100 protein-coding genes and 2 pseudogenes (1 of these 102 running past the window's edge) are annotated in these 92,298 nt (G+C 68.7%); 50 read left to right on the forward strand and 52 right to left on the reverse strand.

Features of this window, described 5'->3' with window-relative positions; genetic code table 11:
- Positions 1 to 263, reverse strand: the 5' portion of a protein-coding gene (locus tag A9977_RS21320; RefSeq protein ID WP_183026889.1) for an Hsp20/alpha crystallin family protein. 160 nt of this gene lie to the left of the window's left edge; the window shows 263 of its 423 coding nt (coding positions 1–263); the start codon lies at positions 261 to 263; its stop codon lies off the left edge, out of view.
- Positions 264 to 402: 139 nt separating this feature from the next.
- Here A9977_RS21320 and A9977_RS21325 point away from each other — a divergent pair, with 139 nt between their 5' ends.
- Entirely contained in the window at positions 403 to 810 is a 408-nt protein-coding gene (locus A9977_RS21325) for a hypothetical protein (protein WP_183026890.1), read from the forward strand.
- Here the strand turns inward: A9977_RS21325 and A9977_RS21330 are convergent.
- Positions 716 to 3,406: a bifunctional acetate--CoA ligase family protein/GNAT family N-acetyltransferase gene (locus A9977_RS21330; protein ID WP_183026891.1), complete on the reverse strand. Its 2,691-nt coding sequence runs from the start codon at positions 3,404 to 3,406 to the stop codon at positions 716 to 718. The two genes, A9977_RS21325 and A9977_RS21330, sit on opposite strands and share 95 nt — an antisense overlap.
- A gap of 140 nt (positions 3,407 to 3,546) precedes the next feature.
- On the opposite strand from A9977_RS21330, the gene A9977_RS34395 reads away from it, so the two are divergent.
- Entirely contained in the window at positions 3,547 to 4,965 is a 1,419-nt protein-coding gene (locus A9977_RS34395; protein ID WP_259652079.1) for a transposase, read from the forward strand.
- Here A9977_RS34395 and A9977_RS21340 read toward each other — a convergent pair.
- Positions 4,956 to 6,224 (reverse strand): DUF4010 domain-containing protein, encoded by a 1,269-nt coding sequence (locus A9977_RS21340; protein WP_183026892.1) that lies wholly within the window; start codon positions 6,222 to 6,224, stop codon positions 4,956 to 4,958. The two genes, A9977_RS34395 and A9977_RS21340, sit on opposite strands and share 10 nt — an antisense overlap.
- Positions 6,225 to 6,372: 148 nt before the next feature.
- Here A9977_RS21340 and A9977_RS21345 point away from each other — a divergent pair, with 148 nt between their 5' ends.
- From A9977_RS21345 to A9977_RS21375, 7 genes are all read left to right on the forward strand, one after another.
- Positions 6,373 to 6,972, forward strand: coding sequence for an NAD(P)H-dependent oxidoreductase (locus A9977_RS21345; protein WP_259652080.1), 600 nt, complete (start codon positions 6,373 to 6,375; stop codon positions 6,970 to 6,972).
- A 77-nt stretch (positions 6,973 to 7,049) separates the two neighbouring features.
- Complete coding sequence (locus A9977_RS21350; protein WP_183026893.1) at positions 7,050 to 8,087, forward strand: zinc-dependent alcohol dehydrogenase family protein; 1,038 nt, start codon at positions 7,050 to 7,052, stop codon at positions 8,085 to 8,087.
- Positions 8,088 to 8,147: 60 nt separating this feature from the next.
- Complete coding sequence (locus A9977_RS21355; protein WP_183026894.1) at positions 8,148 to 8,528, forward strand: hypothetical protein; 381 nt, start codon at positions 8,148 to 8,150, stop codon at positions 8,526 to 8,528.
- Positions 8,529 to 8,576: 48 nt separating this feature from the next.
- The gene (locus tag A9977_RS21360; RefSeq protein ID WP_183026895.1) at positions 8,577 to 8,807 is read left to right on the forward strand and encodes a hypothetical protein; all 231 of its coding nucleotides are present in this window, start codon (positions 8,577 to 8,579) and stop codon (positions 8,805 to 8,807) included.
- Positions 8,808 to 8,832: 25 nt separating this feature from the next.
- On the forward strand, positions 8,833 to 9,675 hold the full coding sequence (locus tag A9977_RS21365; protein ID WP_183026896.1) for a universal stress protein: 843 nt from the start codon (positions 8,833 to 8,835) through the stop codon (positions 9,673 to 9,675).
- Between the two features lie 46 nt (positions 9,676 to 9,721).
- A complete protein-coding gene (locus A9977_RS21370) occupies positions 9,722 to 12,199 on the forward strand; it encodes a cation-translocating P-type ATPase (RefSeq protein ID WP_183026897.1) in 2,478 nt (825 codons plus the stop codon).
- 20 nt (positions 12,200 to 12,219) lie between these two features.
- Complete coding sequence (locus A9977_RS21375) at positions 12,220 to 13,749, forward strand: bifunctional aminoglycoside phosphotransferase/ATP-binding protein (protein ID WP_183026898.1); 1,530 nt, start codon at positions 12,220 to 12,222, stop codon at positions 13,747 to 13,749.
- A gap of 4 nt (positions 13,750 to 13,753) precedes the next feature.
- Here A9977_RS21375 and A9977_RS21380 read toward each other — a convergent pair whose 3' ends face one another.
- Complete coding sequence (locus A9977_RS21380) at positions 13,754 to 14,260, reverse strand: universal stress protein (protein WP_183026899.1); 507 nt, start codon at positions 14,258 to 14,260, stop codon at positions 13,754 to 13,756.
- Between the two features lie 124 nt (positions 14,261 to 14,384).
- Between A9977_RS21380 and A9977_RS21385 the strand changes: the two genes are divergently transcribed.
- Positions 14,385 to 14,969: a hemerythrin domain-containing protein gene (locus tag A9977_RS21385; RefSeq protein WP_183026900.1), complete on the forward strand. Its 585-nt coding sequence runs from the start codon at positions 14,385 to 14,387 to the stop codon at positions 14,967 to 14,969.
- 31 nt (positions 14,970 to 15,000) lie between these two features.
- Here A9977_RS21385 and A9977_RS21390 read toward each other — a convergent pair whose 3' ends face one another.
- The 5 genes and pseudogenes from A9977_RS21390 to A9977_RS21405 all read right to left on the reverse strand — a co-directional run bounded on the left by A9977_RS21390 (position 15,001) and on the right by A9977_RS21405 (position 19,081).
- On the reverse strand, positions 15,001 to 16,272 hold the full coding sequence (locus A9977_RS21390; RefSeq protein ID WP_310936176.1) for an alpha/beta fold hydrolase: 1,272 nt from the start codon (positions 16,270 to 16,272) through the stop codon (positions 15,001 to 15,003).
- A 307-nt stretch (positions 16,273 to 16,579) separates the two neighbouring features.
- Positions 16,580 to 16,651: pseudogene (locus tag A9977_RS34660) on the reverse strand (hypothetical protein); the annotation flags it as partial.
- A gap of 3 nt (positions 16,652 to 16,654) precedes the next feature.
- Positions 16,655 to 17,029, reverse strand: a complete 375-nt coding sequence (locus A9977_RS21395) for a TraR/DksA family transcriptional regulator (RefSeq protein WP_183026901.1) — start codon at positions 17,027 to 17,029, stop codon at positions 16,655 to 16,657.
- 54 nt (positions 17,030 to 17,083) lie between these two features.
- Positions 17,084 to 18,535, reverse strand: coding sequence for a trypsin-like peptidase domain-containing protein (locus tag A9977_RS21400; RefSeq protein ID WP_183026902.1), 1,452 nt, complete (start codon positions 18,533 to 18,535; stop codon positions 17,084 to 17,086).
- 18 nt (positions 18,536 to 18,553) lie between these two features.
- Positions 18,554 to 19,081: a flavodoxin gene (locus tag A9977_RS21405; RefSeq protein ID WP_183026903.1), complete on the reverse strand. Its 528-nt coding sequence runs from the start codon at positions 19,079 to 19,081 to the stop codon at positions 18,554 to 18,556.
- 146 nt (positions 19,082 to 19,227) lie between these two features.
- Here A9977_RS21405 and A9977_RS21410 point away from each other — a divergent pair, with 146 nt between their 5' ends.
- The 3 genes from A9977_RS21410 (at position 19,228) to A9977_RS21420 (ending at position 20,902) form a co-directional block, all read left to right on the forward strand.
- Positions 19,228 to 19,650: a universal stress protein gene (locus tag A9977_RS21410; RefSeq protein WP_183026904.1), complete on the forward strand. Its 423-nt coding sequence runs from the start codon at positions 19,228 to 19,230 to the stop codon at positions 19,648 to 19,650.
- 73 nt (positions 19,651 to 19,723) lie between these two features.
- Positions 19,724 to 19,948: a hypothetical protein gene (locus A9977_RS21415; RefSeq protein WP_183026905.1), complete on the forward strand. Its 225-nt coding sequence runs from the start codon at positions 19,724 to 19,726 to the stop codon at positions 19,946 to 19,948.
- A gap of 387 nt (positions 19,949 to 20,335) precedes the next feature.
- Positions 20,336 to 20,902 carry a 2'-5' RNA ligase family protein gene (locus tag A9977_RS21420; RefSeq protein ID WP_183026906.1) on the forward strand — a complete coding sequence of 189 codons (567 nt, stop codon included), beginning with the start codon at positions 20,336 to 20,338 and terminating at the stop codon, positions 20,900 to 20,902.
- A gap of 27 nt (positions 20,903 to 20,929) precedes the next feature.
- Here the strand turns inward: A9977_RS21420 and A9977_RS21425 are convergent, their stop codons facing one another.
- The 3 genes from A9977_RS21425 to A9977_RS21435 form a co-directional block, all read right to left on the reverse strand.
- Positions 20,930 to 21,949 carry a nucleotidyl transferase AbiEii/AbiGii toxin family protein gene (locus A9977_RS21425; protein ID WP_183026907.1) on the reverse strand — a complete coding sequence of 340 codons (1,020 nt, stop codon included), beginning with the start codon at positions 21,947 to 21,949 and terminating at the stop codon, positions 20,930 to 20,932.
- On the reverse strand, positions 21,942 to 22,538 hold the full coding sequence (locus A9977_RS21430) for a DUF6088 family protein (RefSeq protein WP_183026908.1): 597 nt from the start codon (positions 22,536 to 22,538) through the stop codon (positions 21,942 to 21,944). The genes A9977_RS21425 and A9977_RS21430 overlap by 8 nt, the downstream gene beginning before the upstream one ends.
- 339 nt (positions 22,539 to 22,877) lie before the next feature.
- The gene (locus A9977_RS21435; protein WP_220811974.1) at positions 22,878 to 23,423 is read right to left on the reverse strand and encodes a MarR family winged helix-turn-helix transcriptional regulator; all 546 of its coding nucleotides are present in this window, start codon (positions 23,421 to 23,423) and stop codon (positions 22,878 to 22,880) included.
- A 123-nt stretch (positions 23,424 to 23,546) separates the two neighbouring features.
- Here A9977_RS21435 and A9977_RS21440 point away from each other — a divergent pair, with 123 nt between their 5' ends.
- Positions 23,547 to 24,347, forward strand: coding sequence for an SDR family oxidoreductase (locus tag A9977_RS21440; RefSeq protein ID WP_183026985.1), 801 nt, complete (start codon positions 23,547 to 23,549; stop codon positions 24,345 to 24,347).
- On the opposite strand, the gene A9977_RS21445 is transcribed toward A9977_RS21440, so the two are convergent.
- Complete coding sequence (locus tag A9977_RS21445; RefSeq protein ID WP_183026910.1) at positions 24,332 to 25,261, reverse strand: LysR family transcriptional regulator; 930 nt, start codon at positions 25,259 to 25,261, stop codon at positions 24,332 to 24,334. The genes A9977_RS21440 and A9977_RS21445 overlap by 16 nt on opposite strands.
- A gap of 126 nt (positions 25,262 to 25,387) precedes the next feature.
- On the opposite strand from A9977_RS21445, the pseudogene A9977_RS21450 reads away from it, so the two are divergent.
- Both A9977_RS21450 and A9977_RS21455 read left to right on the forward strand, forming a co-directional pair.
- Positions 25,388 to 26,175, forward strand: a pseudogene (locus A9977_RS21450) (SDR family NAD(P)-dependent oxidoreductase).
- Between the two features lie 93 nt (positions 26,176 to 26,268).
- Positions 26,269 to 26,886 (forward strand): nitroreductase family protein, encoded by a 618-nt coding sequence (locus A9977_RS21455; RefSeq protein ID WP_183026911.1) that lies wholly within the window; start codon positions 26,269 to 26,271, stop codon positions 26,884 to 26,886.
- Here the strand turns inward: A9977_RS21455 and A9977_RS21460 are convergent, their stop codons facing one another.
- The 13 genes from A9977_RS21460 to argA all read right to left on the reverse strand — a co-directional run bounded on the left by A9977_RS21460 (position 26,887) and on the right by argA (position 41,014).
- The gene (locus A9977_RS21460) at positions 26,887 to 27,924 is read right to left on the reverse strand and encodes an MBL fold metallo-hydrolase (RefSeq protein WP_259652081.1); all 1,038 of its coding nucleotides are present in this window, start codon (positions 27,922 to 27,924) and stop codon (positions 26,887 to 26,889) included. It lies immediately after the preceding gene.
- 55 nt (positions 27,925 to 27,979) lie between these two features.
- Positions 27,980 to 28,600, reverse strand: coding sequence for a TetR/AcrR family transcriptional regulator (locus A9977_RS21465; protein WP_183026913.1), 621 nt, complete (start codon positions 28,598 to 28,600; stop codon positions 27,980 to 27,982).
- A 342-nt stretch (positions 28,601 to 28,942) separates the two neighbouring features.
- Positions 28,943 to 29,137, reverse strand: coding sequence for a YegP family protein (locus A9977_RS21470; protein ID WP_183026914.1), 195 nt, complete (start codon positions 29,135 to 29,137; stop codon positions 28,943 to 28,945).
- Positions 29,138 to 29,391: 254 nt separating this feature from the next.
- Complete coding sequence (locus tag A9977_RS21475; protein WP_183026915.1) at positions 29,392 to 29,622, reverse strand: hypothetical protein; 231 nt, start codon at positions 29,620 to 29,622, stop codon at positions 29,392 to 29,394.
- Positions 29,623 to 29,780: 158 nt separating this feature from the next.
- Positions 29,781 to 30,344: a hypothetical protein gene (locus tag A9977_RS21480; protein WP_183026916.1), complete on the reverse strand. Its 564-nt coding sequence runs from the start codon at positions 30,342 to 30,344 to the stop codon at positions 29,781 to 29,783.
- A gap of 13 nt (positions 30,345 to 30,357) precedes the next feature.
- A complete protein-coding gene (locus tag A9977_RS21485) occupies positions 30,358 to 32,343 on the reverse strand; it encodes an ABC-F family ATP-binding cassette domain-containing protein (RefSeq protein WP_183026917.1) in 1,986 nt (661 codons plus the stop codon).
- Complete coding sequence (locus A9977_RS21490; protein ID WP_183026918.1) at positions 32,340 to 34,088, reverse strand: M14 family zinc carboxypeptidase; 1,749 nt, start codon at positions 34,086 to 34,088, stop codon at positions 32,340 to 32,342. Before A9977_RS21490 ends, A9977_RS21485 begins: the two co-directional genes overlap by 4 nt.
- An 11-nt stretch (positions 34,089 to 34,099) precedes the next feature.
- On the reverse strand, positions 34,100 to 34,987 hold the full coding sequence (gene prmB / locus A9977_RS21495) for a 50S ribosomal protein L3 N(5)-glutamine methyltransferase (RefSeq protein WP_183026919.1): 888 nt from the start codon (positions 34,985 to 34,987) through the stop codon (positions 34,100 to 34,102).
- Complete coding sequence (gene dapE / locus A9977_RS21500; RefSeq protein ID WP_183026920.1) at positions 34,984 to 36,162, reverse strand: succinyl-diaminopimelate desuccinylase; 1,179 nt, start codon at positions 36,160 to 36,162, stop codon at positions 34,984 to 34,986. Before dapE ends, prmB begins: the two co-directional genes overlap by 4 nt.
- A gap of 231 nt (positions 36,163 to 36,393) precedes the next feature.
- Complete coding sequence (locus tag A9977_RS21505; RefSeq protein ID WP_183026921.1) at positions 36,394 to 37,545, reverse strand: PilT/PilU family type 4a pilus ATPase; 1,152 nt, start codon at positions 37,543 to 37,545, stop codon at positions 36,394 to 36,396.
- A gap of 66 nt (positions 37,546 to 37,611) precedes the next feature.
- Positions 37,612 to 38,436, reverse strand: coding sequence for a 2,3,4,5-tetrahydropyridine-2,6-dicarboxylate N-succinyltransferase (dapD, locus tag A9977_RS21510; RefSeq protein ID WP_183026922.1), 825 nt, complete (start codon positions 38,434 to 38,436; stop codon positions 37,612 to 37,614).
- Entirely contained in the window at positions 38,433 to 39,653 is a 1,221-nt protein-coding gene (gene dapC / locus A9977_RS21515) for a succinyldiaminopimelate transaminase (protein WP_183026923.1), read from the reverse strand. The genes dapD and dapC overlap by 4 nt, the downstream gene beginning before the upstream one ends.
- 11 nt (positions 39,654 to 39,664) lie before the next feature.
- A complete protein-coding gene (argA, locus tag A9977_RS21520; protein ID WP_183026924.1) occupies positions 39,665 to 41,014 on the reverse strand; it encodes an amino-acid N-acetyltransferase in 1,350 nt (449 codons plus the stop codon).
- Positions 41,015 to 41,118: 104 nt separating this feature from the next.
- On the opposite strand from argA, the gene hrpA reads away from it, so the two are divergent.
- Positions 41,119 to 45,123, forward strand: coding sequence for an ATP-dependent RNA helicase HrpA (gene hrpA / locus A9977_RS21525; RefSeq protein ID WP_405054697.1), 4,005 nt, complete (start codon positions 41,119 to 41,121; stop codon positions 45,121 to 45,123).
- Positions 45,124 to 45,176: 53 nt separating this feature from the next.
- Here hrpA and A9977_RS21530 read toward each other — a convergent pair whose 3' ends face one another.
- The 6 genes from A9977_RS21530 to lptF form a co-directional block, all read right to left on the reverse strand.
- Positions 45,177 to 45,329, reverse strand: a complete 153-nt coding sequence (locus A9977_RS21530; RefSeq protein WP_183026925.1) for a DUF3309 family protein — start codon at positions 45,327 to 45,329, stop codon at positions 45,177 to 45,179.
- Positions 45,330 to 45,436: 107 nt separating this feature from the next.
- Positions 45,437 to 46,609, reverse strand: a complete 1,173-nt coding sequence (locus A9977_RS21535; protein WP_183026926.1) for a pyridoxal phosphate-dependent aminotransferase — start codon at positions 46,607 to 46,609, stop codon at positions 45,437 to 45,439.
- A 130-nt stretch (positions 46,610 to 46,739) separates the two neighbouring features.
- Positions 46,740 to 47,681, reverse strand: a complete 942-nt coding sequence (locus tag A9977_RS21540) for a CysB family HTH-type transcriptional regulator (protein WP_183026927.1) — start codon at positions 47,679 to 47,681, stop codon at positions 46,740 to 46,742.
- Between the two features lie 63 nt (positions 47,682 to 47,744).
- Entirely contained in the window at positions 47,745 to 48,122 is a 378-nt protein-coding gene (locus A9977_RS21545; RefSeq protein WP_183026928.1) for a sirohydrochlorin chelatase, read from the reverse strand.
- Position 48,123: 1 nt separating this feature from the next.
- Positions 48,124 to 49,233 carry an LPS export ABC transporter permease LptG gene (lptG, locus tag A9977_RS21550; protein ID WP_183026929.1) on the reverse strand — a complete coding sequence of 370 codons (1,110 nt, stop codon included), beginning with the start codon at positions 49,231 to 49,233 and terminating at the stop codon, positions 48,124 to 48,126.
- A complete protein-coding gene (gene lptF, locus A9977_RS21555; RefSeq protein ID WP_183026930.1) occupies positions 49,230 to 50,336 on the reverse strand; it encodes an LPS export ABC transporter permease LptF in 1,107 nt (368 codons plus the stop codon). Before lptF ends, lptG begins: the two co-directional genes overlap by 4 nt.
- Before the next feature lie 22 nt (positions 50,337 to 50,358).
- Between lptF and A9977_RS21560 the strand changes: the two genes are divergently transcribed.
- The 5 genes from A9977_RS21560 to A9977_RS21580 all read left to right on the forward strand — a co-directional run bounded on the left by A9977_RS21560 (position 50,359) and on the right by A9977_RS21580 (position 55,303).
- Positions 50,359 to 51,882, forward strand: a complete 1,524-nt coding sequence (locus A9977_RS21560) for a leucyl aminopeptidase (protein WP_183026931.1) — start codon at positions 50,359 to 50,361, stop codon at positions 51,880 to 51,882.
- Positions 51,879 to 52,319: a DNA polymerase III subunit chi gene (locus A9977_RS21565; protein ID WP_183026932.1), complete on the forward strand. Its 441-nt coding sequence runs from the start codon at positions 51,879 to 51,881 to the stop codon at positions 52,317 to 52,319. Before A9977_RS21560 ends, A9977_RS21565 begins: the two co-directional genes overlap by 4 nt.
- Positions 52,316 to 52,699 (forward strand): hypothetical protein, encoded by a 384-nt coding sequence (locus A9977_RS21570; protein WP_183026933.1) that lies wholly within the window; start codon positions 52,316 to 52,318, stop codon positions 52,697 to 52,699. Before A9977_RS21565 ends, A9977_RS21570 begins: the two co-directional genes overlap by 4 nt.
- A 125-nt stretch (positions 52,700 to 52,824) precedes the next feature.
- Entirely contained in the window at positions 52,825 to 54,030 is a 1,206-nt protein-coding gene (locus tag A9977_RS21575) for a branched-chain amino acid ABC transporter substrate-binding protein (RefSeq protein ID WP_183026934.1), read from the forward strand.
- Positions 54,031 to 54,148: 118 nt separating this feature from the next.
- On the forward strand, positions 54,149 to 55,303 hold the full coding sequence (locus tag A9977_RS21580) for an HPP family protein (protein ID WP_183026935.1): 1,155 nt from the start codon (positions 54,149 to 54,151) through the stop codon (positions 55,301 to 55,303).
- 3 nt (positions 55,304 to 55,306) lie between these two features.
- On the opposite strand, the gene A9977_RS21585 is transcribed toward A9977_RS21580, so the two are convergent.
- Positions 55,307 to 56,380, reverse strand: coding sequence for a DUF72 domain-containing protein (locus A9977_RS21585; RefSeq protein ID WP_183026936.1), 1,074 nt, complete (start codon positions 56,378 to 56,380; stop codon positions 55,307 to 55,309).
- A gap of 151 nt (positions 56,381 to 56,531) precedes the next feature.
- Here A9977_RS21585 and A9977_RS21590 point away from each other — a divergent pair, with 151 nt between their 5' ends.
- Genes A9977_RS21590 through A9977_RS21600 form a run of 3 tightly spaced genes read left to right on the forward strand, consistent with a single transcriptional unit; the run spans position 56,532 to position 58,786 of the window.
- Positions 56,532 to 56,768 carry a hypothetical protein gene (locus A9977_RS21590; protein ID WP_183026937.1) on the forward strand — a complete coding sequence of 79 codons (237 nt, stop codon included), beginning with the start codon at positions 56,532 to 56,534 and terminating at the stop codon, positions 56,766 to 56,768.
- A gap of 6 nt (positions 56,769 to 56,774) precedes the next feature.
- Positions 56,775 to 57,854, forward strand: a complete 1,080-nt coding sequence (tadA, locus tag A9977_RS21595; protein WP_183026938.1) for a tRNA adenosine(34) deaminase TadA — start codon at positions 56,775 to 56,777, stop codon at positions 57,852 to 57,854.
- The gene (locus A9977_RS21600; protein WP_183026939.1) at positions 57,851 to 58,786 is read left to right on the forward strand and encodes an LD-carboxypeptidase; all 936 of its coding nucleotides are present in this window, start codon (positions 57,851 to 57,853) and stop codon (positions 58,784 to 58,786) included. The genes tadA and A9977_RS21600 overlap by 4 nt, the downstream gene beginning before the upstream one ends.
- Before the next feature lie 36 nt (positions 58,787 to 58,822).
- Here A9977_RS21600 and A9977_RS21605 read toward each other — a convergent pair whose 3' ends face one another.
- Positions 58,823 to 59,152 carry a hypothetical protein gene (locus tag A9977_RS21605; RefSeq protein WP_183026940.1) on the reverse strand — a complete coding sequence of 110 codons (330 nt, stop codon included), beginning with the start codon at positions 59,150 to 59,152 and terminating at the stop codon, positions 58,823 to 58,825.
- Positions 59,153 to 59,466: 314 nt separating this feature from the next.
- On the opposite strand from A9977_RS21605, the gene A9977_RS21610 reads away from it, so the two are divergent.
- Positions 59,467 to 60,414, forward strand: coding sequence for an adenylate/guanylate cyclase domain-containing protein (locus A9977_RS21610; protein WP_183026941.1), 948 nt, complete (start codon positions 59,467 to 59,469; stop codon positions 60,412 to 60,414).
- A gap of 25 nt (positions 60,415 to 60,439) precedes the next feature.
- Here A9977_RS21610 and A9977_RS21615 read toward each other — a convergent pair whose 3' ends face one another.
- From A9977_RS21615 to A9977_RS21625, 3 genes are all read right to left on the reverse strand, one after another.
- Positions 60,440 to 61,513, reverse strand: a complete 1,074-nt coding sequence (locus A9977_RS21615) for a TAXI family TRAP transporter solute-binding subunit (RefSeq protein WP_183026942.1) — start codon at positions 61,511 to 61,513, stop codon at positions 60,440 to 60,442.
- 73 nt (positions 61,514 to 61,586) lie between these two features.
- A complete protein-coding gene (locus A9977_RS21620; RefSeq protein ID WP_183026943.1) occupies positions 61,587 to 62,369 on the reverse strand; it encodes a zinc ribbon domain-containing protein in 783 nt (260 codons plus the stop codon).
- A 187-nt stretch (positions 62,370 to 62,556) separates the two neighbouring features.
- Positions 62,557 to 63,606 carry a DNA-binding protein gene (locus A9977_RS21625; RefSeq protein ID WP_183026944.1) on the reverse strand — a complete coding sequence of 350 codons (1,050 nt, stop codon included), beginning with the start codon at positions 63,604 to 63,606 and terminating at the stop codon, positions 62,557 to 62,559.
- A gap of 133 nt (positions 63,607 to 63,739) precedes the next feature.
- Between A9977_RS21625 and A9977_RS21630 the strand changes: the two genes are divergently transcribed.
- Positions 63,740 to 64,804 carry a site-specific integrase gene (locus A9977_RS21630; RefSeq protein ID WP_259652082.1) on the forward strand — a complete coding sequence of 355 codons (1,065 nt, stop codon included), beginning with the start codon at positions 63,740 to 63,742 and terminating at the stop codon, positions 64,802 to 64,804.
- Positions 64,805 to 64,823: 19 nt separating this feature from the next.
- On the opposite strand, the gene A9977_RS21635 is transcribed toward A9977_RS21630, so the two are convergent.
- The 5 genes from A9977_RS21635 to A9977_RS21655 all read right to left on the reverse strand — a co-directional run bounded on the left by A9977_RS21635 (position 64,824) and on the right by A9977_RS21655 (position 68,810).
- Positions 64,824 to 66,032, reverse strand: a complete 1,209-nt coding sequence (locus A9977_RS21635; RefSeq protein ID WP_183026946.1) for an MFS transporter — start codon at positions 66,030 to 66,032, stop codon at positions 64,824 to 64,826.
- Between the two features lie 11 nt (positions 66,033 to 66,043).
- Complete coding sequence (locus A9977_RS21640; RefSeq protein ID WP_183026947.1) at positions 66,044 to 66,670, reverse strand: isochorismatase family cysteine hydrolase; 627 nt, start codon at positions 66,668 to 66,670, stop codon at positions 66,044 to 66,046.
- A 143-nt stretch (positions 66,671 to 66,813) separates the two neighbouring features.
- Positions 66,814 to 67,734 (reverse strand): LysR family transcriptional regulator, encoded by a 921-nt coding sequence (locus tag A9977_RS21645; protein ID WP_183026948.1) that lies wholly within the window; start codon positions 67,732 to 67,734, stop codon positions 66,814 to 66,816.
- A gap of 191 nt (positions 67,735 to 67,925) precedes the next feature.
- The gene (locus tag A9977_RS21650; RefSeq protein WP_183026949.1) at positions 67,926 to 68,132 is read right to left on the reverse strand and encodes a hypothetical protein; all 207 of its coding nucleotides are present in this window, start codon (positions 68,130 to 68,132) and stop codon (positions 67,926 to 67,928) included.
- A 198-nt stretch (positions 68,133 to 68,330) separates the two neighbouring features.
- Positions 68,331 to 68,810 (reverse strand): VOC family protein, encoded by a 480-nt coding sequence (locus tag A9977_RS21655; protein WP_183026950.1) that lies wholly within the window; start codon positions 68,808 to 68,810, stop codon positions 68,331 to 68,333.
- A 378-nt stretch (positions 68,811 to 69,188) separates the two neighbouring features.
- Here A9977_RS21655 and A9977_RS21660 point away from each other — a divergent pair, with 378 nt between their 5' ends.
- Positions 69,189 to 69,965, forward strand: coding sequence for a DNA/RNA non-specific endonuclease (locus A9977_RS21660; protein ID WP_183026951.1), 777 nt, complete (start codon positions 69,189 to 69,191; stop codon positions 69,963 to 69,965).
- On the opposite strand, the gene A9977_RS21665 is transcribed toward A9977_RS21660, so the two are convergent.
- The gene (locus tag A9977_RS21665; protein ID WP_183026952.1) at positions 69,962 to 70,435 is read right to left on the reverse strand and encodes a DUF3693 domain-containing protein; all 474 of its coding nucleotides are present in this window, start codon (positions 70,433 to 70,435) and stop codon (positions 69,962 to 69,964) included. The two genes, A9977_RS21660 and A9977_RS21665, sit on opposite strands and share 4 nt — an antisense overlap.
- Before the next feature lie 246 nt (positions 70,436 to 70,681).
- Between A9977_RS21665 and A9977_RS21670 the strand changes: the two genes are divergently transcribed.
- The 22 genes from A9977_RS21670 (at position 70,682) to A9977_RS21775 (ending at position 80,763) form a co-directional block, all read left to right on the forward strand.
- Entirely contained in the window at positions 70,682 to 71,077 is a 396-nt protein-coding gene (locus A9977_RS21670; protein WP_183026953.1) for a hypothetical protein, read from the forward strand.
- Entirely contained in the window at positions 71,074 to 71,262 is a 189-nt protein-coding gene (locus A9977_RS21675; protein ID WP_183026954.1) for a hypothetical protein, read from the forward strand. The genes A9977_RS21670 and A9977_RS21675 overlap by 4 nt, the downstream gene beginning before the upstream one ends.
- A gap of 97 nt (positions 71,263 to 71,359) precedes the next feature.
- Positions 71,360 to 71,554, forward strand: a complete 195-nt coding sequence (locus tag A9977_RS21680; protein ID WP_183026955.1) for a hypothetical protein — start codon at positions 71,360 to 71,362, stop codon at positions 71,552 to 71,554.
- Positions 71,551 to 73,428: a replication endonuclease gene (locus A9977_RS21685; RefSeq protein ID WP_183026956.1), complete on the forward strand. Its 1,878-nt coding sequence runs from the start codon at positions 71,551 to 71,553 to the stop codon at positions 73,426 to 73,428. The genes A9977_RS21680 and A9977_RS21685 overlap by 4 nt, the downstream gene beginning before the upstream one ends.
- 2 nt (positions 73,429 to 73,430) lie before the next feature.
- Positions 73,431 to 73,604, forward strand: a complete 174-nt coding sequence (locus A9977_RS21690) for a hypothetical protein (protein ID WP_183026957.1) — start codon at positions 73,431 to 73,433, stop codon at positions 73,602 to 73,604.
- A 95-nt stretch (positions 73,605 to 73,699) separates the two neighbouring features.
- A complete protein-coding gene (locus tag A9977_RS21695; protein WP_183026958.1) occupies positions 73,700 to 73,921 on the forward strand; it encodes a hypothetical protein in 222 nt (73 codons plus the stop codon).
- Complete coding sequence (locus tag A9977_RS21700) at positions 73,918 to 74,400, forward strand: hypothetical protein (RefSeq protein WP_183026959.1); 483 nt, start codon at positions 73,918 to 73,920, stop codon at positions 74,398 to 74,400. Before A9977_RS21695 ends, A9977_RS21700 begins: the two co-directional genes overlap by 4 nt.
- On the forward strand, positions 74,348 to 75,058 hold the full coding sequence (locus tag A9977_RS21705) for a hypothetical protein (RefSeq protein ID WP_183026960.1): 711 nt from the start codon (positions 74,348 to 74,350) through the stop codon (positions 75,056 to 75,058). The genes A9977_RS21700 and A9977_RS21705 overlap by 53 nt, the downstream gene beginning before the upstream one ends.
- Positions 75,059 to 75,148: 90 nt before the next feature.
- Positions 75,149 to 75,313 (forward strand): hypothetical protein, encoded by a 165-nt coding sequence (locus tag A9977_RS21710; protein WP_183026961.1) that lies wholly within the window; start codon positions 75,149 to 75,151, stop codon positions 75,311 to 75,313.
- A 41-nt stretch (positions 75,314 to 75,354) separates the two neighbouring features.
- Positions 75,355 to 76,194: a major capsid protein P2 gene (locus A9977_RS21715; RefSeq protein WP_183026962.1), complete on the forward strand. Its 840-nt coding sequence runs from the start codon at positions 75,355 to 75,357 to the stop codon at positions 76,192 to 76,194.
- A gap of 10 nt (positions 76,195 to 76,204) precedes the next feature.
- Positions 76,205 to 76,483 (forward strand): hypothetical protein, encoded by a 279-nt coding sequence (locus A9977_RS21720; RefSeq protein ID WP_183026963.1) that lies wholly within the window; start codon positions 76,205 to 76,207, stop codon positions 76,481 to 76,483.
- Between the two features lie 10 nt (positions 76,484 to 76,493).
- Positions 76,494 to 76,715 (forward strand): hypothetical protein, encoded by a 222-nt coding sequence (locus tag A9977_RS21725; RefSeq protein WP_183026964.1) that lies wholly within the window; start codon positions 76,494 to 76,496, stop codon positions 76,713 to 76,715.
- Positions 76,712 to 77,101, forward strand: coding sequence for a hypothetical protein (locus A9977_RS21730; protein ID WP_183026965.1), 390 nt, complete (start codon positions 76,712 to 76,714; stop codon positions 77,099 to 77,101). Before A9977_RS21725 ends, A9977_RS21730 begins: the two co-directional genes overlap by 4 nt.
- Complete coding sequence (locus A9977_RS21735) at positions 77,098 to 77,487, forward strand: hypothetical protein (protein WP_183026966.1); 390 nt, start codon at positions 77,098 to 77,100, stop codon at positions 77,485 to 77,487. Before A9977_RS21730 ends, A9977_RS21735 begins: the two co-directional genes overlap by 4 nt.
- Positions 77,484 to 78,272: a hypothetical protein gene (locus A9977_RS21740; RefSeq protein ID WP_183026967.1), complete on the forward strand. Its 789-nt coding sequence runs from the start codon at positions 77,484 to 77,486 to the stop codon at positions 78,270 to 78,272. The genes A9977_RS21735 and A9977_RS21740 overlap by 4 nt, the downstream gene beginning before the upstream one ends.
- The gene (locus A9977_RS34400; protein ID WP_259652083.1) at positions 78,269 to 79,009 is read left to right on the forward strand and encodes a glycoside hydrolase family 104 protein; all 741 of its coding nucleotides are present in this window, start codon (positions 78,269 to 78,271) and stop codon (positions 79,007 to 79,009) included. Before A9977_RS21740 ends, A9977_RS34400 begins: the two co-directional genes overlap by 4 nt.
- Positions 79,010 to 79,012: 3 nt before the next feature.
- Positions 79,013 to 79,468, forward strand: a complete 456-nt coding sequence (locus A9977_RS21750; protein ID WP_183026968.1) for a hypothetical protein — start codon at positions 79,013 to 79,015, stop codon at positions 79,466 to 79,468.
- 5 nt (positions 79,469 to 79,473) lie between these two features.
- Complete coding sequence (locus tag A9977_RS21755) at positions 79,474 to 79,824, forward strand: hypothetical protein (protein WP_183026969.1); 351 nt, start codon at positions 79,474 to 79,476, stop codon at positions 79,822 to 79,824.
- On the forward strand, positions 79,824 to 80,276 hold the full coding sequence (locus A9977_RS21760) for a hypothetical protein (protein WP_183026970.1): 453 nt from the start codon (positions 79,824 to 79,826) through the stop codon (positions 80,274 to 80,276). Before A9977_RS21755 ends, A9977_RS21760 begins: the two co-directional genes overlap by 1 nt.
- A 9-nt stretch (positions 80,277 to 80,285) precedes the next feature.
- Complete coding sequence (locus A9977_RS21765; protein WP_183026971.1) at positions 80,286 to 80,453, forward strand: hypothetical protein; 168 nt, start codon at positions 80,286 to 80,288, stop codon at positions 80,451 to 80,453.
- The gene (locus tag A9977_RS21770) at positions 80,450 to 80,611 is read left to right on the forward strand and encodes a hypothetical protein (protein ID WP_183026972.1); all 162 of its coding nucleotides are present in this window, start codon (positions 80,450 to 80,452) and stop codon (positions 80,609 to 80,611) included. The genes A9977_RS21765 and A9977_RS21770 overlap by 4 nt, the downstream gene beginning before the upstream one ends.
- A complete protein-coding gene (locus A9977_RS21775; RefSeq protein WP_183026989.1) occupies positions 80,608 to 80,763 on the forward strand; it encodes a hypothetical protein in 156 nt (51 codons plus the stop codon). Before A9977_RS21770 ends, A9977_RS21775 begins: the two co-directional genes overlap by 4 nt.
- A 110-nt stretch (positions 80,764 to 80,873) precedes the next feature.
- On the opposite strand, the gene A9977_RS21780 is transcribed toward A9977_RS21775, so the two are convergent.
- The 9 genes from A9977_RS21780 to A9977_RS21820 form a co-directional block, all read right to left on the reverse strand.
- Positions 80,874 to 81,236, reverse strand: coding sequence for an antitoxin Xre-like helix-turn-helix domain-containing protein (locus A9977_RS21780; protein WP_183026973.1), 363 nt, complete (start codon positions 81,234 to 81,236; stop codon positions 80,874 to 80,876).
- Positions 81,237 to 81,743: 507 nt separating this feature from the next.
- The gene (locus A9977_RS21785) at positions 81,744 to 82,910 is read right to left on the reverse strand and encodes an MFS transporter (RefSeq protein WP_183026974.1); all 1,167 of its coding nucleotides are present in this window, start codon (positions 82,908 to 82,910) and stop codon (positions 81,744 to 81,746) included.
- A 42-nt stretch (positions 82,911 to 82,952) separates the two neighbouring features.
- Positions 82,953 to 83,669, reverse strand: a complete 717-nt coding sequence (gene arsH / locus A9977_RS21790; protein ID WP_183026988.1) for an arsenical resistance protein ArsH — start codon at positions 83,667 to 83,669, stop codon at positions 82,953 to 82,955.
- Positions 83,656 to 84,087: an arsenate reductase (glutaredoxin) gene (gene arsC / locus A9977_RS21795; RefSeq protein WP_183026975.1), complete on the reverse strand. Its 432-nt coding sequence runs from the start codon at positions 84,085 to 84,087 to the stop codon at positions 83,656 to 83,658. The genes arsH and arsC overlap by 14 nt, the downstream gene beginning before the upstream one ends.
- Before the next feature lie 40 nt (positions 84,088 to 84,127).
- A complete protein-coding gene (locus tag A9977_RS21800) occupies positions 84,128 to 85,414 on the reverse strand; it encodes an arsenic transporter (protein WP_183026976.1) in 1,287 nt (428 codons plus the stop codon).
- Between the two features lie 78 nt (positions 85,415 to 85,492).
- A complete protein-coding gene (locus A9977_RS21805; RefSeq protein ID WP_183026977.1) occupies positions 85,493 to 85,654 on the reverse strand; it encodes a hypothetical protein in 162 nt (53 codons plus the stop codon).
- On the reverse strand, positions 85,651 to 86,148 hold the full coding sequence (locus A9977_RS21810) for an arsenate reductase ArsC (RefSeq protein ID WP_183026978.1): 498 nt from the start codon (positions 86,146 to 86,148) through the stop codon (positions 85,651 to 85,653). The genes A9977_RS21805 and A9977_RS21810 overlap by 4 nt, the downstream gene beginning before the upstream one ends.
- A gap of 8 nt (positions 86,149 to 86,156) precedes the next feature.
- A complete protein-coding gene (locus tag A9977_RS21815) occupies positions 86,157 to 86,483 on the reverse strand; it encodes a helix-turn-helix transcriptional regulator (protein WP_183026979.1) in 327 nt (108 codons plus the stop codon).
- Between the two features lie 291 nt (positions 86,484 to 86,774).
- A partial coding sequence (locus A9977_RS21820; protein ID WP_220811978.1) for an autotransporter outer membrane beta-barrel domain-containing protein occupies positions 86,775 to 92,298 on the reverse strand: 5,524 nt, incomplete at its 5' end.

Consider the following 92,298-nt stretch of genomic DNA (forward strand, 5'->3'; position numbering starts at 1 on the left):
GAACGGCCGTGCTTCTTTTCTTCATCCTTCTTGATCTCGGCGGAGATCGAGACGTAGCCGCCGTCGACCGATACGCGCACGTCTTCCTTCTTCGCGCCGGGGATCTCGGCGGTGACGAGGTATTCCTTGTCGTTCTCGGTGACGTCGACGCGGATGTCGGCCGGCAAGTCGGCGTCGTCCAGTTGCAGCGGCCGAGCCCAGCGGCGCAGCATGTCGGGAACGAGGTTTTCGATGCGGTCCAGTCGGGACAGTGCGGTGTTCATGCGCGGTACTCCATTTGTGGGTTGAAGGGTTCTCAATTTAGGCACTCGCAGCAGCGTCTGCGTTGCGCTGGATCAACCGAGCATCTGGTTGCAGAGAGCCGATGAAAGCCTCGCTGTACCGATCCACCGGGAGCGCTCCATGTACCTCGTGCCCACCTCATCTGCCGCTCTCCGCTCGGCCAGGCTGCCCCGTTCGGCCGCGTTGGTGCTGGCGAAGCTTGCTGCCCTGCATGGCGGTGCGGGCCGGGCGCGGTCGCGCGGCGAGTTGCTCTACGACACGAACTGCATTGGCTGCCACAACAATAAGGTGCACTGGCGCGCCGCCAAGCTGGCGACCGACTGGAACAGCCTGGAGGCGCAGGTGCGACGATGGCAACAGGCCGCCTCGCTCGGTTGGCGCGACGAGGACGTCGCCGAAGTCGCCGGCTACCTCAACGAGCGGTTCTACGGCTTCACGCCGACGAACACGACGGGCTTGCTGAAGTCTTCAGCGCCAGCACCATTCGCCGCAGGCCTGAATTCGGCGGCTCCGCCGGATCGGCCTTGAATCCCATCGCGGCCGAGAGCTTCAGCATGCGGGTGTTCTCGCGCAGGACGAGGCCGACGAGTCGCTCGGTGCCGCGCGCGCGTGCATGTTCGATCAATTGCGCGAACAGCAGGGTGCCCAGGCCCTGGCCCTTGAGGTCGGAGCGCACGGCGATGGCGAACTCGGCCTCCACGTTGTCGGGGTCGCTCACCGTGCGCGCCACGCCCAGTGTCTCGGGGCAGCCTTGCGTGTCGGTGGCCTCGGCGATGAAGGCCATCTCGCGGTCGTAGTCGATCTGCGTCAGGCGCGCGAGCTCGCTGCGCGGCAGTTCATTCCGGGCGGAGAAGAAGCGCATGCGGAGATCTTCCGCATCCAGCGATTCGACGAAGCGCCGGTGCTGCGCCTCGTCCTCGGGGCGGATCGGCCGCAGCACGATTTCGCGGCCGTTCCAGCGCCGCGCGCGCACCCATTGCGCGGGGCAGGGCAGGATCGCGAAGCGCTCGGCGCCGCCGACCGGCGTGCGCGAAATGCGCACGCGCGCGTCGAGTGCCAGCGCGCCGTCTTCGTCGACCGACAGCGGGTTGATGTCGAGCTCGGCCAGTTGCGGCAGGTCGGACAGCATCCGCGACACCGCGACCAGCACGTCGTACAGGGCGTCGAGCCGCGCCGGCGGGTGATCCCGAAAGCCGGCCAGCAGGCGCGCGATGCGGGTGCGCGACACCAGTTCGCGTGCCAGGGCGCGGTTCAGCGGCGGCAGCGCGATGGCCGTGTCGCCGATCACTTCGACCGCGGTGCCGCCCTGGCCGCACAGGATCACCGGGCCGAACAGGCGGTCGATGCTGGCGCCGACGATGAGTTCCTGCGCATGCGGCCGGCGCACCGTGCGCTGCACGGTGAAGCCGTCGATGCGCGCCAGCGGGCGGGCGCTTCGTACCGCTTCGAGCATCTCGGCAGCGGCGCGGCCCAGCGCGGCTTCGTCGGCCAGGCCGAGCCGCACGCCGCCCACGTCCGACTTGTGGGTGATGTCGCGCGAGAGGATCTTGAGCGCCACCGGGTAGCCCAATCCGCACGCGGCCTCGATCGCCGCGTCGGCCGTCGGCGCGACCGCCAGCGTGGGCACGGTCTCGATGCCGTAAGCCCCCAGCAGCGTCTTTGCTTCCTGTTCGCCCAGCCAGTCGCGCCCGTCGGCCAGGGCGCCGTCCAGCGTTGCGCGGACCGCGCCGCTGTCAGGCGCGGCGTCGGGGCTGGCACTCGGCGTCTCCATCAGGATGTCCTGGTTGCGCCGGTAGGTCTGGAGCATCGCGAAGGCGTGCACCGCCTCTTCCGGCGTGGCGTAGTCGGCCACGCCGGCCTCCTCGAAGAGCCTGCGCGCCTGCGCCACCGCGTCGTCGCCGAGCCAGGCGCTCATCACACGCGAGGCATGGCTGCGTACCAGCGGAAGGCAGGCACGCGCGATGTCCTCGCTGCGCACGACGGCCGTCGGCGCATGCATGAAGAGCACCGCGCCGGCCGCCTCGTCGGCCAGCAGTGCGGCCAGCGTCTCGGCATAGCGCTCGACGGGCGCGTCGCCGATGATGTCGATGGGGTTCGCATGCGACCAGTGCGCGGGCAGCACCGCGTCCAGGCATGCCTTCAGTGTCGCGCCGAGATCGGCCAGCGTCACGTCTTCGCGCGCGGCCGCGTCGGCGGCCATCACGCCGGCACCCCCGCCGTTGGTCATGAGGGTGAGCGTGCCGTGCCGGCTGCCGCGAAAGCGCGACAGGGTCTCGGCAGCGACGAAGAGCTCCTGCAGCGTGTCAACGCGTAGCATGCCGGCGCGCCGGATGGCCGCGTCGTAGACCGTGTCGGAACCCGCGAGCGCCCCGGTGTGCGAGGCCGCCGCCTGCAAGCCGTGCCCTGCGCGCCCGGCCTTGAGCACGATCACCGGCTTGTTGCGCGCGGCCGCACGCGCCGCCGACATGAACTTGCGCGGCGATTCGATGGACTCCACGTACAGCAGGATCGACCGCGTGCGCGCATCGCTCGCCAGGTGGTCGAGCAGGTCACCAAAGTCGACGTCGCAGTGATCGCCCAGCGAAACGAGGTGCGACAGGCCGATGCCGCGGCTGCGTGTCCAGTCGAGCACCGCCGTCACCAGCGCGCCCGATTGCGAGACGAAGGCCACGTCGCCCGCCAGCGCATCGGTGTGCGCGAAGCTGGCGTTCAGGCCGATGTGCGGACTGAGCAGGCCCAGGCAGTTGGGCCCGAGCAGCCGCAGCGTGAAGGGTTGCGCCGCCTTCAGCGCAGCCTGCTTCTGGTCCGCACTCATCCCGGCCGTGACGACCACCACCGCCCGGGTGCCCAGGGTACCGAGCTGCGCGACGAGCGGCGCCACGGTGGCCGGCGGCGTGCAGATCAGCGCCAGGTCGGGGGCGGCGGGCAGGCTCGCCGCGCTGGAGAAAATGGGCACACCATCGAGCGCGCGGTGCTTCGGGTTCACACCGTACATCGGCCCCGCGAAGCGGCCGGCCCGAAGGTTGCGCCAGACCGTGGCGCCGACGCTGCCGGGCCGGCTGGAAGCGCCAAACACGGCGACGGAGGCCGGCGACAGCAGGCGGTCGAGATGGCGAATGCTCAAGGGGAGGCTCCAGAGTGGCCGCCCATGGTGCCGGCCAGCGGCGGCCCACGGCTTGATGCAGGTCAATCTCCCACCGCCGGGGCGGCGCCAAGCTCGCCATTTGAAGGAGCCCGCCATGCACGCCCCGTTCGAAGCCGCATATGCCGTCGACGTTTGACCAATGGCGCGCCAGCCGGGTCGCGGCCGAGGTGTCGGTTGCCACGCAGGTTCCGGCCGCGTCGCTTGCAGCAATGCGCGCGCGGCGGCTCGCGGCGCTTCTGGCCCATGCGGCTGCGCACTCGCCACGGTATCGGCGTCTGCTGGCCGGCTGCGATCCCGCCACCGTGCGGCTGGAAGACCTGCCGGTGGCGCGCAAGGCCGAACTGATGCGCGACTTCGAGGGCTGGGTGACCGACCCGGCGCTCTCGCTGCCGGCGTTGCGACGCTATGTCGCCGATCCCGCGAACATCGCGACGGACTTCCTCGGCCACTACACGGTGTGGGAAAGCTCGGGCAGCACGGGCGAGCCCGCGATCTTCGTGCAGGACGCGCAGGCGATGGCGGTGTACGACGCGCTGGAGGCGCTGCGCCGCCCGATGTTGCGGCCGCTCGACCGGTTGTTCGATCCGTGGGGCCTGAGCGAGCGCATCGCCTCCGTCGGCGCGACCGACGGGCATTTCGCGAGCACCGTGTCGGTGGAGCGCCTGCGGCGCCTGCAGCCATGGCTCGCGCAGCGGCTGGTCGGGATCTCGTTCCTGCAACCGCTGCCAGCGCTGTGCGCCGAGCTCGATGCATTCGGCCCTACGGTGGTGGCGACCTATCCCAGTGCCGCGGTGCTGCTGGCGGAAGAACGGCAGGCCGGGCGGCTGAAGGCCGCGCCGCGCGAGATCTGCACCGGCGGCGAGACCTTGTCGGCAGCGGGCCGCGCATTCGTGCTGCAGGCGTTCGGTTGTCCCGTGGCCAACAGCTTTGGTGCGTCGGAGTTCCTTTCGCTCGCCTTCGAATGTCCCCGCGGCCGGCTGCATCTCAACAGCGACTGGGCGATCCTGGAAGCGGTCGACGCGCACGGGCGGGTCTTGCCGCCCGGCGGCTGGCTCTACATCCGCACGCTGCAGGCGCTGGGCCTGGCGACGGTCAAGCACGTGGCGCCGACACCGCACCTGGTTGCGCCGAAGGCGACCGTCGACCTCGCCACGGTGCAGGCGGTCATCCGCTGCCACTACGACGTGCTGGCGAGCTACACGCGTTCTCTGAAGAAGGCTTGCGCCGCGGCACTCGGCCGGTTGCGAGACATGTCGCCGCAAGCCGCTCGCGCGTTAAAGGCGGCGAAGCCATTGCTCGGCAAGGATCAGGCACTGCTCGATCCGTCGCGCTACCGGCAGGTGATGCAGGCGCTTAAGGCGTCGCAAGCGCTGGCCACGATGTATTCGATGCGCGGGGAACTCACGACCGTGTGGAGCCGCTCCACTGCCTCCGGCGAGCAGCTCGCGCGGCATTTGCAGGACTGGTGCCAGCGCGCCGAGGCAAGCGCCATCGCACCGCTGGCGGAATTTTCCCGCCGCCTGCGGTCCTACGCCTGACCCGACCTCGTCAGCCAGATGGCGACGGCGCAGGCGCAAGCCAGACTCGCCGTCAGCGCGGCCGCCACGCGCAGCGCGTAATTTCCGCCGCCGGTGGTCAGGGCCACCGCGCAGCGCGTGAGCGTGTTGGTTCCGACCGCCACGAGCACGCCGAGGACGAAACGATCGGTCGCCAGCGTGCCGGCCGCGTGCAGCGACGCGAGCGAGGCCACGGGCGCATGGGCGTCGATCAGCGCACCGAGCGCGATGCCGACCTGCAGGCCCGTATCGCCGAAGTGCCGTTGCGCCGTGCCCACCAGCAACGCGACCAGCGCCAATGCGAGGGCAATGGCCAGCGCCTCGCGTGGACGCAGTGCGCTGCGGGTGCTCACGGGCGCTTCGGGCGCGATGGATGGCGCGGGCGAAAGGAGCGGCAGCAAGCCCACGGCCGCCGCGCCCGCTGCGCCCGCCAGTGCCACCGGCAGCAGCGCGAGAGCGGCTGGCGGCGACAGCGCGGCGGTCATGGTCAGGGCCAGCACCCAGGTGGCCACCGCCGACAGCCCTGCAGCGCCGGCCAGCAGAGCGGTGTGCAGCGGGTGCTCGCGAGCGCGGCTGCCAAAGGAAGCCACGGTGGCCGTGCTCGACACGAACCCCGATGCGAAGCCTGCGCCCAGCAGGCCACCGCGCACGCCGAGCCAGCGCACCGCCGCCTGTCCCGCCGCCTGGATTGCCATGATCAGCAACACCATCGCCGCCAACGGTCGGAGCGCGATGCCGCCGAGCATCTCGATCGGGCGGGACGAAATGAATGGCAGCACGATCAGCGCAAGCGCCGCCAACAGAACGCCGTCGTGCAGCTCCTGCTCGCTGAGAAGATCGGTGGCGAACCGATGCAACCTGCGCCGCGCCGCCAGCAGCAACGCCAGGCCGGCGCCACAGGCAGCCCCGAGCGATGGCTCGACGACGCACAGCACGCCGAGAAGGTAGGTCGTAAAGAGGGCGATCTCGGTGGTCATGCCCGGATCGCGCGAGCGGCTCTTCCAGTGCGACACGAGCGCCAGCGTGGCGACGAGCACGGCGCCGATCGGGACCAGCGTCGGGACGGGCAGCAATTGCGCCACCGCCCCGGCCAAAGCGGCAATGGCGAAGGTCCGCAACCCTGCGGCTGCGCGCCGGTCGCCATCGCCCTTGCGCCGCTCGCGTTCGAGGCCGACGATGAGTCCGACGCCCAGCGCCGCGGCCAGTCCAATCATCGCCGCCGACCGGTTGAGTGTCTCCATCACCGCAGTGTCGCGCCAGACGGCGTCGCGTCAAGGTGGCGCGACTGCCTGGCCCGGCGCCGGGCTGCACGGGCTTGATCCTGCGCAAGGACGAGCCGCTGCGCGGCGAGCAGGATGGTTCGATCTTTCGCTCAAGTGCGGATTCGCCATGCCGAACACCATGTCCAGAAAAATCCTCCTGCTGCAAGGTCACCCCGACGCGTCGACCGCGCACTTCAGCGATTCGCTCGCCGACGCCTATGCGCGCGGCGCGCAGGGGGCCGGGCACGAGGTCCGGCAGATCCGGATCGCGGAACTCGACTTCCCCTTGCTGCGCAGCAAGACGGCATGGGACACGCAGGCGCTGCCACCGGTGTTGCAGCCCGCACAGGACGCGATCCTGTGGGCCGAACACATCGTGCTGTTCTTTCCGCTGTGGCTCGGCGGCATGCCGGCAATTGCCAAGGGCTTTCTCGAACAGGTGCTTCGCCCCGGGTTCGCATTCGTGCGGGTGTCGGAGGGCAGCATGGGCCTGAAGCTGCTGAAGGGCCGCTCGGCGCACATCGTCGTGACGATGGGCATGCCGTCACTGGTCTATCGCTGGTACTTCCGCGCACACAGCCTGAAGGCGCTGAAACGCAACATCCTCGGTTTCGTGGGCATCGCGCCGGTGCACGAAACACTGGTCGGCATGGTCGAGGGCATGAACGATGTCCAGCGCCGGCAATGGCTGCGCCGGATCGAAGCCATGGGACGCGAGGGCCGCTAGGGTCGTTTGTGCGGCCAGACGGGCATTCCTTGCGCTACCTCAAGCGTCGCACGCCAATGGGCGCCTAACGTGGTGGCATGAAAGCAATCGTCTACCGGGGCCCCGGCCTCAAGTCGCTCGAAGACCGTCCCAAGCCGCAAATCCAGGCGCCGGGCGACGCCGTCGTCAAGATCCTCAAGACCACCATCTGCGGCACCGACCTGCACATCCTCAAGGGCGACGTGCCGAGTTGCGCGCCGGGCCGCATCCTCGGGCACGAAGGCGTGGGCGTCGTCGAGACCATCGGCGCCGGCGTCACCGCATTTCGTGCGGGCGACCATGTGCTGATCTCGTGCATCTCGTCGTGCGGCAAGTGCGAGTACTGCCGTCGCGGCATGTATTCGCATTGCACCACCGGCGGCTGGATACTGGGCAACACCATCGACGGGACGCAGGCCGAGTACGTGCGCATTCCGCATGCGGACACCAGCCTCTACCCGATTCCCGCGGGCGCCGACGAAGAGGCGCTGGTGATGCTCAGCGACATCCTGCCCACCGGCTTCGAATGCGGTGTGCTCAACGGCAAGGTCGCGCCAGGCAGTACGGTGGCGATCGTGGGCGCCGGACCGATCGGCCTGGCCACGCTGCTCACCTCGCAGTTCTATTCGCCGTCGCAGATCATCCTCATCGACCTTGACGACGCCCGGCTCGAGGTGGCGCGCCGCTTCGGCGCGACGCACACTGTCAACAGCAGCGACGGCAAGGCGGCCGATGCGGTGCTCGCGTTGACCGGCGGCCGCGGCGTCGACGTGTCGATCGAGGCCGTGGGCATACCGGCCACCTTCGTGCTGTGCCAGGACATCGTGGCGCCCGGCGGCACCATCGCGAACATCGGGGTGCACGGGCACCCGGCCGAACTCCACCTGGAGCGCCTGTGGTCGCAGAACATCGCGATCACCACGCGGCTGGTGGACACGGTGTCCACGCCGATGCTGCTCAAGACGGTGCAGTCGCACAAGGTGGATCCGGCCCGGCTCATCACGCACCGCTTCAAACTCGACCAGGCGATGGACGCCTACGACACCTTCGCGCGCGCGGCCGAGACGCACGCGCTCAAAGTGATCATCGAAGCGTAGCTGTCCGCGCATCCCCCAAGGCTTGTTTCCCGATTCATTCATTCCTCTCGAAAGATTTTCATGTCGCTTTTCCACGCCGTCATCTGGATCGATCACCACAGCGCGCAGCTCCTTCAGTTCGACGCTGCCCAGGTTGTTGCGCAACAGGTGAGAGAGCACCTCCACTGCACGCGCCAGCACGGCAGCCAGGTGCGCAGCGAGCACGAGCTCTTCGGCGAGGTCTGCGATGCGACAAAGGGCATCGCCGAAGTGCTGGTCGTTGGCTCGCACACCGCGCTGGCCGACTTTCGCCACTACGTGGAGAAGCACCGCGCTGAGATGGCGCTGCGCATCGTCGGTTGGGAGACGGCGGGCCGCATGAGCAGCGCCGAACTGGTGGCGCTTGCGCGACGTTGGGTTTCCGTGCACGCGGGCATGGCCACGCCCATGAAGGCCGGCTAGCAAAGCCCTGCGCGAAAGACGAAACGACCTGTTCCCGAAAGGACCCCCATGCCCAACGACCACTTTTCGACAGCCCCGACGCAGCCCGCGCCTTTCGGCGCAGGCTGCCTTCAACTCCTGATGGCCTGGCAGATGGCCGCCGTCAGAGGCGCATTGCTGGCACAGGGCCAGCAGTGGGAAGCGATGGGCGTGTGGCAGCGCTCGGCTGCCGCCGTTCAGCGCGAGCTCATGGACGAGTGGATCTGCAGGTTCGGCGGCGGTGTGCCGCTGGACGGCTGAGCCACCGGGAGCAGAAGGGGCGCCCATGAACTTCAAGACCATCCTCGTTCACCTGGACCACTCCCAGCGAAGCGGCGTGCGCGCCGCGATAGCCGCGCGCTGGTCACGGGCGCACGAGAGCCACCTGATCGGACTTCTGCCCACGGGCCTGTACGACGGCGTGATCCCGGCCGATGCCATCCCGACGGGCATGACCGACTACATCGCGGAGTCGGCCGACTACCTGCGCCAGCGCGCCGAAGCCATCGCGCGGGCGTTCAGGCAAGGCATTACCGGGTCGGGACCGCTGTTGTACGAGGTGCGGCTGGTCGACGGTGCCACGGCCGATGCCGTGGTGCGCTTCGGTCGTGCGAGCGACCTGCTGGTGCTCGGGCAGAGCGACGCCGACGAAGGCCTGGACACCACCGTGCGCGGACTCCCCGAACCGGTGCTGATGGAGGTGGGCCGGCCGGTGCTGGTCGTGCCGTCGGCAGGCGCTTTCGAGGCGATGCCGGAGAACATCGTGGTGGCCTGGGACGGCTCGCGCGAAGCCGCCGTGGCCCTGCAGGCGGCGTTGCCGGCGCTGCGGCGTGCCGCGCGCGTCACGCTCGTGTCGCTGCGCCATCCGGGCGACGCAGACGCCGCACGGCAGCTGCTCGTGCCGGACATGGTGCAGTACCTGATGAGGCACGGCGTCCAAGCACACGCCGAGTCGCTGGTGACGGAGATCGACCTCGCGGAGGCACTGCTGTCGCGGCTCTCGGACCTCGGCGCCGACCTGCTCGTGATGGGAGGCTATGGCCATTCGCGCCTGCGCGAGCGCGTACTGGGCGGCGTGACGCGACAGATCCTCGCGCAAATGACCGTGCCCGTGTTGATGGCGCATTGAGGCGTCCGCCGACCGCACGCTCGGCCCAGGCCAACAAGGACCCACCGTGCCCGACCACGCACCCTCCGGCCTGACCGACGCCGAAGCCGCGCAGCGCCTTCGCAACGAGGGCCCGAACGTGCTGCCTTCCGTGTCGCGCAAGGGCTTGCCTCGCATTGCCTGGAACGCACTGACACAGCCGATGTTCCTGCTGCTGCTGGCGACCGCCGCGCTGTATGCGCTGCTCGGCAACCTGGGCGATGCGGGAATGCTGACGCTGTCGGTGCTGATGGTGGGCGGGCTGTCGATCTACCAGGAGCAGCGCACCGAGCGCGTGCTCGAAGCGCTGAAGAATCTTTCCAGCCCGCGCTGCACCGTCGTGCGCGCGGGGCGCGCCCTGCACATCGCGAGTCGTGAGCTGGTGCGCGGCGACCGCGTGCTAATCAATGAGGGCGACCGGCTGTCCGCCGATGCGCAGCTCATCGAAGCGGTCGAGTTGCAGGTCGACGAATCGCTGCGCACCGGCGAATCGATGCCGCTGGGAAAGCGGGTCGAAGGCGAGGGTGAGAGCGGCCTGCTGTTCGCCGGCAGCCTGGTGGTGCGCGGCGACGGCGTGGCCGAGGTGACCAGCACCGGCGCCCACACCGCATTGGGCGCCATTAACGATTCGATCGCACAGCTCGCGCCCCGCGCCAGCCGGCTGCAGGACGAACTGCGCCGGCTGGTGAGGCGGGTCGCATGGCTCGCGGCCTTCACCTGCATCGTCGCGGCCACGGTGTTCGCGCTGCGCGAAGGCTCCTGGACGCAGGGGCTGCTCGTCGGGCTGACCCTGGCGATGTCGCTGATCCCCGAGGAGTTCGCCGTCGTCTGGAGCGTGATGCTGGCGCTGGGCAGCTGGCGGCTCGCGAAGTCGAACGTGCTGACCCGCCAGCCGCAGGCCATCGAGGCGCTGGGCACCACCACGGTGCTGTGCGTCGACAAGACCGGAACCCTGACCCACAACCGCATGGCGCTGACCGTACTGCACGACGGGGAGGTCGAATGCAAGGTGGACATGCGTGAGCCGGCCGCGGGTTTTCAACGCCTGCTGTCGGGCGCGCTGCGCGCCAGCAGCACGGGCGGTGTCGAACCCATGGACCAGGCGGTGCGCACCACGGCCCAGGCCGCCGGGCTCGGCGAGGTCGATCCGTCGTGGACGCCCGGCCCGCGCCGCGGCATCCGCGACGGTGCACCCTATGTCGTGCACTGGTGGCAGGCCGCGGGCGACTCTGCGCGGACGGTCGCGGTCAAGGGCGCCGCCGAGGCCGTGCTCGCGCTCTGCGAGGCGGAGCCGGAATGCATGCACCGGCTGCGCGAGACCGCCGACCGATGGAGCGCGGTCGGCCTTCGCGTGCTCGCGGTGGCGGAAGGGCATGCCGGGCTGCCCGGCGAGGACGCCGCGCTGCCCGACGGGCTGCGCCTGGCGCCGCTGGGCCTGCTCGGCTTCATGGATCCTTTGCGCGAGGAGGTGCCACGCGCGGTCGAGGAATGCCGGCGCGCGGGCGTGCGCGTGGTCATGATTACCGGCGACGCGGCCCTCACGGCCCGCTCGATTGCGCGGCAGGCCGGGCTGGTCGACGGCGGCCCGGCAAAGGTGCTCACCGGCAGCGAGCTGGCCGCGATGGACGATGACGCGCTGCGCCGCTGCGTACGCGAGGTGCAGGTGTTCGCGCGGGTCGACCCCACGCAGAAGCTACGCATAGTGCGGGCGCTCCAGCAGCAGGGCGACATCGTGGCGATGACAGGCGACGGCGTGAACGACGCGCCCGCGCTCAAGGCCGCCGACATTGGCGTTGCGATGGGCCGGCGCGGCACCGACGTCGCGCGCGAAGCCGCCTCGCTGGTGCTGCTGGACGACAACTTCGCCTCGCTCGTAGAGGCGGTGCGCGCAGGCCGGCGCATCTTCACCAACCTGCGCAAGGCGCTGGGCTACCTCTTCGCGGTGCACGTGCCGATCGTCGGCGTGGCGCTGATCCCGGTGGTGATGGGCGGCCCGGTGCTGCTGCTGCCGCTGCATGTGGTGCTGCTCGAACTCCTGATCGACCCGGCCTGCTCGCTCGTGTTCGAGGCCGAGCCGGCGCCCGACGACAGCATGACGGTGCCGCCGCGCCGTCGCGACGATGCGCTCTTCTCGCTGGCTTCCGCGGCGCGCGCGTTCGCGATGGGTGCGCTGGTCTTCGCCGGCGTGGTGGCGGTGCAGTGGGCCTGCCGCACGCTGGGCGCCACGCAAGAAGAACTGCGGATGGCCAGCCTCGGCTCTATCGTGCTGGGGAACCTGCTGCTGCTCCTTTGGTTCCGTTGCGCCGGTACACGGCTTGCGCACCCCAACACGGTGTTCCACATCCTGCTGATCGGGGTCTGCGTGGTCTGGGGCCTGCTCACGATGGTGCCGGGCGTGGGAACCCTGTTCGGACTGCCCGGTACCTTCTCGCCCTGGGCGCTGTGGGTCGTGCTGCCCGCAGGCTGGGCGGCCTGGCGCGCTCTTGCGATTTCCCGGCATCATTGAATCGACACGCGGCAAGACACATGGAAACCACCCTGATCGACGCATTGCGCGAGACGCTCCGGCAGCAGACCGGGCAGCCGGTGGCGCTGGTCGAGACGCACATCTCCTGGGTGCTGCTCACGCGGACGCAGGCCTTCAAGCTCAAGAAGCCGGTGCGGCTGCCGTTCGTGGATTTCGGCAGTGTCGAGGCGCGCAAGCATTTCTGCGACGAGGAGCTGCGCCTGAACCGGCGCTACGCCCCCACGCTGTACATCGACGTGGCGCCGGTCTGCGGCACGCGCGAAGCACCGCGGATCGGCGGGGACGGCCCCGCGATCGACCACGTGGTGCGGATGCGGCGGTTTCCGGCGTCGTCGCTGCTGGTAGATCTGCTCGCGAACGACCGGCTCCAGCCGGCGCAGCTCGACGACTTCGCGCAGCGGCTCGCCGCCCTGCACGGGAGCGCGCCGCGCGCGACGCCGGCGTCGGACTTCGGAAGCCCGGAGCGGGTCGTACGAGCTGCGACGGACGTGCTGGCGGCATTGGAGCAGCAGGCCGTCGATAGCCGCCTCGTCACGCTGGGCGCGTGGAAGCGCGAGCAGGTGCAGGCGCTGCGCATGGCCTGGACCGATCGTCAGCAGGGCGGCTCGGTGCGCGAGTGCCATGGCGACCTGCATATGGCCAACGTAGTGCTGGTGGACTGCACGCTCACGCCCTTCGACTGCATCGAGTTCGATCCCGCGCTGCGCTGGATCGACGTGGTGAGCGACGTCGCCTTCCTGACCATGGACCTGAAGGCCTACGGCCGCGCCGACCTGGCATTCCGCTTCCTCAATGCATGGCTGCAGTACAGTGGCGACTATGCGGGCCTGCAGGTTTGGCGTTTCTACGAGGTATACCGGGCGCTGGTGCGTGCCCTGGCTTCGGGCCTGGGGCCGAAAGGCCCGCCGGACATGGTGCTGCCCGACTACTTGGCCTGCGCAACGCAATTGGTGAAGCCAGCCGGAAGCGGTGCGCGCCTGCTGATCACGCACGGCTTTTCCGGCTCCGGCAAATCCAGCGTCGCCTCGCAACTGCTGTGCGCCGCCGGCGCAGTGCGCCTGCGCTCGGACGTGGAGCGCAAGCGCCTGTACGGTCTCGACCCGCTGGCACGCACCGCCGGCCTCGGGCTCGACATCTACGGCGAACAGGCGACCCGCAGGACGTTCGAGCGGCTGCACGCCTGCGCCCGCGACGCGCTGCTGGCCGGCTACCCGGTGATCGTGGACGCGGCGTTCCTGCGCAGCGCCGAGCGGCGCTGCTTCGAGGCGCTGGCCACCGAGTTGCGCGTGCCTTTCAACATCCTGGATTGCCACGCCGACACGGCCACGCTGCGGCGCCGCGTGGCCGCGCGCGCTGCGGCAGGCGCCGATGCCTCGGAGGCCGGGCCGGCTGTGCTGGAGCGCCAGCTGCAAAGCCACGATCCGCTGGTGCCCGACGAGCGCCGCCTGGCCATCGAGGTCTCCACGCAGGACCCGGTGGACATCGCCCGGATCGCGGCGCGCTGGCGCGCCTCGGCACCGGGCGCGTGACGTCTCAAGCGCTGGCGAGCACGCCGGCGGGCAGCGTGAAACGCTCGTGCTCGGTCTTGGCGACTTCGGGCGCGCGGACCAGCAGCACCGGCACGGGCGACATGCGCAGGATGTGTTCCGCACTGCTGCCCATCACCCAGCGGCCGATGCCGCGGCGGCCGTGCGTGCCGATCACGATCAGATCGGCTTTGCAGGATTCGGCCTCCGCGATGACCTGGTCGTGCACGGCGCCCTTGAAGCGGTCGATCAGCACGGTGTCGGCCTCCACGTTCTCCTCGGCCGCCCTGGCCTGCGCAGCCTGGAGCAGCTTCGTGGCGTTGGTGCGCAACTCTTCGAGCCACGTTCCGGCGTAGCCCGCATAGGCGTCCATGGCGAGTGCGAACGACAGCTCGTCGATCACATGCACCAGACGCAGGCGCCCGCCCGTGAGCCTTGCGATCTGGATGGCTTCGGTCAGGCCACGGCTGGACGTGGAACTGCCGTCGATGGGAACAAGAATTCGCTGGTACATGGCACGACTCCGGTGTGTGGATTGGATCGCTCCAGTATCCGGATCTGCATGGGCCCGGGGTTGATCTGGCGCAAGCCCGCGCACGGCGAAAGCGCGACCCTTGAGGCTTGCAGAGGAAGAGCCCATGACCCATTCCACCGTTCGCACCATTCGCCAGGAGCACGCCGCGCTGTCGGCCATGCTCCGATCCATCGTCCGGTTGCTCGAGCAGCATCGCAAGCAGAATACCTTGCCCGATTTCGCGACGCTGCGCGCCATGCTGTTCTACGTGGACGAGTTCCCCGAGAAGCGCCATCACCGCAAGGAGACCGAACTGCTGTTTCCCAAGCTGCGCGCCCGCACGCCAATGTCGCGCGACCTACTGGACAAGCTTGACGGGGATCATGCGCGCGGCGAGCGTAGGATCCGCGAGGTCGAGCACACGCTGCTTGCGTTCGAGATGCTCGGCGAATCGCGTCGCGAAGCGTTCGAGCGAACGGTCGGCGAATACGTTAACTTCTATCTGGGCCACATGGCGCTCGAGGAGCGCGAGATCCTCCCGCTGGCCGAGCGCGTGCTGACCGAGGACGATTGGCACGACCTGGACCAGGCCTTCGCGCAGAACCGCGACCCGCTGACCGGGCACGTGGCGGACTTCGAATACGCCGCGCTCTTCACGCGCATCGTGAACGTCGTTCCCGCGCCCATCGGATTGGGGCCGGCCCTTTGATCCTGCGGCCGGTGTGCCGCGGATTGACAGCTCAACGCCCCGCCACGTAGCTGCCCGGCGCGTCGCAAAGCGGCGGCAGTCCGCGCCGGACCGCACCCAGCGCCGGCGGACGCCGTCTCGGCCCCGAGTGTCCGAGCAGCCACTGCTGGAAGCCTGGCCACCACGATCCCTCGATTCGGCTCGACATGTCCAGGAATTCATCCGGAGCGATGAAGGCACCGTTCGCTGGCCGTCGCAGCATCCGGTGGCTGCGGTGCGCGTGCCCCGGCTCGCTCAGGATGCCCGCGTTGTGGCCTCCTTCGGTCAGCACGAAGGTCAGGTCGGTGTCGCACAGCAGGCTGAACTTGTAGACCGACCGCCATGGCGCCACGTGGTCGGTGCGCGTGCCGAGCAGGAACACCGGCACATCGATATCGTTGAGCGACACCGGTCGCCCGTCCACGAGATAGCGGCCCTCTGCCAACGCGTTGTCCAGGAACAGCTGGCGCAGGTAGTCCGCATGCATGCGGTAGGGCATGCGCGTGCCGTCGGCGTTCCAGGCCATCAGGTCGCTCATGGGAACGCGTTCGCCCATCAGGTAGTTGCGCACCATGGGGCCCCAGACGAGATCGCCGGGACGCAGCGCCTGGAACGCGACTGCCATTTGCGCCGAATCCAGGTAGCCCTGGCGCGACATGATGTCTTCCAGGAAGGCGAGCTGGCTCTCGTCGATGAACAGGCCGATCTCCCCGGGCTCGGTGAAATCGGTCTGTGCGGCCAGCAGCGCAAGCGAGGCGAGGCGGCCGTCACAGTCGCGCGCCATCGCCGCCGCGGCGATGGCCATCAGCGTGCCGCCCAGGCAATAGCCCACGGCGTGCACGCGGCGCCGCGGCAGCACCGCGTCGATGGCATCGAGGCTCGCGCGGATGCCCAGGCGCAGGTAGTCGGCCATGCCGAGTTGCGCATCGGCGGCGCCGGGATTCTTCCACGAGATCGCGAACACCGTGTGCCCGCGCTCGATCAAGTAGCGCACCAGCGAATTGTGGGGCGACAGGTCGAGCACGTAGTACTTCATGATCCACGCGCTCACGACGAGCACCGGCTCGGCATGTACCGTCGGCGTCGCTGGCGCGTACTGGATGAGCTCGATGAGTTCGTTGCGCAGGATGACCTTGCCGGGCGTGACTGCAACTTCATGCCCGGGCCTGAATGCCTCGGCACCCGCGGGCGACAGTCCGAGGGTCTGGCGCCCGAGATCTTCCGCCCAGTGCGCCGCGCCAGCGAGCAGGTTGGCGCCGCCGGTGGCAGCGGTTCGTTGCAGCACCTGCGGATGGTCGCGATGGCGTTGGCGGGCGAGGCCACTGGCGCACCGCGAAGGCCACCAACTGCTCGTGGTGCCGGTCGACGCCGCGCACGCCGTGAACGAGGTCCAGCAGCCTTCGCCCAGCGGTCTCGAAGGCGTCGCGGTACAGGCTGAATGGCCATGCCGCCCAGTCGGGCACCGCGAGCCGCGGATCGTGCGCCAGCGGCTCGGCGCCCGGAGCGGCGTTGCGCAGGGCGACCTCGGCCGCGTGTCCGGGCTGGGGGGCGAAATGCAGCGCCCAGTCGGAGCAGGCCAGCATCAACGCCACAGGCGACACGGCACCGCCCAACCGGCCCCAGGCCGCGTGGAGGGATCGATCGAGTTCGCTGGACTCGTTCACTTGTCAACGCCCGCCGCGCGCTTCCAGCGCCGCCTGGCAAGCCGTGCAGCGGATCGCGGCCGGCTGGGCCAGGAGCCGTGCGCGAGGAATCTCGCCGCCACAGTCTTCGCAGATGCCGTAGTGGCCGCTCGCCAGGCGCGCGAGCGCGTGCTCGATCTCGTCGAGCCGCGCACGATCGACCTCGGCTTCGGCCATCTGCACGTCGCTGGCGCGTTCGGCCTCGGCCTCGTCGGCATGGGTCTTCACGTCGTGATCGCCTTCGGCCAGCGCGGCCTGGGCCGAAGGCGCCGAGGCACGGAGCTCGTCGAGCACCTGCTGCTTCATCGTCTCGAGTTGCCGCTGCAGTGCGTGGCGGTCGGTGGTGTCCAGGGATTGCATGGTGAATGTCCTTGCGATGAAATGGCCACGGCGGCGGGAGGAATTGGCCGGCACTCAGGAGCGGCTGCGGCGGGTGACGGGAACGCGAACCGCCACATAGGCCAACCGGCGGTCGCGCATCACCAGCAGGGCGACCGTCTTCCCGGGCGGCACCTCCGCCAGGCCTTGGCTGAAATCGTCCAGGCGATAGAGCTTGGACGTATTCAGCGCCACGACGACATCGCCCGCGCGGATGCCCTCGCTGCGCGCGAGACCGGCGGCCTCGCGCACGATCAGCCCGCTGTCCAGGCCGAGCTGCAGGCGCTGCGCAGGCGAGAGGTCGCCGAGGCTCAAGCCCAGCCCGTCGCTCCATTCGGGCGCCGCGGCGGCGAAGCTGCTCTCGGGCGACGCGGGTTGCGCACGCAGCGAGACCTGCAGCAGGCGGTGGGCGCCGCTGCGCCACACCTCCAGTTGCATGCGGCTGCCCGGCTCGCGCTGCGCAACCTCCTGCGGAAGGTCGGTGAAGTGCGCCAGCGGCTTGCCGTCCAGCGCCAGCACCGCATCGCCCTGCGCAAGGCCCGCGGCCAGTGCGGGGCTGCCGGCCTCGACCCGCACGACCAGTGCGCCGGCGGACGACGGCAGCCCGAAGGACTGCGCCAGCGCCGGGGTCACTTCCTGGAACTGCGCGCCCAGCCAGGCCCGGCGCACGGCGCCGTGTTCGCGCAGCTGCCCGGCGATGCGCATCGCCAGGTTGATCGGCACGGCGAACGACAGGCCCATGTAGCCGCCGCTGCCGCTGTAGATCATCGAGTTGATGCCCACCATCTCGCCGCGGCTGTTGAAGAGCGGGCTGCCCGAGCTGCCGGGGTTGATGGCGACATCGGTCTGGATGAAAGGGATTTCTCCGGCGCCGCCCATCACACGTCCGACCGCGCTCACGACGCCGGCCGTCACGCTGCCGTGGAAGCCGAAGGGCGAGCTGATCGCCGCGACCCAGTCGCCAGGGCCGAGCGCCGCGGAGTCGCCGATCACGGCCACCGGCAATGCGGTGGCCTCGATCTTCAGGAGGCCGACGTCGGTACGGCGGTCCACGCCGACCACGTGCGCGCGGAAGCGGCGTCCGTCGTCCAGCTGGACCTGGGCCTCGTCGATGTTCGTGATCACGTGGGCGCTGGTGAGGATCAGGCCGTCGCTGTCGATGATCACGCCCGAGGCGAGGTCGCGGATCTGGCTGATCCGCGCGCTGGCCGCGAGCGGCCAGGCCAGCCGGTCGGCGAAGTCGTGCTCGGGGATGATCTCGAGTTCGATCTCCCCGTCGCTTTCGTCGCGTCCGATGCGCAGCGTGCTGATGTCGACCACCGAGGTGCTGCGGCCGGCGACCAGGGACGAGAACCCGGCAGGCGCGGGCGCGATGGCGGTGGCGACCCCGGGCGCGGGCGCTGCCGCGGCGCAAGCGCCGAGCAGCCACGCGCTGGCGGCGAGCGCACAAGCAAGGCGCGCGATGTGGAGGAGCCCGGGGGTATTCACGTCGAGCCGTCTCCGGCGTCAGGTCGACTGCGGCGACAGCGTGACGGGACGCACCACGGCATGCGAGTCCTCCGCTTCGCGCACCGCGTTGCCGAAGGCCTGCAGGCGGGCAGCGCAACTGCCGTCGTCGGCCTCGCGCTGGGTCACCGCGGCGCTCAGGATGGGCGCGCGCGCCAGGCGTTTGCCGATCTCCGCGGCCGCATTGGGCGCTCCTTGCCCACCCATGACCGAGAGCACCGCAACGTCGGGAAGACGATCGCGCTGGCGTGCGACAAAGCTGCGCATGGGCCCGGCCAGGCGCATCATCCAGATCGGCGAGACGAGCACCACCGCATCGAAGTCGCTGGGCGGCGGGCCGTCGTAGCGGATGGCCGGCTGGCGCTGCAACAGCGAGTCGAGCACGCAGCGCCAGCTGCCCATGGCGCCGCTGCGCCGGCGCGCATCGGTGATCTCGGCCAGGGGCCAGCCCTGCTGGCTGCACAGCACTTGTGCAACCCGGCGCGAGGTGCCGGTGTAGGAATAGACGATGACCAGGACATTGTTCATGACTGCCTCTTGGCTTTGCTGCGTTGTGTGTCATCAATGTAGGCATCAAGGTGCTTCGAAGCATTGATGTGGCGCAAGGCGACCTGCGGTCGTTCGACGATCATCGATTGGTGCGCCGGGGGTGCAATCCTGACGAAGGAATCAACATGAAGATTCTGCTTGCCGTCGATGGCAGCGACTACACGAAGCGCATGCTGGCGTGCCTGCTCGCCCACAAGGAGTGGGTCAATACGGGCCAAGCGATCACGGTCTTCCATTCGGTAGAGCCATTGCCGCACCGCGCCGCAGCCTTCGCGGAGCCCGCCGTGGTGCACGGCTATTACGAGGACGATGCACGCATGGTGCTTGACCCGGTACGCAACTTGCTGGCCAAGCATGACATCCAGGCGCGCTTCGAACACCGCATCGGCCGTCCTGGGGTGGAGATCGCGGCATTTGCTGAAAAGGGCGGCTTCGATCTGCTGGTCATGGGATCGCGAGGCCACGGCGCCCTGGCAGGCCTCGTGCTCGGGTCCGTCGCCACCAAAGTGCTGGCCGCGTGCACCGTGCCGGTGCTGCTGGTGCGCTGAATGAAGGCACCCACACTTTTGCGAAGGTTGGTCGTCGCCGCTGCAAGTGCCTTTGCGCTGGCCGCCACAACGAATGTGGCATCTCGAACGCGTTCTTGCCAGGATCGCGCGCTGTCCGCTTCGCAGAGCATCGACTTCGTGGCGGCTGCTGCGCGACAGTCGCCCGCTGTGGTGCGCACGCGGCGATGCAGACATCGTGCGAAAACCCGTTGGGCATTCCGATGTGCACGAGACTCGCTTCGGACTCGATCTCGCCGAACGCAAGGGCGCGCTGGGCATCGACCTTCAAGAGGCCTGACCTCTACGTGCAAGGCGTCTCAGGGGGGGCTAGCGGGCAGGGCTGCGCCAGAGAGACGCGATTGTCGCGGTCAACGACGTGCGCGTGGCACTCCAGAGTTTTCTGCGCTTCGTGTGACCGCACAAGTCCTTGTGTTGCTGAGTTCGAGGGGGAAGCCCGAGGTCGCTGAAAGAATGAATTTTTGCCAAGGGCTGTATGCTGGAGAGGGCTCAGAAGTACTGTAGCGTGCCGTTGCGAAGCGCTTCATCGCGAAGGGCTGATTGACGGTAAAAGCGACGGTACATAGCTCGTTCGACCCCGCCAGATCCCATTAACCATGCGGGTTAGCGAGACCTATTGATGATCGAGTGGGAGTGAGGGGCGAAAGCACTGGCTACGCCTGTCGCGATGAAAAACTTACACAGGTTTTTCTTTGCGATTCGGCCTGACGCCGAAGCCAGGTCGATGGCGGTCGATGCAACGCAACGACAAATGGATGCACACGCCTTGTCCGGTGGTCGTGTTCCGCCGGGGCGTTTGCACGCCACGCTCTACTTGTTGGGCGACTATGAGGATGTACCGCACGAACTGCTGCGCTTGGCGAAGGAGGTGGGTGGCAGGATCGAGATGGCGCCGTTTGGTGTCGGCTTCGACCGTATCGGCAGCTTGGGAGGCGCGGGCATGGGTGGCCTGGCGCTGACCGGTGCTGCAGAACTGAAGGAGCTGCGCCAGTTTCAACGCGCCCTGGCATCGGCGATGAAAGCTTCGGGGATCGGCCACCCCATTCGCAAGCGTTTCAACCCTCATGTGAGCTTGCTCTATTGCGATGAACAGGTGCCCCGCGAACCGATCGCGCCGATTCGCTGGCGAGTCGACGAGCTGGTATTGATAGACAGCCTCGTAGGCCGCGGCACACATGTCGTATTGGGCAGATGGCCATTGCAAAGCCGCCAGATGGATTTCAGCGATTGGTGACGCCCGGCCGTGGTGAGGCGCAGTGCGTCAAGCCAGGCTTGTCGTATTCGCTTTGCGTTCAATGGTGCCGCATCGATCCATCAGTACTTCAAAGGGCTCGACCTCGTCGAGGAACAGGCCATCATCGATCATGTGCTGGTAGTCGGTGGCCAACTTGGCCAGGGCACCGTCGTCGGGAATGAGGCTGAGCCCGCCTGCGACTGCGGCGTGGTAGTCGATCAGTCCACCATCCAGGTTCTTCTCCGCAAAGAAGATGCTCTTGTGATCGGCCACCGCGTTCGCCAGCGCCGCGTCCGCAATCGCCGAGTCGGCGAAGCCGGCGGCATCCAGCCGCGTTACGTCGTGCCAATGGCGAGCGAATCTATCCCCGCCTCGAAAGGCACCTTGCGTGCAGAAGACGTGAATCGCGGTAGCTTTTTCCCAGAAAGTCCGCTCGGCACGCATCACCCTTGACGTCGCTTCGGGAAACTTGACGCCCTGCAGGTGTGCGGCTGCATCGCAGTGAACGGAGCGCAGTTCACTGGGCTCGCCGGTGGATCGCGCGCCAAATTCGAGCATGACTGCCGACGCGACATAACCCGTTCCCGAGGCCAAGGGCGTGTAGTCGATGAACACCTTGTCGTCTTCGGCTCGGACCGTAGCGGGCAGGCCGTGCTGTCCAAGGTCTTGCTGGAGCAGCGGAACGACATCGGTGGCCACCCAGTCAGCCAAACGGGCGCGGATCTCCTTGCTCCACTTCTTTTCCTGGCTCTTGCTGGCCGGGAGCGGCACACCCGCATCACCGATCAGATCAGCGGCGATGGCGCGGATGTCGTAGGTGAGATCCACGTCCTCCGAGAACCGCTGGATGACGCCATAGGCCTTCGACAGGGAGGTGCCACCCTTGAAGACAAGATGCGGCGCATAGGGCGCGGCGAAGAGGTGCCGCAGGGACCAGACCACCCAAACGTCCTTTTCCAGCAGGTGGGGAGGGCGCCCAGACGCATCGGCGGCCTGGACAAGGACCTCCAGGCGTTCGTCGGCAGAGAGCTCGAAGAACTCAGCCATGCGACACCAGCGCGCTCACTTCCTGCGCCATCCAGGTCGGCAGGCGCGCACGTGCCGACGCCACTTCCTTCATCTCGGCCGGCGGCAGTTTGGCGCGCAGTGCCCGCAGCGCAGCGCCGGCCTTTTCAGGCCCCAACCAGGCCAGCGCCCGCACCACGTCGCCGGAGGCGCGGCCAGGAAAGATCAATTGCCATACAGGCGCATGCCGCAATTCCACGGTCTGCGCCCCAAGCTTCAAGCGACGGCTCGGGCCTGACGTCAGGTAGACGGCTCGCATAGGTACCTGGGTGGTGAGGCCGAGCGCGTTGGCGGCGGACGCGCCATGCAACACGATGGTTTCTCCACGCTGACTGGCCAGCCCCTCGACCATCTTGACGGTCGAGGGTGCACGGGAACCGAAGCGGCTCTCGACCGGCAGGACATAGATGCCGCGGCCCGCGCGCAGCAGGGAGCCCCTCTGCACAAGCCGAGACAGAACCTGGTCCACGGCGGCTCGGTTCCCCAAGTGCAGCAGCTCCTTTGCGACCAAGGGCGTGCCTTCCGGCAACCCGGCGGCGTGCTCTAAGACTTGTTTGGCGAGGGTCTGCATGACGGCCACTGTTTGAGTGTTAGAAGTATGAAGTAGTTTCTGACACTTATCAAGCCATGGGTGTCTTGCATTGGTGTGAGAGGTGAGCACCGCTGTTACAGCCCGCTGCGATCGTTGACGATTGATGCGCAGGAGTAGCTATCCCGCAAAGCAAGTCCATCTCCCGCGCCATTAATGCCCCAGTTTTCTGGCGGTAGAAGTGACGGCAAGTACGAGGTCCCGACCCCGCACAGCAAGCATTCATGCGGGTTTCCGGCTTTCAGAAACTATCGAGTAGGAGGGAACTCCCGTTCGGTTGAATCCGTGCACTGAAGCTGGCACGGCCCGGCAGATCCGGAACTACGAGCCCTTCGTCGTTCCGGTCTGGCCGTCATTGAACGCAGCCAGGAATTCATCGGAAGCCACCTGATCGGCCAGCGCCCGCAGCGTGCCCGCCGCCTCGCTGCCGAGCACGTCCTCCACGCGCTGGTTGGCCTTGTCCCAATACGCGACCGCTTCGTGCAACAGCGCGGCGCCAGCCGGCGTGAGGACGGCCCGCTTGGTCCGCCGGTCCTGCGGGTCAGTCTGCAGCCCGACCAGGCCATCCCGAACCAGCGGCCTGAGCGCATGCGTCAAGGCGGAGATCTGGATCGCGAGCTTGGCGGCGAGATCCTGCAGCGCCGGCGCCTGCTGTCCCTCGGCAGCGACCGTCAGCCGCTCGATGTCCGCCAGCAGACCCAACTGCGTGGCCTTGAGGCCCAGCGGCGCCAGGGCCTCGTCGTAGAGGTTGCCGAGCCGGCGGGCCGCCCGCCGGAGCGCCGTGTTGGTACACGCCAGGACCTCCAGCAGGTTGACCGCTTCAGCTTGCGCCTTGCGCACCTTGCCCGCGCCCGCGGGCTTGCTCATGTTTTTTCCCATGACTCGAGGATGGTTGAGTACAGCACCATTGACAAGTGCTTGCCGAATCGCCTTACATTTGAGCCCTCAATCAATTTGATTGAGGGCTCAATTTTTACCATGGAAAATCTCATGTCCAGTTCCAAGAAAACTGCCGTCGTCACCGGTGCATCCTCTGGCATCGGCGCGGTCTACGCCGATCGATTGGCCGCGCGCGGCCATGACCTGATCCTGGTCGCGCGCCGCGCCGACCGCCTGGCCGCGTTGTCGGACAAGCTGTCGACGGCCTACGGCACCCGGGTCCAGGTGCTGGCCGCCGACCTCGAGAACGATGCCGACGTCGCCCGGGTCGAAAGCGTGCTCGCCAGCGATGCCAGCGTGAGCGTGCTGGTCAACAACGCAGGCCTGGCCCGCTTGCGGCCGCTGGCGCAATCGTCGGCGGGCGATTCGCTGTCGCAGGTCTCGCTGAACATCACGGCGCTGACCCGGCTCACCCAGGCCGTGCTGCCGGGATTCGTCGCGCGCAACGAGGGCGCGATCATCAACATCGCGTCGGTGCTGGCGGTTCATTCGCTCCCGATCAGCGCGGTGTACAGCGGCAGCAAGGCCTACGTGCTGGCCTTCACCCGGGGCCTCCAGGCCGAGCTGGCGAATACCGGCGTGAAGGTCCAGGTGGTCCTGCCGGCATCGACCGCGACCGAGATCTGGTCCGAAGGCATCTCCGGCATCCCGCTCTCCGCCCTTGATCAGAAGGCTGTGATGAGCGCGGAAAACCTCGTCGATGCGGCGCTGGCCGGCTTCGACAGCGGTGAAGCGATCACCTGGCCTTCGGTGGCCGACGAAAACCTGTGGAGCACCTACGACGCGGCGCGCTCCGCGCTGTTCGCCGCGACGCAGGTCGGGGTGCCGGCACCGCGCTACCGCAAGGCCTGATCGACGGGCGCACGTGGCGCCTGTTCCGGAAGCTCCGAACGCAGTGCCTCGGCGAGGAAGTCGATCAGGGCAGCGACGCGGTGGCTGGAGGCGCCGCCCGCGGTGACGGCGTAGAAGTCGACCGCAGGGGAGGCGAAGTCCTCCAGCGCGGTCTCCAGGGTGCCGTTGTCGAGCTCGCGACGGACCTCCCAGCCGTTCTTGATCATCACGCCGTAGCCCTGCACGGCCCAGTGCCGCAGCACGCCGCCGTCGTTGGCCACGCGATCGCCGCTCACCCGCACCGCGGCCGCCTTGCCGTCGATCGTGAAAGGCCAGCTCGAAAACGGGACGCCTGGCCGGTGCAGGACCAGGCAGTTGTGCCGCGCCAGCTCATCGGGGTGCGCGGGCTTGCCGTGCGTTTGCCAATAGGCGGGCGCGGCACAGACGACGCGCTGGCTGCGCCGCAGTAGCCTCGCCCGGAGCGTCGAGTCGGCCAGCGGGCCGCTGCGCAGGGCGAGGTCCAGGTTGTTCTCGATCAGGTCGACCACGCCATCGCCCAGGTGCAGCGAGACCTGGATCGCCGGATGGGCCGCCATGAAGCGGTCGATCAGCGGCACCAGTTGCTGGCGGCCGAAATCGTTGGTGGCGGTCATGCGGATGGGGCCCTTGAGCGGCCCGTGCTGGCCGATGCCCTCGATCGCATCGTCCCAATCCGCGAGCAGGCGCCTGGCACGGGCCAGGAAGAGCTCGCCCTCGTGGGTGAAGGTCAGGCGGCGCGTCGATCGCGTGATCAGCCGGGTGGCCGCCTGCGCCTCCAATTGCTGGAGCGCCAGCGTTACGGTGGAGGGCGCGACCGACTGCTGGCGGGCCGCCGCCGTCAGGTTGCCGGTTTCCGCGATGCCCACGAACAGGCGCAGTGCATCCAACGTGTCCATTCTTTCCCGCCTGGGTTTGCCTCCATGTTTTTCGAGAAACTCGAAAGGTCATCTCATTGATCGATGGATTATCGTCCGATCAAAAATATTCGACAGTTGCCCCATCCACACACACAAGGGCAACACATGCACATCGATTTCACCGGACGACGGGTCCTGATCACCGGTTCCACAGGCGGCATCGGCTTCGCCGCCGCACAGGGCTTCCTGGCCGCGGGAGCCAGCGTGGTCGTCAACGGCCGCAGCGAGAAGAGCGTGGCCGGCGCGGTCGCGCGACTGGGCGCCACCTCGGCGCGTGTCGCCGGCTTCGCGGGCGACCTCGGCGCCGCGGCCGCCTGCGCCGAGTTGGTGGCCGCGCATCCCGACTTCGACATCGTGGTCAACAACCTGGGCATCTTCGGCCCCCAGGACTTCTTCGACACGCCCGACGCGAGTGGCAGCGCTTCTTCGAGACCAACGTCATGTCCGGCGTGCGCCTGGCCAGGGCCTATGCGTCGTCGATGGTCGAACGCGGCTGGGGCCGGATCGTCTTTGTCTCTTCGGAATCGGCGCTCAACATCCCCGGCGACATGATCCACTACGGCTTCACCAAGACCGGCCAGCTCGCCGTATCGCGCGGACTGGCCAAGCGACTGGCCGGCACCGGCGTGACGGTCAACGCGGTGCTGCCCGGGCCGACGCTCTCCGAGGGCGTGGCCGACATGCTCAAGGCGGAGGTCGAACGCAGCGGCGACAGCCTGGAGAAGGTGGCGGCCGACTTCGTCAACACGCACCGCGGCTCCTCGATCATCCAGCGCGCCGCGCGCGTGGAGGAGGTGGCGCACATGATCCTCTACGTCAGTTCGGCACAGGCCTCGGCCACGACCGGCGCCGCGCTGCGCGTCGATGGCGGCGTGGTCGACAGCATCGTCTAGCCGCCACCCGCCCGCGTTTCCCGATCCCGCTCAGGCCCGCCGCCGCGATCCGCGGCAGGGCCGCCATCCTCAGTTTTCTATCAAGGACTTCCCATGAGCCATCCCGTCATCGGCGCCATCGAGGCGCGCCGCACCACCAACCTGTTCGATCCGTCGCGCCAACTCGACGACGCGCAGATCCAGGAGTTGATCCGCCTCGCCACGACGGCACCGACCGCCTTCAACCTGCAGAACTGGCGCTTCATCGCCGTGCGCACGGCCGAGGCCAAGGCGCGGCTGCGCGCGCAGGCCTGGGACCAGACCAAGGTCACGGACGCGGCGGTCACCTTCATCGTGTGCGGTCAGCTGGCCGACCACCGCGTGATGCCCGAGCGCCTGGCGCCTTCGGTGGAAGCCGGCTTCATGCCTGCGGCCATGGTGCCGGGCTGGGAGGGCGCGGCGAAGAGCCTCTACTTCGAGCAGCCGCAGCGCCAGCGCGACGAAGCGATCCGCAGCGCGACCTTCGGCGCCGGCACGCTGATCCACGCGGCACAGGCGCTGGGCCTGGGCTCCGCGCCCATGATCGGCTTCGATGCCGAGGCCGTGGCGCGTGCATTCGACCTGGCGGCCGACGAGATCCCGGTCGTGCTGGTGGCCGTGGGACACGCCACTTCGGAGAACTGGCCGCAGAAGCCGCGGCGTCCGCTGGCGCAGGTGCTGTCCCTGGTGTAGCTAGTCCCGGGCGCGCACCCACCACGCCGCCCCCGCATGCGGGTCGCTCAGCGACAGCCGCTCGCCCATCACCGGCGTCGCAAGCTTCACGCCACGGGCCCGCGCCAGCGCATGGATGCGCTCGAAGGGCTCGTCCCAGGGGTGCAGCGCCAGGTCGAAGGTGCCGTTGTGCACCGGCAGCAGCCAGCGGCCTTTGAGGTCCAGGTGGGCCTGCAGCGTCTCTTCGGGCTGCATGTGGATGTCGGCCCACTGCCGGTCGTAGGCGCCGGTCTCGATCATCGTCAGGTCGAAGGGGCCGTAGCGCTCGCCGATGGTCTTGAAGTCGGCGTGGTAGCCGGTGTCGCCGCTGAAGAAGAGGCGCAGGCTGTCGGTAATGATCACCCACGAGGCCCACAGCGTGCGGTCGCCGTCGCGCAGGCCGCGGCCGGAGAAGTGCTGGGCGGGCACGGCCGCCAGCCGGACGCTTCCGACTTTCGTCTCGCCCCACCAGTCGAGCTGCAGCACCCGCGCCGGGTCGACGCCCCAGGCGATCAGGCGATCGCCCACGCCCAGCGGCGCGACGAACACCTCGACCTTGGGCGCCAGCCGCAGGATGGCGGCATGGTCCAGGTGATCGAAATGGTCGTGCGACAGGATCACGCCCTTGATCGGCGGCAGCGCCTCGATGTCGATCGGCGGCGCATGGAAGCGCTTCGGGCCGGCCCACTGCACCGGTGAGGCGCGCTCGGAGAAGACCGGGTCGGTGAGCCAGAACGCGCCCTCGAGCTTGAGCAGCAGGGTCGAGTGGCCCAGGCGGTACAGGCTGCCGTCCGGCGCGGCGAGGAGGGCTTCGGTCGTCAGCGGCAGAACCGGAATCGGCAGGCTGGGCACGCTCGCATCGGTCTTGTGGGTCAGGAATTCCCAGCCGAGCGCGACCGTCTTCAAAAAGCCCGGTTGCACACGCGGCACGACGTTGTGGAAGCGGCCGTCGCGCTGCTGCGGCGACTCGGGATGGGCTGCGGGGCCGGCGCTGCAGGCGCACAGTGCGAAGGTGGACATGGCGAGGACTCCGGTCAAGAGAAGGTGGCGGGAAGAGCGCTTCATGGTTCGACGTTCACGGGCCGGTGGCACGCCGCGATGTGGCGCCCTGGCTGCCGCAGGTCAGGCGCACGGCGAGGCGGATGCTGGCCTGGTACTCGGCCGGCGTGCGGGCCTGCTGCTTGAGGCCGTGCGAAGCCGCGAGCAGGTGCTGCGCGAGCGACTTGGCCGTCAGGCCGGCGCCATACCACGGGACCTCGGCCCCGCTCGACTGGATGGCCCGCGTCAGTTCCTTGAGCACCGTCTGGTCGAAGGCCTCCAGCACCGGCCCGATGAGCTGCCGTGCGGTCTCGACGATCTCGCTCATGTGCTCCAGCGACATCTGCGAGCCGTCGTTCTGGGCATGCAGCGCCGCGAAGGCGCCGGTCAGGCGCTCTTCGATCGGCAGCTCCTCGCGCGCCAGCGCGGCCCGCATCGCATCGAGGCTGCGCTGCGACAGCCAGGTGGAGGCCTCCCTGAAGAGCTCGTCCTTCGAGGCGAAGTGCAGGTAGAGGCCCTGGCGGGAAATGCCCGCGGCGCGCGCGAGGTCGTCCATGGACGTCTTTCGGTAGCCGTAGCGCAGGAAGACGCCGATCGCCGCCTCCAGGATGGACTCGCGCCGGTCGGCGCCGGTGCGGGGAAGGGAGGCGATGGTCATGGATGATGCGCTTGCGGTCGGCAGAAGCGTCAAACCTTACAACATTGGCCTATTTTGTCAATTACCCGATCCTGGACGCCGGAGGCTCGGGTCGCGTGGGCATGGACACGCTCAACATCCAATGGCTGCAATTGATTCATGCGCCGGAGAAGTGCGCACGCGTGCATCGCGCCGCACGGGCGCTGAAAAGGGCGTCATGAAAGAGGCCTTAGGACCGGGAGCAAGGGAACCGGCCATGCAGAGCCGGCGGGGGCATACGAGGTCGTCGCCAGTTCCTTCGTATGCGAGGCCCGGTCGTCGGGCGAGAAGAGGGCCGGGCGCTGGGCGTTGCGCCGGCACGTGTCAGCGTTCGACGCTGCTTCCCAAAGGATCGAACACGGCGGACCGGGACGCCTTGGCGCGCACGGCGTCGATGCTCTGCAGCGCCGCGTTCTTGTCCGGAAAGCCGGTCGGGCATTTCGCGATCACCTCGCCGGAGGTGGCCCGAAGCTCCCAATACCAGAGCCGGTTGATATCCATGAAAACCACAAACCGCATAGGATCCTTCGAACGCCGTGATGCGCTACGGTGCCGCGCCCTGCGCCGGCATCATCGTATCGTGAGGTGCTGGAGCCATCGCGATATGACCTTGCAACGCCCAACCCGCAAAGCTTGAATTCAAGCGGGGATCCGCGCTGCGCGCCATCCCATGTCTATGCAAAGGGGCGACGCGGGAGGGGTCCATGGCGCGGTCGTGTCAGAAGGCAGAGGACACGGGCATGGTGGCCGGCGGGGAGGGTGTCGCGCGGCCGTCAGGCGATCAGGTCGTCGCGGCCGGACAGCACGCGGCTGTTCGCGGTGATCGAGCTCACCACGCCGATGGCGCTCGCACGAAGCAGTTCGTGCCGCAGCGCGGCCTCCAGCTGCACGCGGGCGGATTGCGGCTGGTCATGCTCGTACTCGTCGTCCAACTCGCAATGCAAGTAGTAGTCGACTTTTGCCATCAGCCGCTCAATCGAGGCGGCCAGGTCTGAATTGTTCATTCGCTTCCTCCACCATGGACGCGTTTCCCCTGGGTCTACAGTCCTGAAATCGCAGCGCGAATTCAAGCAACAACTTAGGTTAGCACGCCTGCAATGAAGGTTCAGGCGAGATCAGGCAATGAACTCAAATTTGACGAGGAAAAGAACGCATTGGCTTCTCATTTTTCTTTGAAAAACCGCAGTCTTTTTAGAAATTGAGGTCTTTGGTTCTCATTTAATGCAGCGGATTGCGCCGGGGCCGGTAGCACCATTTGCACCGAGCGCGCAACTTTTACGCAATCCTTGATATGTTGTTCGCCCAGGGCGCGCAGCGCCGCGTAGCCCAGGGCCGCCGAGACCATCTGGCCGGACATCGGCACGTACTTGGTGGCCTGCTTGGTCGTCAGGCGCACACCCGCATGCTTGGCCAGGCTCATCAGCAGGTCGCGCGTGATCAGCCGGCCCACCAGCAGCGCGCCGACCGTCGTGGCGGCCTTCTGGATGCGTTCCCGCCGCTCGGGTGCCAGCTTCTCGATCTGCGTCACGGACAGACCGAATTCGGCGCTGATCTGCGGCACCAGCCGCGACAGCAGGGCCGCGTCGGCGGCCCAATCGACGCCCGGCAAAGGCACGGCGCTGGCCGCCGCCGACAGCAGCGCCTTGCGCGCGATCAATTTCCGGCTGCGCTGGACTGCGGCGATCAGCGCCGGATCACCCTGGGCCAATTCGATCGCATTAGGCATGCCGGCATTCCTTTCAGGCGGCGAGGGCTTCCAGCTGACCGGACAGCGCCAGCCAGCGCTCCTCGAGTTGCTCGATTTCGTCGTTCAGCGCCTTCAGGCGCTTGCCCGCTTCCGCGATCTCCGCGGCCGGCAGCGACTGCGTCAGCCGGGCCTCGATCGCGTCCTTGTCCTTGCCGGCCGCGGCCAGCCGCTCGTCGATCTGGCCCAGCTCGCGCTTGAGCGGCTTGGCCTGGTCGTTGCGCTGCTGGCGGCCCTGCGCGTCCTGCTTGCGCGACTCCGCCGGCGCTGCCACGGGTGCCGCGGCGGGCTGAGGCGCGGGCGCGGCCGCCTTGTTGCGCACCGCCTCCTTGGCTTCCTCGCGCTGGCGCTTGGCTTCGTCGAGCAGGTAGCGCTGGTAGTCGTCGAGGTCGCCGTCGAAATCGGTGACCGCGCCGCGGCCGACCATCCAGAACTCGTCGCAGACCGAACGCAGCAGCGCACGGTCGTGGCTCACCAGCATCAGCGTGCCTTCGAATTCGTTGAGCGCCACCGCCAGAGCCTCGCGCGTGGCCAGGTCCAGGTGGTTGGTGGGCTCGTCCAGCAGCAGCAGGTTGGGGCGCTGCCAGACCATCATCGCGAGCACCAGCCGGGCCTTTTCGCCGCCGCTCATGGTGCCGACCGGCTGCTTGACCATGTCCCCGGTGAAGTTGAAGCTGCCCAGGAAGCCGCGCAGCGCCTGTTCGCCCGTGGGTTCCTTGACGGCCGCGCCCAGTTCGCGCGCCATGCGCACCATGTGCTCGAGCGGGTTGTCCTGCGGGCGCAGCACGTCGAGTTCCTGCTGGGCGAAGTAGCCGATGTTCAGGCCCTTGCCCTCGGTGACTTCGCCGGCCAGCGCGCCCATTTCGCGCGCGATGGTCTTGACCAGCGTCGACTTGCCCTGGCCGTTGGCGCCCAGGATGCCGATGCGCTGGCCGGCCTGCACCGACTTGCTGACGTGGGTCAGGATGGTCTTGGGCTGGCCGTCCACCATGTAGCCGAAGTCGGCATGGCTGATCGAGAGCATCGGGTTGGGGATGTTGCCCGGCTCCTTGAACTCGAAGGTGAAATCGGCTTCGGCCAGCAGCGGCGCGACCTTCTCCATGCGCTCCAGCGCCTTGACCCGGCTCTGCGCCTGCTTGGCCTTGCTGGCCTTGGCCTTGAAGCGGTCGATGAACTTCTGCAGGTGGGCGATCTTTTCCTGCTGCTTGCCGAAGGCGGCCTGCTGCTGCTCCATGTGCAGCGCGCGCATTTCCTCGAACTTGCTGTAGTTGCCGCCGTAGCGCGTGAGCTGCGCATTGGCGATGTGCAGGGTGACGGTGGTCACGGCGTCGAGGAATTCGCGGTCATGGCTGATCACGATCATGGTGCCGGCGTACTTCTGCAGCCAGGCTTCGAGCCAGACCAGCGCGTCCAGGTCCAAGTGGTTGGTGGGTTCGTCGAGCAGCAACAGGTCGCTCGGGCACATCAGCGCGCGCGCCAACTGCAGGCGCATGCGCCAGCCGCCCGAGAAGCTGTTGACCGGCTGGTCGAGCTCGTGGGTCTTGAAGCCCAGGCCCAGGATCAGCGCCTGCGCGCGCGGCGCGGCATCGTGCTCGCCGGCATCGGCCAGGTCGGTGTAGGCATGGGCCAGCGCCATGCCGATGTCGGCATCGTCGGGGTTGGCCGCATAGGCTTCCTCGACCTTGGCCAGGGCCTCGCGCAGCTCGACCAGCCGGGTGTCGCCGCCGACCACGAAGTCGCTGGCCGATTCCTCGGTTTCCGGCATGTCCTGCGCGACCTGCGCCATGCGCCACTGCTTGGGCAGGTAGAAATCGCCGCCGTCCTCGTGCAGCGTGCCGTTGAACAGGGCGAACAGCGTGGATTTGCCCGCGCCGTTGCGCCCGACCAGGCCGACCCGCTCCCCCGGGTTGAGGGTGACGGTGGCGCCGTTCAGGAGCACTTTGGCGCTGCGGCGCAGGATGACGTTCTTCAGCGAGATCATGGAATCGGCGAAATGAGGCCCAGGGCTTCGACGGCGGCCAGAACCATCGCGGTCTGGGTGTCGTGGGCAAGGATGAAGGGAGCGCCGTGGATCGTCTCGTCGGGGAATTCCGAAATCAACGTCAGGGCGGGGCCCGGTCGATGCACTTCGCTGATCATGCAGGCTGTGCCGTGGATGAGCTCGAACGGTAGATCGCCGGCATGTGCATTGTAACTGGCGAGCTGTTTCGCGTTGAAATCCCGGAGCACCGGCCGCTCGGCCAGGCGCAGGCAGACATGCTCGGCCAGCCGCCGGGCCCGATCGCCCCAGCCCGGGTGGTGGCGCAGGATCAGGAAGAAGCCCTTGGGCAGCATCCAGGCCTCGAAGCCGCGCGGGATGTAGCCGCTGAAGGGCCGCGTCCATTCGTGCGCCGGATAGCCGTGCAGGTTCAGGTGCAGCTGCGCGCCCGACATCGCCAGGCCCTGCTCGCGCGCCGCGCGTTCGAACCAGGGTGGGGCATCGCGGTACTCCAGGTCGTCGCCCAGCGCGGTGTAGCGCGCCGCATGGTGCATGTGGCGCGGCGCCTGTGCGCAGAGCGCGCGGTGCAGCGCATAACCGTCGGGGTTCTCCAGCGGGATCAGCGCGAAATGGGCCTGCTGCGCGACCAGCTGCCGCGCGGCGCGCAGGGCGCCCACCACGCCCGAGGTCTCGTTGGCATGCTGCGCGCCGGAGATCAGCACGGCCGGTCCCTTGCCTGGATGGTAGACACCGCGGACCGCTCGGCCTTCGCGGCTGGTCACCTCGAAGCGCTGGCCGGGGATGCGCGCCAGCTCGGCCGCGATGCGCGCCGGCGCCAGCGGCGACGGCGTGTGTTCCAGCGGCAGCGCATCGGTCGCGACGCCATCCGGCGCCAGGGGAGGGTACGCCACGGTCGCGATGCGCAGGCGTGCGGCGCCGCGCCCGGCGCGCACGTCCGGCACGATCTGGCCCGGACGCAGCCGGCGGTCGCCCGCGGGCCGGCCGCTGCGGTGCTGGAAGAACTCGAGCAGCGAGAAGTACAGGTCCTCGTGCATCGCCTCGCGGGTGTTCATCCAGCCACTCTCCGCCACCGGCGCGTGCGCGATGCCGGGCATGTCGACACGGAGTTCGAGCCGCTCGAAATACGGCTCGGTCGCGGGCCAGGGGTGGGCGTGCACCAGGGCCAGTGCCTGGCGGAAGATGGCCTCGTGCTCGGACTCGCGGCGGCCTTCGGCCATCGCCTCGCCGGGGCGCCGGACGCGCAGCCAGGCGGTCGGCGAGAGCATGGGGCGGTCCAGGAAATCGGCGTGGACGCGGTTGGGCGCGGGCACGGTGTCGCTGCGCTCGCGGCCGTCGCGCCAGCGCAGGTCGATGCGGTAGCAGGGCATTCCGTCGGATTCCGGCAGCGACAGCAGCTGCAGTTCGGCGCCGCCGAGCATCTCGGCCAACGGATAGGCCTCGAGCAGGAAACGGCGCGGCGAAGCGCCCGGGTGCACCGGGCAATGCACCGTGACCCGCGCCAGCGCCTTCCGGTCCACCGCTTCGAGAAAATGATGCACCAGCGGCTTGTAGGCGCTGTACAGGCGGGCCTCGATGCCCCGCGCCGCCAGCTGCGCCTCGGCACGGCGGCGGGCGCGGGTACCCTCGAAGAGCCAGCCTTCGACCACGGTGCCGGCCGGGCTGCCGCTCAGCTCGCGCACCCAGGCCTGCAGCGTGCGCGGCACCCGGACGTCGAGCAGCACGTCCATGGCCGCGGCGCCTAGTGAAGGCCGCGCACGATGGCGTCGCGCGTGAGCAGCAGCACCTGGTCCTCGCCGGCCGAGGTGTCGAGCCAGACCGCCTCCAGCCGTGGGAAGGCCGCCTCGAAGTAGGCGCGCTCGTTGCCGATCTCCAGCACCAGCACGGCCTGTGCGCTCATGCGCGATGGCGCGTCGGCCAGCAGGCCGCGGATGAAGTCCATGCCGTCGGTGCCGCCGGCCGCATTGCCCGACAGCGCCAGCGCGGGCTCGGCCTGGTATTCGGGCGGCAGCGCCGCCATGCTCTGTGCATTGACGTAGGGCGGGTTGCACAGGATCAGGTCCCAGGGGCCGGGCAGGGCAGCCAGGCCGTCCGAGGCGACCAGCGTGATCCGGCTGTCGAGTGCGTGGCGCGTGACGTTGATCGCGGCCACTTCGAGCGCCGTCGCGGAGATGTCCGAGGCGGTCACCGTCACCTCCGGATAGGTCATGGCGGCGAGCACGGCCAGGCTGCCGTTGCCGGTGCACAGGTCGAGCACCTGCTGCGTGTGCGGACCCAGCCAGTAGTCGATGCCGCCGTCGATCAGCAGCTCGGCGATGAAGCTGCGCGGCACGATGGCGCGCTCGTCGACGTAGAAGGGCACGCCCTGCAGCCAGGCTTCCTTGGTCAGGTAGGCGGCGGGCTGGCGGGTGCGGATGCGGGTCTCGATCAGCGCCTCGACCTGGGCCTGCTCGGCCGGCGACACCGGCCGGTCGGCCACGGCGTCGAGGTCGTCGATGGGCTGCCGCAGCTGCCACAGCACCAGCCAGGCGGCTTCGTCGAAGGCGTTGGCCGTGCCATGGCCGAAGGCCACGCCGGCCGCGTCGAGGCGCTCGGCCGCAGCCTCGATCAGCGCGATCACGGTGCTCATGCGGCGCTCCCGGCTTCGATCTGTTCCAGCCGCTCGATGGTGCGGCGGTAGACGTTCTTCATGGTCTCGATGGCATCGACCGCCACATGCTCGTCGATCTTGTGGATGCTGGCGTTGACCGGGCCGAACTCGATCACCTGCTTGCAGATGCGCGCGATGAAGCGCGCGTCGCTGGTGCCGCCGCTGGTCGAGAGCTCGGTCACGATGCCCGTCTCGTCGTGGATGGCCTGCTGCACCGCTTCGACCAGTTCGGCCGGCGGCGTGAGGAAGGGCAGGCCGCCCACGGTCCAGGCCAGCGTGTGGTCGACGCCGTGCGTGTCGAGCACCGCCTGCACGCGCTGCTGCAGCGACTCGGGCGTGGATTCGGTCGAGAAGCGGAAGTTGAAGTCGATCACCACCGCGCCCGGGATCACGTTGTTGGCGCCGGTGCCCGCGTGGATGTTGCTGATCTGCCAGCTGGTCGGCTGGAAGAAGGCATTGCCAGGGTCCCAGCCGCCCGCGGCGTTGATCGCCACCAGTTCGGCCAGCGCCGGCGCGAAGGCGTGGACCGGGTTGCGCGCCAGGTGCGGGTAGGCGATGTGGCCCTGAATGCCGTTCACCGTCAGCCGCCCGCTCATCGAGCCGCGGCGGCCGTTCTTGATCATGTCACCGCAGCGCTCGACCGAGGTCGGCTCGCCGACGATGCAGTAGTCGATCGTCTCGCCGCGCGCGGCCAGCGTGTGGCAGACCACCACGGTGCCGTCGACCGAGGGGCCTTCCTCGTCGCTGGTGAGCAGCAGCGCCAGCGTGAGTTGCGGATCGGGCCGCGCGGCGAGGAATTCCTCGATGGCGACCACGAAGGCCGCCAGCGAGCTCTTCATGTCGCAGGCGCCGCGGCCATAGAGCTGGCCGCCGCGGTGGGTCGGCGTGAAGGGCGGGCTGGTCCATTCGTCGAGCGGGCCGGTCGGCACCACATCGGTGTGGCCTGCGAAGACCAGCGTCCGGCCGCCGTCGGCGCCGGCGCGCACAGCCCACAGGTTGGTGACGCGGAAGTCGGCCGGGCCGCTTTCGATGGTCTCGAGCCGGAAGCCCAGGCGCGCGAGACGCTCGCCCAGGATCTGCTGGCAGCCCGCGTCGTCGGGCGTCAGCGAGGGCCGGGAAATGAGTTGTTCGGCGAGTTGCAGGGTACGGGACATGGTCAGGTCAGTTCTTCTTCAAGCGGCTGCATGAGCGTAGCTCGGCAGCCCGGTCGGGGAATACCGCGGAACCGGCTTTGCCGGGCCGCCGGTATTGCCCCCTTGAGGGGGAGGCGCCAAAGGCGCCTCGGGGGTGGGCCGATGACACCGTGGAACCGGCTTTGCCGGGCCACCGATATCGCCCCCTTGAGGGGGAAGCGCCGCAGGCGCTTCGGGGGTGGGTCAGCTGCTTCAGTGGCGCACGTCCAGCGTGATGTCCGTGAAGCTCGGCGCCTCGGATTGCTCCATCAGCGCCTTTTCTTCCTCGCGCTTGCTCGCCGGCACCTGGCGGTTCTGCAGGCGCCACATCAGGTTGGTGGGGGAGTCGGCCTGGGCCAGGCCTTCCTCGCGCGTGACCCGGCCTTCGCCGATCAGCCGCGCGATGTCTTCCTCGAAGGTCTGGGAGCCCTCGGCCATCGACTGGACCATGGCCTCCTTGACGGCGGAGAAGTCGCCTTTCTCGATCATCTCGGCGATCAGCGCCGTGTTGAGCATGACCTCGATCGCCGGCCAGCGCTCGCCCTTGGGCGTGCGCAGCAGCCGCTGGGCCACGATCGCGCGCAGCGCGCCCGACAGGTCGCCCAGCAGCGTGGGTCGCACCTCGACCGGGTAGAAGCTCAGGATCCGGTTGAGCGCGCGGTAGCTGTTGTTGGCATGCAGCGTGGCCACGCACAGGTGGCCCGACTGGGCATAGGCGATGGCGGCCGTCATGGTCTCGCGGTCGCGGATCTCGCCGATCTGGATCACGTCGGGCGCCTGGCGCAGCGCGTTCTTCAGCGCCACCTGCAGCGACTGCGTGTCGCTGCCGACGTCGCGCTGGTTCACCATCGACTTCTTGTTGGTGAAGGTGAATTCGATCGGCTCCTCGACCGTGAGGATGTGGCCCGAGGCGTTCTCGTTGCGGTGGTCCAGCATCGAGGCCAGCGTGGTGGACTTGCCCACGCCGGTCGCGCCGACCATCAGGATCAGGCCGCGGCGCTCCATCACCAGCGTCTTGAGCACGTCCGGCAGGTGCAGGTCGTCGAAGGACGGGATGGTCAGCGCGATGTGCCGCACCACCACCGCGTAGCTGCCGCGCTGGCGCATGCCGCTGATGCGGAAGTTGCCCGCGCCCTCGAGCTGGATCGCCATGTTGAGCTCGCCGGTGCGCTCGAGCTCGGCGATGCGGCTCTGGTGCACCACCTCCGACAGCAGGTTCAGCGGCGCCTCGGGCGGCAGCACCTGGCTGTTGATCGGCAGGCAGTTGCCGTTGATCCGGATCAGCGCCGGCGAGTTGGCCGAGAGATAGATGTCGGAGGCCTTGCGTTCCGCCATCAGGCGAAGGATGCGTTCCATCGTGTTCATCGGTCTCTCGCTCCTCGGGGCGTTCTCTGGGAGAAAAAAGACCGCCTCGCGGCGGCCGGGGCGGGATCAGTCGCGCAGCAGGTCGTTCAGGCTGGTGGTCGAACGCGTCTTGGCGTCGACCTTCTTCATGATGATCGCGGCGTAGGTGTTGTACTTGCCGCCCGGCTTGGGCAGCGTGCCGGCCACCACCACCGAACCGGCCGGCACGCGGCCATAGCTCACGGTGTCGGTCGCGCGGTCGTAGATCGGGGTGCTCTGGCCGATGAACACGCCCATCGACAGCACCGAGTTCTCTTCGACGATCACGCCTTCGACGACTTCGGAGCGCGCGCCGATGAAGCAGTTGTCCTCGATGATGGTCGGGCCGGCCTGCAACGGCTCCAGCACGCCGCCGATGCCGACGCCGCCCGACAGGTGCACGTTGGCGCCGATCTGCGCGCACGAACCCACGGTGGCCCAGGTGTCGACCATGGTGCCTTCACCGACGTAGGCGCCGATGTTGACGTACGAAGGCATCAGGATCGCGCCCTTGGCGATGAAGCTGCCGCGGCGTGCCACGGCGGGCGGCACGATGCGCACGCCGGCTTCCTTGAGCTCGGCGGCCGACAGGTGCGAGAACTTGGTCGGCACCTTGTCGTAGAAGCCCAGCGAACCGGCCTGCACCTGTTCGTTGTCCTTCAGGCGGAAGGACAGCAGCACCGCCTTCTTGATCCACTGGTGCACCGTCCACTGGCCCACGGCCTCGCGGGTGGCGACGCGCAGCGTGCCGTTGTTGAGTTCGGAGATCACATGGTCGACGGCGTCGCGCACTTCGGCCGAAGCTTGCGAAGGCGAGAGGTTGGCGCGGTCTTCCCACGCGGCGTCGATGGTCTGCTGGAGTTGTTGGGTCATGAAGGAGCTCGGTTCTGGATGAAATCAACGATGCGGCGGGCAGCCTCGGTACACTCGTCGGTGCCGGCCACCAGGGCCATGCGGACGCGGCCCCGGCCCGGGTTCACGGGGCTGGTGCCGCCGACGTCGCGTGCGAGGAAGCTGCCCGGCAGCACCGTCACATTGTATTGAGCGTAGAGCGCGCGGGCGAAGGCCTGGTCGTCGCCGTTCCAGGCCGCGGGCACGCCGGCCCAGAGGTAGAAGCCGGCATCGGGCAGCCGCACGTCCATCACCTCGGCCAGCAGCGGCGTCACGGCCGCGAACTTGGCGCGGTAGAGCGCGCGGTTCTCCACCACGTGCGCCTCGTCGCCCCAGGCCGCGACGCTGGCCGCGGCCACCGCGCCGCCCATCGCGCTGCCGTGGTAGGTGCGGTAGAGCAGGAAGGACTTGATCAGCGCCGCGTCGCCGGCCACGAAGCCGCTGCGCAGGCCGGGCACGTTGCTGCGCTTGGACAGCGAGGTCAGCATGACCAGGTTCTTGAAGTCGCTGCGACCCAGGCGCGTGGCGGCTTCCAGCCCGCCCAGCGGCGCTTCCTCGCGGAAATAGATCTCGCTGTAGCACTCGTCGGAGGCGATCACGAAGCCGTGGCGGTCCGACAGCGCGAACAGCTTGCGCCATTCGTCCAGCGGCATCACCGCGCCCGTGGGGTTGCCCGGCGAGCAGACGAAGACCAGCTGGGTGCGGGCCCAGACGGCCTCGGGCACGCCGTCCCAGTCGACCGCGAAATTGCGCTCGGCGATGCTGGGCACGTAATGCGTGTCGGCGCCCGAGAGCAGGGCCGCGCCCTCGTAGATCTGATAGAAGGGATTGGGCGACATCACGATGGGCGGCAGCGGGCCCGACGGATCGACCACGGTCTGCGCCAGCGCGAACAAGGCCTCGCGCGAGCCGTTGACCGGCAGCACCTGGGTTGCGGGATCGACCGCCACGTCGTAGCGGCGCTGCAGCCAGCCGGTGAAGGCGGTGCGCAGCTTCAGCTCGCCGGCGGTGGCCGGGTAGGCCGCGAGGCCATCGAGGCCTTCGCTCAACGCGCTGCGGATGAAGGCCGGCGTCGGGTGCTTGGGTTCGCCGATGCCCAGGCTGATGGGCTTGAATTCGGCGTTCGGCACCACGCCGGCGAAGAGTTGGCGCAGCCGCTCGAAGGGGTAGGGCTGCAACTTGGCGAGCAGGGGATTCATGGCGTCGTCGTCTACTTGAGTTTCTTGACCAGGACCTGGCTCTTGCGGTCCCAGTTGTACTTGCGTTTGCGCGCCTCGGGCAGCCAGTCGGGGTCGACCGGCACGAAGCCGCGCTTGATGAACCAGTGCATGGTGCGGGTGGTCAGCACGAAGATGCTGTCCAGGCCCAGCGCCTTGGCGCGCTGCTCGACGCGCTTGAGGATGCGTTCGCCGTCGCCCTGCGACTGCGAGTGCGGCGACACGGTGAGCGCGGCCATCTCGGCGGTGCGCGACTCCGGGTACGGATAGAGCGCCGCGCAGCCGAAGATCACGCCGTCGTGCTCGATCACCGAGTACTGGCTGATGTCGCGCTCGATCTCGGTGCGGCTGCGCTTGACCAGCGTGCCGTCGCGCTCGAAGGGCTCGATCAGCTGCAGGATGCCGCCGATGTCGTCGGCCGTGGCCTCGCGCAGCGACTCCAGTTTCTCGTCGACCACCATGGTGCCGATGCCGTCGTGCACATAGACCTCGAGCAGCAGCGAGCCGTCGACCGAGAAGGGCAGGATGTGGCTGCGCTCGACGCCGGCTTCGCAGGCCTTCACGCAGTGCTGCAGGTAGAAGGCGGTATCGGTGGGGCGCTGCGCGGGCGGCAGCGTGGTCAGCAGCTTGCGCGCGGCGTCCAGCGGCAGTTCGGTGTCGATCGGGTTGTCCTCGCTCTCGGGCAGCTCGCTGTCGACGCGGATGCCCGGCACCTCGGTCAGGAAGATCAGCTTGTCGGCCTGGATCGAGATCGCCACGCTGGTCGCGACCTCTTCCATCGTGAGGTTGAAGGCCTCGCCGGTCGGCGAGAAGCCGAAGGGCGACATCAGCACCATCGCGCCGAAGTCCAGCGTGTGCAGGATGCCCGCGCTGTCGACCTTGCGCACCAGGCCCGAATGCTTGAAGTCCACGCCGTCGATCACGCCCACCGGCCGGGCGGTGATGAAGTTGCCCGAGATCATGCGCACCGTGGAGCCGGCCATCGGCGTGTTGGGCAGGCCCTGGCTGAAGGCGGCCTCGATCTCGTAGCGCAGCTGGCCCGCGGCCTCCTGGGCCGAATCGAGCGCCACCTCGTCGGTGATGCGCAGGCCGTGCGAATAGCGGGCCTCGTGGCCCTTGGCGCGCAGCTGCTCGTTGACCTGAGGCCGGAAGCCGTGCACCAGCACCACCTTGACGCCCATCGACTGGATCAGCGCCAGGTCCTGGGCGATGTTCTGCAGCTTGCCCGCGGCGATCGCCTCGCCCGTGAGACCCACCACGAAGGTCTTGCCTCGGTGCATGTGGATGTACGGGGCGACGGAGCGGAACCAGGGAACGAAGGTGAAGTTGAAGACGGTGGACATTCGGCGGTGGCTGGCAGGGTGGCGAAGGGGTGGACGGCGCGAACCGGGGCGGGCTGGGATAATCGTCAATTCTCTCCGATGTGCCTCGTGCCTGACTGACTCTCTTGTCCACCGATTCCTTGTCCGCCCCGCCCGCGCCCCTTCCGCCCCGAAGCACGCTGAAGATCGAATTCCCGGAGTCGCTGCCCGTCTCGGCCCGACGCGAGGAAATCGCCGAGGCCATCGCCGCCCACCAGGTGGTGATCGTCTGCGGCGAAACCGGCTCGGGCAAGACCACGCAGCTGCCCAAGATCGCGCTGCTGCTCGGCCGCGGCAAGCTCAACAAGCCGCCGGGGCAGGGCAAGCTGATCGGTCACACCCAGCCGCGGCGCATCGCCGCCAGCTCGGTGGCCAAGCGCATCGCCGAGGAGCTCAAGACGCCGCTGGGCGACGTGGTCGGCTTCAAGGTGCGCTTCCAGGATCGGCTGAGCCGCGACGCCTCGGTCAAGCTCATGACCGACGGCATCCTGCTCGCCGAGACGCAGACCGACCCGCTGCTCAAGGCCTACGACACCATCATCATCGACGAGGCCCACGAACGCAGCCTCAACATCGACTTCCTGCTGGGCTACCTGCGCGAGATCCTGCCGCGCCGGCCGGACCTCAAGGTGATCGTGACCTCGGCCACCATCGACGCCGACCGCTTCGCCACGCATTTCGCGTCGCGCAACGGACCGGCGCCGATCATCTATGTGTCGGGCCGGACCTTCCCGGTCGAGCAGCGCTACCGCCCCTTCGAGGAATCGCGCGAGTACGACCTCAACCACGCGATCGCCGATGGCGTCGACGAGCTCTGGCGCGACCCGCACAACGGCGGCGACATCCTGGTCTTCCTGCCGGGCGAGCGCGAGATCCGCGAGGCGGCCGACCACCTGCGCCGCCACCTGGCCAACCAGCCGGTGATGCGCAATGCCGAGGTGCTGCCGCTGTTCGCTCGGCTCTCGCCGGCCGAGCAGGACCGCATCTTCGAGGGCCACACCGGCCGCCGCGTGGTGCTGGCCACCAACGTGGCCGAGACCTCGCTCACGGTGCCCGGCACGCGCTACGTGATCGACACCGGCACGGCGCGCGTCAAGCGTTATTCCTTCCGCAGCAAGGTCGAGCAGCTGCTGGTCGAGCCGATCAGCCAGGCCGCGGCCAACCAGCGCGCCGGCCGCTGCGGCCGGGTCGCCAACGGCATCTGCATCCGGCTCTACGACGAAAAGGACTTCCTGGGCCGGCCGCGCTTCACCGACCCGGAAATCCTGCGCTCCTCGCTGGCCGGCGTGATCCTGCGCATGAAGTCGCTGCACCTGGGCGACGTGGCGCGCTTTCCCTTCCTCGAGGCGCCCGCGCCGCGCGCCATCGCCGACGGCTACCAGCTGCTCAACGAGCTGGGCGCGGTCGACGATGCCAACGAGCTCACCGCCATCGGTCAGGAACTGGCCCGGCTGCCGCTGGACCCGCGCGTGGGCCGCATGATCCTGGAGGCACGCTCGCGCGGCGCGCTGGAAGAGGTGCTGGTGATCGCCTCGGCCCTGTCGGTGCAGGACGTGCGCGACCGCCCGATGGAGGCGCAGCAGCAGGCCGACCAGGCCCACGCCAAGTTCGACGACGACAAGAGCGAGTTCAGCGGCTACCTCACGCTCTGGAAATGGATCGCCGACGCCCGCGGCGGCAACGCGCCCCAGACCCGGCGCGAGCTGCACGGCGACCCGGGCAAGCGCGCGAGCGCGGCCGTGCTGCCGATCGCCCAGCGCATGGCCGCCGCGGCACCGGCACCGGCGCCAGTGGCCGAGGCGCTGCCCACGCACAAGATCAGCAACCGCCAGTACGAGCAGCTGCTGCGGCAGAACTTCGTCAACATCCGCCGGCTGCGCGAATGGCGCGACATCCATTCGCAGCTGCTCACCGTGGTCAGCGAGCACAAGTGGCAGCTCAACCGCCAGCCCGCGAGCTACGAGGCGCTGCACCTGTCGATGCTGGCCGGCCTGCTGGGCAACGTCGGCTGGAAGATGGAGGACGACGAGGCCTACCTGGGCGCGCGCGGCATCAAGTTCCACAAGCACCCGGGCGCGCACCTGCGCAAGAAGCCGGGCCGCTGGATCGTGGCGGCCGAACTGGTCGAGACCACGCGCCTGTTCGGCCGCGGCATCGCCAACATCGAGCCCCAGTGGCTGGAGGAGATCGCCGGCCACCTGCTCAAGAAGCAGCTGCTCGACCCGCACTGGGAGAAGAAGGGCGCGCAGGTCACGGCGCTGGAGCGCGCCACGCTCTACGGGCTGGTGGTCTACAGCGGCCGGCGCGTCGACTTCACCAAGGTCGACCCGGTGGCGGCGCGCGAGATCTTCATCCGCGAAGCGCTGGTCGGCGGGCAGTGGGAGACCAAGTACCCCTTCCTGGCGGCCAACCGCAAGCTGGTCAAGGAGGTCGAGGGCCTGGAACACAAGGCGCGCCGGCAGGACGTGCTGGTCGACGACGAGCTGATCTACGCCTTCTACGACGCGCAGCTACCGCCGGATGTGGCGAGCGGCGCGTCCTTCGAGCATTGGTACAAGGAGCATTCGCGCGCCCAGCCACGCCTGCTGTACCTCACGCGCGATGAGCTGATGCGCCACCAGGCGGCCGGCATCACCACCCAGTCCTTCCCGCCGACCGTGCGGCTGGGCGGGGTGGATTGCGCCGCGACCTACCTGCATGCGCCCGGCGACGCCAAGGACGGCCTGACCGTGAGCGTGCCGCTGTTCGTGCTCAACCAGGTCAGCGAGGAGCGCTGCGAGTGGCTGGTGACCGGCATGCTCAAGGACAAGATCCAGGCGCTGCTCAAGAGCCTGCCGCAGCGCCCGCGCTCGCGGCTGGTGCCGCTGCCCGAGTCGGCGAGCAAGTTGGCCGAGGCGCTGTCGGCGCCCGAGCTGTTCGGCACCGGTTCGCTGACCGACGTGCTGCTGCGCCGCGTGCGCGAGCTGACCAGCATCGACATACTGCGCGCCGACTTCAAGCTCGACATGCTGCCGCCGCACCTGTTCATGAACCTGCGCATCGTTGACGAGCACGGCCGCCAGCTGGGCATGGGCCGCAACCTGGGCGCGCTCAAGGGCGAACTCGGCGCGCAGGCGCGCGGTGCCTTCCAGGCGCTGGCCGGGCTCAACGTGCGGGCCGCGCCCGCGGCATCGGCTGAAAAGAACACACCGGCGACGGCACCGCGTGCCGCGGCACCGGCGGCCGCCCCAGCGCTGCCCGCGGGCGCGCGCTACACCGCCTGGACCTTCGGCGAGCTGCCCGAACTGATGGAGGTGCGCCGCGGCGCGCAATCGCTGATCGGCTTCCCGGCGCTGCTCGACGGCGGCGACGGCGTCACGATCGAGGTCTTCGACGAGCCGGCCGTGGCCGCCGCCAGGCACCGCGCCGGCCTGCGCCGGCTGTTCGCGCTGCAGCTCAAGGATGCGCTCAAGTACCTCGAGAAGAACATCCCGGAGCTGCAGAAGATGGCCGTGGCCTACATGCCGCTGGGCACCTCCGACGAGCTGCGCGCGCAGCTCATCGACGTGGCGCTGGACCGCGCCTTCCTGCAGGAGCCGCTGCCCACCGACGAATTCGCCTTCAAGCGCCGCATCGAGGAAGGCCGCGGCCGGCTGACGCTGATCGCCAACGAGGTGGCGCGGCTGGCCGGCGTGATCCTGGTCGACTACGCGACGGCGGTGCGCAAGATCAAGGACACCAAGATCCAGCCCGAGGCCACGGCCGACGCGGCCCAGCAGTTGCAGAAGCTGATGGGCAAGCGCTTCGTGATCGACACCCCCTGGCCGCAGCTGCAGCACTTCTCGCGCTACCTCAAGGCGATCACCGCGCGGCTCGACAAGCTGCGCGCCGACCCGGCGCGCGACGCCGCCAAGCTGGCCGAGCTGCGGCCGCAGGAGCAGCGCTACTGGCGGCTGGTGGCCGAGCGCAAGGGCGCGGTCGACGATCGCATGCTGGAATTCCGCTGGCTGCTCGAAGAGCTGCGCGTGAGCTTCTTCGCGCAGGAGCTGCGCACGCCGCAGCCGGTGAGCGTCAAGCGGCTGGACAAGGCCTGGGCCCAGCTGCAGGCATGAAAAAGCCCGCGCGAGCGGGCTTTTTCACGGCGCGAGTGAGGCGGCCCATGGCGTCATATGCGGCCCATGACCAGCAGCACGATCACGACGATCAGCACCAAGCCCAGGCCGCCGCTCGGTCCGTAGCCCCAGTTGCGGCTGTGACCCCAGGTCGGCAGCACCCCGATGAGCAACAGAATCAGGATGACCAGCAGTATTGTCGACATGAACTTCTCCTAAGGGCTTCGTATGGAAGCCCCATGGTCGCCCCGATCGGGGCGCCGGCAAAGGGAAAGCAGCCCCTGTGCCGGTCAGGCCAAACCGACGCGCCGTGTCAGAGCTTCGCCAGTCGCTCCAGCGCATGCACCAGGGTTTCGTCCTTCTTGGCGAAGCAGAAGCGCACCACGCGCTGGTCGAAACCGCCGCCGTAGAAGGCCGACAGCGGGATCGCGGCCACGCCGATCTCGCGCGTGAGCCACTGGCAGAAGTCGGCTTCGCCCAGGTCGCTCACGGCGGTGATGTCCACGCACTGGAAGTAGGTGCCGGCGCTGGGCAGCAGCTTGAAGCGGGTCTGGGCCAGGCCGGCGGCGAACAGGTCGCGCTTGCGCTGGTAGAAGGCCGGCAGTTGCAGGTAGGGCGCCGGATCGGCCATGTAGCTGGCCAGCGCATGCTGCATCGGCGTGTTGACGGTGAACACGTTGAACTGGTGCACCTTGCGGAACTCGGCCGTGAGCGCGGCCGGCGCGGCCACGGTGCCCACCTTCCAGCCGGTCACGTGGTAGGTCTTGCCGAAGCTGCCCACGATGAAGCTGCGCGCGGCCAGGCCGGGGTAGCGTGCGACGCTCTCGTGCGGCGCGCCGTCGAACACCATGTGCTCGTAGACCTCGTCGCTGATCACCAGCACCTCGGTCGGCGCCAGCAGGTCCTCGAGCGCGCGCATCTCGGCGGCGCTCCAGACCGTGGCGCTGGGGTTGTGCGGCGTGTTGATGACGATCGCGCGCGTCTTGGGCGTGATCGCGGCGCCGATCTTGTCGAAGTCGGGCCGGAAGGTGCCCGGCGTGAGCGGCACCCGCACCACCACGCCGCCGGCCAGTTCGATGTTGGGCACGTAGCTGTCATAGCAGGGCTCGAGCACGATCACCTCGTCGCCCGGGTGCACCACGGCCAGGATCGCGGTGATGATGGCTTGAGTGGCGCCGGCCGTGACCGTGATCTCGCTCGCGGCGTCGTAGCGGCGGCCGTAGAGCGCCTCGATCTTGGCCGCCATCGCTTCGCGCAGCGCCGGGATGCCCGGCATCGGTGGGTACTGGTTGTGACCGGCCGCCATCGCGCCGTTCACCGCCTCGAGCAGCTTGGGATCGCAGCCGAAATCCGGAAAACCCTGGCCCAGGTTGACCGCGTTCTTCTCGGCCGCCAGCGCCGACATCACGGTGAAGATGGTGGTGCCGACGGCGGGCAGCTTGCTGGCAATCGCGGGCGTGCGGGCGGAAGAAGGATCGATGCTCATGGTGCTCGTGGATTCGATGATGCGATGTCCGTGGGACACCGCGGAACCGGCTTCGCCGGGCCGCCGGTGTCGCCCTCGGAAGGGGGAAGGCGCGCGCGACACGAAGTGCGCGAAGCCCTCGGGGGAGAGCTTAAAGCTCGTAGTCCTGCTGCTGCCCGCTCAGGGCCTTGGCGATCAGGTTGCGGTCGAGCCGGTCGCTCAGCAGCTCGGCGAACTTGAACACGAAGTTGCGCAGGTAGGCGCTGCGCTTGAAGGCGATGCGCGCGATGTTCTGGCCGAAGATGTGGCCCATGGGCTTGACCACCAGGTCGTCGTTGGTGCTGTCGCGCACCGCCATCTCGGCCACGATGCCCACGCCCAGCCCGAGGCGCACGTAGGTCTTGATCACGTCGGAGTCGATGGCTTCCAGCGCGATGCGCGGCGTGAGCTTCTTCTGCGCGAACGCATGGTCGATGCGGGTGCGGCCGGTGAAGGACGGGTGGTAGGTGATGATCGGCTCGCTCGCCAGGTCCTCGAGCGACACGCGCTCCTTGTCGGCCAGCGGATGGTCCTTGGGCAGCACCAGCACGTGCTGCCATTCGTAGCAGGGCAGGGTCACGAGCTCGGCGTAGTCCGACAGCGACTCGGTCGCGATGCCGATCTCGGCGATCTCGTCGATCACCATGCGCGCCACCTGGTCGGGCGAGCCCTGGTGCAGGCTCACGTTGACCTTGGGATAGGCCTCGCGCAGCCGGGCCACCGGCACCGGCAGCACATAGCGGGCCTGCGTGTGGGTGGTGGCGATCGATAGCGTGCCGCTGTCCTGGGCGCTGAACTGCTCGCCGATGCGCTTCAGGTTGCCGACCTCGCGCATGATCAGTTCGATGCTCGCGATCACGTGCTGGCCCGGCTCGGTCACGCGCTTGAGCCGCTTGCCGTGGCGCGCGAAGATTTCCACGCCCAGTTCTTCCTCGAGTTCGATGATGGCCTTGGACACGCCCGGCTGCGAGGTGTGCAGCGCCTTGGCGGCTTCGGTCAGGTTCAGGTTGCGGCGCACGGCCTCCTGCACGAACTTGAATTGGTGGAGATTCATAACAAATTCCGTCTTATTGTTCTATTCATTATGCCTTATCGGTCTATCGATCGGCGCAAAAAATCAGTGGCGCAAGGCCACCTGTGCCAGCAGATCGATCACCTCGGCCGTCTCTCCCACGGCCGGCACCAAGGAAAAAGCCACCTCCGGATGCGCCGCCCGCAAGGCCTCCACCAGTTGCGGCAGGTCTTCGCGCACATGCTTGCCCATGCCCAGGAACAGCGGCACCACGCGCAGCGCGCGCGCGCCGTCCGCGATCAGCCGGCCGGCGGCCGTGGGCAGGTCGGGCTCGACCAGTTCGAGGTAGGCGCAGGCCACCGGCACGCCCGGCTGCAGCTCGTTCATGCGCCGCGCCACGGCCTCGACCGGTTCGCGCCAGCGCGCGTCGCGCGAGCCGTGCGCGAACAGCACCACGGCGGACTTTGCGGCGGCGTCGGCCACGCTAGCGCCTGAGCACCAGCCAGCCGAAGGCGGCCAGCGAGAGCAGGGTGTAGATCAGTCCCGGCGCGGCCGCCGTGAGCCAGGGCATCCAGTTGCTCAGGTTGCCGATGTAGCCGAAGACGTTGTTGAGCAGGAAAAAGCTGATGCCGATCAGCACGCCGCCGAACACATAGCTGGTGATGCCGCTCTGGCGGAAATGCAGGTAGGCGAAGGGCAGGGCCAGCACCACCATCACCAGGCAGGACAGCGGGTAGAACACCTTGCGCCAGAACTGGATCTCGTAACGCTGCGCGGTCTGGCCGTTGGCCTCAAGGTGGTTGATGTACTCGAACAGGTCGAGCGTGCGCATGCGCTCGGGCTTGAGCAGCGCCACCGACACCATCTCGCTGGTCAGCGAGGTCGGCCAGCGGTACTCGGCCACCTGGTCGGTCACCACGCGGGCGGTGTTGCCCGAGCGGGTGTCGTACTGCTGGTGCTCGGCGTTGGCCAGGATCCAGGCGCCGTCGACGATGCGCGCCGTCGGCGCCAGCGTCTGCGTCGTCACGAAGCCCTTGTCGTCGAACTCGAAGATGCGCGGCGAGGTCAGCGACCCATCGCGGTTCATGGCCGACACGTTGACCGCATAGGACATGGTGCCCTGCCGCTCCTTGAGCCACGCACCGGTGGCGCCGCCGGTCGCCAGGATGTCGCCCCGGAAGCTGGCCTTGAGCGTCTGGGCGGTCCGGTCGGCCAGGGGCGCCATGTAGTCGCCGACGGCGAAGGTGAGGGCCACGAAGCCCGCGCCCAGCACCAGCAGCGAACGCAGCGCGCGCCAGGGCCCCAGGCCGCTGGTGCGCAGGATGGTGTACTCGGAGCTCTGGGCCAGGCGCGACATCACGAAGATGGTGCCGATCAGCACCGTGATCGGCAGCAGTTCGTAGAGGTGGCTGGGGATCAGCAGCGTCACATAGGCCAGCGCCTGCGGCGTGCCGTAGCCCAGGCTGTCGGGGCGGCCGATGTCGCCCAGTTCGTCGACGAAGTCGAAGAAGAAGAAGAGGGCGAGGAAGCCGAGGGTCACGAAACCCACGGACTTGAGCACCTCGCTGTAGATCAGTCGACGGATGGTCTTCACGCGCGCGGTACCGAAGGTGAGGGCGCCGCGGCACGGCGCCGCAGCCCCCAGTTGTTGTTGCGTTTGGCGAGCCAGAGGCAGGTGGCCACCAGGATGCCGCCGTGCACCAGCAGCATGAAGGTGCCGATGCCGATGCGCCCGGAGCCGATCCAGCTCTGCCCGAGGTTCAGCAGGTTGAAATAGACCACGAAGGCGAACAGCGCGAGCAGCAGGTTGCCGCTGCGGCCGGCGCGCGGGTTCACGTTGGACAGCGTGAGCGCCAGCAGCACGAAATTGAAGCCGGCGAACAGCAGGCCGATGCGCCAGGCCAGTTCACCGAGGGCGACGGGCGTGCGTTCCATCAGCAGGGTCCGGGTGCTGCGCGCCCGCACCGGCGCCGCGTCGGCCGACGAGGAGACGTTGTCGCCGACCTTGGCGCCGTAGGTCTCGAACTCGCTGATCTTCAGGCGCTTCTCGTCGAGCGAGCGCTCCAGGCGCTGGCCGTTGGACAGCAGCAGGTAGCGCGCCTCGCCCACGTCGTCGATGCGACCGCTGCGCGCCGAGGTGATGATCTGCAGGTTGCGTTCGATCGAGGAGATGAACACGTTGTTGGCGGTGGTGCCGTCCGGCGTGTCCTTGTCGATGAAGAACACGCGGTTGCGGCCGGCCGACTCGCGGAACTCGCCCGGCGCGATGCGCTCCAGGTCGCCGCGGCGTTCGTACTGGGCCCGCATGCCCTGGGTCTGCGAGTTGGCCCAGGGCCAGCCCACCAGCGCCAGCACCGCGATCAGCAGCAGCACCGGCCACGAGAAGCGGAACAGCGGGCTGACGAAGTCGAACAGGCCACGGCCGCTGGAGAACCAGATCACCATCTCGCTGTCGCGGTACATGCGCGACAGCGTGCCGACGATGGAGACGAACAGGCTCAGGCTCAGGATGGTCGGCATGTAGCCGAGCACCGTGTAGGCCATCACGAGCAGCACGTCGGACGGGTTCACGCTGCCCTTGGAAGCCAGGCCGAGCGTGCGGATCAGCATCATGGTCATCACGATGGTGACCAGGACGACGAGCGTGGCGCCGAAGCTGCGAGACAGCTCTTTGCGCAGGGAGGAATGGAATAACATCGTCAAGGGAAAGAAAAGGATTATGGACTTTCAACTCAAGACCCTCAGCACCGCCCAGGCGGCCAACGAAAAGACCGACGCACTGATCGTGCTTTTCGCCGAGTCAGGTTCCACCGAGAGCCTGTCGAAATCCATCCGGTCCGATGCCCTGGCCGCCCTCATGGAGGATGCGCGCAAGGCCGGCGATCTCCCGGCCAAGGCGGGCAAGCTGCTCGCCCTGTACCGGCCGGCCGGCGTCACCTCGCCGCGGGTGCTGCTGGCATCGACCGGCGACGGCAGCGCGAACGCCGTGCGCACCGCCGTCGTTGCCGCCGTGCAGGCCGCCAAGGTCCAGGCGCCCAAGCGCCTGACCATCGTCTTCGCCCAAGAGGCCACGGCGTCCGCGGTCCGCGCGGCCGTGCTCGCGGCCGCCGACGCCAGCTACGTCTACACCACCACCAAGCCCAAGGCCGACGCGCGCAGCATCCGCCAGCTGGTGCTCGGCGTGCCCGATGCGAAGGCCCTGTCGTCCGCCTTTGCCGAGGCCAGCGCCACCGTGGCCGGCATCGAGCTGGCCAAGGAATGGGGCAATCGCCCGGGCAACCACAGCACCCCGACCTTGCTGGCGGGCGCCGCGCAGGAACTGGGCCGGCTGCCGCGCATCCAGTGCGAGGTGCTCGGTCCCAAGGAAGTGACCAAGCTGGGCATGGGCTCCTTCGCCGCCGTGGCGCAGGGCTCGTCCGAGCCGCTGCGCTTCATCGTGCTGCGCTACCAGGGCGCGGCCAAGAGCGCGGCGCCGGTGGTGCTGGTGGGCAAGGGCATCACCTTCGACACCGGCGGCGTGTCGCTCAAGCCCGCGGCCGAGATGGACGAGATGAAGTTCGACATGTGCGGCGCGGCCAGCGTGCTGGGCGTGTTCCGCACTCTGGCCGAGCTCAAGCCCGAGATCAACGTGGTCGGCCTGATCCCTTCCTGCGAGAACATGAACGACGGCAAGGCGCTCAAGCCCGGCGACGTCGTGACCAGCCTGAGCGGCCAGACCATCGAGGTGCTCAACACCGATGCCGAAGGCCGGCTGATCCTGTGCGACGCGCTGAGCTATGCCGAGCGCTTCGCGCCCGCGGCGGTGATCGACATCGCCACGCTGACCGGCGCCTGCGTGATCGCGCTGGGCGGCGTGCGCAGCGGCCTGTTCTCTTCCGACGACTCGCTGGCCGCGGCGCTCTCGGCGGCCGGCGAGCAATCGCAGGACCCGTGCTGGCGCCTGCCGCTCGACGACGAGTACGGCGAAGGCCTGAAGAGCAACTTCGCCGACGTCGCCAACATCGCCGGCCGCGCGGGCGGCGCGATCACGGCGGCCAAGTTCCTGCAGCGCTTCACCAGCGCCTTCCCCTGGGCCCACCTCGACATCGCCGGCACGGCCTGGAAGAGTGGCGCGGCCAAGGGATCAACCGGTCGCCCGGTCGGCCTGCTGGTCAGCTACCTGCTCGCCCGCGCGGCCAGCGCCGGTGCGCCGGCCGAAGCGGCGCCGCGCAAGGCCGCGCGCAAGGCACGCGCCACCACGTGACCGAGATCGACTTCCACTTCAACACGCCCGACAAGGTCCACTACGCCTGTCGGCTGCTGCGCAAGGCCGTCGGGGCGCGCGGCGCGCGGGTGGTGGTGGTGGCGCCGCCGGCCGTGATCGAGGCCATCGATGCGGCCCTGTGGCAGCTCTCGGCGGTGGACTTTGTGGCGCATTGCCGCGCCAGCGCCGAGCCCGCGGTGCTGTCACGCTCCCCGGTGGTGCTCATGGACGGCGATGCTGGTGCATTGCCGCACCAGCAGGTGCTGCTGAACCTGGCCTCGGAGATCCCGGCCGGCTTCGAGCGCTTCGAGCGCCTGATCGACATCGTGACCGACGACGAGGACGATCGACTCTCCGCGCGCCTGCGCTGGCGCCACTATGCGGACCGCGGCTACGCCATCACCCGCCATCAGTTCCAGGGGAGCGCCACGCGATGAATTCGCCGCGCATTCCACCGCGCTTCGTGCCCACGCTCACCACGGTGCTCGAAGTGCCCGCGCCGGCGCCGCCAGCGGTGGCCGACGACCCGCGCGAAGCGGTCGCGCTCGGCCCGGCCGCGCGCCTGTCCGAGCTGGAGAGCTTCGCGCTGGAGGAGCAGTTGATGCACCGCGTCCTGCAGCGCATCGACGGTGCGCTCGAGGAGCGGCTCAGCGACGTGGTGTCGGCCGCGGTGCAGGTGCAACTCGACGCCATGGTGCCGCGCCTGCGCACTGAAATCGAGGCCGTTTTGCGCACGCTGGTGGTCGAATCCCTGGCCGAGGAACTGGGTGAAACACTCGGGTCGAACCCACCCAAAGACGCCTCATCCTTGGGCTAAACTGCGCCCGGTTCGACGGCGCGAGGGCGCTGGAAGACACGGTCCGGCGCGGAATTTGCTCTGCAGGGGTATCCGGTCAGAAGGCCGTTTTTTATTACTCTATTCATCCTGTTCTGGAGGTTCCCATGCAATTGAAATGGACTGCGGTCGCACTGGCTGCTCTCACGTTGGTGGCTTGCGGTAAGAAGGAGGAGGCTGCGGCACCCGCTGCAGCGCCAGCCCCCACGGCCGCCGCGCCTGCAGCAGCACCTCCCGCCGAGACAATGGTGGTGAAGATCGGCCATGTCGCCCCGACCAGCGGCGCCATCGCTCACCTCGGCAAGGACAATGAATTGGGCGCCAAGATGGCGATCGAGGACCTGAACGCCAAGGGCGTGAAGATCGGCGACAAGGTCGCCAAGTTCGAACTGCTGGCCGAAGACGATGCCGCCGATCCGAAGCAGGGCACGGCGGTCGCCCAGAAGCTGGTCGACAGCAAGGTCAACGGCGTGGTGGGCCACCTGAACTCGGGCACCACCATCCCCGCATCCAAGCTGTACAGCGACGCCGGCATTCCGCAGATCTCGCCGTCGGCGACCAACCCGAAGTACACGCGCCAGGGCTTCAAGACCACCTTCCGCGTGGTGGCCGACGACACGCAACTGGGCGGCACGCTCGGCAAGTACGCGGTCGAGACGCTCAAGGGCAAGAACATCGCCGTGATCGACGACCGCACGGCCTACGGCCAGGGCGTGGCCGACGAATTCGAGAAGGCCGCCAAGGCAGCCGGCGCGACCATCGTGGGCCGTGAGTTCACCACCGACAAGTCGACCGACTTCAACGCCATCCTGACCAAGCTCAAGGGTGCCAAGCCCGACGTGCTGTTCTTCGGCGGCATGGACGCCGTCGGCGGCCCGATGCTCAAGCAGGTCAAGCAGCTGGGCATGAACGTCAAGTTCATGGGCGGCGACGGCCTGTGCACCGCCGAACTGGCCAAGCTGGCCGGCGACGCGATCGGCGAGGAAGTGGTCGTGTGCGCCGAAGCCGGCGGTGTCGACGGCGACTTCAAGGGCCCGCTGGATGCCTGGAAGACCAAGTTCAAGGAAAAGAACGGCGTCGAAGTCCAGATCTACGCACCCTACGTGTATGACGCCGTGCAGGTGCTGGCCGCCGCGATGGTCAAGGCCGGCTCCGCCGAGCCCGAGAAGTACCTGCCGGAAGTCGGCAAGGTCGACTACAAGGGCCTGACCGGCCCGATCACCTTCGACGAGAAGGGCGACATCAAGAACGGCGCCCTGACGCTCTTCACCTACAAGGGTGGCGTGCGCACGCAGATCGCCGTGGTCCGCTGAGCGCTTCGCTCCGCTGGAAAGAGAAAAGGGCCTTCGGGCCCTTTTTTCATGGGTGCGCCGCGCGCGGACCGGGCGGCTCGCGTTCTGACATCATCGCCATCACCGATCCGTGCCCACGATGAACTCCTCCGCCCCCGCTCGCGCGCAAAGACTGCGCGATTTCCTTCTCGGCTTCTGGCCCGCCCCGGTGCAGGTCTCGGCCCCCGAGCGCTGGCGTGCGCTGGCCGGTGCCGGCGTCGGCATCCTGTTCACCGCGCTGCTCAGCCGCTGGTGGAACGGCGCCGGCACGGCCGTGCCGTGGCTGGCTGCGCCGCTCGGTGCCAGCGCGGTGCTGGTGTTCGCGCTGCCCGCGAGCCCGCTGGCCCAGCCCTGGGCCGTGGTCGGCGGCAACACGCTGTCGGCGCTGGTCGGCGCGGCCTGCGCCATGCTGATCCCGGACCCGGCCTGGGCGGGCGCGGTGGCGGTGGCGGCGGCCATCGGGCTGATGTTCGTGCTGCGCTGCCTGCATCCGCCGGGCGGCGCGACCGCGCTGCTCACCGCCATGGCCGCAAGCAGCTTTCATTTCGCGGTCTTTCCGATGCTGGTCGATTCGCTGTTGCTGGCGTTCGCGGGCGTGCTCTACAACAGCCTGACCGGCAAGCGCTATCCGCATGCGCAGCGGCAGCCGGCGCCGTCGGCCACGCCCTCGGCCTCGCGCTTCACGACCGCCGACCTCGATGCCGCACTGGCCCACTACAACCAGGTGCTCGACGTGAGCCGCGACGACCTCGAGGCCTTGCTGCAGCACGCCGAAGCCGCGGCCTACCAGCGCAATTTCGGCCAGCTCCAGTGCCGCGACATCATGTCGCGCACACCCTGGACCGTGCAGTTCGGCACGCCGCTGGGCGAAGCCTGGGCCTTGATGCGCGAGCGGCGCATCAAGGCGCTGCCGGTGATCGACCGGGCACAGCGCATCGTGGGGATCGTGACCGTGGCCGACTTCATGCGCCATGCCGACTTCGACCGGCACGACGGCATTGCCGAGCGCCTGCGCGCGCTGATCCGGCCCAGCATGCGCACCCACGGCGACAAGCCCGAGGCCGTGGGCCAGATCATGACGCGCGAAGTGCGGGTCGCGAGCGAGCACCGGCCGGTGGCGGAGCTGGTGCCGCTGTTCTCGGACGCCGGCCACCATCACATCCCGATCATCGACGCGGACAAGCGCCTGGTCGGCGTGATCACGCAGTCGGACCTGGTGCGCGCCCTGTACCGGGCCGCGCAGCCGGGCGGGTAGGCCTCAGGCCACGGGCTGCAGTGCCTCGGCCAGGGCCCGCACGCTCAGCGGCGCCGAGCCCTCGGCCTTGTTGCTGATCGTGACGTAGACCTTCTGCCCCGCGCGCGCCGTGCCGGTGATGACCCGGGCCAGCGCGGTCCGCGTGTCGATGTCGGGGTCGACCATGCGGTCGAAGGGCTGGTAGAGCTTTTCGGCCTCTTCGTAGCCGTAGGCGCCATGCAGCGGATTGACGTTCCAGCGGCACACCAGCGGCCCCGGCCACAGCGCGCGCAGCAGCGGCAGCTGCTCCGCGATCGGCGGCAGCTTGGGGTGCAGGCCGAGGCAGTAGGTGGCGCCGCCGCCGCGCAGCACCTCGACCAGCGCGGGCGTCAGCAGCTCGGGGTTGCGCACCTCGACCGCGATCACGCCATCGGGCGCCGTGGGCTGCAGCGAGGGCAGGGCATGCAACATCGCGGACAGTCGCTCCAGCACCCGCGGCCATTGCGCCAGCAGCGAGACGGGCAGGGGGCTCAGCTGGAACACCAGCGCGCCGACGCGGTCGCCGAGGCCTTCGAGCGCGGGCAGCACGAACTCCTGCAGCGCGAGCTCGGGGCTCAGGAAGGCCGGATTGGGCTGGCGCCCCCGGCCTTCCTCGCCGCGCACCAGCGCATCGGTCACCAGGGCCGGTGCCTTGACCACGAAGCGGAAGTCGGGCGGCACCATGGCGGCGAGCTGCGCATACTGGCTCGCGCTCAGGGGCCGGTAGAAGGCGCGGTCCACGCACACGCTGCGCAGCAGCGGGTGTTGCGCGTAGGCCGTCAGGCCCCGCTTGGCCAGCAGCGCCTCGGAGTAGGCACGATCCCAGACCATGCCGGCCCAGCCGGGGTAGGACCAGGTCGAGGTGCCCAGCCGCACCTCGGGCGGCAGGCCCGCGGCCAGTGCCTGCAGCACCGGATCGACCGGTGCCGCCTCGATGGTCGTCGAGCGCGATGCCCGGCGCACCGGCGCGGCGTCCGCCGCGCCATCGGGTGGAGGCGCCGGTGCGGCCTGGACGGCTGGCGGCGGCGTGTCGGCGTCGGGAAAGAGCGAATCCTGCATGATCGAAAAAGATGCGGCATTCTCGCCGGCCCGCGCCCAGGCCATCGGCGACTCGGGGACAATCGTCGCTCTTCCCACGACGCCCACGCCATGCACCTGCCACCGTTCTTCAATGCCCAGCCGGCCATGGGCCGCGCGGAGGCGAACTGAGATGCGGATGTTCGGTCTGGTCGGCCTGCTGCTCGCGCTGCTGATCGCGGGCCTGCTGGTGAAGAAGCAACTGAGCGCGCCGCAGGCCGTGGTGCCGGGCCTGCCCGCGCCGGCATCGGGCGACGCGGCCGCGCCCACGGTGCGCACGCAGACGCAGCAGCTGCAGCAGGACATCCAGAAATCCCTGGACGCCGCCGCGCAGCAGCAGCGCCGGGCCATGCCCGAGGAAGCGAACTGAGCGCCGATGAGCCACGACCTCGAATGGATGCAGCGGGCCCTGGCCGAGGCACGCCTCGCGGGCGCCGCGGGCGAGGTGCCGGTCGGCGCGGTGCTGGTGAAGGACGGCGTGTGCATCGCGAGCGGCCGCAACGCGCCTGTCGCCACGCACGACCCCAGCGCGCATGCCGAGATCGCGGCCCTGCGCGCGGGCGCGCAGGCGCTCGGCAACTACCGGCTCGACGGCTGCGAACTGTTCGTCACGCTCGAGCCCTGTGCGATGTGTGCCGGTGCGATGCTGCACGCCCGGCTCGCGCGCGTGGTCTACGGCGCGACCGACCCCAAGACCGGCGCGGCCGGCTCGGTGCTCGACCTGTTCGCGCAGCCCCATCTCAACCACCGCACGCAGGTCGAAGGGGGCGTGCTGGCGGCCGAATGCGCGGCCGTGCTGCAGGACTTCTTCCAGCAGCGGCGCACGCTGGCGCGCGTCACCGCGCAGCCGCTGCGCGACGATGCGCTGCGCACGCCGGACGCACGCTTCGCCGGCCTCGATGCCGAGCGTTTCGCGTCGCACTACATCGCCGATCTGCCGGACCAGCGCGGCTGGCGCCTGCACTACCTCGATGAAGGCCCGCGCGATGCCGCAGCCACCGTGCTGTGCCTGCACGGCCCGGGCCGCTGGAGCCACCAGTTCCGCCATCTGACCCGCCTCGCGGGCCCGCGCTGGCTGGTGCCCGACCTGATCGGCTTCGGCCGCAGCGACAAGCCCAAGCGCGAGGCCGTGCATGCGCTGGACTGGCACCGCGACCTGCTGCTGGCCTGGCTGGACCGGCTGCAGCCCGGCCCGGTGCTGCTGGCACCCGCGGAAGGCTCGCACGCGCTCACGGCGCTGTTGCACGCGGCCGCGCCGCAGCGCTTCGTCGGGGTGCTGCCGGTGCCCGAAAGCCAGGACCGCGCACTGCGCGCCGCCTGGCAGGCACCGTTTCCGGACCGCGGCTACGAGGCCGCGCTGCGCGCCTGGGGCCGTGGTGCCGGCGATGCCGCGGGCCCGTCGCCGGCGCAGGCCGCGGCATGGGTCGCAACCGCAATGGGATACTTCGCGCCGTGAGCAAACATATCTACATCTATTCGCCCTCCAGCGCGGTCCGTGACAAGGCCGCTTTCCGCCGTGGCGTGAAGCGCCTGCAGGCGCTCGGTCACGCGGTCGAGATCGACGAGGCCGCGCTGAGCAGCCACCAGCGCTTCGCCGGCGACGACGCCACGCGGCTGGCCGCCATCACGCGCGCCGCCGCCAGCGGCGCCGATCTGGCGTTGATCGCGCGTGGCGGCTACGGCCTCACGCGCATCCTCGATGCCATCCCGTACAAGGCCGTGGCCAAGGCCATCCACCACGGCACCGAGTTCGTCGGGCTCAGCGACTTCACCGCCTTCCAGAGCGCGCTGCTCGCCAAGACCGGCGCGGTGACCTGGGCCGGCCCGGCGCTGGGCGAGGACTTCGGCGCCGAGGACGGCCCCGACGACATCATGGAAGCCTGCTTCGACGACCTGGTGTGCGGGCACGGCGAGGGCACGGGATGGCGCATTCCCGCGCGCGACATCGACGCGAGCACGGCGCTGCGCCCGCTGAAGGATGCGGTGCTCTGGGGCGGCAATCTGTCGGTGCTGGTCGGCCTGCTCGGCACGCCGTACTTCCCGGCCATCGACAAGGGCGTGCTGTTCCTCGAAGACGTGCATGAGCATCCCTACCGGCTCGAGCGCATGCTCGACCAGCTGCGTCATGCGGGCGTGCTGGCGAAGCAGCGCGCGGTGGTGCTGGGCCAGTTCACCTCCTTCAAGAAGGTGCCGCACGACCGCGGCTTCGGGCTCCACACTGTGGTCGACCGGCTGCGCACGCTGCTCAAGGTGCCGGTGCTGACCGGGCTGCCTTTCGGCCATGTGCCGACCAAGGTGCTGCTGCCGGTGGGCGCGAAGATCGAGATGGCCGCCGAAGGACGCGAGCTGTTCATGGTCTGGGGCCATCGGCACGGCCATCACCACTGAAGCGAAGGCCCGGCGCCGGGCCGGACAGAACCGGCGTCAGGCCGTGAAGCGATGGTGGACGCGTGGCCCCATGGTTTGCGGCAAGCCATGCCGGAAGAGGCGGTTGATCTGCTGCATGCGCTGCTGCGCAGCTGCTTCCCCTTCGATCGCCGATACCGCCACCAGCACGTCCTGGCGCAGGTACCAGAGCGTCTCCAGGTCGCTCGCAAAGCGCACGCGCTGGGCGATGCGCTGGGCGCCCGGCCCGGCGCTGGCGTCCAGAAGGACCAGCATGGCCGACCGGATGCGCCGCAATTGGCGCTCCGGCGATCCGCGCAAAGTCCATCCGGCAAGCGAAAAAAAGCGAGTGAAGAGTCCAGCGGGCATGGAACAAGAAGGCGTTTCGACAGCGCTACCTTAAATGTGGCGCTGGCGCCTCACAAGACAAGAAACCATTGGATATGGTTTAAAACAACATTCGTCACAGTCGCCCGGTGGCAAGGCGAAAAAATGAATTCGAATGGCCTACAAAATTAGGGCGACTTGAGCGCAAAGACAAGCGGGACTGCAGCGGTGCACGAGGTCACAACTGTTAATCAATCGTTCAAAACCTGGTGCAAGCGAAAGTTTGTACGTCTCACTCACGTCACGCGATGGCTTTGCCATAATCGGACGGCAATTGCTACCAAAAACTGCACAACATGGGCGCCAATTCGACAGTCATCTTTGCGGACTTGACAGGGAGCACCCGGGTCTTCGAAGCGATGGGGAATGAGCGCGCCACCGACACGGTGACGCGCCTGACCCAATGGATCGCGGGCGTCTGCGAGGCCCACAGCGGGCGGGTGGTGAAGATGTTGGGCGATGGCGTGCTGGCCATCTTTTCCGCCGCCGACGCGGCCACGGCCGCGGTGCTCGAACTCCAGCGCAACCATCAGAAACGCCTGCAGGCCTGGCCCATCCAATTGCGCATGGACCTGCAGATCGGCGTCGCCAACGGCGAAGTGCTGGAGGTCGACGGCGACTGCTATGGCGACGCGGTCAACCTCGCCTCGCGGCTCAGCGATCTGGCGGGGCCGGGCCAGATCTGGGCCACCGCGTCGGTGATCACCCAATTGCGCGAAGGCGAAGTCCGGCATCGCAGCCTGGGCCCGATCAACATCCGCGGCAAGAATGAAATGCCGATCGTGCACCGCATCGACTGGCAGGAAGAGCATTCGGAATTTCTCACCATGCCCGCCGCGCTGGCGCTCAGCGGCCGGGTGCAGGATTCCACCTTCGGGCAGATCGAGCTGTCGTGGCTGGATGTGCGCTCGATGTTCAGCGCGTCGCAATTGCCGATCCACCTCGGGCGGGTCGACGACGCGCAGTTCGTGGTCAACGACCCCCGCGTCTCCCGGCTGCATGCGCGGATCGAGGCGCGGCAGGGCGGCTGCGTGCTGGTCGACGTCAGCACCTACGGCACCTGGGTCCGGTTCCACGGCAGCGCGGGCGTGAGCGGAGAGATCTCGCTGCGCCGCGACGAATGCGTGCTGCACGGCAGTGGCGAGATCGGCCTCGGCGCGCCGCTGAGCGACTTCACCGCACCCACCATCTCCTTCAACACCACCGGCGGCAACCTGCTGCTGTCGCGCCGCGACGCGCGCTGAGCCGCGGCCGGGCCGCCTGCCATGGCTATTGCCGGCAGATGCCGAGCACCACTTCCTGCTCGGTACAGGTGCGCGCCGCCGGCACGACCCTCGCCGCGGGACGCACGGCCACGTTGGCACGGCTGGCGATGCAGGCGCGCAGCCGTCTCTCCATCGGCCCGAAGTAGCGCCAGCCCTGGCCAAGCGCCGGCAGTGCCAGGCGCACCTGCTTCCACTTCGGATGGCCCTTGGCCTGCAGGACATCGAAATTGGCGCACAGCGAATCGGCGAAATTGACCAGGTTCACCACCGTCGACTTCATGCCGTAGTCGTAGGTCACCAGGTAGGCCTTCACGGTCAGCGTGGGCACGTCGGTGCTCAGCCAGCTCGCGTAGTTCTCGGCCCGGATGGCGGACGGGAAGTAGGTCTTGCGGGCACGCGCCGATTCAGGCGCCGCCTCGTCGAACTTGAGCAGCTTGATGTACTTGCGCGCCTCGGGCTTCATCTCCGAGAACAGCTTGGCCGGCTGCCCGGCGACGATGATCGCGACGTCGATGGATTTGTCCACGGTGAGCTTGGCCAGCGCCTCCTCGTTGCTCAGGTACTGCCGGTTGGCGGTCGGCATGGGCGCCTCGAACATCAGCTGGTAGAGGGTCCGCGCCGTCAGCGCCGTGCCGCTGCCCAGCGGGCCAACGCCGATCCGCTGGTCCTTGATCTGGTGGATGGCTTCGAGCGGTGAATCGGCGCGCACGACGAAGTAGATCTCCTCGTCGTAGAGCGGCATGACCAGGCGCAGCGGCTGGATCAGGTTGCCGGCCTCGGCATTGCCGGCCCGGGCTTCGTCCAGGAAGGCCTGGTAAACGTCCGACTGCACCAGCGCCAGCTTGACGCCGGGTTCGAAGCGCATGCGCTGCACGTTCTCGGCCGAACCCTTGGATTCGAGCACCTCCAGTTCCAGCCCGGCCGGCTCGGCGACCCAGGTGGCCAGGTCGCGCCCGATCTCGATGTAGGTGCCGGTCTTCGATGCGGTGACGATCTTGTACTTCGCCGGCGGCGCAGCCAGCGCCGCACTCATGCAGGCCATGAAGATCAGTCCTGCCGCGATGGATTTCATTGCCATGGATCGCCTCTTTTTGTGGTGGGCTGAACGGAACGATCGCCAGGCCTTCGCGGGCCTGCCGATGGCGGATGCCTCATGGCTCGCGGCACAGCGCCAGCGCCGCCAGCGCCTCGCCGCATCGCTTCGGTGTTGGCGTGCTGCCCGCAGCATCGGCTGCCGGGGTGACGGGCAGGACGACACGCGGCGCCGGCGCCGGGGCGGGCGGCTCGGGGCGCGCGCCCAGACCCAGCGCGGCGGCGATCGTTCGCGCATCCTCATCGGGCCGCGCCGACGGGCTTGCTTGCGCGGGCGCGGACGGCGGTGGCGGTTCCGCGCCCGCTGCCGGGGAGACGTCGCGATCGCTCCGGGCCGCCTCGGCGGTCGGCGACACCACGGCCGAAGCGCCCACCACGCCGGTTGCGCGCTCGGCGCGCTGCGGCGGGGAAATACTGTTCGCGTTCCACAGCACCGCCGTCAACGCAGCCAAGGCCGAGACGGCCGCCCCCGCACCCAGCACAACCCGCCAAGACGGCGTCCGCAGGGGGCTCGCGTGGGCCAGGGCCGAGGCCTGCTGCGGCAGCACCGCGACCGATGGCTCCCGGACCAGGGCCGGCGGACCGGGCTGCAGGAAGGCGCCAGTCGCCAAAGGCACGACTTTGGGCCGGGCCGCGGCAATGGCCATCATGGCCTCGAGCACATGGTCGTTGGGCGCCTTCACCGATGCTTCGTCGAACCAGGAGGCATCGGGATCGGCCGCAGCCGTATCGACGAAAGGATCCTCACCACAGCGGGGGCACACCCGTGCGCTGGGCATCAATTGCGTGGCGCAATGCATGCAGAACGCCAATGACGTGTCCGACTTCTCCTGGGTGTTCATTCGTGTTCCTAAGACGCGCTCAAGTTGTACACCTAAGTATTCATTTGAACAACACGAAAAGCCTGGACCCTCGGCCGAGCAGCCGCGCGGGGCAGGGGAGCGAGTGCGTTGCAGCGGCAGGCGGCTGCAGGAAGACTGACCATCGGCGCGCCAAAGATGACGCACCCCACCGAGCATCGAGCGCGCTTCAGCCGCCCGGCGCCGCTGGCCGGGGCTTGGCTTTTCTCGGTGCTTTTCCCTTGACGGCGCTGGGCGAGGCATTGGCGGACGCCACCAGTGCCATCGCCTGCGTCAGCAGCGCCCGGGTGGCGACATGGGCCGTGGATTCAGCCGCCAGCGACGCCTGCAAGGCCTTGCCGCGTGCTTCGGCGTCGGCGAGCCGGGCCTGCAGCGCGTCGTGGGCCGTGCCCAGCGCGGCCGCCTGCTGCTGCGCCGTGGCGGCCGCCTGTTCCTGGGCACGCAGCGCCTCGATGGCCTGGTCGCGCGCCAGCCCGAGCTTTGCCTGCGCTTCCGTGGCCCGCACTGCATCGCGCGCGGCGCGGGCGAGGGCCTGGCGCGCTTCCTCCCGCGCCCGGTCGATCTCGAGCAGCGCGCGGCGCTCGGCCGCGTCGTGGCGTTGCTGCGTTTGCGCCATCGTGTCGTCCTTCTGCGCCAGGGCGGCCGCGTGTTCCGCGCGCAGCGCCTCCTGTCGGTGCTGGGAAACGGCAAGTGCCTCGCGCAGCTGCTCGGCCTGGGCTTCCATGGCGGCCTGGCGCTGCTGCGCGGCATCGAGTTGGCGCTGTAGGCCGACGATGGTGTCGTTGCCGCGCAGGACCGATTCCTCGAGCGAAGCCTTGGTCGATGCAAACACCTGCTCGCCGCGCTGGAACTCGGCTTCGGCCGTCGTGAGGGCCTCCTCTCGGCGGTCCAGCGCGTTGCGCTGCGCCTCGTTGGCCTGGCTGGACAGCGCACTGGCGTCGCGGCAGGCACGCTCCCAGAGCTGGCGCGCCGCGTCGGCGACCTCCGGCGGCAGGGGATGGCCCGCCGCGCCCACGGCGCCATCCGGCGCCACCACGCCCAGGCGCCCGGGCAGGGTGCGGTACCAGGCATCGAGCATCGGGCTGACCGTGTTGGGCGAACCGCTGCCGATCTTCTGCCGCACGCGCTCGATGGTCGGCCGGTCGCCCGCCGCGATCAGCGCATCGGCCGCGGCCCACACGTCGGCCTGCTGAACGCCCCTCGAACTCTTCTGCACCATGGCTACACTCTTGCCTCAAATAGGTCACGATTACTGAAACTTATCGTGACCTGTTAAATTTATACGTAAGATATCATACGTCACACATTCTATTTAATACAGATATGCGCAAAACCAGGCCTGGAGGCTGACGATGAGCGATCTGATGGCTTTGAAAAAGCTGCCGGTGCTCGACCCGGGGCAGATTTCGTCGCTGACCGCGTCCGCCGTGCAGGAATTGCTGGAGGAGGGCGAGTCCGTCAATACGGTGGCGACCTACCGCTCGGCCCTGAAATACTGGGCCGCGTGGTTTTCGGTGCGTTATGGCCGGAAGCTCGCGCTGCCGGTCGCGGAGCCGGTGGTGATCCAGTTCCTGGTCGACCACCTCGAGCGCAGCACGCCCAAGGGCCTGGTCACGCAACTGCCGCCGGCCGCCGACCAGGCGCTGGTGGAAGGGCGGTACAAGGGCGCCCTGGGTCCGCTCGCGCTGGCCACGGTGACGCACCGCATCGCGGTGCTCAGCAAGGCCCATCAAACGGCCGGCATGCCGAATCCCTGCGCGACCGAAGCCGTGCGCGACCTGGTGGCCAAGAGCCGGCGCGCGTATGCCAAACGCGGCGTGGTACAGCGCAAGCAGCGGGCGCTGACGAAGGAGCCGCTGCAGGCCCTGCTCGCCACCTGCGACGACAGCCTCAAGGGCCTGCGCGACCAGGCCTTGCTGCTGTTCGCCTGGTCCTCGGGCGGGCGCCGGCGCTCCGAGGTGGCGGCGGCGGACATGGCCCATCTGGAACGCATCGGCGAAGACCTCTATGTCTACACGCTGGGCTTCTCGAAGACCAACCAGACCGGCGCCGATCGCGCCGAGAACGCCAAGCCGATCGCGGGCAGGGCAGGGCAGGCGCTGACGGCTTGGCTCCAAGCCAGCGGGGTCCGTGAAGGCCGGATCTTCCGGCAGGTGCGCCGCGGCGGGCACCTCGGTGGGCCGCTGGCCGACGGCTCGGTGCGCGACATCGTCAAGGCGCGCTGCCTGGCCGCGGGCCTCGAGGGCGATTTCTCGGCCCATTCGCTGCGCGCCGGCTTTGTGACCGAGGCGGGGCGCCAGCAGGTCCCGCTGGCCGACACCATGGCCATGACCGGGCACCGGGGCGTGGGGTCGGTGCTGGGGTACTTCCGGACGGAAGCGCTGGCGCAGGCGGCCGTCTCGAAACTGATCGACTGAAGGCTGTCCCGCCCGGATCTCAGGAAGCGCCGTCGGCGACCGCGGCGCGCGCTGCGCGGAACGAGCGCATGTTGATGGCCGCGGCCGCCAGCGCCAGCAGCGCGCCTGTCGCCGCGAGCCCGGGCCAGCCGGCCCAGTGGGCGCCGTAGGCCCCCAGCGCGGCGCCGGCCGAGCCCCCGAGGAAGTAGGCGCCCATGAAGACCGTGTTCAGCCGGCTGCGCGCCTCGGGACGCAGCGCGTAGACCCGGGTCTGGTTCGCCACCAGCCCCGCGCGGTTGCCGAAATCGAGCAGCACCATGCCGGCGATCAACCAGCCCAGGCCGTGCCCGCCGGCCGCGATGAACGCGAAGCCGAGGGCCAGCAGGAGCGCACCCGCCAGGAGCATCGCGCGCGCATCGAGCCGATCGGCGAGGGCGCCGATGCGCGGCGACGCAGCGATGCCCAGCAGCGCCACCAGCCCGAACGCGCCGATGGCGGCGGGGCCGAAGCCGTAAGGCGGCTGCGCCAGCAGCGCGGCGAGCGTGGCCCACAGCGCGCTGAAGGCGGCGAACATCATGAACGCGGTGGCGGCCGAGATCCGCAGCACGCGCTCCTCCCGCACCAGACGGCCCAGCGAGCGGAGCAGCGCGCCGTAGCTGAGGCTCGTCAGGGTCGTGACCGCGGGCAGCTTCCGCGCGACGATCGCCCACAGCCCCAGGTCGACCAGCGCGGCGGCGAGGAACACGGTGCGCCAGCCCGTCGCCGCGCCGACGAAGCCGCTCGCCGTGCGCGCCAGCAGCAGGCCGGCGGAAAGTCCGCCCAGCAGGATGCCCGCGGTGCGGCCGCGCAGCGCCGGCGGCGCCAGGCCCGAGACGGTGGGAATGATGATCTGCGCGGTGATGGCCGTCACCCCGACGGCGAAGCTGGCGATGCACAGCAGCGCGAAGCTGGGCGCCGCCGCACAGGCCAGCAGCGCGACCGCGTTCGCGGCGACAGCCAGCGACGCGAGCTTGCGCGGCTGCTGGCGGTCCGCCAGCGGCACGATCAGCAACAGGCCGATCGCGTAGCCGAGTTGCGTCATCGTCGCGATCAGGCTGGCCTGCGTGGGCGGGACGCCGAACGAAGACGCGATCCGTGGCAGCAGCGGCTGGTGGTAGTAGATGGTCGACACCGCGAGCGCGCAGCTCAGCGCCATCAGCGAAACCAGGCGGCCGGAGAGCCCGGCCGCACCGTCGGAGGAGGGCGTCATGCGCGACTCTCTCAAGCGTGGGGCAGCGCCTGGAGGAGCGCGCGGGTGTCCACGATGCTGTGGGCATAGGTGGGGCCGTTGAGCGCGTGCGCGGCGTGCATCATTTCGCGCTGGAACGCGGCGGTGGCGTCCTTCACGAGCGTCACGTGGTAGCCCAGTTCCTGCGCGTAGCGCGCGGTGGTCTCGACGCAGGTGTTGGCCAGCAGGCCCACCAGGATCACATGCGAGATGCCATGCTGCTTCAGCTGGAAATCGAGGTCGGTGTTCGCGAAGCCGCTGGAGGCCCAATGTTCGTGCACCACGATGTCGCCGGCTTGGGGGCCGAACTCGGGGTGCCATTCGCCGCCCCAGCTGTCCTTGGCAAAGGTCTTGCGGGTCATCAGCAGGCGCTGCGTGGGGCTGGGATGGCACCAGCATTCGTAGTCGCCGGGCTGCCAGCGCCGGTGCGGCACGATCACCTTCTGGATGCCGGCCTGGCGTGTCGCACTCTGGATGGCGCGCAGGTTGTCCAGCAGATGCACTTCCTCCGCGATCGCCTGGATCGCCGGCCAGAGCTTGCCGCCCTCGGAGAGGAAATCGTTGTAGGGGTCGACGAAGAGAAGCGCTGTCTTGCGAGCGTCGTAGCGTGGGCTGTCCATGGTGGAATTCCTTTCTCGGTGGATGAGGAGCCAGTCGCCTGGCTCGGCCGTGTGGGGAATTTAGGCTTCGGGCACCGCTGGAAAAAGAGAGCGCGCGCAGACGCAGCGTCTCGATCCATCGCACAGTGGCCGCGGGCCGGACGCTAGGGCCGCACCCTCGGCGCCTTCAGCGTGCGCGCGCAAAGTTCGGCGACCCAGTCGATGAACACCCGCAGCTTGACGCTCACATGCCGATGGGGCGGATAGACCACGTACAACGGCCAGGCACCGGCCGACCATTCCGGCAGCACGGCCGTCAGGGTGCCCGCCGCCAGGTGCGGCGCCGCCATGAACGGGGCGGTGCGTGCGATGCCCAGGCCCGCCAGCCCGCCCGCCAGCATCGCGCCGGAGTCGTTCACCGCGACGCTCGACCGTGCGTGCACCTCGTACTGCTCCGCGCCCCGCTGCAGCACATAGGTCAGGCGTTCCGAGCCGTGCGAGAAGTAGCTGATCGCATGGTGGCGGTCGCTTTCGAGGTCCGACGGATGCTGCGGCACGCCGTGCCGCGCCAGATAGGTGGGCGACGCGCACACGATGCGGTCGATCTCGGCGATGCGTCGGGCCACGAGCGACGGGTCGGCAATCTCTCCCGCGCGAAGCACGCAATCCACGTTCTCGCCGATCAGGTCGACGGGTTTGTCGCTCACGCCGACGTCGACATGGATGTCCGGGTAGCGCGCGCGGAAATCGGGCAGCGCCGGGATGAGGATCAGGCTGGCGATCGCCGAGGGTGCGTCGACCCGCAGCCTCCCGCGCGGCGCGGCTTTGGCGCGCGACAGGCTCGACTCGAGTTCATCGAGTTCGTCGAGCAGGCGCACCGCGCGCTCGTAGTAGGCCGCGCCGTCCGCGGTGACGGTGACCCGTCGCGTGGTGCGATTGAGCAGTTGCGTCTTGAGCTCTTTTTCCAGCAGCAGCACCAGGCGGCTCATCTGGCCTTTGGGCACACCCACCGAATCCGCAGCCTTGGTGAAGTTGCCCGCTTCGACGACGCGCACGAAGGCCCGCATCGCGCTGAACTTGTCCATGGTCGGTCCTCTGCGCCCCTCTCCGCGCCGGCCGGCCGGGCAGGGAGCGGATCGGAATTATCCGCTTGGCGGACCGGGCGTCGCCCCGGGTTTCCGGACGCTCTTCTTCCTGGGCGGCGCCTACCTGGCGGCGCTTCGCAGCCACGGGCTCGAAGGGTTGCGGGAACGCGTACCCCGCGGTTCGGCGCCGCCTACGGCCATTTCCTGCGCAGCATCGCCCTGAGCACAAGGTAGCCCGCCGCCCAGGCGGCCGCCGGGTCCGAGAAAGGTTCGCTGAAGCGCTGCGGCGTGTAGGTCAGGAGCTCGTCCGCGGACTCCTCCTCGTGCAGCAGGATCCAATGAAACTCGCCGAGCTCCAGTTCCTTCACGGCCAATGCGCTGGAGATGCCCGATGTCATCGCTGTCCTTTCCGTAAAGAGCCCAGTCTGACGCCGAGGTCCAAGGGGCCTCAAGGCAGATGTTCACACTTGTTAACCCATTCGCACGATGGTGCACATGACTTGGGCAGATCGCGCATTCCGACACACATGGCCCGCGCCCACGGCACTCCACATGGGGCAGGGCGATCGCCGAAAGGCTTGCCGTCGGGCTGGGGCTCAGCCCGCGAGCGCGGCTTCGATCGCGGCGATGTCGATCTTCTTCATGGTCATCATGGCGTCGAAGGCCCGCTTGGACGCCGCGCGATCCGGGTTCGCGAGCGACGCCGTCAGGATCCTGGGCGTGATCTGCCAGGACAGGCCCCAGCGGTCGCGGCACCAGCCGCACTCGCTCTCCTGGCCGCCATTGCCCACGATGGCATTCCACAGGCGGTCCGTCTCGGCCTGGTCGTCGGTCGCGATCTGAAAGGAGAAGGCCTCGCTGTGCTTGAACTGCGGGCCGCCGTTCAAGCCGATGCAAGGGATGCCGGCGACGGTGAACTCGACCACCAGCACATCGCCTTGCTGGCCCGAGGGATAGTCGCCCGGCGCGCGATGGACTGCACCGACACGGCTGTCGGGAAAGGTCTGCGCATAGAAGCGGGCCGCCTCCTCGGCGGTGCCGTCGTACCAAAGACAGATCGTGTTCTTGGCGGTCATGGTGTCTCCTGGATTTCAGTGAGCCGCAGGTTCGCAGCGGGCGGACAAGCTACTGCGCCCCCGACGGCCTGTCAACGTAAGGCCAGGCGCACATCCCATGGCACGGAGGAGGGCGATCGGCCGATGCCCGGCGCCAGGACGCGAGAAAATCGAGGAACGGATCGATCGCGCCGATAGCCAGGCGCCGCGCGTGTGACCTGAGTCCAGGACGCGCAACCGGGGAACTGCACCTGCTGCAGCGAAACCCGCATGGCCTACCCGTACTTTTTTGATGACGAATGCGCTGGTGGATGAACCAGCGTGAACCGAGGTTTTGATTTGAGAACGAAGAGAGCTGCCCGGCGGCGTGGCGATGCCACGCGGCTCATGCGCAGAAGCATGCTTGGCGTCGTGTTGGCGGTGGTTGCCGCGGTCCAGGTTCCTGGTTGCAGCCTGGAACCTTCGGCCACACCCCCATCGGTTTCCGTGGAATCGCCGGCCCGCTCACGGGCCGTCGTCGAAGGTTTTGCCCAGTGCCCGCAGCACTTTCCCGGCCCGGCCCCGACGGTCGCGTGGCCCGGCCGCCAGCGGGCCTTGTGTTTCGACGGTTTTGCCGCCCTGTACTCGGGCGAGAGCAAGACCCCGCTGTACACCGTCCAGAAACTCACGCGCGCCAGCGTCGAAGCCGCGAAAGGCATCAAACGCGTGGATCGCTTCTATCCCGAAGCCCGCCTGCCGGCCGCCGACCGCGCGCAACTCGCCGACTACGCGGGCAGCGGCTACGACCGCGGCCATCTTTCGCCAGCCGGCGACATGCCCAGCGTGACGGCCAAGGCGCAATCCTTCTCGCTGGCGAACATGGTCCCGCAGGCGCCCCAACTCAACCAAGGGGCCTGGAATCAGATCGAGCAGTCGACGCGCAAGTACGCGGCGCGCGCGAACGGCGCCGTCTTCGTGTTCACCGGCCCCAGCTTCGATCGGCAGCCCGCCACGATCGGCCCGGGCAAGGTCTGGGTTCCGAGCCACACGTGGAAGGTGGTCTACAGCAGCGGCGATGGGCGGGCCTGGGCCTACTGGACGGTCAACCGCGGCAGAACGCACAGCCTGCAGCCCATCGGTTATCGGGAGTTCGAGCAGCGCTCCGGGCTGGCCTTGCTGCCGGAGGCGATGCACTAGGACGCGGCCGAGGCCCGGTGCGGAAGGGTCTTGGTGCTTCGAATGCGATCTTCGGTCGCCAGGGGACCGGAGAGCACCGTCCTTACGCCTCCTTGATTTAACATAATATACAGACTGCCCGTAACATTTTGTTTCAATTGGGTAGCAGCCTGCGCGCCTTGGGGGGAGGGCGCAGCACTCGCCCCAACGGCCATCACCACGGTGGCCGCGAGCCCTGCGAAACGCTCCCAGAACATCCGGGATTCCGACGTTTTCGCCCGCTCAGCGTGAGCGCTGGCAATGATCGGCGCAGGGTTGTCCATCTCCAGCAGGGCGGCCAGCTTGAGCGCTGCGTCGTCGCTGAGAAAGTCTTTGCCCGTGCGGTACTTGCTGATCTGTCCGCGCCCGACGCCGAGTTTGGGCGCCAGTGCGTAGTCGGTGAGGGAGTGCTTGGCCTTCGCCAGGTCAAGCCATTCGGTTGTGGTGCGCATCGTCGGCTCCTAAGGGAGTGTTCCTAAGGCGTCTAGTGTAGGTAGACGTCGACCGTCGAGCAACGCAATCGCGCCAGCGAACGTTCGCCGACAGTTGACACGTCTACCGGAGGCGAACTAAAGTCCGGCCGTCGCCCGCCCGGACCTTTCGCTTTCGTCGGCTCCCGGGGTCCAGCAATTTGCAGTTGCCTGGGTGGGCGGCCCCCTCGGGGTGCAGTGGGCCGACGACAACGGGAAAGACGAACCATGAAACATCCAGCAGCGGCTTCAGCGAAAGACTGCGTCGTACCGCTCGTCGGTGCCGTAGTCGATCAGACCGGCGTCGGTCAGAGCGTTTGCCACCCTGAAAAACTCGATAGGGCCATAGGTCACGCATCGGCGGTAGACCTTGCCGGCTTGATTGGCAATGCCGATCTCGCGGATGTTCAGGTCAGAGGCGCCACGTTCGGCGTGCTCAGAGAGGGCGGCGAGGATTTTGTGGTCATCGGCGCGCGGCGGTACCGCCTGATCGATGTAAGTGAGCAAGGCTTCCTCCGGGGTGTAGATGTTTCTGAGTATCGCTATCTGCTCGACTATTTGAAGAAGGAGCTGGCCGGAATGCTCCAAAAATCTGAGCTGGCCGTGCGGGGAGAAGCTGCATGAAACACACGATCAAGCTCGACACGCTCAAGGCGCTGGTCATCGAGCCCGAAGGAGACAGCATCCGTCTCACGATCACGGTTGGCTCCGTGCCCGCATACCGCACCTGCATGAGCCAGGCCATGGCCGGCGTGCTGGTGTCGGCCCTTGAGCAGGTCGCGGCCGACGCGAGCAGGGCGGCGGCGTGATGGAAATCGCCAACGTCGGGCTCATCGCGAGCGGGTGCCTGTGCATCGGCTTCCTGCTGGGGTGCTTCTGGCACTCGGTCCAGTTCGGCGACGACGAATGACCGGCCAGCTGCAGGCGCCGCAGTTCGGGCTCCGCTCCGGCCTGCCGCCGCTCACCGACAACCCGGCCGCCGCTGGCCGCGCCGCGCCGATGCCAGCCGCGATCCGGGACCGGCTCGCAGCGCAGCGCGCCGCATGCTTCAACTCGTCGTCCCTGCGCGTTGCGCGCCATCCGGACGTGTGGCGCCTGTGAGCATTGCCGCCTACCTCGACCGCTACGACAAGATTCGCTTGCGGACGGTCGTTGACCGCTTCCCGCTGTCGTGGCAGGCCAGGCTGACCAAGCACCTGGGCCGGCTCAACGATGTGAACTTCCATCGCTGGAAGGAACGCGTGCTGCAGCTGACCGACGCGGAGCGCGGCGGCATCCGGCCCGACGCTGGAGACGCTGAAATTGTGGCGGCGGCCACCGTCACGGCCAACGACATGGACCGGCGCATGTGCCACCTTCGCGTCATCGCGGAGCGCTCGGACGGCCACGCGCCGATGCGTGCGCGCTACGGCGCGGGCTGGGTCGATCTGTGGCTGGCCGGGCAGGCGAGGGCGCTGATGCTCGCGCGCGGCATGCTCGACCTCTGGCCGGCCGGCGCCACCGTCACGCGGGCCGGCGCGCTGCGCCGGCTGTGCTGCGCGCGCTGGTGGCGCCGCGCGCTGCGCAAGCTGCACGCGCGCACCGTCGAAGCCTGCGCCATCGGCATTGGCCTGGTGAGCCGCGACGCTGGGCTGTACGTCAGCAATGAGGGCGTGAAGCGCAGGGCAGGGCAGAACGCTCGCAACGCTGCAGCACTGGAAAGCGTGACGGCGGTCAACGACATGATGCAGGCGCACACGCTGGCCGACCTCGCGGCCACCGGCACGTCAAACAAGGCGATTCGCCGCGTCGAACTGTTGACCCGCATCGCCGGGTTCGAACTGATCGCGCAGGGCCTGGGGCATCAGGGCTGGATGGTCACGATGACCTGCCCGAGCAGGTTCCACAAAATGACCACTCGCGCCGACGGCCGCGTGGTTCCCAATCCACGTTACGACGGGAGCACCCCCCATGAAGCGCAGTCCTATCTCTCTCGCTGCTGGGCACGTTGCCGGGCTGCTGCTGCCCGGGCCGGGCTCGACATGTACGGCTTCCGGATTGCGGAACCTCAACACGATGGAACGCCGCATTGGCACTCTCTCCTGTTCGTTCGAAACGGTGACGGCGAGCGTCTTTCCGGACTGGTTCGCAAGTACTTTCTGGACAATGAATCGCCTCTAGAGCCAGGCGCGCAGAAGCACCGCGTTGACTTCGAATGGATCAACCCGGCGAAGGGCTCGGCGGTCGGCTACGTCATCAAGTACGTGAGCAAGAACATCGACGGGCACGGGGTCGGGCTCGACCTTTTCGGCAATGACGCGATCACATCGAGCCAGCGCGTGGAAGCCTGGGCCGCGACGTGGCGCATCCGCCAGTTCCAGCAGATCGGCGGCGCGCCGGTGGGCGTGTGGCGCGAACTGCGCCGCATCAACCCGGACAACGTGAGCGACACCGCGCCGGCCGCGCTGCGCGCCGCCGTGTCGGCGGTCAACGCGAAGGGCGAACCGGGCGTGCAGTCCGTGGCCTGGATGCGCTACACCACGGCGCAAGGCGGCATTGGGTGCAAGCGCAAGGACATGCGCCTGCGGCTGATGAAAGAGGATCGCGGCGCCTTCGCGCAGCCAGGCCGCTACGGAGAGCCGCTGGCCCCGAAGCTGCTGGGCGTTGACGCTGCCGGCGTGCAGCTGTTTCGCAACCACATCCATCAGATGAACCCGGCCGCGCCGGCCTTCACGCGCCCCGTGTTCGCGTCCGTTGAGTCGGAGCGCTGCGAGTGGGTCGTGGGCCTGGGCGAAGAGGCCGCCATGCGCACGGCGCGGCTGGTGTTCCAGCGCAGCGGCGAAGCCGCGAGCACTCGGATTCATGTCAATAACTGTACGGGCCGCGACCTGAGCCGCGTGAGCGAGTTCGCTCCGGTGCGCGCCTACCACCCCCGATTGAGGCGCTTCGCCTCAAGACCGAAGCCACCGGAACCCGTGGCAGCAATGGAGAGATGACTATGTTTGGAGTTTGGGACGCGGTCAAAGTGACCGCCCAGGACCACGCACGCGCCGGCCAGGCCGGCGTCGTGTTCGCAACGAAGGCCGACCACCCGGACGAGGTGGCCGTGCGTTTCGACGCTGACAGCGCCGTGGTGCTCGTCAGCGTCACCGATCTGCAGCGCCTGGGCTGATCGGCATGGCACGCATCGGATACGCGCCCTGCGGCTGCCACGGCTGCGGAAACCCTGAGGCGGCTGTCTCAGAGACGGCGGCCGGAACGCTGTCGGTGACGTGTCACCGATGCGAGTTCTCCAGCTACGCCAAGCGCGGCACCAAGGCCGCGCGGCTGGTGCGCGCCGCGATGACGCCGGAAGAGGGCGAGCAGCCCGCGCCGGCACCAGCACCGGCGCCCGCGGCGCCGAAAAAGACCGCCGCGCCAGCGCCGGTACCGATGCCCACGCCGAAGCCGGCGCGCGCGTCCTCCGCATTCAACATGGGCCAGCTATGACCACCACCGACAACGCGCCGCCCTCGGCGCTCCAGGGCCTTGCGGCTGACGCCGACATGCTCGGCACCATCGACAGCGAGCGCGACCAGGCGCAGGGGCAGGGCGCCGAGGTGGCGGCCGAGCCGGCGCCGCCGTCCAACGAATCGCTCATCGCCGGCATGCTCGAGATGGGCCGGGATGTGTTCTGCGAGTTCACCAGCTGCAGCACGCCGAAGGCGGTGCTGGGCGAGTCGCAGATTGGAAGCCTGTCGGTGGCCTGGGCCCGCGTGCTCGACAAGCGAGGCATCAGCCTGCACCACTACATGGGCAACTACGGCGAGGAAATCGCCGCGTGCGTCATGACGTACACCATCGGGGCGAACCTGTATCGCGCCGTGAGTTCGGAAATGATCGCGCGGGAAGCGAACGCGGCAGCGTTGGCGCGGCATGCCAAGCGCACTGTGCCGGCTGACGATGGCGTGGCCGGCGATGGCGGCTAAGGCGCTCTGCATCGCGGCGTTCGGCGCGCGCGGCACCGGCAAAACCGCCTGGGTAAAGCAGCAGGTCGCCAGCGCGAAGCCGGCGCGGCTGCTGGTGTGGGACTTCAAGCATGACCCGTCGCTCAAGGTCGGCATGGGCAAGCCGCTGGGCAGCCTGGGCGAGGTGATCAGGGCCATGGACGCGCCGGCATTCCAGCTGCGCTATCTGGTCGATCACGGCCGCGACGTGATCGCGCAGTTCGACCTGTTCTGTCGGGCGGCCTACGCGGCCGGTGACCTGCTCATGTTCGTTGACGAACTGCCGGAGGTAACCAAGGCCAACAGTGCGCCGCCAGCGTGGCGCCGCTGCGTCAACGTCGGCCGGGAGTATCAAGACGGCGGCAAGGTGAAACGGCTGTCGATCATCGGGGCAGGGCAGCGGCCGGCTGAATGCGACAAGACCTTTATCGCCAACTGCGACGTGATCCACACGGGCCGGCTCGGCGACGTGGCCGACGCGAAGCGCTTCGCTCGATCCTGGGGCGTCATGCCTGAGGTGCTGACGAACCTGCCCGACCTCGAATGGATCGAGAAACGGGCCGACAGCCGAGAAATCGCACGCGGGAAGCTCACTTTTCGCAAGGCCAGCGCGGCCCCTGCGAAGCCTCCTAAGGGGTAGTTCCTGAGGCGCGTGGTTTTGTGGTTCGGTCGATTGGCGGTCTGATCGCTGCCATCGATTGACCTCCACGAATCAACCTCAGGAACCACCGTGAACCTCACTTCCTCGCAAGTCACCAAGCTCGGGCTCGGCCTGGGCATCTGCTTCGCCGTCTACAAGTTCATCCCGCACCCGGCCGCCAAGGCCGCAGCGCTCGGCGTGGCCGGCGTGATCGTCGGCAAACAGGTGCCGTACCTGTCGGCCGCGCTGGCCTAAGCCCGCGCCCCCCGCCCTCCGATCCACTCCCGGACCCCTACATGAACAAGCAAATTGCCCTCGATCCGTTCCAGAACGTGGTCGCTTCCGGCGTCGCGATCTGCGACATGAACAAGCTTCTGGGCACCGTGCTCGAAAAGCTGACCCTGACCCTGGGCGGCACCTTCACGCGGGCCATGATCACCAAGATCGAGCTCAAGGCCAACGGCAAGGTGATCTTCGAGACGGACGGCGCCAAGCTGGAAGCCTCGAACGTCTACAACGGCGGCACCACCGATGTGACCATCGTCAAGATGGACTTCATGGACCGCCGCGCCGTCACGGCCAACGCGCGCCAGGCCGGCACGTTCGACCTGTCGGCGGCCTCGGGCATCGCTTCGCTGCGCCTGGAAGTCACCATCGCGGGCGCCACGGCGCCGACGCTGATCGGCTTCGCCGACGTGAGCCCGCCGACCAACGACCAGGCCGAGCAGGGCATCCGCTTCCTGATCTCGCGTCGCCATCGCGCGACCCAGGTCATCGGCGGCGCCGGCACGTTCGCGCTGTCGGTGCCTCACCTGGACCCGGCTGGCGGCGGCTCGAACTTCCGCCGCATCTTCATCTACGCGGCCAACTGCACGGGCTTCAAGACCGTGCGCGAGGGCATCGCGGAGCACGAGGTGCTCAAGCTGCAGAACGAGGCGAGCCAGAAGGACAACTTCAAGGCGCCGCAGGCCAACCTGATCGTGTTCGATCCGGTGCAGGACGGCCAGCTGCAGGGCCGCACCTGGGACACGCGCCCCAGCTCGGGCGTGCGCTCGGCGCAGTTCTACGCCACGTTCTCGGCCGGTGAAACGATCACCATCGAGACCGACGAACTGATCCCCTACGCGGCCTACTGAGCGTCGCCCAATGACCGGCGACGAGTACATCGAAACGCAAGACAACATGCGCCCCCTGCGCATGTTCGTCGGTGCGGCTGCTGGTCTGCTGGCTGCCAGCGACCAGAGCTACGCCAATCAGGACTACTACGCGGCCAACGTGCCGCGTCAGTACTACTCGATTGGCCCCACGGGCATGAGCATCGAAGGCTCGCCGGTCGCGGTGACGCGCTCGGGCGGCGTCGTGCTCTCGCCCATGTTGGTTTTCATCGGCATCGGCGTCGTGGCCGCGCTGGTGCTCAAGCGCTGACGGTATGTCTATGGGCATGCCAATCAGCGCAAGTGCGAGTAGCTCGGCCTCGGGCAAGCTCGACCAGGCGGGCAACGCGTTCGACCTCGGAAGCTCGGGGGACTGGACCGTCAACGTGGGCGGCAGTGGCACGTCCTATCAGAGCGCATCGGGCGGCGGGCTGCTGGGCAAGATCCCGACCCCTCTGCTGATCCTCGGGGCGCTGGTGGCGGCATGGTATTACCTGCGTTGACCGTCAAGCCCTGGACGCCTGACCTCGCACGCGCGTTTATCCCGAGTGTCGAGGCCAACCCCTGGGGGCCGCTCGAAAACCTGCTGGACGTGCTGGGCGGGGCCTTCCTGTTCGAGTTCGTGCAGGGCGGGGCGCATGCGCTCGCCGCCGCGCGGCCCGTGGCCTGCGCGCACGGCCGACGCCTGGACGTGGTGGGCCTCGTTTCGACCGGGGAACGCCTGACCGCAGAGCACGTGCGGGGCCTGTCGCTCGCGATGGCCGCGCGACTCGAATGCGACATGCTGGCGATGACCACCATGCGGCCTCATCTGGCGCGCACCTGTGTGCGGGCCGGCTGGGCTGAAACCGGCCACCTTCTCACCATGGACGCGAGGGCTCTCCAGTGAGCAGCAGCAAGTCAAGCCAGCAGGCGAACACCAGCACCTCCGACCTGCGGCGCGTGCTCGGCGAGCGGGCTGTGTCGGCGGAAAACTCCAATGTCACGCAGACGAACCTGTCGTATGCGCTCGATGCCGACGTGGCCGGCGCCGCGCTCGATGCAAACGCCAAGACCGTGGGCGCGAGCCTGGACTTCACGGGCAGTGCGCTCGCGACGATGCTGGACTTCGCGTCGAAGAGCAACGCGCAGGCGCTCGATTCGCTCGACACCACGGCCAACCTCGTGAAGGACAGCTACGCCGACGCCAAAGGCCGCGGCGCGCTGACCGACAAAATCATCATCGGCGTCGTGATCGTCGCCGGTGTCATCGCCTGGAAGGCACTGAGCAAATGAAGCCCACCAAGATCTACACCTTCACGGTGCCGGCCAATGCTGCGTTCCCGCTGCTGGCCATGGGTGACTTCTTCAAGATCCAAGCGGCCACGGGGCCGGTGGAAGTGCGCGGGGACACCTTCGGCACCATCGGCGGGGTACTGCCGGGGCAGGGCCTGGAGCGCACGCCGTTCAATCGGCTGGAGTTTCGCGACATCTCGGGAGGTGATAACCAAATCTCCCTGCTGGTCGCGGACCAGGCGTTTGTCGATGACCGCATCTCGGGAGAGGTTTCGGTGATCGACGGCAATACGGCCCTGACCAAAGCGGGGTTGGCCTTCATTGCGTCGGCAAACGCGTCGGCGGCCCCCGGGAACCTGTTCTTCGTCCAGCTGCACAACAAGAGCACCGACACGCTGCTGCGCTTGAACAAGGTGCGCTATCAGACCGCCATGAACGCGGCGGCGACGGGCGCATTCAGCGTGCAACACCTCTTCACCAACGCGCCGCAGGTTGTCGCCGGCACCACCGTGAAGCCCGCCTACCGGAAAAACGTGGTGGGCGTGCCGATCGTCTCGACCAAGGCAGAAGTGCGGGCGTGCTCGGCCGCCAATCTGCCGGCCGGCGTATCGACGGTGATCGTCGGCTATGACCCGAACCCGGCCGCGCAGATCATCGAGTTTCGAGAGCCCTTGATCCTGCGTCCGGGCTGTGGCTTCTGCATGCAAATGGACACGCAAATGGTGGCGAGCGGCAGCGCCAACCTGGGCGCCGTGTTCGAGTTCGTTGAGGAATCGATCCTGTGAGATGGCTGCTCGCCTGCGTCCTCGTCGTGTCCGGTGCTGCGTTCCTCGCGATGCGGCAGGGGCAGGGCGCGGGCGGGGAGGGCGGGGGCTTTATCGACCCGTCGCTGTTCTTCGGCGACGGCGACACGTCGGGCTCCGGCGCAGACAGCGCGGATGAACCCGAGCAACTGAATACCTGGGCTGAAACCATCATGACCACCCTGACCCCTTCGCCGCGCGCCAACGTGCCGGCCGACGTGGCCGACCGCAACGTCGCGGCCTTCCTGACCATGATCGCCGTGGCCGAAGGCACCGAAGCCGCTGGCGGGTACGGCTGCCTCTACGGCAGCCGGCCGACCGCGCCGCGCACGTTCTCCGACTTCTCCGACCATCCGCGCATCGCATCGCGCATCAGCAACGCGGACCCGCGGTGGACCTCGGCCGCGGGCCGATACCAACTCATGGCCGTGTCTCCGCTGCCGACTGGCGGCACCACGCGCGCCAACACCTGGGACGTGTTGCGCGCGCGGCTCGGCCTGCCCGACTTCGGGCCGGCATCGCAAGACCTCGCCTGCATCGAACTGATCCGGGAGAAGGGCGCGCTCGATGACGTGCGCGCCGGCCGCGTGGCAGCGGCTATCTCGAAGGTCCGCAAGGTGTGGGCCTCCTTCCCAGCTGCCGGCTACGGCCAGGGCGAGCGACAACTTTCCTACCTGCTGGCCGCGTACGACTACGCGGGCGGCGTCCGCGAGGCCTGATCCATGAGCGCTGCACCTGCATCCCCCAATCCGACCAATCTGCTGATGCTGCTGGTCCTCGGCGCCGGGGTCTACTACGTCATGACGCACCAGGCCCGCGCCGGCACTAATACCGGCTGGCTGGCCGGCCGGAACTTCATGGGCTCGCCGTCGCAGGCGTCCCAGGTGGGGCAGGGCGCTGCCGGCCTGGGCGGGCTGCTGGGCGGCCTGCGCGGCCTGTTCAGTGGCAACTCTTCGCCGTCGCCGCTGCCCACACCGGCCGAGCAGGCGGCGGGCGTCAAGAAGTGGGACAGCATCGAGAAAACGAACCTCGCCGACCCGCTCTACAAGACCGGCATGGCCGAGTACAACAACTCGAGCACCGGCGACCCCTACGCGAGCTACGGCGACAACCTCGCTGTCAACCCTAGCCCCCTGGTGCCCTTCGACGCCTGGGAAGTCGGCAACGGCGGGATGTGAGCGCGATGGACCCGAAGCAACTGATGCTGTTGGCGGCTGCGGCCGTGGGCGCCTACGTGCTGTTCTTCCGGGGCGGCACCGCCAGCGCGGCCGGCGCGGCTGCGCCGGCTCCATCGCCGGCCGTCACGGGCGGCTATTCGTCGCCGGCCATCGTCGGCTTGCCCGTGCCCCAGGTGTCGAGCGGCGGCTCGGGCTACCTCTTCATCCGCCCGGATCCTGCCGTGCTGCAGGCCCAGGCGGCGGCCACCACCGCCGCCTATGCCGCATCGGGGTTCGAGGGACACACGGCGGCCCCGCTGCCCGCCGTCTCGCCGTCGTCGCCCTGGGTCCAACCCAACGGGCAATACCTCATCTGATGCGCGTCGCCCCCGTCAGCGCTGATCTGCTCATCAAGCTCGCGCTGGGCGCGGCCCTGGTCGGGCTCGTCTATGTCGGCGTGCGCCGCGCCGCGGGCTCGATGCAGTCGGCGGCAAGCGGCTTCTGGCTGCCGATCAATGACGGCATCGCGCAGGCCTGGGACAGCGCCGCGAGCGGCGCGCGCACCGTGGGCACGGCGCTCAATCCGACCAGCGACCAGAACCTGGCGTATCGCGGCGTGAATGCCGTGGGCAACGCGCTCACCGGGGACGGCGATTTCTCCCTGGGCAGCTGGATCTATGACCGGCTGCACCCCGAGACGGCCGACGTGGCGCCGCGCGTGAACTACCAGGCCGACGTGCGCCGGATCGACAACGCGATTGACTTCGCGTCCAACGAGGGCTACCGCCCGCTGACCAACGAAGCGGGCTACGACTTCCGCTATTTCTGAAAGACCACCATGGACCTGATCCTCAAACGCATCCGCGAGCCTTCGACGTGGGCCGGCATCGCCGCCCTGGGCGCGCTCTTTGGCATCCCGGCCGACACGATTGGCCTGGTCGGACAGGTGGCGATGGGCGTCGGCGGCCTGGCTGCCGTGCTGCTGTCGGAGCCTCGCAAGCCATGAGCCATGTGACCGTCGAGCTTCTGCTCATCGTGGGCGGCAGCGCCGTCGCCCAGGTCGCCGCAGTGTGGGGCGTGCTGCGTCACGAGGTGCGCGGCATCCGCGCCGAAGTGGCCCGCGCGCACGGTCGCATCGACGTGCTGGAGAACAGGCAGAAATGAAGCTGGCCGCCGTGATCCCCACGCCGATGGAAGTCGGCCGCGAAGTCCTCATCGTTGTTGGCGGGGCGCTCGTCGCCGCGCTGCTTATCTCGAACTGGCCCTGGGCGCGCAAGTACATCCGCGACGCATGGGCGCTGCCAGTCACCCCCTGATTCACCACCACCAAAGGAGCAACCATGGCAGCACGCAAGCGAGTCCGCAAAGCGAAGCCGAAGCGCCGGACCCCCGGCCGCGACAGCAAGGGCCGTTTCAAGAAAAAGCGCTAGGACGCGCCAAGGCGAAAAAACGGGCTGTTGGCCGAGTACCCCTCGCCAACGGCCCGTTCTGCTTCCAGCGCGTGAATGTGGCCCAGCAGCGCGGCAATCTGGCGGTCGCGGGTGCGCACCGTCGAACTGTGGTGGGCAATCTCGTTCTGCAGGGTCACATCGAAGGTGCGATAGCAGGTCGCCGTTTCGACCCAGAGCGCGAGGCACACCACCTTCGGCGGGTTGTTGGTGGCCTTGTACCGCTGGAAAGTCCGAAGGCTGACGCCAAGATGGCGCGCCAGGCGGTGATCGGGAATACCTAGCTCATCGAGCAGGTTGTGGAAGGTGGGCAGCGAGGCGCCAGTGGGAGCGAAGAACATCGCCGGTCAACGGTAGCTGCGCGAAAAACCTGATGGGGGGTTACGCGAAGGCGCCGGGTTGGCGAGGGGCCAGCATATCGGCCACGAACTGCATTGCCGACCTGCGGCGACGCCTCCGATTTAACATAATATACATTGTATAAATCGAAGCCGCGACCCACGCAACGGCATGGCCGGCAGCGCTCGCACACGCAATCCTGACCTTGATCGGCATTCCTGTGTACGCACTCTTCAACACAGGCGGTGGTTTTGAGTCTCGAGCGAAGGACGAAGGAAAACCCGAAAAGTGGATCGCTGACGCGCGCAAGAGCCATGTCGAATCGTGCAGTGCTGAAGTCCTTCGATCGCGCCGAAGAGGATTTCCCGGCCGCCATCGTGGGGGAAAAGGTTGCAATTCCCGGCGATCACGTCGAAACCTTCTTGTCGGAAAACTGGGTCGAATGGTTTACGGCATGCACAGATGTCGAAGCCGCCGCGCGGAATCTTGCTGTCAAGAAGAACGGCCGCTTATCCCCTGTTCCCTCGCGCCCACCAACGCCCTGCCCCGCTCATGGCAACAAGTGCCGCAGACGAAGCCACTCCCAGCAGCGCCGAGATCCATAGCGCATCGGTACCCCAACGTTCGACGGCAACGCCGAACAGGAATGGCGCCCCGGCCTGCACGATGCGCGCGGGAACCATGAGCATGCCTTGCCGCTGCCCGTAGCCTTCGGCGCCGAAGATCAGCAGCGGCAGCGTGCCGATGGCGATCGTCAGGATGCCGTTGCCCAGGCTATGCAGCACGGCGAACACCGCGGCTGCAGACGTGCCAAAGATGGCAAGAAGGAGCACGCCGAGGGGGTGCGCCAGTGTGGCGAGGCGCGCGGCCAGCAAGGGGTGGGCGTGCTTGAGAAAGGCGAACTCGATCAGCCGTCCACCCACCTGTGCCGGGCCCACCAATGCGGCGATGCCGACCGCAGCGGCCAATGAAGCACCAGCGGCCTGAAGCAACGCGGGCAAATGCGCCGCCATCGCGGTGCTCGTGAACCACGTCGCGGCAAAGACGAACGCCATCAGGTAGGCAGCGCGGCGCTGTTGCGCTGCGGACAGCCCTGCCCCTGCCTCACGGAGAGCGCCTGCTGCAGCCGGGTACGCCTCCGACCGCGAAGCGCTCGGCAAAAGCGCATTGAGCGGCAGGCCGATCACCAGGTGCAATGCGGCCCAGGTCAAGCAGGCACCGCGCCAGCCAACGGCGCTCTCGAGGTAGGCCGACAGCGGCCAGCCCACTGTGCTCGCGAAGCCCGCGAACAGGGTGATCCCGGTGATGGCGCGTCGCGCGTCCTGGCCATGCAGACGCACGACGGAGGCGAATGCGGCCTCGTAAAGCCCGCTGCCCATGGCCAGGCCCATCACCGCCCAGGCGACAAACACGTGCACCGTCTGGTGAGATTGGCTCAGGGCCACCAGGCCCGCTGCAAACACCAGGTTGCTCGCGACCAGCACCGGCCGTCCGCCCAGGCGGTCGATCAGCCGGCCGGCGACGGGGCCAACGGCCGCAGCGACAAGCAGTGCGACCGAGAAGGCCCCAAAGACCGTCGCCGAGGACGATCCGACATCGCGGCCGATGCCGCCAGCCAGAACGGCAGGCAGGTAGTACGACGAGGCCCACGCCAGCGTCTGGGCGATGCCCAGCATGACGGTTGTCGTGGTCCGGCTTTGCACCTCGGTACGCGACGCTCAGATGCTCCGCAGGTTCACCCGCTTCGACAGCGCCTCGGCGCTCTCACGCCTCTCACTGTAGCGGTCGACCAGGTAGGCCGCGCTGTCGCGTGTGAGCAGCGTGAACTTCACCAGCTCTTCCATCACGTCGACCACCCGCTCGTAGTACGGCGAGGGTTTCATGCGGCCGTTCTCCTCGAACTCCAGGTAGGCCTTGGCCACCGACGACTGGTTGGGGATGGTGATCATGCGCATCCAGCGCCCGAGAACGCGCAGCTGGTTCACGGCATTGAACGACTGCGAGCCGCCCGACACCTGCATCACCGCGAGCGTTTTTCCCTGGGTCGGCCGCACCGAGCCGATCGCCAGCGGAATCCAGTCGATCTGCGCCTTCATGATGCCGGTCATGGCGCCGTGCCGCTCCGGTGAGCACCACACCATGCCTTCGGACCATTGCGTGAGTTCGCGCAGTTCCTGCACCTTGGGATGATCCTCGGGTGCGTCGTCGGGCATGGGCAGTCCCCGCGGGTCGTAGATTCGCGTCTCGGCACCGAGCGCCCGGAGCAGCCGCGCGGCCTCCTCCGTCACGAGCCGGCTGTACGAGCGATCGCGCAGCGAGCCGTAGAGCAGAAGGATGCGCGGGGCGTGCGTGGCGCGCGAGGCCGGGTGCAGTCGTTGCAGATCCGGCGTGCTCAGCAGTTCCGCGTCGAAGTGGGGCAGGTCAGCGCTTGACAACACGTCGGCCCTCCCCGTCGATGACCTTCTCCCCGTCTTCCTTGGTGAAGGCGCCCTGCTGCGCCTTGGGAAGGATGTCGAGCACGAGCTCCGAGGGGCGGCACAGCCGCGTGGCGATCGGCGTCACCACGATCGGTCGATTGATGAGGATCGGGTGTTGCAGCATGAAGTCGATCAGCTGGGCATCGGTCCATTTCGGATCGCTCAAGCCGAGTTGGTCATAGGGCGTTCCCTTCACCCGCAGCACGTCGCGCACGGAGACGCCCATCGCCGCGATCAGCCGCTCGAGCGTTGCTCGATCCGGCGGGTTCTTCAGGTATTCGATGACGCGGGGTTCTTCATCGGAATTGCGGACCAGCGCAAGCACGTTGCGAGATGTTCCGCAGTCGGGGTTGTGATAGATCGTGATGTCGGTCATGAGGTCCTGGTGCAAACGAGTAAGTGGTCCTGGCGCGACGTCAGATGAGCGTCAATCGAAGGGACAGCGCGGCCAGGGTGAGAAAAAGAACCGGAACGGTCAGCACGATGCCGACCTTGAAGTAGTAGCCCCAGGTGATCGTGGTGCCCTTCTTCGCCAGGACATGCAGCCAGAGCAGCGTGGCCAGGCTGCCGATGGGCGTGATCTTCGGGCCGAGATCGCAGCCGATCACGTTGGCGTAGACCATGGCCTCCTTGACGACCCCCGTCGCACTGGACGCGTCGATGGACAGGGCCCCGATCAGCACCGTGGGCATGTTGTTCATGATGGAAGACAACAGCGCTGTCAGGAAGCCGGTGCCCATCGCCGCGCCCCAAACACCGCCCTGGGCGAAGGTATTCAGCAGCGAGGCGATCTCCCCGGTCAGGCCCGCGTTGCGCAGTCCGTAGACCACCAGGTACATGCCCAGCGAGAACACGACGATCTGCCACGGTGCGCCGCGCAACACCTTCCTGGTGCTGACCGCCGTGCCGCGCGCCGCCACGGCGAGCAGGACCACCGCGCCGACGGCGGCCACCGCGCTGACAGGCACACCCAGCGGCTCCAGCCCGAAGAAGCCCACCAGCAGCAGCACCAGGACCACCCAGCCGGCCCTGAAGGTCGCACGGTCGCGGATCGCTTCCGCCGGCGCCCTGAGCTGGGCCACGTCGTAAGTCCTCGGAATGCCGCGACGAAAGTACAGCATCAGCACAAGGAGGCTTGCCAGCACGGCGGCCACATTCACAGGCACCATCACCGACGCATATTCGTTGAAGCCGATCCTGAAGAAGTCGGCCGACACGATGTTGACCAGGTTGGAGACGATCAGCGGCAGGCTGGCGGTGTCGGCGATGAAACCTGCCGCCATCACGAAAGCCAGCGTGGCCGCGGGCGTGAAACCCAATGCGATCAGCATCGCCATGACGATGGGCGTGAGGATCAGGGCCGCCCCGTCGTTGGCGAACAGCGCCGAAACCGCGGCGCCCAGCAGGACGATGAAGGCGAACAGGCGCCCTCCCCGGCCACCGCCCCAACGCGCCACGTGAAGCGCAGCCCATTCGAAGAAGCCCGCTTCGTCGAGCAGCAGGCTGATGATGATCACCGCGACGAAGGTGGCGGTCGCGTTCCACACGATGCCCCACACCACCGCGATGTCCGACAGCTGCACGACGCCCAGCAGCAAGGCGATCACCGCGCCGAGCGACGCGCTCCACCCGATGCCCAGCCCACGCGGCTGCCAGATGACCAGGACGAGGGTGAAGATGAAAATGAAGATGGCCGTCAGCATGCGCGCGTCTTTGTGGATGTGTTCAGGAAGAGCGTGCACAGGCTTGAGTGCCAGGCACCCGCATCACGCGGCGAGGGCTCACAGGTGTTCGAGCGCCGTCAGCAGCGCTTGGTCGTCCAGGTCCTCGAAACGGACTGGCGCCAGCCGGCGCATGCGTTCGCCGATCGCGCGACCGGCGCTGCATGCCCGCACGTCGACACCGAACTCGCGGGCCCAGTGGATGAGAACATGGGTCGTCACTTCAGGCTTCCGATCTCGCGCACCTGGTGTTGGATGGCCATGCGTTCGAGCTTGTCCATCGGCAGGGAAAGCATGAATTCGAGGCGACGTTTGAGGGTCACGGCCGTGTCGGTGAAGGCGCGTCGCTTGTCTTCGTCGCTGCCGTCGACCGCCGCGGGATCCGGCAGGCCCCAGTGCGCCGTGATCGGCTGGCCAGGCCAGACAGGGCAAAGCTCGCCGGCCGCCTGGTCGCACACCGTGATCACGAAATCCATGGCCGGCGCATCGCTCTTCGCGTACTCACCCCAACTCTTGCTGCGGAAACCCGAGTCGCTGACATGCAGGTTGCGCAAGGTGGTCAAGGCGAGGGGGTGAACATCGCCTTTCGGACGGCTGCCGGCAGAGAACGCCCGGAAGCGCGCTCCTCCCAGATGGTTCATGAGGCCCTCGGCGAGGATGGAGCGCGCCGAGTTGCCGGTGCAGATGAAGAGGACGTTGTGGATCTTGGAGCGCATGGCTTGTCCTAGCAGGAAATGCAGGCGGTGCTGTCCAAGGTGAGGCAGGCCTCGCCCTGGCAACAGTTTTCGGTCAGGTAGCCGAGCAATGCATTCATCCGATCGAATGCGGCCCGGTAGATGAGGTTTCGACCTTGGCGCTCCTGCGACACCAGGCCGGAGTGGGTCAGTTCCTTGAGATGGAACGAGAGGCTCGTCGCGGGCACGCCGATGGCGTCGACCAGAGCGCCAGGCGTGAGCCCCTCCGGACCGGCAACCACCAGGGCCCGAAAGACCTGCAGGCGCACCGGCTGAGCCAAAGCGGCAAGGGAGCGGACGACGTCATTTGATTCCATGATTCAATCATAGTCGAATTATGGAATTTATGGAAACCGCACGCACTTTCTTAGAGGTGGCCGCAGGCACTTCCGTCGCTTTCTGTACGAACCGAACGCGCGGTTTTTCTTTTTACAAGCGGGCGGCAAACGCCCGCCGCAGCAGTGAAGAAACCCGGTGCGAAGCGGCGTCGCCCTCTTTCACCGAGCTGACGTCCGCCCTCCTCCTTCACCTCACGAAGCCGCGCTCACCGGCATCGACCCGCCGAGCGCTTCGCGAGGCTCAGGCGGGCCGCCCCGGCCCGCCTTTTCTCACCACTGGTAGCGCATCGACAAGCGCCCGGTCAGCGTCCGCGTATGACGGCCGAACTCGCCGAACGCGTCCACGCCGAAGCTCAGGCCCGTGGCGAGCCGCAGCTCGGCCCGCAGCGACAGCAGGCCCAGGTCGGACACCGGCCGGATGCCCGCGCCGCGGAAGCTGCCGCCCTGCAGCGTCTGGAACGACGCATCGACGGTCGTCCGGTTGGCCCGGTCATGCGCCCAGGCGGCCAAGCTGCGGAGGGTCAGGGCCTTGCCCCCCTGCAGCGCGAAGCGCTGGTCCAGCGAGGCGCCCAGTTCGGTGCGCGTCAGGGTCACCGAGCGGCGGTCGTAGTTCAGCGCCATGTGCGGCGCCGAACGGCCCTCGGCCCGTTCGGCGTAGGCTGGCGTGACCATGTTCTGCACCTGCAGCGCCGCATAGGGCGTGACACCGAAGAACGCGGTCTGGAGCCGGTAGCCGGCCTCGGCGCGCGTGGCCAGGCTGTGCGCGTCGAAGTCCGCGCCGTACGTGGCCTCGATCAGCTCCAGCGCGCGCGTCGTCTTCATCCGGTGCACCGAATACGACACCGCGGCCGACGCATAGGCCGGGCCGAATTCGCGCGTCGCATAGGCGCCCAGTTGCAGCGCGTTGTCGCGGCCGCTGAAGGCGCGCGTCAGGTCGAAGTTGGCCACCGCAGTGCCCAGCGCGACGCCGACCCGCGTGTCGGGCGTGACCTGGCGGTCATGCCCGATGGCCACGCCATAGCTGCGGGCGCTCAGCTCGGCACCGGTGCTGCCGGACTCCACCGTCGTCTTGCTGTTGTCGCCGTAGAGCTCCGCCCAGGTGTTGCTGCGCGTGTCGGTCCAGTCGCCGGTGGCCGGATCGGCCACGAGGGCCGCCCGGCTGTTGGCGGCATCGCTGCCGCGCTGCAGCAGGGTCCGGCCGAAGGCGGTGTTCATCTGCGCCCCCACGTTGGTGACCGACGAAGCCGCTGCGCCGCTGACGTTCCAGTAGGCTTGCGCCAGGCGGTCGACCGTCGGCACCTCGACCAGCCGCGCGGTCAGCGCCTGGAAGTTCGGCAGGCCCAGGCCCTGGGCGCCGCCGATCAGCGCGCCGATCCGGTGGCCGTCCGCACCCAGTCCCTGCGGGCTGAAGTTGGCGGTCGACGACAGGCCGACCGTGCCGCCCTGCTGGCTGAGGACGAAGGTCATGATGGCCGTGTGGCCCAGCGCCAGGCGCGAGACGTCGGCGCCGCTGGCGGCGCGCAGGAAGGAGCCCAGCGATGCCGTGCCCGGTGCGATCAGCCCGCCGTTGACGAAGGCCGGCTTCAGCGTGCCCTGCAGCTGCGCCGTGCCGCTGACCTCGAAGGCATCGACCGCCGCCTTGGCATGGTCGACGCGCAGTTCCAGTGCGCCCGTGCCCGACTGCACCAGCGAGCCCGCGATGGCGGTGGCGGTGTGCATCGCGCCCGCGCTCTTGAGCAGCCCGTCGTTGTGCAGCAGCCCGCCGGCCAGGTCGATCGACGAGCCGGCCAGGAGGGTGCCGCCGGCCTGGTTGTGCAGCAGGTTGCTGGCGCCCTGCGCCAGGCTGAAGTTGCCCAGCAACGTGCCGGCGTTCTTCACCGTGGTGTCGCCGGTCAGCGTGCGCACGGCCATGCCGGCCGCGCCGTCGACGGTCGAGACCGTGCCGCTGTTGTGCAGCTCGTTGGTCGGACCCTCGAACTCCAGCGCCGCGCCGCCCGCCCCGCCGGTCACCGATACGCCCGAAGCGACGTTCACGATCGGGTCGGTCGAGGACATGGTCTTGACCGCCACCGCGCCCGCGCCCGTGGCCGAGACGTTGGCGCGCAGGTTGACGGTCACCAGGCCGCTGGTGCCGGAGGTGCCGCCCAGGAAGGTCGTGGTGGTGCCGTTGGTCACCACGCCGCCGCCGCCGCGCACCGATTGCGCGACCACGCCGTGCGCGCCCGCGCCGGTGGTGGTGATGGCGGCGTTGACGTTCACCGTGACCGCGCCCGCATTGCCCGAGCCGGCAGCCCAGGTCGACGTCAACGCGTCGCCGGTGGAGAGCACCGCGCCGCCGCCGCCGCCCACGCTCTGCGCCAGGATGCCGAAGGCGTTGACGCCCGAGGTGCTGATGCTGCCGTTGCTGTCGACCTGCACCGCGCTGGCGTTCGAGCCGGCGGCCGAGCCGCCGAGCTTGGCGGTCGCTGTCGCATAGCCCAGGCCGCCACCGCCGCCGATGCTCTGCGCCACGATGCCGACGGAGCCGTCGCCATGCGTCACGAGGGTCGCCGCGTTGGACACCGTCGTGGCCGAGGCGCTGCCCGCCGTGGCGCCGCTCAGCCGCACGTTGCTGACGCGGCTCAGGCTCACGCCGCCGCCGCTGCCGATGCTCTGCGCCACGATGGCCGGCGACAGCGCGCCTTGCGTGCTCACGCTGCCGCCGGTGGTGGTCACGGTGACCTTGCTGCCGGTCCCGCCGCTGCCGCCGGCCGCACCCAGTCGCATGTCGCCGCTGAAGCCGCCGGTGCCGGCGCTCGAGGCGGAACTCAGGCCGCCGCCGCCGCCCACGCTCTGCGCCAGCAGGCCGATGGACTGCACACCGAAGGTGCTGACGGCCTGTGCGCTGGTGATCTCGACCGTGCCGCCATTGCCGCCGCTGCCGCCGGTGCCACCCAGCGTGCCGCTGAGGCTGCCGCTGCTGGCCGACGCCGCGCCCAGGCTGGCGACGCCGCCGCCGCCGCCGATGGACTGCGCCACCACGCCGCTGGCGTTGGCACCCGAGGTGAACAAGGCCGCCGCCGTGCCGTTGAGGCTGCCCGGGTTCAGGTGCACCGACACCGCGCCGCCGTAGCCGCCGTTGCCGCCCGCGCCGCCCAGGTTCAGGCCCGCGCTCAGCGACTGGTCGCTGCCGGCGTTGGCCACCGTGCTGCCGCTCGCGCCGCCGCCGCCGCCCACCGACTGGGCCAGGATGCCGGTCGACAGGTCGCCCAGCGTCTCCACCCGCACGGCGGAATTGACCGTGACCGCGCCGTAGACGTTGCCGCCGCCGCCCGCCTTGCCGCCCACGCTGGTCGACAGCGAGGTCCCGCCGCTGCCGCCGGTGCTGGACGCGCTGCTGGCGCTGCCGCCGATGCCGCCACCGCCGCCGATGGCCTGGGCCACGATGCCCTGGGAATGGCTGCCGGTGGTCAGGATGGCCGCGCCGGTCAGGTTCACCGCGGCCGAGAACGCGCCGCCGCCGGTGGCGCCCGAGCCGCCCAGGACCATGCCCAGCGCGTTGTTGCCGCCCGAGCGCGCCGTGCTGCTCGACGCGCTCGCGCGACCGCCGCCCCCGCCCACCGACTGGGCCAGGATGCCGGCCGAATCGGCGCCGTTGGTGACGACCGCCGCCGTGTACAGCAGGCTGCCGTCAGCGCGCGTCACGCGCGCGCCGGTGGTCGCGTTGCCGGTCACCGACACGTCGGTGCCGAGGCCGCCGCCCTGGCCGGCGCCGCCCAGCGACAGGGACAGCGCCGGGCTGCCGCCGCTACCATTGCCCAGCGCGGTGGTCGAGGTGGCCGAAGCCCCCGAACCGCCGCCGCCGCCGACCGACTGCGCGACGATGCCGATCGCGCTGTCGCCGCGGGTGACGACCGCGTTGCTGAAGTTCACCGTCACGCCGCCGCCGTTGCCGCCGGAGCCGCCGTTGCCGCCCAGGCCCATCGACACCGCCACCTTGCCCGACGAGGCGCTGCTGCTGCTGGAGCCGCCGCTGCCGCCGCCACCGGCGATCGATTGCGCCAGGATGCCGTCGGCGCCGAAGCCCTTGGTCTCGATCGCGCCGGCATGCGACACGGTCACCTGGCCGCCATCGAGCCAGCCACCGCCGCCCGCGCCGCCGATCGCCATCGACACCGTGGTGTCGCCGCCCGTGGCCGTGGTGCTGCTGGCCGAGCCCGCCAGGCCGCCGCCGCCGGCCACCGACTGGGCCAGGATGCCGTAGGCCAGCGCACCGTCGGTGCGCAGGGTGCTGCCGGCCGCCGTGCCCACCAGCACCGCGCCGCCCGCACCGCCGTTGCCGCCGGTGCCGCCCAGCGCCAGGCCGAGCGCGTAGGCGCCGCTGTTGGCATTGGTACTGGTCGAGCCGCCGATGCCGCCGCCGCCGCCCACCGATTGCGCCACCAGGGCCGATGCCTGGTCGCCGTGGGTCGTGATGTTGCCGGCCTGCGAGACCGACACCTTGCCGCCCGCACCGCCGCCGCCGCCGCTGCCGCCCAGCCCGGCCGACACGGCCACGCCCTTGGTGGCGGTGGCCGCGTTGGAACCGCCGCCGCCGGTCGACGCGGAATTGCTGCCCGATGCGGAACTGCTGCCCGCCGTCGCCGCGGTCACCACCGAGCCACCCGTGCCGCCGCCGCCGCCCACCGACTGAGCCAGCACGCCGTACGACTGGGCGCCGTGGGTTTCGATGGCCGTCAGGTTGCTGGTGGCGCAATCGCTGCCCGACACCGTGGCGCAGACCAGCACCGTGCCGCCGGCACCGCCGCCCGCTCCCGCGCCGCCCAGGCCCAGCGCGGCCGAGACCGAAGCGCCGCTGCCCGTGGTCGACGAGGCCGAGCCTCCATTGCCGCCGCCCCCGCCCACCGACTGCGCGAAGATGCCCGCCGAACTGTGGCCGTAGGTGACCAGGTTGCCGCCGGTGGCATTCACCTGCACCTGGCCCGCCGCACCGGCGCCGCCGCCCAGGCCGCCCAGCGACAGGGCCACGCTGGCCTTGCCCGCGTCCGCATTGGCGCTGCTGGCGCCGCCGTTGCCGCCGCCGCCGCCCACCGACTGCGCGAAGATCGCCGCCGACTGCACGCCGGTGTCGGGTCGGTTCAGCGTGCCGGTGACGATGTTGCCGCTGTTGCTCACCAGGACGTTGCCGCTCTGGTTGCCGCCGCCGCCCGCGCCGCCCAGGCTCAGGCCCGCCGCGTAGCCGCCGTCGGAGCCCGCGCCCGAACCCTTGGTGCCGTCGGGCGCCGTGCCCGCCGCCGCCGAATTGCTGGTGTTGGTCGGGCCGGAAGTGCTGGAAAGCGCGCCCGTCGAGGCATGCGTGCCTTCCGAGGCCTCCGACGCCGCCGCGGCCTTGGCCGCGCTCGACGCCGCCCCGCCGTTGCCGCCGCCGCCGCCCACCGACTGCGCGAACACGCCGGCCGAATGGTTGCCCAGCGTCGAGATGGCGTTCGTGTTGACCACCATCACCGCGCCGCCCGTGCCGCCGCCACCGCCGCTGCCGCCCAAGCCGACCGACACGGCCGCTTTGCCGCCGCTGGCGGCGCTGCTGCTGGCCGAGCCGCCGTTGCCGCCGCCGCCGCCGATGGATTGGGCGATCACGCCCATGGCCTGCGAACCCTGGGTCTGGATGATGCCGTCGTTGCGCACGTTGACCTGCGCCGCGCCACCGCCGGTGGCGCCGAAGCCGCCGATGGCCACCGCGCCCGCGTACTTGTTGCTGGTGGCGCTGGCGCTGGAAGCGCCGCCGTTGCCGCCGCCGCCGCCGATCGATTGCGCC

Origin of the sequence: Variovorax sp. UMC13 (assembly GCF_014170375.1) — a bacterium.
GTDB lineage: Bacteria > Pseudomonadota > Gammaproteobacteria > Burkholderiales > Burkholderiaceae_C > Variovorax.

What these genes read in the sequence shown, in the direction of transcription:
- A9977_RS21325 (WP_183026890.1), top strand. Translation starts at nt 403, where the DNA reads ATGTACCTCGTGCCCACCTCATCTGCCGCTCTCCGCTCGGCCAGGCTG.
- A9977_RS34395 (WP_259652079.1), top strand. Translation starts at nt 3,547, where the DNA reads ATGCCGTCGACGTTTGACCAATGGCGCGCCAGCCGGGTCGCGGCCGAG.
- A9977_RS21340 (WP_183026892.1), bottom strand. Translation starts at nt 6,224, where the DNA reads ATGGAGACACTCAACCGGTCGGCGGCGATGATTGGACTGGCCGCGGCG.
- A9977_RS21345 (WP_259652080.1), top strand. Translation starts at nt 6,373, where the DNA reads ATGCCGAACACCATGTCCAGAAAAATCCTCCTGCTGCAAGGTCACCCC.
- A9977_RS21350 (WP_183026893.1), top strand. Translation starts at nt 7,050, where the DNA reads ATGAAAGCAATCGTCTACCGGGGCCCCGGCCTCAAGTCGCTCGAAGAC.
- A9977_RS21355 (WP_183026894.1), top strand. Translation starts at nt 8,148, where the DNA reads ATGTCGCTTTTCCACGCCGTCATCTGGATCGATCACCACAGCGCGCAG.
- A9977_RS21360 (WP_183026895.1), top strand. Translation starts at nt 8,577, where the DNA reads ATGCCCAACGACCACTTTTCGACAGCCCCGACGCAGCCCGCGCCTTTC.
- A9977_RS21365 (WP_183026896.1), top strand. Translation starts at nt 8,833, where the DNA reads ATGAACTTCAAGACCATCCTCGTTCACCTGGACCACTCCCAGCGAAGC.
- A9977_RS21375 (WP_183026898.1), top strand. Translation starts at nt 12,220, where the DNA reads ATGGAAACCACCCTGATCGACGCATTGCGCGAGACGCTCCGGCAGCAG.
- A9977_RS21380 (WP_183026899.1), bottom strand. Translation starts at nt 14,260, where the DNA reads ATGTACCAGCGAATTCTTGTTCCCATCGACGGCAGTTCCACGTCCAGC.
- A9977_RS21385 (WP_183026900.1), top strand. Translation starts at nt 14,385, where the DNA reads ATGACCCATTCCACCGTTCGCACCATTCGCCAGGAGCACGCCGCGCTG.
- A9977_RS21395 (WP_183026901.1), bottom strand. Translation starts at nt 17,029, where the DNA reads ATGCAATCCCTGGACACCACCGACCGCCACGCACTGCAGCGGCAACTC.
- A9977_RS21405 (WP_183026903.1), bottom strand. Translation starts at nt 19,081, where the DNA reads ATGAACAATGTCCTGGTCATCGTCTATTCCTACACCGGCACCTCGCGC.
- A9977_RS21410 (WP_183026904.1), top strand. Translation starts at nt 19,228, where the DNA reads ATGAAGATTCTGCTTGCCGTCGATGGCAGCGACTACACGAAGCGCATG.
- A9977_RS21415 (WP_183026905.1), top strand. Translation starts at nt 19,724, where the DNA reads ATGTGGCATCTCGAACGCGTTCTTGCCAGGATCGCGCGCTGTCCGCTT.
- A9977_RS21420 (WP_183026906.1), top strand. Translation starts at nt 20,336, where the DNA reads ATGAAAAACTTACACAGGTTTTTCTTTGCGATTCGGCCTGACGCCGAA.
- A9977_RS21425 (WP_183026907.1), bottom strand. Translation starts at nt 21,949, where the DNA reads ATGGCTGAGTTCTTCGAGCTCTCTGCCGACGAACGCCTGGAGGTCCTT.
- A9977_RS21430 (WP_183026908.1), bottom strand. Translation starts at nt 22,538, where the DNA reads ATGCAGACCCTCGCCAAACAAGTCTTAGAGCACGCCGCCGGGTTGCCG.
- A9977_RS21435 (WP_220811974.1), bottom strand. Translation starts at nt 23,423, where the DNA reads ATGAGCAAGCCCGCGGGCGCGGGCAAGGTGCGCAAGGCGCAAGCTGAA.
- A9977_RS21440 (WP_183026985.1), top strand. Translation starts at nt 23,547, where the DNA reads ATGTCCAGTTCCAAGAAAACTGCCGTCGTCACCGGTGCATCCTCTGGC.
- A9977_RS21445 (WP_183026910.1), bottom strand. Translation starts at nt 25,261, where the DNA reads ATGGACACGTTGGATGCACTGCGCCTGTTCGTGGGCATCGCGGAAACC.
- A9977_RS21455 (WP_183026911.1), top strand. Translation starts at nt 26,269, where the DNA reads ATGAGCCATCCCGTCATCGGCGCCATCGAGGCGCGCCGCACCACCAAC.
- A9977_RS21460 (WP_259652081.1), bottom strand. Translation starts at nt 27,924, where the DNA reads ATGTCCACCTTCGCACTGTGCGCCTGCAGCGCCGGCCCCGCAGCCCAT.
- A9977_RS21465 (WP_183026913.1), bottom strand. Translation starts at nt 28,600, where the DNA reads ATGACCATCGCCTCCCTTCCCCGCACCGGCGCCGACCGGCGCGAGTCC.
- A9977_RS21470 (WP_183026914.1), bottom strand. Translation starts at nt 29,137, where the DNA reads ATGCGGTTTGTGGTTTTCATGGATATCAACCGGCTCTGGTATTGGGAG.
- A9977_RS21475 (WP_183026915.1), bottom strand. Translation starts at nt 29,622, where the DNA reads ATGAACAATTCAGACCTGGCCGCCTCGATTGAGCGGCTGATGGCAAAA.
- A9977_RS21480 (WP_183026916.1), bottom strand. Translation starts at nt 30,344, where the DNA reads ATGCCTAATGCGATCGAATTGGCCCAGGGTGATCCGGCGCTGATCGCC.
- A9977_RS21485 (WP_183026917.1), bottom strand. Translation starts at nt 32,343, where the DNA reads ATGATCTCGCTGAAGAACGTCATCCTGCGCCGCAGCGCCAAAGTGCTC.
- A9977_RS21490 (WP_183026918.1), bottom strand. Translation starts at nt 34,088, where the DNA reads ATGGACGTGCTGCTCGACGTCCGGGTGCCGCGCACGCTGCAGGCCTGG.
- prmB (WP_183026919.1), bottom strand. Translation starts at nt 34,987, where the DNA reads ATGAGCACCGTGATCGCGCTGATCGAGGCTGCGGCCGAGCGCCTCGAC.
- dapE (WP_183026920.1), bottom strand. Translation starts at nt 36,162, where the DNA reads ATGTCCCGTACCCTGCAACTCGCCGAACAACTCATTTCCCGGCCCTCG.
- A9977_RS21505 (WP_183026921.1), bottom strand. Translation starts at nt 37,545, where the DNA reads ATGAACACGATGGAACGCATCCTTCGCCTGATGGCGGAACGCAAGGCC.
- dapD (WP_183026922.1), bottom strand. Translation starts at nt 38,436, where the DNA reads ATGACCCAACAACTCCAGCAGACCATCGACGCCGCGTGGGAAGACCGC.
- dapC (WP_183026923.1), bottom strand. Translation starts at nt 39,653, where the DNA reads ATGAATCCCCTGCTCGCCAAGTTGCAGCCCTACCCCTTCGAGCGGCTG.
- argA (WP_183026924.1), bottom strand. Translation starts at nt 41,014, where the DNA reads ATGTCCACCGTCTTCAACTTCACCTTCGTTCCCTGGTTCCGCTCCGTC.
- A9977_RS21530 (WP_183026925.1), bottom strand. Translation starts at nt 45,329, where the DNA reads ATGTCGACAATACTGCTGGTCATCCTGATTCTGTTGCTCATCGGGGTG.
- A9977_RS21535 (WP_183026926.1), bottom strand. Translation starts at nt 46,609, where the DNA reads ATGAGCATCGATCCTTCTTCCGCCCGCACGCCCGCGATTGCCAGCAAG.
- A9977_RS21540 (WP_183026927.1), bottom strand. Translation starts at nt 47,681, where the DNA reads ATGAATCTCCACCAATTCAAGTTCGTGCAGGAGGCCGTGCGCCGCAAC.
- lptF (WP_183026930.1), bottom strand. Translation starts at nt 50,336, where the DNA reads ATGTTATTCCATTCCTCCCTGCGCAAAGAGCTGTCTCGCAGCTTCGGC.
- A9977_RS21560 (WP_183026931.1), top strand. Translation starts at nt 50,359, where the DNA reads ATGGACTTTCAACTCAAGACCCTCAGCACCGCCCAGGCGGCCAACGAA.
- A9977_RS21570 (WP_183026933.1), top strand. Translation starts at nt 52,316, where the DNA reads ATGAATTCGCCGCGCATTCCACCGCGCTTCGTGCCCACGCTCACCACG.
- A9977_RS21575 (WP_183026934.1), top strand. Translation starts at nt 52,825, where the DNA reads ATGCAATTGAAATGGACTGCGGTCGCACTGGCTGCTCTCACGTTGGTG.
- A9977_RS21580 (WP_183026935.1), top strand. Translation starts at nt 54,149, where the DNA reads ATGAACTCCTCCGCCCCCGCTCGCGCGCAAAGACTGCGCGATTTCCTT.
- A9977_RS21585 (WP_183026936.1), bottom strand. Translation starts at nt 56,380, where the DNA reads ATGCAGGATTCGCTCTTTCCCGACGCCGACACGCCGCCGCCAGCCGTC.
- A9977_RS21590 (WP_183026937.1), top strand. Translation starts at nt 56,532, where the DNA reads ATGCGGATGTTCGGTCTGGTCGGCCTGCTGCTCGCGCTGCTGATCGCG.
- tadA (WP_183026938.1), top strand. Translation starts at nt 56,775, where the DNA reads ATGAGCCACGACCTCGAATGGATGCAGCGGGCCCTGGCCGAGGCACGC.
- A9977_RS21605 (WP_183026940.1), bottom strand. Translation starts at nt 59,152, where the DNA reads ATGCCCGCTGGACTCTTCACTCGCTTTTTTTCGCTTGCCGGATGGACT.
- A9977_RS21610 (WP_183026941.1), top strand. Translation starts at nt 59,467, where the DNA reads ATGGGCGCCAATTCGACAGTCATCTTTGCGGACTTGACAGGGAGCACC.
- A9977_RS21615 (WP_183026942.1), bottom strand. Translation starts at nt 61,513, where the DNA reads ATGGCAATGAAATCCATCGCGGCAGGACTGATCTTCATGGCCTGCATG.
- A9977_RS21620 (WP_183026943.1), bottom strand. Translation starts at nt 62,369, where the DNA reads ATGAACACCCAGGAGAAGTCGGACACGTCATTGGCGTTCTGCATGCAT.
- A9977_RS21625 (WP_183026944.1), bottom strand. Translation starts at nt 63,606, where the DNA reads ATGGTGCAGAAGAGTTCGAGGGGCGTTCAGCAGGCCGACGTGTGGGCC.
- A9977_RS21630 (WP_259652082.1), top strand. Translation starts at nt 63,740, where the DNA reads ATGAGCGATCTGATGGCTTTGAAAAAGCTGCCGGTGCTCGACCCGGGG.
- A9977_RS21635 (WP_183026946.1), bottom strand. Translation starts at nt 66,032, where the DNA reads ATGACGCCCTCCTCCGACGGTGCGGCCGGGCTCTCCGGCCGCCTGGTT.
- A9977_RS21640 (WP_183026947.1), bottom strand. Translation starts at nt 66,670, where the DNA reads ATGGACAGCCCACGCTACGACGCTCGCAAGACAGCGCTTCTCTTCGTC.
- A9977_RS21645 (WP_183026948.1), bottom strand. Translation starts at nt 67,734, where the DNA reads ATGGACAAGTTCAGCGCGATGCGGGCCTTCGTGCGCGTCGTCGAAGCG.
- A9977_RS21650 (WP_183026949.1), bottom strand. Translation starts at nt 68,132, where the DNA reads ATGACATCGGGCATCTCCAGCGCATTGGCCGTGAAGGAACTGGAGCTC.
- A9977_RS21655 (WP_183026950.1), bottom strand. Translation starts at nt 68,810, where the DNA reads ATGACCGCCAAGAACACGATCTGTCTTTGGTACGACGGCACCGCCGAG.
- A9977_RS21660 (WP_183026951.1), top strand. Translation starts at nt 69,189, where the DNA reads ATGCTTGGCGTCGTGTTGGCGGTGGTTGCCGCGGTCCAGGTTCCTGGT.
- A9977_RS21665 (WP_183026952.1), bottom strand. Translation starts at nt 70,435, where the DNA reads ATGCGCACCACAACCGAATGGCTTGACCTGGCGAAGGCCAAGCACTCC.
- A9977_RS21670 (WP_183026953.1), top strand. Translation starts at nt 70,682, where the DNA reads ATGAAACATCCAGCAGCGGCTTCAGCGAAAGACTGCGTCGTACCGCTC.
- A9977_RS21675 (WP_183026954.1), top strand. Translation starts at nt 71,074, where the DNA reads ATGAAACACACGATCAAGCTCGACACGCTCAAGGCGCTGGTCATCGAG.
- A9977_RS21680 (WP_183026955.1), top strand. Translation starts at nt 71,360, where the DNA reads ATGACCGGCCAGCTGCAGGCGCCGCAGTTCGGGCTCCGCTCCGGCCTG.
- A9977_RS21690 (WP_183026957.1), top strand. Translation starts at nt 73,431, where the DNA reads ATGTTTGGAGTTTGGGACGCGGTCAAAGTGACCGCCCAGGACCACGCA.
- A9977_RS21700 (WP_183026959.1), top strand. Translation starts at nt 73,918, where the DNA reads ATGACCACCACCGACAACGCGCCGCCCTCGGCGCTCCAGGGCCTTGCG.
- A9977_RS21705 (WP_183026960.1), top strand. Translation starts at nt 74,348, where the DNA reads ATGCCAAGCGCACTGTGCCGGCTGACGATGGCGTGGCCGGCGATGGCG.
- A9977_RS21715 (WP_183026962.1), top strand. Translation starts at nt 75,355, where the DNA reads ATGAACAAGCAAATTGCCCTCGATCCGTTCCAGAACGTGGTCGCTTCC.
- A9977_RS21720 (WP_183026963.1), top strand. Translation starts at nt 76,205, where the DNA reads ATGACCGGCGACGAGTACATCGAAACGCAAGACAACATGCGCCCCCTG.
- A9977_RS21725 (WP_183026964.1), top strand. Translation starts at nt 76,494, where the DNA reads ATGGGCATGCCAATCAGCGCAAGTGCGAGTAGCTCGGCCTCGGGCAAG.
- A9977_RS21740 (WP_183026967.1), top strand. Translation starts at nt 77,484, where the DNA reads ATGAAGCCCACCAAGATCTACACCTTCACGGTGCCGGCCAATGCTGCG.
- A9977_RS21750 (WP_183026968.1), top strand. Translation starts at nt 79,013, where the DNA reads ATGAGCGCTGCACCTGCATCCCCCAATCCGACCAATCTGCTGATGCTG.
- A9977_RS21755 (WP_183026969.1), top strand. Translation starts at nt 79,474, where the DNA reads ATGGACCCGAAGCAACTGATGCTGTTGGCGGCTGCGGCCGTGGGCGCC.
- A9977_RS21760 (WP_183026970.1), top strand. Translation starts at nt 79,824, where the DNA reads ATGCGCGTCGCCCCCGTCAGCGCTGATCTGCTCATCAAGCTCGCGCTG.
- A9977_RS21765 (WP_183026971.1), top strand. Translation starts at nt 80,286, where the DNA reads ATGGACCTGATCCTCAAACGCATCCGCGAGCCTTCGACGTGGGCCGGC.
- A9977_RS21770 (WP_183026972.1), top strand. Translation starts at nt 80,450, where the DNA reads ATGAGCCATGTGACCGTCGAGCTTCTGCTCATCGTGGGCGGCAGCGCC.
- A9977_RS21775 (WP_183026989.1), top strand. Translation starts at nt 80,608, where the DNA reads ATGAAGCTGGCCGCCGTGATCCCCACGCCGATGGAAGTCGGCCGCGAA.
- A9977_RS21780 (WP_183026973.1), bottom strand. Translation starts at nt 81,236, where the DNA reads ATGTTCTTCGCTCCCACTGGCGCCTCGCTGCCCACCTTCCACAACCTG.
- A9977_RS21785 (WP_183026974.1), bottom strand. Translation starts at nt 82,910, where the DNA reads ATGCTGGGCATCGCCCAGACGCTGGCGTGGGCCTCGTCGTACTACCTG.
- arsC (WP_183026975.1), bottom strand. Translation starts at nt 84,087, where the DNA reads ATGACCGACATCACGATCTATCACAACCCCGACTGCGGAACATCTCGC.
- A9977_RS21800 (WP_183026976.1), bottom strand. Translation starts at nt 85,414, where the DNA reads ATGCTGACGGCCATCTTCATTTTCATCTTCACCCTCGTCCTGGTCATC.
- A9977_RS21810 (WP_183026978.1), bottom strand. Translation starts at nt 86,148, where the DNA reads ATGCGCTCCAAGATCCACAACGTCCTCTTCATCTGCACCGGCAACTCG.
- A9977_RS21815 (WP_183026979.1), bottom strand. Translation starts at nt 86,483, where the DNA reads ATGGAATCAAATGACGTCGTCCGCTCCCTTGCCGCTTTGGCTCAGCCG.